Annotated in this window: 89 protein-coding genes, 1 tRNA gene and 4 pseudogenes (2 of these 94 running past the window's edge); 43 read left to right on the top strand and 51 right to left on the bottom strand. The window is 36.3% G+C overall.

What is annotated here, in order from left to right:
* The 7 genes from JO178_RS17195 to JO178_RS17165 all read right to left on the bottom strand — a co-directional run.
* On the bottom strand, positions 1-44 hold the 5' end (the start) of the coding sequence (locus JO178_RS17195) for a hypothetical protein (protein ID WP_291938497.1). 565 nt of this gene lie to the left of the window's left edge; 44 of the gene's 609 nt are visible here — the first part of the coding sequence; the start codon lies at positions 42-44; the stop codon falls past the left edge of the window.
* A complete protein-coding gene (locus JO178_RS17190; protein ID WP_291938495.1) occupies positions 26-964 on the bottom strand; it encodes a hypothetical protein in 939 nt (312 codons plus the stop codon). The genes JO178_RS17195 and JO178_RS17190 overlap by 19 nt, the downstream gene beginning before the upstream one ends.
* 696 nt (positions 965-1,660) lie before the next feature.
* Positions 1,661-2,002 (bottom strand): hypothetical protein, encoded by a 342-nt coding sequence (locus JO178_RS17185; protein ID WP_291938493.1) that lies wholly within the window; start codon positions 2,000-2,002, stop codon positions 1,661-1,663.
* 202 nt (positions 2,003-2,204) lie between these two features.
* A complete protein-coding gene (locus tag JO178_RS17180) occupies positions 2,205-3,137 on the bottom strand; it encodes a kelch repeat-containing protein (RefSeq protein ID WP_291938491.1) in 933 nt (310 codons plus the stop codon).
* Between the two features lie 94 nt (positions 3,138-3,231).
* A complete protein-coding gene (locus JO178_RS17175) occupies positions 3,232-3,576 on the bottom strand; it encodes an antibiotic biosynthesis monooxygenase family protein (protein ID WP_291938489.1) in 345 nt (114 codons plus the stop codon).
* Positions 3,577-3,677: 101 nt separating this feature from the next.
* Complete coding sequence (locus tag JO178_RS17170) at positions 3,678-4,670, bottom strand: phosphotransferase (RefSeq protein WP_291938487.1); 993 nt, start codon at positions 4,668-4,670, stop codon at positions 3,678-3,680.
* 107 nt (positions 4,671-4,777) lie between these two features.
* Positions 4,778-5,377, bottom strand: a complete 600-nt coding sequence (locus JO178_RS17165) for a hypothetical protein (RefSeq protein WP_291938486.1) — start codon at positions 5,375-5,377, stop codon at positions 4,778-4,780.
* A 438-nt stretch (positions 5,378-5,815) separates the two neighbouring features.
* On the opposite strand from JO178_RS17165, the gene JO178_RS17160 reads away from it, so the two are divergent.
* Both JO178_RS17160 and JO178_RS17155 read left to right on the top strand, forming a co-directional pair.
* Complete coding sequence (locus JO178_RS17160) at positions 5,816-6,073, top strand: hypothetical protein (protein WP_291938484.1); 258 nt, start codon at positions 5,816-5,818, stop codon at positions 6,071-6,073.
* Between the two features lie 153 nt (positions 6,074-6,226).
* A complete protein-coding gene (locus JO178_RS17155) occupies positions 6,227-7,054 on the top strand; it encodes a hypothetical protein (protein ID WP_291938482.1) in 828 nt (275 codons plus the stop codon).
* Positions 7,055-7,238: 184 nt separating this feature from the next.
* Here JO178_RS17155 and JO178_RS17150 read toward each other — a convergent pair whose 3' ends face one another.
* The 17 genes and pseudogenes from JO178_RS17150 to JO178_RS17070 form a co-directional block, all read right to left on the bottom strand.
* Positions 7,239-7,661, bottom strand: a complete 423-nt coding sequence (locus JO178_RS17150; RefSeq protein ID WP_291938481.1) for a hypothetical protein — start codon at positions 7,659-7,661, stop codon at positions 7,239-7,241.
* A gap of 2 nt (positions 7,662-7,663) precedes the next feature.
* Positions 7,664-8,374 (bottom strand): hypothetical protein, encoded by a 711-nt coding sequence (locus JO178_RS17145; protein ID WP_291938480.1) that lies wholly within the window; start codon positions 8,372-8,374, stop codon positions 7,664-7,666.
* A 280-nt stretch (positions 8,375-8,654) separates the two neighbouring features.
* Positions 8,655-9,728, bottom strand: a complete 1,074-nt coding sequence (locus tag JO178_RS17140; protein WP_291938478.1) for a PIN domain-containing protein — start codon at positions 9,726-9,728, stop codon at positions 8,655-8,657.
* Positions 9,729-9,918: 190 nt separating this feature from the next.
* Positions 9,919-10,098, bottom strand: a pseudogene (gene groEL / locus JO178_RS17135) (chaperonin GroEL); the annotation flags it as partial.
* A 3-nt stretch (positions 10,099-10,101) separates the two neighbouring features.
* Positions 10,102-10,818 (bottom strand): hypothetical protein, encoded by a 717-nt coding sequence (locus JO178_RS17130; protein WP_291938476.1) that lies wholly within the window; start codon positions 10,816-10,818, stop codon positions 10,102-10,104.
* Positions 10,819-10,948: 130 nt separating this feature from the next.
* A pseudogene (locus JO178_RS17125) lies at positions 10,949-11,137 on the bottom strand (hypothetical protein); the annotation flags it as partial.
* Between the two features lie 54 nt (positions 11,138-11,191).
* Positions 11,192-12,307, bottom strand: coding sequence for a DUF6794 domain-containing protein (locus JO178_RS17120; protein ID WP_291938474.1), 1,116 nt, complete (start codon positions 12,305-12,307; stop codon positions 11,192-11,194).
* 118 nt (positions 12,308-12,425) lie between these two features.
* Positions 12,426-12,668, bottom strand: a pseudogene (gene groEL, locus JO178_RS17115) (chaperonin GroEL); the annotation flags it as partial.
* An 87-nt stretch (positions 12,669-12,755) separates the two neighbouring features.
* Positions 12,756-13,460: a hypothetical protein gene (locus JO178_RS17110; RefSeq protein ID WP_291938472.1), complete on the bottom strand. Its 705-nt coding sequence runs from the start codon at positions 13,458-13,460 to the stop codon at positions 12,756-12,758.
* 357 nt (positions 13,461-13,817) lie between these two features.
* A complete protein-coding gene (locus JO178_RS17105; protein ID WP_291938470.1) occupies positions 13,818-14,387 on the bottom strand; it encodes a hypothetical protein in 570 nt (189 codons plus the stop codon).
* A 225-nt stretch (positions 14,388-14,612) separates the two neighbouring features.
* Positions 14,613-16,238 (bottom strand): chaperonin GroEL, encoded by a 1,626-nt coding sequence (gene groL, locus JO178_RS17100; RefSeq protein ID WP_291938467.1) that lies wholly within the window; start codon positions 16,236-16,238, stop codon positions 14,613-14,615.
* Positions 16,239-16,294: 56 nt separating this feature from the next.
* Complete coding sequence (locus JO178_RS17095) at positions 16,295-16,654, bottom strand: four helix bundle protein (protein ID WP_291938465.1); 360 nt, start codon at positions 16,652-16,654, stop codon at positions 16,295-16,297.
* Positions 16,655-16,680: 26 nt separating this feature from the next.
* On the bottom strand, positions 16,681-16,959 hold the full coding sequence (locus JO178_RS17090; protein WP_002976538.1) for a co-chaperone GroES: 279 nt from the start codon (positions 16,957-16,959) through the stop codon (positions 16,681-16,683).
* A 115-nt stretch (positions 16,960-17,074) separates the two neighbouring features.
* Positions 17,075-17,866, bottom strand: a complete 792-nt coding sequence (locus JO178_RS17085) for a TerC family protein (RefSeq protein ID WP_291938463.1) — start codon at positions 17,864-17,866, stop codon at positions 17,075-17,077.
* 3 nt (positions 17,867-17,869) lie between these two features.
* Positions 17,870-19,069 carry a cation:dicarboxylase symporter family transporter gene (locus JO178_RS17080; RefSeq protein WP_291938461.1) on the bottom strand — a complete coding sequence of 400 codons (1,200 nt, stop codon included), beginning with the start codon at positions 19,067-19,069 and terminating at the stop codon, positions 17,870-17,872.
* A 42-nt stretch (positions 19,070-19,111) separates the two neighbouring features.
* Positions 19,112-20,422 (bottom strand): citrate:proton symporter, encoded by a 1,311-nt coding sequence (locus tag JO178_RS17075; protein WP_365867170.1) that lies wholly within the window; start codon positions 20,420-20,422, stop codon positions 19,112-19,114.
* A gap of 5 nt (positions 20,423-20,427) precedes the next feature.
* Entirely contained in the window at positions 20,428-21,114 is a 687-nt protein-coding gene (locus JO178_RS17070; protein WP_291938457.1) for a DUF2490 domain-containing protein, read from the bottom strand.
* 151 nt (positions 21,115-21,265) lie between these two features.
* Here JO178_RS17070 and JO178_RS17065 point away from each other — a divergent pair, with 151 nt between their 5' ends.
* The gene (locus JO178_RS17065) at positions 21,266-22,378 is read left to right on the top strand and encodes a histidine kinase (RefSeq protein ID WP_291938455.1); all 1,113 of its coding nucleotides are present in this window, start codon (positions 21,266-21,268) and stop codon (positions 22,376-22,378) included.
* The gene (locus JO178_RS17060) at positions 22,371-23,069 is read left to right on the top strand and encodes a LytTR family DNA-binding domain-containing protein (RefSeq protein ID WP_291938453.1); all 699 of its coding nucleotides are present in this window, start codon (positions 22,371-22,373) and stop codon (positions 23,067-23,069) included. Before JO178_RS17065 ends, JO178_RS17060 begins: the two co-directional genes overlap by 8 nt.
* 59 nt (positions 23,070-23,128) lie before the next feature.
* Here JO178_RS17060 and JO178_RS17055 read toward each other — a convergent pair whose 3' ends face one another.
* The 3 genes from JO178_RS17055 to JO178_RS17045 form a co-directional block, all read right to left on the bottom strand.
* Positions 23,129-23,263 carry a hypothetical protein gene (locus JO178_RS17055; protein WP_291938451.1) on the bottom strand — a complete coding sequence of 45 codons (135 nt, stop codon included), beginning with the start codon at positions 23,261-23,263 and terminating at the stop codon, positions 23,129-23,131.
* A gap of 427 nt (positions 23,264-23,690) precedes the next feature.
* Positions 23,691-26,078 carry a M1 family metallopeptidase gene (locus JO178_RS17050; RefSeq protein WP_291938449.1) on the bottom strand — a complete coding sequence of 796 codons (2,388 nt, stop codon included), beginning with the start codon at positions 26,076-26,078 and terminating at the stop codon, positions 23,691-23,693.
* Positions 26,079-26,145: 67 nt separating this feature from the next.
* Positions 26,146-26,724 carry a HupE/UreJ family protein gene (locus JO178_RS17045; RefSeq protein WP_291938447.1) on the bottom strand — a complete coding sequence of 193 codons (579 nt, stop codon included), beginning with the start codon at positions 26,722-26,724 and terminating at the stop codon, positions 26,146-26,148.
* A gap of 150 nt (positions 26,725-26,874) precedes the next feature.
* On the opposite strand from JO178_RS17045, the gene JO178_RS17040 reads away from it, so the two are divergent.
* Positions 26,875-30,105 carry a S8/S53 family peptidase gene (locus JO178_RS17040; protein WP_291938444.1) on the top strand — a complete coding sequence of 1,077 codons (3,231 nt, stop codon included), beginning with the start codon at positions 26,875-26,877 and terminating at the stop codon, positions 30,103-30,105.
* Between the two features lie 80 nt (positions 30,106-30,185).
* On the top strand, positions 30,186-30,701 hold the full coding sequence (locus tag JO178_RS17035; protein WP_291938442.1) for a DUF6702 family protein: 516 nt from the start codon (positions 30,186-30,188) through the stop codon (positions 30,699-30,701).
* Positions 30,702-30,739: 38 nt separating this feature from the next.
* Here JO178_RS17035 and JO178_RS17030 read toward each other — a convergent pair whose 3' ends face one another.
* Both JO178_RS17030 and radA read right to left on the bottom strand, forming a co-directional pair.
* Positions 30,740-31,333, bottom strand: coding sequence for an ACP phosphodiesterase (locus JO178_RS17030; protein WP_291938440.1), 594 nt, complete (start codon positions 31,331-31,333; stop codon positions 30,740-30,742).
* A 164-nt stretch (positions 31,334-31,497) separates the two neighbouring features.
* Positions 31,498-32,847, bottom strand: a complete 1,350-nt coding sequence (gene radA, locus JO178_RS17025; protein WP_291938438.1) for a DNA repair protein RadA — start codon at positions 32,845-32,847, stop codon at positions 31,498-31,500.
* Between the two features lie 144 nt (positions 32,848-32,991).
* Between radA and JO178_RS17020 the strand changes: the two genes are divergently transcribed.
* The 4 genes from JO178_RS17020 to yidC all read left to right on the top strand — a co-directional run bounded on the left by JO178_RS17020 (position 32,992) and on the right by yidC (position 39,182).
* Complete coding sequence (locus JO178_RS17020; protein WP_291938436.1) at positions 32,992-33,561, top strand: YceI family protein; 570 nt, start codon at positions 32,992-32,994, stop codon at positions 33,559-33,561.
* A gap of 164 nt (positions 33,562-33,725) precedes the next feature.
* Positions 33,726-35,366 (top strand): right-handed parallel beta-helix repeat-containing protein, encoded by a 1,641-nt coding sequence (locus JO178_RS17015; protein ID WP_291938434.1) that lies wholly within the window; start codon positions 33,726-33,728, stop codon positions 35,364-35,366.
* Between the two features lie 208 nt (positions 35,367-35,574).
* Positions 35,575-37,182 carry a CTP synthase gene (locus tag JO178_RS17010; RefSeq protein ID WP_291938432.1) on the top strand — a complete coding sequence of 536 codons (1,608 nt, stop codon included), beginning with the start codon at positions 35,575-35,577 and terminating at the stop codon, positions 37,180-37,182.
* A gap of 203 nt (positions 37,183-37,385) precedes the next feature.
* On the top strand, positions 37,386-39,182 hold the full coding sequence (gene yidC / locus JO178_RS17005) for a membrane protein insertase YidC (RefSeq protein WP_291938430.1): 1,797 nt from the start codon (positions 37,386-37,388) through the stop codon (positions 39,180-39,182).
* A 72-nt stretch (positions 39,183-39,254) separates the two neighbouring features.
* Here the strand turns inward: yidC and JO178_RS17000 are convergent, their stop codons facing one another.
* Entirely contained in the window at positions 39,255-39,839 is a 585-nt protein-coding gene (locus JO178_RS17000; RefSeq protein WP_291938427.1) for a ribonuclease HII, read from the bottom strand.
* Between the two features lie 543 nt (positions 39,840-40,382).
* On the opposite strand from JO178_RS17000, the gene JO178_RS16995 reads away from it, so the two are divergent.
* From JO178_RS16995 to argS, 5 genes are all read left to right on the top strand, one after another.
* Positions 40,383-43,415, top strand: coding sequence for a SusC/RagA family TonB-linked outer membrane protein (locus JO178_RS16995; protein ID WP_291938426.1), 3,033 nt, complete (start codon positions 40,383-40,385; stop codon positions 43,413-43,415).
* Positions 43,416-43,429: 14 nt separating this feature from the next.
* On the top strand, positions 43,430-44,878 hold the full coding sequence (locus tag JO178_RS16990; RefSeq protein WP_291938424.1) for a SusD/RagB family nutrient-binding outer membrane lipoprotein: 1,449 nt from the start codon (positions 43,430-43,432) through the stop codon (positions 44,876-44,878).
* A 373-nt stretch (positions 44,879-45,251) separates the two neighbouring features.
* Positions 45,252-48,305, top strand: coding sequence for a SusC/RagA family TonB-linked outer membrane protein (locus JO178_RS16985; RefSeq protein ID WP_291938422.1), 3,054 nt, complete (start codon positions 45,252-45,254; stop codon positions 48,303-48,305).
* A gap of 11 nt (positions 48,306-48,316) precedes the next feature.
* Positions 48,317-49,990: a SusD/RagB family nutrient-binding outer membrane lipoprotein gene (locus JO178_RS16980; protein WP_291938420.1), complete on the top strand. Its 1,674-nt coding sequence runs from the start codon at positions 48,317-48,319 to the stop codon at positions 49,988-49,990.
* Between the two features lie 136 nt (positions 49,991-50,126).
* Positions 50,127-51,887 carry an arginine--tRNA ligase gene (argS, locus tag JO178_RS16975; protein ID WP_291938418.1) on the top strand — a complete coding sequence of 587 codons (1,761 nt, stop codon included), beginning with the start codon at positions 50,127-50,129 and terminating at the stop codon, positions 51,885-51,887.
* Between the two features lie 137 nt (positions 51,888-52,024).
* Here the strand turns inward: argS and JO178_RS16970 are convergent, their stop codons facing one another.
* The 5 genes from JO178_RS16970 to ccoN form a co-directional block, all read right to left on the bottom strand.
* Positions 52,025-52,963: a YihY/virulence factor BrkB family protein gene (locus JO178_RS16970; protein ID WP_291938417.1), complete on the bottom strand. Its 939-nt coding sequence runs from the start codon at positions 52,961-52,963 to the stop codon at positions 52,025-52,027.
* Between the two features lies 1 nt (position 52,964).
* Positions 52,965-55,292: a BamA/TamA family outer membrane protein gene (locus JO178_RS16965; protein ID WP_291938415.1), complete on the bottom strand. Its 2,328-nt coding sequence runs from the start codon at positions 55,290-55,292 to the stop codon at positions 52,965-52,967.
* A complete protein-coding gene (locus tag JO178_RS16960; RefSeq protein ID WP_291938413.1) occupies positions 55,292-60,319 on the bottom strand; it encodes a translocation/assembly module TamB in 5,028 nt (1,675 codons plus the stop codon). The genes JO178_RS16965 and JO178_RS16960 overlap by 1 nt, the downstream gene beginning before the upstream one ends.
* A 296-nt stretch (positions 60,320-60,615) precedes the next feature.
* On the bottom strand, positions 60,616-61,503 hold the full coding sequence (locus JO178_RS16955; protein WP_291938410.1) for a cbb3-type cytochrome c oxidase N-terminal domain-containing protein: 888 nt from the start codon (positions 61,501-61,503) through the stop codon (positions 60,616-60,618).
* 21 nt (positions 61,504-61,524) lie between these two features.
* Positions 61,525-63,804, bottom strand: coding sequence for a cytochrome-c oxidase, cbb3-type subunit I (ccoN, locus tag JO178_RS16950; protein WP_291938409.1), 2,280 nt, complete (start codon positions 63,802-63,804; stop codon positions 61,525-61,527).
* A 183-nt stretch (positions 63,805-63,987) separates the two neighbouring features.
* On the opposite strand from ccoN, the gene JO178_RS16945 reads away from it, so the two are divergent.
* The 6 genes from JO178_RS16945 (at position 63,988) to JO178_RS16920 (ending at position 71,639) form a co-directional block, all read left to right on the top strand.
* A complete protein-coding gene (locus JO178_RS16945) occupies positions 63,988-64,281 on the top strand; it encodes a helix-turn-helix transcriptional regulator (protein ID WP_291938408.1) in 294 nt (97 codons plus the stop codon).
* A gap of 291 nt (positions 64,282-64,572) precedes the next feature.
* A complete protein-coding gene (locus JO178_RS16940) occupies positions 64,573-67,545 on the top strand; it encodes an ATP-binding protein (RefSeq protein ID WP_291938407.1) in 2,973 nt (990 codons plus the stop codon).
* Positions 67,542-68,156 carry a response regulator transcription factor gene (locus JO178_RS16935; protein ID WP_291938404.1) on the top strand — a complete coding sequence of 205 codons (615 nt, stop codon included), beginning with the start codon at positions 67,542-67,544 and terminating at the stop codon, positions 68,154-68,156. The genes JO178_RS16940 and JO178_RS16935 overlap by 4 nt, the downstream gene beginning before the upstream one ends.
* A gap of 176 nt (positions 68,157-68,332) precedes the next feature.
* Positions 68,333-69,163 carry a hypothetical protein gene (locus JO178_RS16930; RefSeq protein WP_291938402.1) on the top strand — a complete coding sequence of 277 codons (831 nt, stop codon included), beginning with the start codon at positions 68,333-68,335 and terminating at the stop codon, positions 69,161-69,163.
* A gap of 125 nt (positions 69,164-69,288) precedes the next feature.
* Positions 69,289-70,710 carry an amino acid permease gene (locus tag JO178_RS16925; protein WP_291938400.1) on the top strand — a complete coding sequence of 474 codons (1,422 nt, stop codon included), beginning with the start codon at positions 69,289-69,291 and terminating at the stop codon, positions 70,708-70,710.
* Positions 70,711-71,006: 296 nt separating this feature from the next.
* Complete coding sequence (locus JO178_RS16920) at positions 71,007-71,639, top strand: DUF308 domain-containing protein (RefSeq protein ID WP_291938398.1); 633 nt, start codon at positions 71,007-71,009, stop codon at positions 71,637-71,639.
* Between the two features lie 106 nt (positions 71,640-71,745).
* Here the strand turns inward: JO178_RS16920 and JO178_RS16915 are convergent.
* Positions 71,746-71,816: transfer RNA gene (locus tag JO178_RS16915), tRNA-Gln, on the bottom strand.
* A gap of 100 nt (positions 71,817-71,916) precedes the next feature.
* Between JO178_RS16915 and JO178_RS16910 the strand changes: the two genes are divergently transcribed.
* From JO178_RS16910 to JO178_RS16885, 6 genes are all read left to right on the top strand, one after another.
* Positions 71,917-72,945 carry an AMP-binding protein gene (locus JO178_RS16910; protein WP_291938396.1) on the top strand — a complete coding sequence of 343 codons (1,029 nt, stop codon included), beginning with the start codon at positions 71,917-71,919 and terminating at the stop codon, positions 72,943-72,945.
* A 47-nt stretch (positions 72,946-72,992) separates the two neighbouring features.
* A complete protein-coding gene (gene arfB / locus JO178_RS16905) occupies positions 72,993-73,385 on the top strand; it encodes an alternative ribosome rescue aminoacyl-tRNA hydrolase ArfB (protein ID WP_291938393.1) in 393 nt (130 codons plus the stop codon).
* A gap of 48 nt (positions 73,386-73,433) precedes the next feature.
* Positions 73,434-74,081: a hypothetical protein gene (locus JO178_RS16900; RefSeq protein WP_291938391.1), complete on the top strand. Its 648-nt coding sequence runs from the start codon at positions 73,434-73,436 to the stop codon at positions 74,079-74,081.
* Between the two features lie 297 nt (positions 74,082-74,378).
* Positions 74,379-74,759, top strand: a complete 381-nt coding sequence (locus JO178_RS16895) for a GreA/GreB family elongation factor (RefSeq protein WP_291938388.1) — start codon at positions 74,379-74,381, stop codon at positions 74,757-74,759.
* 286 nt (positions 74,760-75,045) lie between these two features.
* A complete protein-coding gene (locus tag JO178_RS16890) occupies positions 75,046-76,020 on the top strand; it encodes a deoxyhypusine synthase family protein (RefSeq protein ID WP_045500886.1) in 975 nt (324 codons plus the stop codon).
* Between the two features lie 367 nt (positions 76,021-76,387).
* A complete protein-coding gene (locus JO178_RS16885) occupies positions 76,388-76,684 on the top strand; it encodes an MGMT family protein (RefSeq protein ID WP_291938384.1) in 297 nt (98 codons plus the stop codon).
* A 97-nt stretch (positions 76,685-76,781) separates the two neighbouring features.
* On the opposite strand, the gene JO178_RS16880 is transcribed toward JO178_RS16885, so the two are convergent.
* The gene (locus JO178_RS16880) at positions 76,782-77,183 is read right to left on the bottom strand and encodes a helix-turn-helix transcriptional regulator (protein WP_291938382.1); all 402 of its coding nucleotides are present in this window, start codon (positions 77,181-77,183) and stop codon (positions 76,782-76,784) included.
* 436 nt (positions 77,184-77,619) lie between these two features.
* Complete coding sequence (gene htpG, locus JO178_RS16875) at positions 77,620-79,512, bottom strand: molecular chaperone HtpG (protein WP_291938380.1); 1,893 nt, start codon at positions 79,510-79,512, stop codon at positions 77,620-77,622.
* A 157-nt stretch (positions 79,513-79,669) separates the two neighbouring features.
* Between htpG and JO178_RS16870 the strand changes: the two genes are divergently transcribed.
* The gene (locus JO178_RS16870) at positions 79,670-82,567 is read left to right on the top strand and encodes a prolyl oligopeptidase family serine peptidase (protein WP_291938378.1); all 2,898 of its coding nucleotides are present in this window, start codon (positions 79,670-79,672) and stop codon (positions 82,565-82,567) included.
* A 57-nt stretch (positions 82,568-82,624) separates the two neighbouring features.
* Here JO178_RS16870 and recA read toward each other — a convergent pair whose 3' ends face one another.
* The gene (gene recA, locus JO178_RS16865) at positions 82,625-83,632 is read right to left on the bottom strand and encodes a recombinase RecA (RefSeq protein ID WP_291938376.1); all 1,008 of its coding nucleotides are present in this window, start codon (positions 83,630-83,632) and stop codon (positions 82,625-82,627) included.
* A 320-nt stretch (positions 83,633-83,952) separates the two neighbouring features.
* On the opposite strand from recA, the gene JO178_RS16860 reads away from it, so the two are divergent.
* Entirely contained in the window at positions 83,953-85,170 is a 1,218-nt protein-coding gene (locus JO178_RS16860; RefSeq protein ID WP_291938375.1) for a hypothetical protein, read from the top strand.
* Between the two features lie 10 nt (positions 85,171-85,180).
* Here the strand turns inward: JO178_RS16860 and JO178_RS16855 are convergent, their stop codons facing one another.
* On the bottom strand, positions 85,181-86,377 hold the full coding sequence (locus tag JO178_RS16855) for an oxygenase MpaB family protein (RefSeq protein WP_291938373.1): 1,197 nt from the start codon (positions 86,375-86,377) through the stop codon (positions 85,181-85,183).
* Positions 86,378-86,552: 175 nt separating this feature from the next.
* Here JO178_RS16855 and JO178_RS16850 point away from each other — a divergent pair, with 175 nt between their 5' ends.
* Positions 86,553-86,939: a hypothetical protein gene (locus tag JO178_RS16850; protein WP_291938371.1), complete on the top strand. Its 387-nt coding sequence runs from the start codon at positions 86,553-86,555 to the stop codon at positions 86,937-86,939.
* A 59-nt stretch (positions 86,940-86,998) separates the two neighbouring features.
* On the opposite strand, the gene gap is transcribed toward JO178_RS16850, so the two are convergent.
* The 3 genes from gap to JO178_RS16835 form a co-directional block, all read right to left on the bottom strand.
* Positions 86,999-88,003 (bottom strand): type I glyceraldehyde-3-phosphate dehydrogenase, encoded by a 1,005-nt coding sequence (gap, locus tag JO178_RS16845; RefSeq protein WP_027373765.1) that lies wholly within the window; start codon positions 88,001-88,003, stop codon positions 86,999-87,001.
* A 32-nt stretch (positions 88,004-88,035) separates the two neighbouring features.
* The gene (gene pfkA, locus JO178_RS16840; RefSeq protein WP_291938367.1) at positions 88,036-89,022 is read right to left on the bottom strand and encodes a 6-phosphofructokinase; all 987 of its coding nucleotides are present in this window, start codon (positions 89,020-89,022) and stop codon (positions 88,036-88,038) included.
* 83 nt (positions 89,023-89,105) lie between these two features.
* The gene (locus JO178_RS16835) at positions 89,106-89,981 is read right to left on the bottom strand and encodes a DUF4846 domain-containing protein (RefSeq protein ID WP_291938365.1); all 876 of its coding nucleotides are present in this window, start codon (positions 89,979-89,981) and stop codon (positions 89,106-89,108) included.
* Positions 89,982-90,171: 190 nt separating this feature from the next.
* On the opposite strand from JO178_RS16835, the pseudogene JO178_RS16830 reads away from it, so the two are divergent.
* Positions 90,172-90,486 (top strand): annotated as a pseudogene (locus tag JO178_RS16830) (DNA alkylation repair protein); the annotation flags it as partial.
* A gap of 816 nt (positions 90,487-91,302) precedes the next feature.
* Here JO178_RS16830 and JO178_RS16825 read toward each other — a convergent pair.
* Together JO178_RS16825 and JO178_RS16820 are read right to left on the bottom strand one after the other, a co-directional pair.
* Entirely contained in the window at positions 91,303-92,061 is a 759-nt protein-coding gene (locus JO178_RS16825) for a TIGR03915 family putative DNA repair protein (RefSeq protein WP_291938363.1), read from the bottom strand.
* A gap of 11 nt (positions 92,062-92,072) precedes the next feature.
* Positions 92,073-93,332 carry a putative DNA modification/repair radical SAM protein gene (locus tag JO178_RS16820; RefSeq protein ID WP_291938361.1) on the bottom strand — a complete coding sequence of 420 codons (1,260 nt, stop codon included), beginning with the start codon at positions 93,330-93,332 and terminating at the stop codon, positions 92,073-92,075.
* 145 nt (positions 93,333-93,477) lie between these two features.
* On the opposite strand from JO178_RS16820, the gene JO178_RS16815 reads away from it, so the two are divergent.
* The 6 genes from JO178_RS16815 (at position 93,478) to JO178_RS16790 (ending at position 101,417) form a co-directional block, all read left to right on the top strand.
* Complete coding sequence (locus JO178_RS16815; RefSeq protein ID WP_291938359.1) at positions 93,478-94,806, top strand: hydroxymethylglutaryl-CoA reductase, degradative; 1,329 nt, start codon at positions 93,478-93,480, stop codon at positions 94,804-94,806.
* Between the two features lie 166 nt (positions 94,807-94,972).
* Entirely contained in the window at positions 94,973-96,061 is a 1,089-nt protein-coding gene (locus JO178_RS16810) for a hypothetical protein (RefSeq protein WP_291938357.1), read from the top strand.
* A gap of 1 nt (position 96,062) precedes the next feature.
* Entirely contained in the window at positions 96,063-96,449 is a 387-nt protein-coding gene (locus JO178_RS16805; protein WP_291938355.1) for a DUF423 domain-containing protein, read from the top strand.
* A 2-nt stretch (positions 96,450-96,451) separates the two neighbouring features.
* Entirely contained in the window at positions 96,452-97,729 is a 1,278-nt protein-coding gene (locus JO178_RS16800; RefSeq protein WP_291938353.1) for a chloride channel protein, read from the top strand.
* 131 nt (positions 97,730-97,860) lie between these two features.
* Positions 97,861-99,051, top strand: coding sequence for an ADP-forming succinate--CoA ligase subunit beta (gene sucC / locus JO178_RS16795; protein ID WP_114819312.1), 1,191 nt, complete (start codon positions 97,861-97,863; stop codon positions 99,049-99,051).
* Between the two features lie 176 nt (positions 99,052-99,227).
* A complete protein-coding gene (locus JO178_RS16790; RefSeq protein WP_291938349.1) occupies positions 99,228-101,417 on the top strand; it encodes a reprolysin-like metallopeptidase in 2,190 nt (729 codons plus the stop codon).
* 38 nt (positions 101,418-101,455) lie between these two features.
* On the opposite strand, the gene JO178_RS16785 is transcribed toward JO178_RS16790, so the two are convergent.
* Positions 101,456-102,337 (bottom strand): mechanosensitive ion channel family protein, encoded by an 882-nt coding sequence (locus JO178_RS16785; RefSeq protein WP_291938347.1) that lies wholly within the window; start codon positions 102,335-102,337, stop codon positions 101,456-101,458.
* Positions 102,338-102,432: 95 nt separating this feature from the next.
* On the opposite strand from JO178_RS16785, the gene JO178_RS16780 reads away from it, so the two are divergent.
* The gene (locus tag JO178_RS16780) at positions 102,433-103,068 is read left to right on the top strand and encodes a peroxiredoxin (RefSeq protein WP_291938346.1); all 636 of its coding nucleotides are present in this window, start codon (positions 102,433-102,435) and stop codon (positions 103,066-103,068) included.
* 93 nt (positions 103,069-103,161) lie between these two features.
* On the opposite strand, the gene JO178_RS16775 is transcribed toward JO178_RS16780, so the two are convergent.
* The 3 genes from JO178_RS16775 to JO178_RS16765 form a co-directional block, all read right to left on the bottom strand.
* Entirely contained in the window at positions 103,162-103,752 is a 591-nt protein-coding gene (locus JO178_RS16775) for a hypothetical protein (protein ID WP_291938344.1), read from the bottom strand.
* Positions 103,753-103,998: 246 nt separating this feature from the next.
* Positions 103,999-104,514 carry a hypothetical protein gene (locus JO178_RS16770; protein WP_291938342.1) on the bottom strand — a complete coding sequence of 172 codons (516 nt, stop codon included), beginning with the start codon at positions 104,512-104,514 and terminating at the stop codon, positions 103,999-104,001.
* A gap of 88 nt (positions 104,515-104,602) precedes the next feature.
* Positions 104,603-106,936, bottom strand: a complete 2,334-nt coding sequence (locus JO178_RS16765) for a TonB-dependent siderophore receptor (RefSeq protein ID WP_291938341.1) — start codon at positions 106,934-106,936, stop codon at positions 104,603-104,605.
* A gap of 181 nt (positions 106,937-107,117) precedes the next feature.
* On the opposite strand from JO178_RS16765, the gene JO178_RS16760 reads away from it, so the two are divergent.
* Positions 107,118-108,173, top strand: a complete 1,056-nt coding sequence (locus JO178_RS16760) for a Gfo/Idh/MocA family oxidoreductase (RefSeq protein ID WP_291938340.1) — start codon at positions 107,118-107,120, stop codon at positions 108,171-108,173.
* 103 nt (positions 108,174-108,276) lie between these two features.
* On the opposite strand, the gene JO178_RS16755 is transcribed toward JO178_RS16760, so the two are convergent.
* The gene (locus tag JO178_RS16755) at positions 108,277-110,172 is read right to left on the bottom strand and encodes an ABC-F family ATP-binding cassette domain-containing protein (RefSeq protein ID WP_291938337.1); all 1,896 of its coding nucleotides are present in this window, start codon (positions 110,170-110,172) and stop codon (positions 108,277-108,279) included.
* Positions 110,173-110,367: 195 nt separating this feature from the next.
* Here JO178_RS16755 and JO178_RS16750 point away from each other — a divergent pair, with 195 nt between their 5' ends.
* Both JO178_RS16750 and JO178_RS16745 read left to right on the top strand, forming a co-directional pair.
* The gene (locus tag JO178_RS16750; RefSeq protein ID WP_291938335.1) at positions 110,368-110,880 is read left to right on the top strand and encodes a 5'(3')-deoxyribonucleotidase; all 513 of its coding nucleotides are present in this window, start codon (positions 110,368-110,370) and stop codon (positions 110,878-110,880) included.
* A gap of 125 nt (positions 110,881-111,005) precedes the next feature.
* Positions 111,006-112,649: an alpha/beta fold hydrolase gene (locus tag JO178_RS16745; protein ID WP_291938334.1), complete on the top strand. Its 1,644-nt coding sequence runs from the start codon at positions 111,006-111,008 to the stop codon at positions 112,647-112,649.
* Positions 112,650-112,723: 74 nt separating this feature from the next.
* Here the strand turns inward: JO178_RS16745 and JO178_RS16740 are convergent, their stop codons facing one another.
* Entirely contained in the window at positions 112,724-113,587 is an 864-nt protein-coding gene (locus tag JO178_RS16740) for a GH25 family lysozyme (protein ID WP_291938332.1), read from the bottom strand.
* 65 nt (positions 113,588-113,652) lie between these two features.
* Between JO178_RS16740 and JO178_RS16735 the strand changes: the two genes are divergently transcribed.
* Positions 113,653-114,915, top strand: coding sequence for an NAD(P)/FAD-dependent oxidoreductase (locus JO178_RS16735; protein WP_291938331.1), 1,263 nt, complete (start codon positions 113,653-113,655; stop codon positions 114,913-114,915).
* Positions 114,912-115,343 carry the 5' portion of a tRNA (guanosine(37)-N1)-methyltransferase TrmD gene (gene trmD / locus JO178_RS16730; protein WP_291938330.1) on the top strand. 240 nt of this gene lie beyond the right edge of the window, so the window shows 432 of its 672 coding nt (coding positions 1-432); the start codon lies at positions 114,912-114,914; its stop codon lies beyond the right edge, outside the window. The genes JO178_RS16735 and trmD overlap by 4 nt, the downstream gene beginning before the upstream one ends.

The following is a 115,343-nucleotide window of genomic DNA, read 5'->3' as shown; positions in this document are numbered from 1 at the left end:
TGTTTAAGAGTGGTTTGGCTGGTTTTTACCAAAATTTCCACCATTTGTTTTTAGGTGTAATGGGATTAGGTTTTGGTGTGTCATTGATTCCATGTGTATTTTCTTTCTGAGAATTTTCAGAACTTTCCAGTTTAAATTGGGCGATTAAGTTCAGGTAATCATTTTGAGCTATAACGTCTATTACAAATTGCTTTTCATCTATTTTAGTCAGCAAATGAAGATTTTCTTTAATGAATGTTTCGTAGGGAATTCTGGCAAAATCTTGTTCATGGCGTAAAATGATAAAGTCTGCCGGTTTGATAAGCTGCCGGAAGCCGCTTTGGATCAGCAGAAAAGTCCAGTTTTCCAAAGACTTATCGTTATTTTCCATTTCCATTTTTGTGGGAAATTCAATATTTTCAAATTCGGATTCTAAATGTTGATTTCTTTTAATCCCATTTATAATTCTGTCTGCTAAGATCTCTATGGAAGGATTATCGCCGGAATATTCTTTCAAAACTTCTTTTCCAAAATAAAATGGAATGTGATATCCGTTTAAAATAATAGATGAAGCGGAATCTTTTTCTATTACACTTCTTAAAATCTCAATATTGTGGGTTTTATTTTGGTGGGCCCATTCTAAATTAAAATGACGGGAAAAATTTTCGATAGTATAACTGCCTTCATCTGTTTGAATTTCGGAATTATTCAAGTTCGCTAAAGCCGAAGCCAGCTTTGCTGCTAAAAAATAATCTTCACCTGAACAGCCGGTATTGATTTCAACCCAATACTTATTTTCTTTGTCTTTCAGATTTACCCCACGTGTAGAAAACTGAGGAAGAAAGAATATAGAATGGGTATTCAGAGCGTGATGATTCTCAAGAAGAGGTTGGTATTTAATCTCATCAATTTGGAAATCAACCAGATCAAGAAGATCTTTATATGTAAGGGTATTCTTTTTATTAATTTGAAAATTATAACTCATGGTTTAAGGTGTATTTTTTTAATTAGTTTTCGGTAGTTGCGGGGTTCTATTTGCGCTGTGAAGCGAATGCTTATTTATCTGATCACTAAAAAATAAAGAACTTTTTATACTGAATTTTTAGATTAAAGAATCAATTTGAGTAGTCTTTTTTGTTTGAGCAAATATTATTAAATACTTTTTCTCAAGATCAATGGCTTATGACAGAAAGTTAGCATGATATAGACAAACAGAATAATAATTCGGATTATTTTCAAGGTTAATGTAGATAATTTCTTTAGTACGAACTTCAAATTGCTGACGGATACGAATTAAATCTTTGACTTCAGGTTCCCAAAAACCGACCTATAAAGATTGTTGCCAGGTTCCAGCTCAGTAATTGCGTGCTTATAAAAATATTGATAACAACAAAGAAGTTATTAAAATTGAGTTTTTCATGATCAATGGTTCTTAGTTTTCTGCCGTCCAAATCTACGAATTACCATGGGTATTTCATAAGTTCAAAGAAATAGTTTTTATGTAGAGTGCGAAAGTTTACACAAATGTTACTTGTTATTTTCAGGTTTTACAGATGTGAAAGGGAGCAATAACAGTCATTGCAATGGACTCAGATAATAACAAATCCGAAGTCGGAAGACTTCGGAGTATGGGTTGTATTAAGGTAAGCCGGGGAAGCTTGGCTACCGCTTGAACTTTTTTTTAACGTCTTTTAGGAACATAAGTTTTATTACCATTGCTATTGTAATAATACTGACCGCCTCTCGGTCCGGTTTGAATCGTCTGGCCGCTGCCATAGTTGTAGGCCTCATTTGAATAATCTCGCGCACGGGAACCAGACTGCCCTGTATAGGCATTGGTATTTCCTGTAGTAGAATAGTTGTCCTGATTGGTACTGTTATTATTAGTCTTGTAGTGAGGTTGTACATACGTTCCTGTACTTGGCTTGTAATAACCGGATTGATAGCGTGTACTGCTGTTGGTTTGTGCATAAGCCAGCGAGGAGAAAGCTAAGCAACCCAATAAAAACATAAATTTTTTCATATCTGTTTTATTTTTCTCTGCCTACTCTCATCAGTTTTCGGCTACCCTGTGCTTACTTTTTTATTTTGATATCGGTGTTCAGCATGTCCGAGTTTGAGGAATCGTTGATTATAGTTTTACTAAAAAAATATTTTATAAATCTACACATTATATTGATAATGTACTGATTATTTGTTTTTATTTGTTGAATTATTCGTTTTTTTTACTTTTCATTGGCAGAAAGCACAGTCTCGCTGATATCTGCCACTTGTATACTTTTAACAGATGACTGCGTTGAAGAAGTTGTACTTCCGCCGATGATGTATAGTTTATTGTGATATACCTCCGTTGCGGCATGTCTTCTGGGAATCATATTGGATGACAGCTGATGTAGCTTATTGGTGATTGTATCAAAATAGGCCAGAAAAGATTGATTATTAACACCTCCTGCAATAAAAATTTTATTACCGGATACCGCTAATGAGTGTCCGTATATACCGGCAGGCATTGTATATTGCTTGATCCAGAGATTGGTGTTGAGGTCGTAAACATTGATCAGGCGGGATGGAGTCCCGTTAAAACCTCCGATGACATAAAGTTTATCGTTTACAATTTTGCCCTTTGCTTCTCTGGCTGTAGGCATATTGGGTAAGGGATGCCATGTATTGGATGCAATATCATAATACTGGAATCTATTAGAAAATGCGGTGGTTGCCGCACCATTCAGTCCGCTGCCGCCGAACACATATATTTTTCCGTTATGAATGGCAGAGCCTGCATTTCCTGTATAGGAACGGTTAACAGCTCCTTTCGTTATGGTATTGGTTGCCAGATCCAGAATTTCAAGATGGCTGTTTCCCCAGCCGTTAAAAATATAGATTTTATTATCGTAAGTCTCCGAATTCGCAAATTTTTTGGGCAGTAGATTCGTATTGAGAACACTCCATTTGTTGTCGGTAATATTATATTTTTCAATATAATTGGCATTACCTCCCTTTTCCTGATATCCATTGCTCACATAGATATTATCATCCACGATGACACTGGTTATGGCGCCTCTGCCTACAGACATATTGGCTAGATTTTTAAAATCAAGGGTTTGGGCGTGGGCTAGCAATGAACCTAAAAGAATAAGGAATAATAATTTTGTTTTCAAGGGTGTGGGTTTTAGTTTAAATTGATTTTCTGTAAACAATTTATTTCACTGATAATACATTCAGTGGTAAAAAGCATTCCTGTGCTCCATTTTTTTATATTCCAGTGCCTCCTAAAATTTCCAGTTCCTGTCCCTTTGTTGGTTGTCCGTCTAATATTGGCATTGCTTTCATGATGAGTGCTCTTACGTCCTCATTTTTTAGAGAATTGTCATGGTCGTCTTTGCTATCCCAGATTTCTGTAATATACACAGAAGTTGCATCATCCCTGTCATTACTCACTGCATAAAGTTTACAACCTTTAGCTGTTGATACAAGTTGAGCTGCTTGTATTAAAATATCAGCAAGCTCCTCTCTATGTCCTGGTTTTGCCGTTAGTTTTCCATGAAGTAAATATTGAGTTTTCATATGTTCTGTAATTGTTTTTACAAATGTATTCATTTATATAGCAATTTTGAAGGTAGTACTCATCAACGGGAAACAAAAACTGTTCTCCAAAAAGTAGAGTAGTTAGTATATTATATTGTCTCGGTTGCTGACCGTTATTGAATTTCAATTTTGTTGTATATCATCCATCGTTTTAAATTTCCAACCATTCTTTTCAAATGGTCTTCATTTATGAAAATATTCGTCCAATAATCAAATCTGTCGCATTGTACACTAATATAATAGACCATAATGGCTAAACAGGCAAAAGGTAAAAACTCTTTTTCTTCGGTACTGATTTCAGTTATGGTTTCGTAGCCTTTCAAAAAACTTTCTGCTTTTTCTTGATATTCTTCTTCGTTCAGATGAGTGGTAAGCAACTGAAACAGGAAATAAGAAATGTCAAAACATAAATAGCCGTTGCCACAAAAATCAAAATCAAAAAATGTGATTTCCTTTTCATCATCAATGTGCAGATTATCAAACCAAACGTCAAGGTGAACACTTCCGGATCTCATTTCAGCTTTGTTAATATTTTGGATTTTCAGGGTTAAAAAGGCAGATAGCTTTTCTAAAAATTCAACTTCACTGATATTTTTATGAAAGAATTTTTTTATCCTTAAAACAGGTTTTGTAAGCAGGTTCTCGCTATTGTAAGACATTCTGTTGAGTCCAAAATTTTCTGTTGATTGATGAACTTTGGCTAATGCCTGGCCGATCAGAAAACTTGCCTGAGGTGAAAATTTTGCGGTCTTTGTTCCTTTGGCATAGGAGAACAAAACACCAAATCTTTTTCCTTCCGGTGCTTCAATCTCTTGGATGTATTCGTTTAATTTATCTTTTATGGGATAAGCAGCCTGTCGGTCGTTTTCTTTTAAGTAAGCTAATAATTTTAATTCTTCCTCAATTTCTAATTTTGTCCGCCAATTGTGGGTGTAAACTCTGAAAACATATTTCTGTTCGCCATCCTGAACGATATACAAATGGTTCATGGCAAGTCTAAATATGCTGCATTCGGTTTTGTCACTTAGTTTATATTTTTGTTGAATAAGTTGGCCAAGGGCTTTGGGGGAAAGTGTGCTGTTTATGGTGGGAAATTTCTCTGCCATCAATTCTTTGTTTGTCTATGGTTACGGTAGCTTGTACCTTAATAGTTAGCTCGCAAATTTACGCATTGTGCCTCTATACACTATATACAATTGTGCTAATGTTGTTTTTATTTTTTTCTTTCAATAATAAGATACGCTGCATCCAGCATTTTAATCAGATGAATGTATGGGTTGATCATGTTCTTTTCCGGCAGATGGTCATAGATGCCCATTGAGAAATAGACCATTCCGGAAATAAAATAATCAAATTCCTTAACGCTGTATTCTCTGAATGCTTTTGTAAAGACCAGCAGCGGATTTTGATATTCTTTCTCCGAAAGTAAACCAAGAGCTAATGGTGAAACAGCTTCCAACTGAGTATTGACAAACAATTTCTTTTCCTTCAACATTAAAAAGTAGCCTGCACGAATGAATGACCGCATCGCCTGATGAAAATGATAAATGACAGAGGGATCTTCTTTTATCCAGCTGTTTCTTTTTACCGCATAGCTCATAATGGTGTTTAAAAGCTCTTTGGAGGCTGTAAGGTCATTGAGCTGAAAAAATGTTTCTATCTGCTGTAATTCGTAATGTTTCTTCCGGCCTTTCCCAAGCCGGGTTTGAAAGTCTGTTCTGTTTTTTTCATGAGGGTGTATTTTTTTGATGTACGATTTTACCCGGCAGTAAAGAAGTAAGCCCTGCAATGCCTGAGCTCCCTGTCTATACAAGCGAATGAATAGGATAGAATTTGTGTTTTTCTAAAAGCCCGAAAGCCGCAATGGATTGTACACCCCATTGTACCGTATCATGATACTTTATATGGTAAAGCTGGCTTAGAAAAAGATGATTGTAGAAAAGCAGAACAACATGAAAATAAAAACGGCATGAGACTCTACAATATCCGTCATAGAGGTACTGGTATACCGTGCAACAGATAAGAGAGCCCACGCCTAGGTCGTGAGCTTCTTACTTATCCTCTCGTGTACTTTTAAATTACCAGTTTTCAAGTCGAGATTCTAAGCAATAGCTTCTATATTTCTTTGAAGTATCGCAAAATTACTCTAATGAATAATCTTGTCCAAATATAATAAAAATATCTTAATATTACCGAATTCGGTAATGGTATTTTTTGTTAATAATTACAATTTGCACTAAAGAGTGCAATTATGAACGAGTTCAAGACAGATGAAATCAAAAAGATGGTCTCAGAAAAAATAAAAGAAATAAAAGGAAACACTCCTTATTCGAAGATTTCTGAAAAATGTAATGTGACGGCTGCTAGAATTAGTGATGTTGCTAATAACAAGATTGATTGTCAACTCAGCACTTTTATTGAAATTGCAACAGGGCTAAGAATACACCCAAAAGAATTATTTGATATTGTTTTTGATTTTGAAGAATATTATTCTGAACTAGATAAATAAATAATCTGAAGTCTTCATACTTTAGATTATTTACTTATTTGCGTAGAGAGTGAAAATTTGTGTAGCAGAAGGAAATCTGAGCCCCTAAGAATTGAGAATGAAAGGACAAGACCTTGATAAGAAAGATTAATAATATTTAAATAAAACTAGAACATGAACATAAACGAATTAAAACAAATTAAACAAGGGCATTATGTGTTCCTTGATGGAAAGGTACATGAAGTTGGATATAACTTAATAAAAGACATTGAAAATTTTATATATAAAAACATAGATGATGAAGAATTATTATCTAGATTGGAATTTATCGAATTAACAGATCAATGGCTTGATGATTTTGGGTTATATGTAACAAGAGGTCAATACACAGATTTTAATTGGGGTAATTCAACCCAAGATAGAATTACAAAAAATAACGGGGAGTTTAGACTGAGTTTTCATAATACTACCGAGTACAAACAAATCATTTTTGTACACCAATTGCAGGACTTATACCGTGCTAAGACTTATTCTATTTTAAGATTACAAACTCCACGTAATGTCGACAATGAATTCAAGGTAGGGAACATTGTATTTGTAGAAATAAAACCAAATGTAATTGTTAAGTGTGAAATTTTAAAAGTTGGAGATAATACAATTTCAGGAACTACACTTGGTGATGATTATGATATTGAAATCTTTAATTTAGAGAAAAAATATTTTTCACCTATATTAATAGATGAGCACAGAATTGAATCAATTGGTTTTATTAGAAATGATTATATTGGAAGAGATATATTAAATCGATCAGGAAATATTTTATTTGAAAAAGATAATTATGTTATAAGCTTTAATAAAGTGTCTTCTTTCGCTATTTACATGATTGACTATAATAAGACTACCGAGCTAAGATATTATAGTGATAGAATGGTATATTTACACGAAATTCAGAATCATTTTAATTCTGTCAAGGAATTCGAAAAAAAAAATAACAAAATTTAAAATTCTAATTTAAGTTATTTTTATTTTCCATCCTTGCTACTACCACACGAATCCTTCGTGTAGTTTAAGTATTATAATATAATCTATAGCCAAAACCATACGATACAATCTTGTGTCGCGAGGATGGTATGTTGGCATTTGCTTGCTATTACAGTCGGAAGAATTTGTATAGTATATAATTTTGTTATTTATTATTAACTATTATCAAGTATGAGATAATCCAAACGAGTAGCATGAATAATTGATAAATTGCGTTTTCAGAGTATCTGTTAGCAACCCATAATTCATGAAGAAAAATTAGTAGAACTAAAACAAAAGTAAGTAAACCAATATATAACCCAGAGCTAGAAAATAAAATAGAAATACAAATTATAAATAATGGCTGTAGACACCATTGTGTCATCAATTTTCTGAAGTTTGACTGTTTGTATTCGTATGAGTCATTTAACCAACTATCTATGTCTCCTACGTTATTTTCTTTTTGTAATTCTTCTCTTTTTTGCTGTCTTTTATAACCTTGTTTACCAATAATTATAAATACAGGTAGTAAAATAGAGCATATTCCTCCAATAAATAGATTAAATATTTCTTTATCAAAATACTTCATGATTAAAATCTATTATTTAGACGTTGTGAAATTCTAAAATCTCTATCTTGTAAGATTTTTTTCCAAAATGAGTATGAATTTTTATTATTTCCGTTATAATCTTTAAACTCAAATAACTCTTTGGAGATTCCAAGTTTGTTTATAGGAATAAAATATGAAACTATTTCTTGGTTTTTATAAGGAAAAATCGAAATTTCACATAATAAATTAATTTTTTCAAGATGTTTTAACATCTCTATATTTTCATCATTAATATATTCTTTCTTTATAAGATATATGTCTTTTTGAGGCTCCGGTCGATTAGTCCAATCAACCACAAATTCATCGAAAAAAATTTCATATATACTCAAATCCTCATTCCACTGATTTAATAATGGGAATGATAACCAGTTAAGTAGGAGAAATAATGATTTTATGGAATTATAAGAAAACTCATTTAAGCTCTCAATATAGTTTATAAAATTGTCAGATTTAATAAGGTCGTTTTTAATTACATTGTATAAAAAAGCATCTTTGGACTTCCCCCTAATTTCATCTAAAAACTGATTAACCTGCTTAATATTGGAGAATTGAATGTAATTAGAACTGTCGACTAAAATTTGAATTATGCTTTGAGGACTATGATTCAAGTTTCCCATTAATTTTACCTCAAATTGCTCAAACTTATTCTCTTTGTAATATATAAATTTATTAGACTTTATTTTGATTTCCATCTTTCCTTGTAAGTAATTTTAAAATTATAAATTATATATGTATATCATACTTTTTTTTAAATTTATTTCATGATTTTATTTAAACAAAACTATCTGGAAGACCGGATAGATTAATTTACATGTATCAATTAGAACTAGATCATTCATGACATTAAAAACACCTATTCGCATAGCTGGTTCAGGAATTATTAGCATCAAACATTGACAATGTTCCATTATAGAAAGGATTCAATAGAATTCCTCCAAATCCGTCTTTGGAAATGCTATATTAGTTATAGTTTTAAATTTCTTCAATTTCCCTTATTTCATAATCTACAATTTCTACAAACTCTCCAGTATATTTTTTAGAGTCATAACTAAATGATGGATAAATTAAAGCATTTGCTTTAAAATTTCTTTTTTCACTTCTATTTATTTCTCCTAACCATATTCCGTCTTCTTTATCATAGAAAGCAGAATTAAAATCTGTATAATCGCAATCAACAGAATATTTAATATTCAATTCAATTTCATATGTAAAAGTATCTGTTTGAATTTCATTTATTAAAGCAATGTCAAATTCCGTCTCTTTAAATGCGTGAAAATTAACTTCAACATCTTCCATCCAAGGATCATTGTATAAAATTTCAAAAGCAGAACTCTCTAAACTGCTAATTAAAGAAGATTCAGTTTCGTATTCAATTTCACTTAATGAATCTCGATAAATTCGATTAAATATTTCTTCTTTAACATCACTATTTTCAATGTATAAAAATTCAAGTAATGTTGATAAATTAAATTCACAATTGATTTGTGGGTGTTCATAATTTGTGAAATCCTTATCATTTGTAATAAAGAAACAATCATTAAAATTATTTTCACACCAATGTTTAATTGTGTTTATATTAAATGCATCAGGAAATTCATTCTTCTTATTTCCTTCTTTAAATGGAGCGTTAGCAGCAAAATAATCATCTAATATTTCTGATGTGTTAGCAATATTTGTATTTATAATTTCAATATTGTTATTCTCAATTACTTCATCAAATTTTTGTAATAAAAGTTGTTTAGAATTTTCCTTAAGTAATTTAATATTATCTTTTTTGAATTGGTCATTCAATAGATTAATATTTCTTAATATTCTTGCTTCTTGATTAAATTCGATTTTTTGATTTTTATATAAATTAATTGCTTTAATGGAATGCTCTTCCAATCTTTTAAGAATTTCACGATAAATTATATCAGTGATTTTTAAACTAATTAATTTTTCTTGAGATAAATGAAATAAAAGATTAATATTTCGTCCTTCAAAATAATTTTCACTTTCAAAAATACTTGTATCTATGAAAACTATTTGCGCTTGATATTTTTCCATAGTCGTGCTAAAATTACAGCTAAAATCTAAATTTACACATTGTGCTAGTATTGTTTTTAACTATCTATTTGTTAATTATCAAAAGTATAATATAAATATACCATTTCTTTACGGAAAACCATAAGAACAGAAAAACCGCCCTACAAAAGCAGAGCGGTTTATATATTAAATTTGTCTTAGCGACTTGCTACTATATCATTCCTGGTATTCCACCACCCATTGGTATAGCGGGTTCAGCGCTCTTTACTTCAGTGATAACATACTCAGTTGTTAAAAGCATTCCAGATACAGAAGCTGCGTTTTCAAGGGTAACTCTTGTTACTTTAGTCGGGTCAGTGATTCCTGCTTCAAGCATGTGAAGATACTTGTCTTTTTATTCATTGATAAAGGGAAGTTTAAAAATTTTCACATTATTGAAGCCTCCATTTTCAAAATATTCAGTTTGCACCACAAAGTATGTTGGGGAATTTTCAATTATTTTGAAAATGAGTGACTTATTTTTGAGGTATGTCTCATCATAATTACTATTGGTTTCCAGCAAATTTAATTTGTATGTACATTTATCCATCCATTCAATTTTATTAATGGTATATACATTATTATTTCGGGTTTCGATAACTGTATTTTTTGTAAATGTCAGATACGATTTTTCTCTTTTTTTAAGCGTTTCATAGTAGTAAATTCCTGTTTTAATATCATTACAATTAGAGATACTTTCTTGCTTTTTGCTGACAAATTCTTTTTTTCTGTATTCTAAAAAACTTTTACAATTACTTAGTAAAAGTGATTCAATAGAAATGTAATAATCTTCAAAGTCTTTTGTATTTGTGTTCTTAGGGTCATTAAATTTTTTGATAATTGCAGTATAATTATCTTCAAAACTTTTTTGAACACACTGTTCCAGTGTTTTTTCCGGATCTTTTAGATTTTCTACATTTCCTAAGCAGGTACAGATTTCGTTTGAAATTTTTTTCTCTAAATTTTGTGAAAACAAGCCAATTGAGCTCATCAATAATGTAAATTGTAGTATGCGTTTCATTCTGATACAATGGTAGATAGCGTCCAAATTTACACACTGCATAATATACAACTATGCTCATATTGTTTAGATTTCAGCTATCTGTTTTTTGGTTATTAATTTTAGATTTAAATATACTGTTTTCTTAATAATAACCATGTTCAAACAAAAAACCGCCCTACAAAGTAGAACGGTTAGTATATTAATTTGCCTCGGTCGCTGACCGTCCTGGCATTCCACCACCCATTGGCATAGCGGGTTCAGCGCTCTTTACTTCAGTGATCACACATTCAGTGGTAAAAAGCATTCCGGAAACAGAAGCTGTGCTTTCAAGGGCAAGTCTTGTTACTTTAGTCGGGTCAATGATTCCTGCTTCAAGCATGTGAAGATAATCTTCTCGAATATAGAAAATGAAGGCAAAGGCTTATTATTTACATTACTTTTATCATTTAACAAGTTCCCAGCTTTTATAATCAAACCATTGCTCTTTATTACGTTTTATTTTTTTTATGATTCTTTTTGGCGGGTTGCTTAACCTTTGAGTTTTCGGATCATATATTATATCACCTTCATTGTCATAATAGACAATTCCTTTTTTGTCGCAAGTTTCAATAATTTTTACTTTAATGAGAAAGTCTTTTTCATTACGTGCTGTAATTATTCCTTTTGCAGTACAAATGTCATTATCATATTTGTCTTCTTGTTCTTTACTTACAAATCCTTTTGGGTAGCTAAATTCCAATGCATCTCCAATTTTATATTTTGAAAAGCTTTCTGCTTTTGCTTTTAGTTCATTTTTTTTAGAATTCTCCCAGTAATCCTGATAGTATTTGACTTGTTCCCCAAGTCTAATCTCTCTGTTGTTTAAATGTCTGTGGTAACTTACCAAGATAATCCCTGACATATCATCCGGATGATGAATATTTAAATCGTTAAAGTATTTTGATAGTCTTGAACCTCCCCAAAGTTGCCAATTATTTCTCATCCACATTCCAAACCCTAAATGTACCTTTCCGGTAAATTCGTTTTCTTCTAAGGTTTTAACTTTTGCTTTTATACTATCATTCCAGAATGTATTGATCTGAACAAAGCAATCCTCCAAGTCTTTGGGAATATATACTTTATTAATGGTATCTGTTATATATTTTATCTTATTTTTATCATCTAGTTGTTTTTGAAGTTTAATATACTTGCTAAGTATATCTTTTTCTTTGATTTTACCATTTATAAGAAATTGTTTAAAGCTATATAGCAACACATTGGAATGATTATCAAAAATTCCCTTTTTATCTAAGTATTTAGTAATTTTTGGATTGCCGTTTTCACTTGTCCAGTTAAAAATTGTTCTATACTCTTTATATGGTTTCGTCTTTGCAAATGGATAAACAGTATAAATTAAACTATCTTGATGAGTATTTTTAATTTGTATTTTAATACTATCTGGACAGTCTTTATCTAAATACATTACAACTTGCTTTAAGTTTTTGGGTAATTTATTTTGTGCAAATACGTTTAATTGTGCTAAAAATAAGATAGTGCTTACTAGGAATATTTTTTTCATGGTGTTGTAGATGATCCAAATCTACGAATTAGAGGAATATTATGCACGTTTAATTATACTAATATTATTATTTGGATAATACAAAAAAACGCTCCACAAAAGTAGAACGGTTAATATATTAATTTGCCTCGGTCGCTGACCGTCCTGGCATTCCACCACCCATTGGCATAGCGGGTTCAGTGCTCTTTACTTCAGTGATAACACATTCAGTGGTAAGAAGCATTCCGGAAACAGAAGCTGCATTTTCAAGGGTAATTCTTGTTACTTTAGTCGGGTCAGTGATTCCTGCTTCAAGCATTTGAACATACTCGTCAGTTTTAGCATTGTATCCGAAGTATTCAAATTTCGCATTACTTATTTTATTTGCTTCGTGCCATAGAATGAGCAGCGGGTTCCGGCGGAATAAATAACAGCTATTGTGCAAAATCGCTGTTGTGCGCTGTATCTGTTATTCAAAAGGCTTGTTACTTGTTGAAACTTTGGTTAAATCTATTTTGTATGTCAATCTAATATTTTCTTGTAATTGTTTTTTTATGTTTAGAATTTCTTTGCTCAATGAATCAAGAGATTGCTTTTTGTTTCTTTTAAGATAACCTTTATCATCATTTATTAGACTTTTTATGTCCAATTGTAAACTTGTGAATTCATGGTAATTTTTTAAGTTATTAGAAGCATTTTCTTCAGTGCTAAATACATGAGGTAAAATTCCAAAAAGTGTTGAACAGAAAAAACTAACTAAGAATAAAAACTTGACATAGAAATTGGATGTATTATCCCATCCTTTCTTCAAAATTAAAAATGTTAAAATGCCAGTAATTACTGAGAAAATGCAAAATAATGTTGAAAACGCAAATTCATACTTGCTAAATTTCTCAGCCATATATAGATTATTGGCTTTCAAATTCTGTATTATCGAATTATAGTCTTTGAGTGTTTTTATTGGGTCATTTCTATCGTTGGAAGAATTTAACGATGCGTTAATTATTGAATCACATTTTTGGTAGTTACTCTTCAATTCCTTTGCTGAATCGGCATATATGTCTATTGAGGTTTTGTAGATCAATCCGATTGTAGATATTGTAATCATTGCGAATATTAATCGAATTAGATTAATATCCCTTTGAAAAGCTCTTTTAAAAATGCTAAGTTTCATGATTTTTAGTTTAGTCGTTTATGATATAGCGCACAATATCCAAATTTACGCATTGTGTCAATATACAATTAAGTTAATGTTGTTTTCATTTTAGCTATCTATTTGTCAATCAGTAAATATTAAATATAAATATACTATTTCCATACGAGAAACCATAATCCAAACAAAAAAACGCTCCACAAAAGTAGAACGGTTTATATATTAAGTCGCCTCGGTCGCTGACCGTTGCATCATTACTGAAATTTCACCACCCATTGGCATAGCGGGTTCAGCACTCTTTACTTCAGTGATTACACATTCAGTAGTAAGAAGCATTCCAGATACAGAAGCTGCGTTTTCAAGGGCAAGTCTTGTTAGTTAGTCTTTATAAATTGCTAATCTTATTTGATCGAACCCACCTTTTCCCCTAAAACGAAATAAATAGGCATTCAATTTCTGATTTCGCCATTTTATATCATCTCTTACTGTTTCTTCTTTAGATTTTTCTAAATCTTCATATATTTCCAGATAGGGCTGCCCAAGGTTTTCAGTTACATATTTTTTGATTTCGTAGAATTTTTCATCAAACTGATGAGCAGATATTTCAGCTTTTTTATTTTCATTCCATTCATAGAACTTGAATTGGGTTTGGTCATCTTTTGTAAAAAAATAATCTACTTTAAGAATGAAGTTATTTTCATTTCTTTGATAAGATTTAGGAATTTCAAATGTATGCTTTGCAAAAGTGGGATAAATATCTTCTCCGATTCCCCAAAAATATCCAAGTGTGATATCTTTTGACTTTTGACTTATTTCTTCTTTCTTAATTTCGGTGAATTTTTTAAAGGAAAGATCAATTTCATTTTGAACAGGAACATTATTGAATCTACCTAATGAACAGCTGTAAGATATTAGTATAATAAAGATAAAGAGAATTGTGGTTTTCATTACAGCACTATGTTATTGTGAGATACTACGTATAAATTTTTCATAGTTAGACTTTAAAGCTACTTATACAAATTTACGCATTAAATTAAAATCCTTGTCAAGGTTTTAAACCTTGACAAGGGTGCCAATCCAGGCTCCTGTTCCTAAAACTTAAACCTTGTAAACAAAAAACCGCTCTATAAAAATAGAACGGTTTATATATTAAATTGTCTTAGCGACTCGCTACTACATCATTCCTGGCATTCCACCACCCATTGGCATAGCGGGTTCAGCGCTCTTCACTTCAGTGATCACACATTCAGTGGTAAGAAGCATTCCGGAAACAGAAGCTGCGTTTTCAAGGGCAACTCTTGTTACTTTAGTCGGGTCAATGATTCCTGCTTCAAGCATGTGAACATACTCGTCAGTTTTCGCATTGTATCCGAAGTCACCTGTACCTTCTGCTACTTTAGCAACGATTACAGAACCTTCACCACCTGCGTTGGCAACGATTTGTCTTAATGGCTCTTCGATCGCTCTTTTCACGATTTTAATACCCGTGTTTTCGTCAGCGTTGATTCCTGAAAGACTGTCAAGAGCTTTGATGGCTCTTACTAAAGCAACACCACCACCTGCAACAATACCTTCTTCAACAGCTGCTCTTGTAGCGTGAAGGGCATCATCAACTCTGTCTTTTTTCTCTTTCATTTCTACTTCAGAAGCAGCACCTACGTACAATACAGCCACACCACCAGCTAACTTAGCTAATCTTTCCTGAAGTTTTTCTCTGTCGTAGTCAGAAGTTGTAGTTTCCATCTGAGCTTTGATCTGAGCTACTCTTCCTTTGATTTTCGCTTCGTCACCACCACCGTTTACAACTGTAGTGTTGTCTTTGTCGATCGTTACTTTCTCAGCAGTTCCAAGCATATCTAAAGAGATGTTTTCCATAGTGAAACCTTGCTCTTCAGAAATCACCTGTCCACCGGTAAGGATTGCGATATCTTCTAACATTGCTTTTCTTCTGTCTCCGAATCCCGGAGCTTTTACAGCAGCAATTTTAAGAGAACCTCTTAGTTTGTTGACTACCAAAGTAGCTAAAGCTTCTCCTTCCACTTCTTCAGAGATAATTAATAGAGACTTACCCCCTTGTGCAATTGGCTCAAGAACCGGAAGTAATTCTTTCATTGAAGAAATTTTCTTCTCTACTAAAAGGATATATGGGTTTTCTAGCTCAGCTAACATTTTCTCAGGGTTAGTCACGAAGTAAGGTGACTGGTATCCTCTGTCGAACTGCATACCTTCTACAACATCTACCGTTGTATCGATACCTTTAGCTTCTTCTACAGTGATTACCCCTTCTTTACCAACTTTTCCGAAAGCTTCAGCGATTAAAGCACCGATCGTTTCGTCGTTGTTAGCAGATACAGAAGCTACTTGCTTTACTTTATCTGTAGAATCTCCAACAGCCTGAGACTGTGTTTTAAGGTTTTCAACAACTGCAGTTACAGCTTTGTCGATCCCTCTTTTAAGATCCATTGGGTTAGCACCGGCAGCTACGTTCTTAAGACCTTCTCTTACGATAGCCTGTGCCAATACAGTAGCGGTAGTAGTACCGTCTCCTGCGATATCATTAGTTTTGGAAGCAACTTCTTTTACCATTTGCGCTCCCATATTTTCTACTCTGTCTTCAAGTTCGATTTCTTTTGCAACAGAAACACCATCCTTAGTTACGTGTGGAGCACCGAAAGATTTTTCGATTACCACGTTTCTTCCTTTAGGACCTAAAGTTACTTTTACTGCATTAGCCAATGCATCAACTCCTCTCTTTAGAGCGTCTCTTGATTCAATATCGAATTTTATTTCTTTTGCCATAATTTTTTAGCTTTAGGCTATAGGCTTTAAGCAATAAGCTTTTTTACCTTTAGCAATTAATTATTATTTAATAATTTTTTTCTGAGTTGTATAAGTTTTTGCCTGATTAAATTTAGGGTCACATTAATTGTTGCTATTTTATCTTCAGAAGTACATCCCAAATCACAAGATAATAAGAGAAGATATTCGGTTTCGTTTGTTGAACCTATACTTATTTCTAAAAATCTTGCAAATTCTTTGTCTGTGGATCTTCCACAACCTTCTGCGATATTGGTAGGAATAGAAACGGCTGCTCTTCTTATTTGAGAAGTAAGACCAAAAAGCTCAGATTTAGGAAAATTTTCAGAAATAATATAAATTTCTTTTACCAATTCATGAGAAATTTTCCAGGTATCATATTTTTTGTAGTCTCTCATTGCCTACTGCTTATAGCTTAATGCTTTTACCCTATAATTCCTAGTAAGTCAGCTTCTCTTACGATTAAGTAATCTTTACCTTCTAATTTCAATTCAGAACCTGAATATTTTCCATAAAGAACTTTGTCACCTACCTGAACTGTTGTAGGCTCGTCTTTTTTACCTGGGCCTACTGCCACTACAGTACCTTCTTGCGGCTTTTCCTTTGCAGTATCCGGGATGATAATACCTGAAGCTGTTTTAGTTTCTGCTGCGATTGGCTCTACCAGAACTCTGTCTGCCAATGGTTTAAAGTTTACTGACATAATATATTTATTTTTTAATTATTTCTGTCTTGTAATTCTCTAAATGTATGCCATGAGACAGCAGTGGCTGAAATGGCAGACTTTTATTTTAGAATGTGAAAATTTGGCAGAAAAATTATTTTTTACGCGCCGGGAATCCGAAAAGATAACTGGTGATGACGGGTACGAGGAACAGAAGAACTGTAAAAGTTGACACCAGTATTTCCATGGTATGGCCCCCCAGAAAACGAGCGAATGCGGAAGCAGGGTAGAAATGTTCATATAAAGAAAGGCTGAGCTTGATTCCCAAAACGGCAATGACAATAAATGCCGCAGTTTCCAGAAAAGGAAATTGCTGCATCAGACGGACAAACCACTGAGCGATAAATCTCATCGCCAGAATTCCGATGAAAACCCCAAGGGTAATCAGCAGCAGATTATCTGAAAAAGCGACAGCCGCAAATACATTATCTATAGAAAAAGCAAGATCCATTACTTCTACCAAAGCGACAGTAGCCCAAAACTGACCCAAGAGACCAATAGAATTCCGGTACAGCCAGCTGGATTCTTTATCGGGATTTTCTTCCTGATCATCTTCCTGACCTTTATTTTTAATTTTTTTGATGAACCAGTCAAGAGAGATGTACAGCAGGTAAATACCTCCCAGTGGTTTCAGCCACCATACGGAAATCAGGACGGAAGCAAAAATAAGAGCCAGCCCGCGGAAAATATAAGCGCCGAGAATTCCGTATTTCAGGGCTCTTTTTCTTTGGTGTTCCGGGAGATCCATAACAATGGTAGCCAGTACTGCGGCATTGTCTACGGAAAGCAGGCTTTCAATAAGAATCAGATTGGCAACAATAGCCATAGATTTTGTAGGGTTTTGAAGGATATCGGTGAGAAGATGTGAAAAATCAGGAAGTATCATTTTTTAAGGAGTTGTATTTTGGTTAAGTTTAGAAATAATGGCAGCAGAGATAGTGATGCCAATGAAATTGGTGACAGACCGGGCCTCATTCATAAAGCGGTCTATACTGTAGAGCAGTGCCAGATCTGTAGCCGGAATTTTTCCGAACCGGCTCAGGGTAAACATAAGAGCCAGAAAACCTGATCCCGGAACACCGGAAGCGGTTTTGGAAGCAATGGATATAATGATGAAAAGCCAGAAATAATCCTGTATACTAAGAGAAATATTATAAAACTGAACAAGGAAAATACATGATATGGACAGATAAATGCATGCTCCTGCCAGATTGAAATTATACCCGAGAGGAATTACGAAACGAAGAATCTTCCGGTCATAACCCTGTGATTCCATTTTATCAAAAATCATCGGAAAAGCCGTTTTGGAAGAAGAGGTGGCCACTACCAGAATAATTTCCTCTTTGATACTGATCAGAAAGTCCCAGAGATTAATTTTAAAGTAAGCCGTCACCACGCCCAGTATTCCGAAAATAAAAAAAAGACTCGTAAGGTATACGGTAGCCACTATTTTACTTAAAGGTAATAACGTATTTATTCCATACACAGATATCGCATAAGCGATATTGCAGAAAATAACGACCGGAAGAAAAATATAAACGTATTTGATAAGTTTAAAAAACAGGTTTTTCCCCTCATCCAGTACACGAAGGATTTTATCTTTTCCTCTGGAAAGCCCGATAGCGATACCCGCAGAAATGGATAATAGCAATAAAATAACATAATTGCTGACATGTAAAGGATTGGTGGCTTTAGACAGAAACCGTTCGGGCAGACTTTTATGAATGGTACTAAGGCTAATACCCGTATCGGCTCCCGGTTTTAAAAGAAGCCCGGAAGCCATTCCTAATAAAGTACTGACAGAAGTGATGATCAAAAAATATAAAATCATCTGACCCACAATCCTGAAAGCATTTTTAATACTGAAAATATAACTTACTCCATACGTAACGGCGATGAATATAACCGGAACAATTAAAATTTCAAGGAGCATAAAAAAATAAGTGCTTACTTTTTCCAGATGCCGGCCGGTCTCCGGAAAATAATATCCCGTTAATGCTCCGCAGATAATTGCTGTGAATACATATAGGGTAAGGTTCCTTAAATAGGAATCTGTAAAGGTTCTTTGCTTAAATAAAGGCTTCACCATAGTCTTTTGTATGATAAGAATACGAAATTTACAGAAATAACCTTATATAATACCAAGGACCAATGCTCCCAGTAACATCACAACAGAAGATCCGATGGCCCATTTTAAAGTGAATTTCAGGTGATCCGAAAATTCTACTCCGGCCAGTGAGACCAGCAAATATGTTGAAGGAACCAAAGGGCTCAGTAAGTGAGAGGCCTGTCCCACAAGACTGGCACGTCCTAAAATATCCGGGGAAATACCCAGTTGATGACCTGTAGCAGTAATGACAGGCAATATTCCAAAATAGTAAGCATCATTGGTAAGAAAAAAGGTTAACGGAACGCTAAAAATAGCGGTAATAATATTCAGATAGCTTCCCCAGCTTTTGGGGATAATGTCTATAATACTGTTTCCCATGGAGCTCATAATTCCGGTACCATTTAAGATGCCCGTAAAAATTCCGGCTCCAAAGATCATTCCTGCTACAGACAGTGCATTTCCGGCATGTTTTGACATAATCTTCTGCTGGTCTTTCAGTTTCGGATAGTTGATGACAGACGCAATACAGAAGGCAATCATAAAAGCAATTCCCAAAGGAATAATATCAAGAATCATGACTCCTAAAAGGATAATGGTAAGAATCAGATTGATGATGATTAATTTCGGGCGGCGTAAGGCCGGATCATTTTCCCCGGCAATATCCTGACCGCTGTAGAGTGTATATTTTCCGTGTTTGCTGATTCTTTTTTTCTCACGTACCCCCAGAATATAGGCCACAATAATGACCCAGCCCAGCCCGATCAGCATGACCGGAATCATAGGGACAAATATTTCCGTATGTCCCAGTTTAAGTGAGCTCATTACCCTTGCAGTAGGCCCGCCCCACGGCAGAATGTTCATAATTCCTCCGGCCAGCATAATGATACAGGTAAGGATAAGAGGATTCATACCCTGTTTTTTATACAGCGGAAGCAGGGCTGCAACTACAATAATATAGGTAGAAGAACCGTCACCGTCTAAAGAAACCAGTGTTGTCAGAATAGCAGTTCCGATGGTTGTTTTTACCGGATTATCACCTACCGCTTTCAGAATAGCATTGACGAGAGGTTCAAAGAGCCCTGTATCAATCATCAGACTGAAATACAGGATGGCAAAGATCAGCATAACTCCGGTAAGTGCTATTTCTTTTACTCCTTCTTTCATCATTTTTCCCAGATCGGGCCCGAATCCTGCGATCACGGCAATCAGTACAGGAACGAGAACGAGAGCGGTAAGCGGAGTCAGTTTCTTGTTCATGATGAGGATCATGAAAATAAAAATCATTAAAAAGCCGAGAAATGTAAGCATAGTTTTTATATATAATTGGGTAATGGTGTTTATTGATTTTTCTTTCTCCAGTCGAAGGAATTCCGGAATCCGATATAGGCATAATTGTCTGTCCTGAAGCTTCCGAGCTGATTGATAAAAGCAAGTTCAATAGCGGAGGTTTTGCTGAGTTTTATACCAAGCCCTGCCGTAATACGGTTGCTGTCGAAGATATCTGTTTTGGTGGCATTGATACGGATTTCATTTTTTAAAATACCATAATATTTTCCGACCTTTCCAAATGGAATTCTCATTGAGAGAAGATATCTCAGCCTTACCTTAAATTCTTCAGGATTGTTCAGGAAACGCTCTTCTACCCGGAACCGGTGATTGAGTAGAGTTCTGCCGATATGCCCTGTTAAAGTCACCTGTTGAAAAGGTCTGGTTTCATATCGGGTGACCTTTTCTTTTTTGGAATTGTATGAATTTAAGACCAGAAACATAGCTCCTGCACCGGGTTCAACTCCGGGAGCTACTTCATATTCTAGATAAGCATTGGCCAGGAATAATCTGCCGTCTCCGCCCAGATCAAAAGACCTGTATTGCGAAAGAGCCGTTAAAGTAGTTTTATCACTCAGCTTTGCATTCATGATGTACTGATACCACATATTGTAATTATCAATACTTTGCCCTTTCAAGAAAGTATTGTGGAAAAGAATGCATAAAAAAATGAGGATTAATTTTATTTTAAGCTTCATATAATATTTGATTAACATTGTAGTTTCTCAAATATATTTATTAGAAGAAGCGGCTTTTGAATTTTTCAATCAATGACAGTTTTTATCAACGAACTGCATTTTGAGATAAAAAGATATTATATTTGATACGTGTCAAAACAGGGTATGAGTTATGTTTTTAATCATTAATTTTATTATTATATTACTGATTATCAGGATTTTATTTAATGGTAAAATTCTGAAAAGCCTTATGGAGTATCGCTGGAAGTTTTTGTTGAGTTTTCAGCATATTTTTTTTCTTTTTATCTTCATTTTGATCACTTACTTCACCGAAAACTACTTCCTGGACGCTGCGGAATTAGTCTGGAGTATTATTTTGAATACTTTTTTCAATATCGGAATCTATTATCTGGTGTATTATTATCTGGTTCCTCATTTCTACTTATCCAATAAATATCCGGAGTTTATTCTCTATGCTTTAATTTGTTTTCTGGTGTCCAGTCTTTTTAGAATTCTTTGGGAACCAGCTGTTTTTACTATGGATTTCAGCCGGGAAGGCTATCATGTGGGTTTTCTCTACAATGTATATATTTCTCAGGGCATCGTGATTCTCGTCGCTTCATTTTTGGGAATTACCAAAGACAAATTTCTGATAGAACAGAATGTGATAGATCTTGGAGAAGAAAAAGAACAGCTTTATCTTGATCTCTTAAAATCCAAGCTGAATCCTCATTTTTTGCTGAATACTCTGAATAATATGTATGCCAATAGCTTTACCCATTCGGAGAAAACACCGGATTCTATTCTGCAGCTCAGTAAACTTTTACAATACATTATTTACGACAGCGGAAAAGAAAAAATAAGTGTTTCCCAGGAATTTTCTTCACTGAAAGCACTGGCTGCTTTATACCAGCTTAAATATAATAACCGGCTGGATATTATGCTGGATATTAAGGATCTGGATGAATTTGATATTGTGGAAATTCCGCCTTCTCTATTGTTTACTCTATTTGAAAATGCATTAAAACATTCTGCAATAGGAGAGGAGGAACATAGTTTTATAAGGTTATACTGTGGAATGGAGCGTTCAGTATTATATTTTAAAATTATAAACACTGTCGGGAAATACAGGACAGAACCTGTTGAAACCGGATATCAGGGGCTGGGAAATGAAGCGGTTGTTCATATACTGAACAAGTTCTATGTAAATCAATATGAGTTTTATTCCGGACCGGAAGATGATGACCGGTATAAAATTGTTTTAAAAATTAATATCAATGGCTAATCTGACTATCGTTAATGTAGATGATGAATATCCTGCATTGCAGCTTGTAAAACAATATTGTGCCCAGCTTGAAGGAGTGGAGCTGCTGGCTTCATTTCAGAATCCGGAAGAAGCGTTGTCCTTTCTCAGGGAAAATAAGGTTGATCTCGTTGTTTTTGATATCAATATGCCACGAATAAACGGAGTAGAGCTTTTGCAGCAGCTCCCGGAACGGCCGTTATGTATTTTTCTTACTCTTGAGTCAAAATATGCGGTGAAAGCATTTGAGCTGGACGTCGTTCATTATCTTGTAAAACCTGTGGATTTTGAGACTTTTAAAAAGGCAGTGAATAAAGCTAAAGATTTTCTTCAGTTTAAAAATACTGCAGGTAACCGCCTTGAGGAAGACTATATTATGTTTAAATCCAATTATGTGATGAACAAGGTTTTTCTGAAAGATATTCTTTGGATACAGGGTTTTGGAGAATATATTGTACTTATGACGCCGTTGAAAAAATATATGATTCTCGACAGGATGTCCAATTTTGAAGAAAAATTTCAGAACTTCGGTTTTATCAGAATTCATAAATCTTATATTGTATTATCCGGACATATCAGTTCTTATGACTCCGGTCATGTATACCTGAAAACCGGAGAACAGCTGCCCTTGGGAAGAACCTATAAGCAGAATGTAAAAGAATATTTAAGTTAAGAATAATAACAAAGCCGGAAATTTCCGGCTTTTATTCTGATTGTCATGAGAGGGATTGATTATGGACAAGATTGTCCCGGACCAATCCAAAGAATACATTGTCCTTTGTAATTGTATTCGCAACAAAAACGTCCTACAGCTCCTCCGTTGATGGATTTCTGAGCATCTCTGCTTAATAATTTTGCATTTTTCATAGTTAAATAATATTTGATGTGTACAATTCCTGAACATTTAAAGTCAATCAGGGTTTTGACAATCTGGTGTGTATAAGTATCATCAAAGATAAATTTTTTATTCCAACTATGGTGAATAAAAATATGTTTTTTTTAAACTATTTGTATTCTGGCAATCAGTGTATTATTGAATATATTCAGGGAGCATTGTTCTGTCTGCGATATCTGTTTCCTGCTTTACGGTTTTTTATTTCAGAATCAATATAATAGGTAACGTATTTTTGGGGAATAGGTTGTGGGGGAGAATATAAAAGTTATAACCTTTTGATTTTGAGATTTTTCCTGTCGCTTTCAGGCTAAAAAAAAGAAAAAGTTCACCGTTGTGGTGAACTTTATATGATTTAGATTGGTTTATCCTCCGGAAAGGATCAGTGTTTTTATGATGAGATCAGCCTTTTCCTGCCGCCTGCATCGGGTTCACTTTTCCGTTGGAACTTCCTCTTGCAGAAGTTCCTTCCTGTTTTTGTTTAAAGAGCTGGAATTTTGAAACCTCGTTATTCCCTGCATTGCTGCTCCATAAATTATTCGAAGTATCAATATCGGCTGTCTCTCTCATCGGATCCAGCTGGATAGACTTTAGTTTTTTGTCAAAATAATACGTCTTTGACACTTTCTGTTCATTAAGTCTCCAGATCTGGGCAGATGATTTATCATATAATTTTGAACCGTCTTCAAAGGTGAATTCAAGAATGATAGGCATTACCAGCCCGCCTTTATTGGCAAAGTCAATTTGATAAGCCGTAATATTTTTGAACTTCTCTTTATCTTTAGCTTCTAAAGGAAGGGTAGCTTCTGTTTTAAGGGTGTAGTCTTTATTAAGATCCACTTTTTCCTGTCCTCTGTCATATCTGTAATAGAAATCCTGAGCTTCTTTATCTTTATCCACATAGAAGGTGATATTCTTATCTTCTCTGTTTCTGATTTTTGATAGATCTTCGAAACTGTTGACCAATGGTTTTTCTACCTGATATTTTATCTCTCCGGCAGCTTTAGGATCAGTTTCCAGATTAGGAGTGGATACGGTTACTTTATCAATAGCAATATCTACAGGATCTGTTCCGTAGAACCATCCTCTCCAGAACCAGTCAAGATCCTCACCGCTCGCATCTTCCATGGTACGGAATAAATCTGCAGGTTCAGGATGTTTAAAGGCCCATCTTTTGGCGTAGGTTTTAAATGCTTTATCAAAAAGCTCTCTTCCCATAATGGTTTCACGAAGAATATTCAGACCGGTAGCCGGTTTTGAGTAAGCATTCGGTCCGTATTGAACAATATTTTCAGAATTGCTCATAATGGGTTCCAGCTGGTCTTTCGGAAGCTTCATATAGTCTACAATGGTCCAGGCCGGCCCTCTTTTTGAAGGAAATTTGTTATCCCATTTTTCTTCTGTAAGATATTCGGTGAACGTATTGAGTCCTTCATCCATCCATGCCCATTGTCTTTCATCGGAATTGATGATCATCGGGAAGAAGTTGTGTCCTACTTCATGGATCACTACCCCGATCATTCCGTTCTTGGTAGCTTCGGAATAAGTTCCGTCTTTTTCAGTTCTTCCGAAATTAAAGCAGATCATCGGGTATTCCATTCCGTTGGCTGCTTCTACAGACTGAGCTACCGGATAAGGATACGGAATGGTGAATTCCGAATATGTTTTAATGGTATGTGCTACTGCTTTTGTGGAAAACTTTCTGTAAAGGTTATAAGATTCTTTGGGATAGAAACTCATGGCCATTACTTTATTATTATTTTCAGGGATGGTGACACGCATGCCGTCCCAGACAAATTTTCTTGAAGAAGTCCACGCAAAGTCTCTTACATTATTGGCTTCAAAAACCCATGTTTTTCTTTGCTTTGAATGATTTTTTTCCGCTTTTTTAGCTTCATCCAGCGTTACAATTTCTACCGGTTCACCGGCATTTTCCGCTCTTCGGTATCTTGATAACTGATCAGAAGTTAATACCTGATCATAATTTTTACATTCACCGGTTCCGCCTACGATATGGTCTGCAGGAACATTCATCGAAACTTTAAAATCTCCGAATACCAGTGCAAACTCACCTCTTCCCGTAAACTGGTGGTTCTGCCAGCCGTGGAAATCACTGTAAACACACATTCTCGGATACCATTGAGCCATCGTGTACAGGTCATTGCCGTCTTCAGGGAAATTTTCATAGCCGCCGCGGCCGCCCATTTTCATTCTGTTGGAAATGTTGTAGTTCCAGTCTACTTTGAATGTAAGTTTTTCTCCTTTTTTCAGTACTTTCGGAAGATCGATACGCATCATGGTTTTATTGACCGTGTACTTTAAAGGACTGCCTGAAGCATCTGTAACCTTTTCAAGGATCACTCCGTATCCGTTATCTTTGACGGGAAGCTCGGTTACTTTAAGCTGCTGGTCAGTAACAGACGGCTTAAGGACACTTGAACTCTCAAATCCCGCATTGTTAATGGTGGAATGTTCGTTTTCATCCAGCTGAAGCCAGATATAATCCAGATCATCAGGAGAATTGTTGTGATACGTGATGGTTTCAGAACCTTTCAGATTTCTTTTATCTTCATCCAGGTAGGCGGAGATAGTATAATCTGCCCTGTTTTGCCAGTATCCGTGACCCGGAGCTCCTGAAGCGGTTCTGTAAATGTTTGGTGTAGGAAGAATAGTGCCGAGCTGCTCGAATTTGTTTCCGTGATTGCTGCCGGGGTTATTCTGAATATTTTGTGCGGTGAAACCTGTATATGCAAATACAGAAAGTGAAAGTATACCAACTTTTAGTTTCATAACCGAAATGATTTAATAATCATCAAAGATAGTAATAAGCTGTTGAAATAATCAAAATATTTCCGCATTAAAAAGGGATTCTTTCCAAAGTCATTTTCAGAGATAAAGCGAATACCCCGGAAGAGACAAAAAGAATCCAGTCTTTTTTGTTCACTTTAAAAATATTGAGCAGCATAAATAAAATAACCAGGATTGCAAAAACAATGACAATCTGCCCCAGTTCAAGCCCTATATTGAACCCCAGAAGAGGAATGGCTATTCCCTGGCTTTTAGCAATCATCACCCTGGCTGTATTGGCGAATCCCATGCCATGAACAAGACCGAAGATGAGTGCGAGATAATAATTGGCCCGCATCAGGGTCTGTTTCTGATTTTTCATAATGATATTATCCAGAGAAGTCAGAACAATAGTCAGTGGAATCAAAAATTCAACCCAGTCTGAAGGGACTCTGAAAACATCCAGAATGCTTAAAGCTAACGTAATAGAATGTCCGATTGTAAAGGCGGTCACCAGAATCAGAATCTTTTTCCAGTCACTATAAGAATAGACTGCAATCAATGCTAAGACAAACAGCTGATGATCAAGGGCGTCCAGAGAAATGATATGTTCCCAGCCAAGGTGTAAATAAAATAGAAAATCCTGCATTTGGAATATGAGTTTTTAAATTTAGAATATTATGTTAAATAGAAATTTATTTTGATTATTATTGGTATTTTATGATTTTTAATTATTAATACTTTATATAAAAGGTTTTTAAAATAAAAATTGTATAATTGTAGGATCAAAAAAATGAAAATGGATATTAAAAAATTACTTCCTGCAAAAGTAAACATTTCGTATGGAGGAGCGAAGCTTCTCAGAAATGCTACTGCTGCTTTTTTAGGTTTGTACTCTTATGCTTTTTACGGGCAGGTACAAAAGTTGGATTCTCGTTTTGATACTTTGTTGAAAAATAAAGAAAATCTGGCGAAAGGAAACGTTGTGAGAGATTTGGAACGTGCAGATATGAAACTGGATCAGCATCTGGTGGTGACTTCAAAAGGAGCTCAAACGATGTATTCATGTATTATTTATACAAAAGAACCGGAAAAATTAAAAGCTGACGGATTCCTGGTTCAGAGCCAGCTTCCTACTTTTTCTACAGCTTTGGTAAGTCTTGAAGATATTGAAAAACTGATGAATCTTCCTTATGTAACTTCCGTAATGGCACCTACATTTGATGAAGCTCATAATGATGTAAGCAGAGCCCAGTCCGGCGCAAGTCTTTTGCAGGATGGGGTTTTCAATAATACGGCTTATAACGGAACCGGAGTTCTGGTAGGGATTTTTGATACCGGTATCGATTGGAAACATCCTGATTTTAGAAAAGCAAGTGACCAGACCAAAAGCAGAATTGTTTCAATTTGGGATCAGACGCTTACAGCACAAGGCACAGAGACTGCGCCTGCAGGATTTACAACAGGAGTAGAATATACCAGAGCCCAGATTGAAGATGAGCTGGATGGTACGCCGGCAGGTTTTGTGCGTGAAAATGATAGTAACGGACATGGAACCCACGTTTCCGGTACCGCTGCAGGAAACGGAGCTGCATTCGCAGATAAAAGACATAAAGGATTTTCTTCTGAAGCGGATATTGTGTTTGTAAAAGGAGGAAACGGATCTTTCCCGACAACCAATACCATCAATGCATTAACTTATTTTAAAAATGTAGCCACTGCTCTCAATAAACCCATCGTTGTCAATATGAGTATCGGTGGACAGGCGAGTGCTCATGACGGTACCTCTTCTCATGAAGTGGCCGTGAATGATTTTACTGCATCAGGCCCGGGAAGGGTAGTCGTAATTTCCGCAGGAAATGATTATGGAGCCAATCTTCACCGAAAAGTTACCATAGATCCGAATGCTACACAATCTTATACATTTACGGTGGGAAGTAATACTTCAGCAGCATCTGTATTTTCATTTATTATGTATGCTAATGATAATTCTCCGGTAACCGCTAAATTAACTGCCCCTGACGGACAGCAGTATACGCAGAATATAAGCACAACTACCGCTCACAGTATATTAGGTGGTGGTTTTACTGCCTCTATGTATAATTACTGGGGGAATGATAATAATAAACGCTACGTCCAGCTGGTGATAAGCAGAGTTTCAGGATCTACGGTCAATAGCCAGGGAACTTATACTTTAGATATTACCAATAACGGAACACAGCAGATCACCTCTCATGGATGGCTTTACAGCCAGGGAGTAACCACTACTTTGCAAAACGGAGATAATGAATATATCGTAGGAAGTCCGGGGAATGCATCCAGTGCCATTACAGTGGCTTCTTATATGGGAAGAGCAAGCTGGTATACAACAGCAGGAGGGTATTATACCTTAACTCCGCAGGAATCCATTTCTTCGTTCAGTGCTCAGGGACCTCGCGTGGATGGCTTTCAGAAACCGGATATTGCAGGCTCAGGCCAGAATGTTATATCTTCAAGGTCTTCTGATTCTGCTCCGGGAGCTTCGGATATTATTTTCGGGACCAATTATTATGTGAAAAACCAGGGAACAAGTATGTCTTCGCCAGGGGTAGCAGGAGCCGTTGGTTTACTGCTTCAGGCTAATCCCGCTTTAACGGCGGCACAGGTGAAGTCCCGTCTTACCGGGAATGCGAGACAGGATGGGGCCACCGGAATTGTTCCCAATACAAGATGGGGCTACGGAAAACTGGATATTTATAAGGCTGTTACCGATGAATTAGGATGTGTAAAATCCAATTTTGAAGTGGTGACTTATGATGAGCCTTATATTATCGCCAATACAGAAAATAATACTTATTTTGATAATACAGCTTTAGCTGTCCGATATACCCCGACATTAACAGGAAAGCTGGGTGGTTTCTCGTTTACAACAGGAACATCTACAATTCCTAGTGATATGGCCGTTGATATTCAGATCAGAAAAGTAAATGCCAATGGTGATCCGGGAGATATTATTGCGACTAAAACAGTAAATTCCTGGGTAAACGATATTCAGAGATTCAGCTGGAATTATATTGATTTATCTGCTTTAAATGTTCAGGTTGCTACAGGGAAAGATTTTTATATCGTGATCAATGGCCTTGGTGGAAGGGTAGCCGTGAAAAATGAAGCAATTGCCGTAAGCGGACGCAGTAAAACATCAACAGACGGTACCAACTGGAATACCAGAACTTTTGATCTTAAAATGAGAGCTACAGTGTATGAAAATGTAGCGGAAGTTAAAAATCTGGCTACGGCTAATCAGACGAAAACAGCTGCCGTGGCTTCAGGATATAATTATTTTACCAATAACTGTCAGTTTATTGCAAGGGTAGAAAAAGAAACCGCAAGTACTGTAACAGGAAATGTGACCTCAAAAGTATGGGTAGATAATGCTCAGCCCAACTATGTGGCGAGAAGATTTGAAATTAACCCGGCAACAGATGCCGCTTTAGCGACAGGAAAAGTGACCTTGTATTTTAAACAGGCTGATTTTGATGCTTATAATCTAACCAATGCTACGAAATTGCCTACTTCTCCTGCTGATGTTGCCAACAAAGCGAATCTTATCATTGAAAAATATACAGGAACAAGCGCAGGAAATGTAGGAACAACAGCTTCTTTCGGTGGTGCGGCAACAGTGATTGCTCCTAATATTGCCGATATTGTATGGAATGATACATATCAGTATTGGGAAGTGAGTTTCCAGACTACAGGTTTCGGCGGATATTTTGTTAAAACAACATCTGCTTTAGGTACCGCAGATGTTAAGCTTAATTCGGAGGTGAATGTTACTCCTAATCCGGCTAAAGATTATGTAAATATTATTTTAGGAAGATATTCTAAAGCTGCAGTGGCAATTTATGATGCTTCAGGAAAATTAATTAAAACAGCCAATGTAGAAACCAATTCAAATAAAATTGATGTTTCAGGCCTTGTAAAAGGAATATATCTGTTTACAATTACATTGAATGACAATACAAAAATCACGAAAAAAATCGTTAAAGAATAACCTTAATTAACCTTATCAAAAGAGAGCAGCAGTTTTTATAATTGCTGCTTTTTTTATATTTGTTTAAAATTATAAAAGTAATGTTGGGTAGATTTTTGTTTGGACTGTTCTTGTCAATGACGGTTATCTTTCAGAGTTTTGCAAGAGCTGAAGCTGTTCATCCTTATCATGTAGGATCTGTGGAGATCAATTATAATGCAAAGTCAAAAACATTTGAAGTAACCGGAAGGTTTTTTCTGGATGATATGGAGGATGGTTTAAGTAAAAAATACGGCAGTACTTTTCATTTTAATGATGCGAAATACAAAACTCAGCTCAGTGAAGCTCTGCAGAAGTATTGTCAGGAATATTTTAAACTAAAATCAGATAATAAATTTTTAAAAGTCAATTATATAGGTTACGAAGAAGATCATGAATCCGTGAATATCTTTCTGGAATCAGAGCCGGTTGCCCATCCTAAAAAAGTGGAAGCAGCCGTAAGTTTCCTTTATAATTTATTTGATGATCAGATCAATATTGTCCATATAATCGTGGGCGGAGAAAGGAAAAGTGAAAAACTGACCTATCCTAACCGTTATTTATACAAACAATTTTAATAAAAAGCAGCTATAGTTCCATAGCTGCTTTTTTATTGTTATTTTTCTAACTGTAGTAATGCGTTGATTCCTTTCACATGAGCGGTCAGATCAGGAAAAAAATCATCATAACATTGTTGAAGCCGTTCTTTGTTTTTTAAAAAAGCTTCAAAAACAGGAATGTCTTTATCCAGATATCGGGCTTTATTAAGAACATTCTGAATACTGAATTTTATCCCCCAGTCTTCACGATAGTTGTACAACCAGTCATCCTGTTCCATTTTGACCAGCATTTTTTTGAAATGCTCGGGAAGCCATTTTTCATTTTCATGCAATACCCTGTATACCCGCAATGAATGAGATTTCCATCCGGTTAAAGAATTCAGGGAAAGATCATTGGCAACAAAATAATCCATAGAAACATCTACAAATGCTCCGGCGTATAATCTTACAAGAGGAGCAAATGCCTTTTTGGCCTCATGAATGGCAGGATGAGAATCTGTAAAAGTATCTATGGCCCTGTGCAGTGTAATCCCGTCCTGAATATTTTTCGGAAAAGAAAAACGATCCCTGTTCCGGATAAAATCTTCAAGAAATTGTCCTACAATCTGCCCGTCAGTAAAAGTCAGAAAAGAATGAGCCAGATAATTCATAAATTAAAGGTATGAATTAAAAATATTAAAAGATAAAAGATGTTTCCGGTATTTCAATATTTTTCGGGGTATCAATAGGAGCGGGCTAAAGCCCGCTCCACGATATATTATTTATCCGTTGGCTTTGGCCAATTTTTTTTAAGCCGGAAATTTATATTCGGCAATTAAAAAAGCCTTTCATGGAAATCTTCCACTTTACTGACTTCTTCAATCTTGATTCCAAATTTTCTTTTCGGAATTTTATTGAGGTTTGAAACAAATATTTTTTCATATCCTAATTTTTCAGCCTCTGAAATTCTCTGCTCAATTTGTGCTACCGGACGAATTTCACCACTTAAGCCAATTTCACCTGCAAAGCAGTAATGTTCGGAGATCGCAATATCTTCATTGGAAGAAAGAATGGAAGCTACTACTGCCAGATCCAATGCGGGATCATCCGTTTTAATACCTCCGGTGATATTCAGGAAAACATCTTTGGCACCTAGCTGAAAACCTGCTCTCTTTTCAAGTACAGCCAGAAGCATGTTTAGTCTTTTAGAGTCAAATCCCGTAGAACTTCTTTGCGGAGTCCCATACACGGCTGTACTCACCAATGCCTGAATTTCCAATAGCATTGGCCTGTTGCCTTCCAGTGTAACGGCAACGGAATTTCCGGAAAGCTCTTCAAATTTCTTTGTGATCAGAATTTCAGACGGGTTTCTGATTTCTTTCAATCCCTGAGAAATCATTTCGTAAATCCCGATTTCCGAGGTGGAACCAAAACGGTTTTTATTGGCTCTTAAAAGTCTGAAAAGATGATTCCGGTCGCCGTCAAAATTTAAAACAACATCTACCATGTGTTCAAGAACTTTTGGTCCTGCAATCTGACCGTCTTTGGTGATATGCCCTACCAGAAATACAGGAGTACTGGTTTCTTTGGCGTATTTTATAATTTCATTGGAACATTCTCTGATCTGGGAAACGGTTCCCGGAGAACTTTCGATCAATTGGGACTGAAGCGTCTGAATAGAATCGATGATCATAAAATCCGGTTCCAGTTTTTTGGCCTCATGAAGAATTTTTTCTAATGAGGTTTCCGTAAACAGAAAACAGTTCGGATTTTGTATATCGGTAAGCCTGTCGGCTCTCATTTTAATTTGAGAGGCACTTTCTTCCCCGGAAACATAGAAGATTTTTTTCTTCATTTTTAAAGCAAGCTGCAACAGCAGGGTAGATTTTCCTATTCCCGGTTCCCCTCCGATCAGGGTAACAGAGCCTAGTACAATACCGCCGCCCAATACACGGTTCAGTTCTTCCGAAGGCGTTTTTATTCTGGGTTCTTCACTCGTCTCAACTTCAATGATGTTGATGACATGCTGCTTGGATTTTGAAAATGGAGGTGTTTTATGAGAAGGTTTTTCTACAATTTCCTCTACTAAAGTATTCCATTGACCGCAATTTTTGCATTGTCCCATCCATTGTGAATATTGGGAGCCGCAGTTTTGACAGAAATATGCTGTTTTCAGTTTTGCCATACTGCGAAGTTATAAAAAAAATGAATTTTTCTTCGGTGGTTTTCTACGGGATTTATGTTTTAAAAATAATATCCATTAAATTCAGGGATATCTTTTATATCTTAGCTTTATTAAATTAAAATATTAATGTAAAATATAATTACAATGAAAAAAGTACTTTTATCTTTCGTGTTCGCATTATTCAGTATCCTAAGTTTTGCACAGGGAACATGGGCTGTAGATCCTATGCACTCTTCCGTGAATTTTACGATTAAACATATGGGGATCAGTTTTGTTCAGGGAAGATTTGACAAGTTTGACGGTAAAGTAGAGACAAAAGGAGCAAATCTGGAGGGCGCTGTTTTTAATATGACCGTATTTTCCGAAACCATTAATACGGGAGTAGACATGAGAGACAAACACCTGAGAAGTGATGAGTTTTTCGGATCCGGCAAATATCCTGAAATTTTACTGGAAGGAAATGTCCTCACCAAAGATAAAAACGGTAATTATACCTTAAAAGCAAGATTAACGATCAAAGATGTACAGAAGGATATCAGCATTCCGGTAACATTTGGCGGAATTACCAAAAATAAAAACGGAAAAGAAGTGATGGGAGTTCAGGCAAAATTTGCGATCAACCGTCTGGATTATGATATTAAATATGATCCTACCGGTGCAGGGGTTGCAAAAGATGTTGAAATCAATACCTACTTCGAATTGGTAAAACAATAATGGTCAGAAAATAGTTTAAAGGCTTCCGGTTCACCGGAAGCCTTTTTCATGCATACATCATTTATATGCCTTTTGTAAAAAACACGTCAGGTTTTGGCGCTGTCAGTGAATATTTTTGTTTCAGATTCTTTCGGGAATCAATTGTAACCATTTAAAAACAAAATATGATTTACACAGAAGCTTTTTTTGCACAGGGAAGTACTTTTCCTAATGATGATGAGGTAAACCTGATAGACAGTTACACCTTTGAACCGGTAATTTATAAAAAGACAAATACAGGAGTGCCTGCTACAGGCAACGGAGATGGCGCGGTTTACCGTAAAAAAGGAAATGACTTTTATAAAAGACAATGGACGGGATATGTCAATGTTCTGTGGTGGGGTATTCAGGGTCTTTCTGATCAGTTGACAGCAGAGCGCCTCAACACAATTTTGCAGCTGGGTTATGATACCTTCTTTGGAAAAATTTCTCTTGAGATTTCAGGGGCGCTTTTTCTTCAGTCTAATCAAAGGCTATTATCCGATCAGTGTAAAATAAAACAGAATAAAAAGAATACTGAGATTTTTAATTGTACCGCAAAAAAGAATATATCGATAAAAGGATTTTTTCTGGAAGGTTTAAAAACCGATTATGATTATGATCTGGCGTCCAGTTCTAAAGCCGTTGGAATTTATTGTTATGGAGCTCAGAATATCAGGATCGAGAAAAACCTGTTTAAAAATTTCACCTATGCCGGAGTCTCAGGTTTAAGAAATATGGTTGATCTTACGTTTAAACAGAACCGTGTTGAAAATGAGTTTACGGAAGACTGGGCGAAAATAGGGCTGGGAAAAAAAGACAATGCCGGAATCGCGGTCGGAGGAAAAAATATAAATGTCGTTCAGAATTATTTTAAAAATTCATCACAAGGGCTCATCATTGCTGAAAATTCAGCGTTTGTAACCATTTCCGATAATGATATCGAAAATACGATCCTGGAACACGGAATGTATCTGGATGCCGGCATATCAAATATGACGGTACTGGGAAACAGAGTCCGCAATACAAAGGGGATTGGAATTAAATTACAGAATTATGATCAGGAGGATTATCCGAATTATGTCTGCCATAATATTGTGATTTCGAATAATATTGTAGACAATGCGGGAACTGTGATCGATGAGGCGCTTGTTGGAACACTTGATCCTAAAAAGGATTATATTCCGGCAGCAGGAGACGGGATTCTTATTAATAATACCAATAAAGAAGCACCTTACCAACTTATTGCCAGAAATGTGGTGGTCACTGGAAATGTAGTGAGAAATGCAAAGCAGCACGGAATTAACATCAGACATGTTGAGGGCGGGGTGATTTCCAATAATGTAATCAATGATATTGGGAATGTGGGATTATATGTTTCTCATGCTAAAGGGGTAGATGTTTCCCATAACAATGTTCAGACATCCGGAGAAAACGGGATTTTGATTGAATCCAATAATAATCTTCTGAACGTATCCTTTAATATTGTTGAAAATCCGGGTACTAAAAATGCAGCAAATGAAGGACGGTTAGCAGGGATTAAGCTGGTGGAAGGAAATAATAATGAAATCGCCATCAGACATAATAAAATAAGAGGAAACGGAATGATGACCTGGGGAATTTTCTCAGAAGGAGGAGCAGGCCAGTCTACTCAGGAAATTGAGAATAATGTCATCCTGAATTCAAAGTATAGTGACTGTAGGTTTATTAATGGAACAACGGCATTGAGAATGCTGAGGAATAATTATAAAAATATTGAGAATTCACCGGGAGAACAGCCATGGTAGAATGCTGCTAAAAATAACACATACGAAAAAGAGCGTGTTTCTGTGAGGAAATGCTCTCTTTTTGTATCAGTATACAAAGTGACAGCATGTGAAAAAAAATAAAATTTATCCAGGTTTTATGGTTGTTTGATGCCTGTTTTCTTATTTTCAAAATCTAAAAGATTGCTTTGTATTTCTTTTTCCCATAACTTTGCACAAACCTAATCTAATGAGTAAAAAGAATACAAAGTACATCTTTGTGACAGGAGGTGTAACTTCATCTTTGGGAAAAGGAATCGTGTCTGCTTCTCTGGGACTATTGCTAAAATCACGCGGTTTTAACGTAACGATCCAAAAACTTGATCCTTATATCAATATCGACCCGGGAACATTGAATCCTTATGAACACGGAGAGTGTTATGTGACTGAAGATGGTGCGGAGACGGATCTGGATTTAGGCCACTATGAGCGTTACCTTGATGCTCCCACATCCCAAAACAACAACGTTACTACAGGGAAAATTTACCAGACTGTAATTGAGAAAGAAAGAAAAGGAGATTTCCTTGGAAAAACAGTTCAGGTAATTCCTCATATCACTAACGAAATTAAGCGCAGAATTAAAATCCTTTCCAAGCAGGACTACGATATCATTATTACTGAGATCGGAGGTACTGTAGGAGATATTGAATCTTTACCATACATTGAAACTGTTCGTCAGTTGAAATGGGAATTAGGAGAGAGCAATTCTATGGTGATTCACCTGACATTATTGCCTTACCTGGCTTCCAGTGGAGAATTAAAAACAAAGCCATCTCAGCATTCCGTTCGTCAGTTGATGGAAAGCGGAATTATGGCAGATGTCTTAGTCTGCAGAACAGAACATAAAATTCCTAAAGATCAGAGAGCAAAACTGGCTCAGTTCTGTAACGTTCCTTTGGATAACGTTATTGAATGTAAAGACCTTGAAACGATCTATGAAGTTCCTATGTATCTTCAGAAACAGAACTTTGATGATGTTGTATTGAAAGAACTGGATCTGAAAAGTGATAAGACAGCCGATCTTAAAGACTGGAAAAGCTTCCTGAAGAAATTCCAGAATCCTAAGAAAACCGTTGAAATTGCATTGGTTGGAAAATATGTTTCCCTTCAGGATTCATATATTTCAATTGCTGAGGCATTCAAACATGCAGGAGCTGATCTTGAAACGGAAGTAAAAGTAAGATGGGTATACAGTGGCGATATCTCGGAAGATAATATCAAAGATGTTCTGAAAGGTGTGAACGGTATCCTTGTGGCTCCTGGTTTCGGAGACAGAGGAATCGAAGGAAAAGTGCTTACCGCAAAATATGCCAGAGAAAATAAAATTCCAATGCTGGGAATCTGCTTAGGAATGCAGATCATGACGATTGAATTTGCAAGAAATGTGTTAGGACATACAAAAGCGAATTCAATGGAATTTGATACAGCAACTCCGGATCCTGTCATCTCATTAATGGAAGAACAGAAAAATGTAGTAGATAAAGGAGGTACAATGCGTCTTGGAGCATGGAAATGTTCATTGAAAAACGGATCCAGATTATTTGATATCTATGGAAACAAAAATATTTCCGAAAGACACCGTCACCGTTATGAGTTTAACAGTGACTATCTTCAGGAATTTGAAAAGAACGGTTTCCTCGCTACAGGAACTAATCCTGAAACAGGATTGGTGGAAGCACTGGAACTTCCTGATCATCCGTTCTATGTAGGGGTTCAGTATCACCCGGAATATAAGAGTACGGTAGCTACACCGCACCCGTTATTCAGGGCTTTCATTAAAGCTTGCGAAAAGAAATAAGGTAAATATTTATCATAAACGTCTACATATAAACTCAGGCTGATTATTCTCAGCTTGAGTTTATTATATAGTAACATGGTAAAGCATAGAGTTTTGATAAAAAAATAGTATTTTTGTCAGCTCAAATTTGCTACAGATTTATCAGTTTTCTTATAGCCCTGTAGCAAATTATAAATAGGAATTTTAATTATAATAAAAATAAAATGCAACAAAACAACGGAATCGATAAGAAGCAAATGATTAGTTTTGCGGTTTTATGCCTGGTTCTCTTCGGTTTTATGTTCTATTTCCAGAACAAGCAGGCGAAGGAAGAGCAGTTAAAAGCTCAGCAGCAGAAAACTGAACAGGCAAAAAATCCTGTAAAACAAACTCAGGCAAGCAATATCAATCCAAATGTAACTCCTAATGCGATCCAGACAGCCAGTCTTGGAAACAATGAATTGAAATTGGAATTTTCCAGCTTAGGAGGTCAGGTTTCTAAAGTAGAGCTTTTAAAGTATAAAGCGTATGACCATAAAACGGATAATGCAGATCAGCCTCTTTATCTGATCAATAAAAATAATTCCAACTATGGATTCCAGTTTAAGGATAAAACAGGAAAAGTAGTCAATACTAAAGATTTAGTTTTTGCACCTTCAGTAAACGGAAATGCCGTAACATTAACAGCTGATTATAACGGTGCTGTCATTCAGTTTATTTATACTCTGCTGCCAAAGTATACCCTGGATTTTAAAGTGAGAACTCAGGGCCTTTCTAAAATTACTTCTGATAATAAAGCGGATTTTATCTGGGACTATAATGTAAGAAACCTTGAAAAAGGGAGAGCTCAGGAACAGTCTCACTCAGAGTTTTCTTATGCATTTGATAATTATAAAAAATATGATTACGATGGAAGAACAACGATGAATGAAGAGAAAGAAACGCTGAACTGGATCGGGGTGAAACAACAGTTCTTCTCTTCTGTCATTGAAGCTAAGAACGGATTTACACAAAGTAAAGGAAATCAGGAATCTGTAGAAGAAGGAGAATATCTGAAAAAATTCAATTATGAAGGTTTTGTTCAGATGACAGGAAGCGAGCTAAACCAGGATTTTACATGGTATTTTATGCCGTTAGATCTTCCGTTGCTGAAATCATATAATAAAAACTTTGATGAAATTCTTCCTTTAGGATGGTCATTTATCGGAGCCATGAACCGTTGGTTCTTTATTCCTATGTATAACTTTATTGCATCTTGGGGATTAACTGCAGGTTGGGCTATTTTCTTACTGACTATTATCGTGAAACTGATTCTTTCTCCCATTATGTACAAGCAGCATAAGCTTAGTGCCATGATGAAAGTAATCCGTCCGGAAATCGATGAGGTGAATGCAAAACTGAAAGATGCTGACCCTATGAAAAAGCAGCAGGCTACGATGGAGGTTTACAGGAAAGCCGGTGTGAATCAGATGGCGGGGTGTTTACCGGCATTGGTTCAGATCCCGATTTTCTATGCACTCTTCCGTTTCTTCCCGAATTTTATTGATTTAAGAGGAAAAGGATTCTGGTTTGCAAAAGATCTGACCGCTTATGACGATTTGATCAAATTACCCTTTAAGGTTCCTTTCCTGGGAGATCACCTGAGTATTTTTGCATTAGCATGTACGGTGGTTATTTTAATTTATACGATCATGACTTCAGGTAATATGCAGCAGCCTCAACAAGAGGGAATGCCCAACATGAAAGTATTAATGTATATTTTCCCGGTTACCTTCCTGTTCTTCTTGAATACATCAGCATCTGGTCTTTCGTGGTATTATTTTGTATCCAATGCGATCAACATTCTGATTATCCTTGTGATTAAGTATGTGATTCTTGACGAAAAGAAAATCCATGCTCAGATTCAGGCGAATAAAGAGAAGCCGAAAGCAGAAGGGAAATTCCAGAAGAGAATGAGAGAAATGATGGAGAAAGCTCAGGAGCAACAAAAAGTACAGGAGCAGAAAGGCAGAAAGAAATAATCTGTTTATATAACATAAAAAAATAAGCTATCCATATCGGGTAGCTTATTTTTTTGTTCAGTCACAGCGTTTCTAATCATATTTCAGTCTGAAAGACTGCCTGTGGTATTTTGTAGGACCATGCTTGATCAGCGCTTCCTGATGTTTTTTAGTGGCGTATCCGAAATTGGTATCCCAGCCGTATTCCGGGTGTTCTTCATGCAGTTCGATCATTAAACGATCTCTGTAGTTTTTGGCCAGAATTGAAGCGGCAGCAATAGATAAAACTTTGGAGTCTCCTTTAATGATGCATTGGTGGGGAATATAATTATAAGGATGAAATTTATTACCATCTACCAGGATAAGTTCAGGCGTAATGGTAAGTTTGTCCAGTGCACGATGCATAGCGTGAATACTGGCATTAAGGATGTTGTGTTCATCAATGAATGCGGGAGATAATTCTGCAATAGCATAATTTTTTACATTGTCTTTAATGTAATCATCCAGCTCCATTCTCGTCTTGAAGTTGAGTTTTTTTGAATCATTGACCAGGCTCTGCTTAAAATGATCATCTAAAATTACGGCTGCTGCAACTACGGGCCCACTTAAACAGCCTCTTCCCACTTCATCACACCCTGCTTCGATGTAGATATCTGTCCATTTTTGTAATAACTCCATTTTTTTAAGGGATATAAAGAGGTGTAAAATTAGTAAACATATGGAGCGGGGCAAAATTTTTAGCCTATAAAAATACTCTAATTTGAGACCGTGTTTTAATGATGTAACAAATATTCTTTCATTATTCTAAACCATTTGCAATACTATGTTTTTTTTATTGTCTTTCATGATGTTTTTGTTGCTGTTTGCCACTAATCTGTAAGTTTTTGTTGAAAAAAATAATATATGCTAGGCATCGTATTTTAGGCTGATTGTTTATATTTTTCTTTTTAGTGTGATTTATTGTGTTGTTATTCAAATGATTATAGGGTATTTAGTTAAATTTAATATAGATTTTTTCAATTTTTATTATTGTTATTATTTCTTAAAAAAAAATAATCTTTAAATGTTTTGTTTTTGTTAAATATTGCTATTTTAACTTAATTTAATACTTTTTTTATCGTTTTAATTTATAAATATTGAATATATGACATTTTTTTTACTTTTTTCTTTGTGTTATTAAGAAAGTTTTACAAATTTGTAGCAATACAAAATTAATTTGATATGAAGAAACTAACAACAGGTCTTCTTGTTTTAGTATTAACTTCATCTGTAGCTGTTGCTAATGCACAACAGAAGAAGGATACACTTAAAACAAAGGAGATCGAAGGTGTAGTAGTAACTGCACTTGGTATTAAAAGAGAGAAAAAATCTTTAGGATACTCTACTCAAAGCGTTGATGCTAACGACTTAACGAAGTCACCAACGAACAACTTTACAAGCAATTTATCAGGAAAGGTATCGGGTTTACAAGTAAAAGCAGCTTCCAATTTCGGAGGCTCTGTTGACATTGTATTAAGAGGTTATAAATCCATTGCAGGTAATAATCAGCCATTATTCGTTATCGATGGTGTGCCAATGATTAATGCCAATAACAATACTTCAGCTCAATCATTACAGGGAAGACCAGGGTATGACTTTGGAAACACCATTTCAGATATTAACCCTAATGATATTGAAGATTTGAACGTACTAAAAGGAGCTGCGGCTACTGCCTTATACGGTTCAAGAGCGCAGAATGGAGCTATTATTATTACGACTAAGAAAGGTAAAAAAGGTAAAAATATCGGGATTGAACTGAACTCATCCATTAGTATTTCTGCAATCAATAAAGAGACTTTCCCAACTTACCAAAAGAAATACGGACAGGGATATGGCTATTATTACGGGCCTAATGAAGATTCTCAGTTTGAGGAATATAATGGCGGACCAATGGCTCCTACAGCACAGGATGCATCCTATGGTGCTGCTTTTGATCCTAATTTACTGGTGTATCAGTATGGAGCTTTCATTCCGGGTTCTTCTACTTTCGGTAGAGCAACGCCGTGGGTGGCTGCAAAGAATGATCCGTCAAGATTCTTCCAGAAAGGAACTAATTATAATAACGGAGTCTCTTTCTCAAAAGGCGGTGATACCGGATCTTTCAGATTGTCATTCAACAATCAGAATGGTTCTGATATTATGCCTAATACATATCTGAATAAAAATACCATTACGGGTAATGCTTCCTATAAACTCATGGATAATTTAAACGCAACTATTGGTGCGACTTATGTTACTCAAAATGTAAGAGGGAGAAACTCAACCGGTTATAGCGGAAACTTGATTTCAGGATTCAGACAATGGTGGCCGGTAAACGTTGATGTAAAAGATCAGCAGTATTTTTATTCCAATTCCAGAAATAACTATACCTGGAATATTCCGTCAGCAGATAATCTGACACCGGCATATTGGAATAACCCTTATTTCCAGGTATATGAAAATGCCGTTTTTGATACAAGAGAAAGATTTGCCGGAAACTTCTCATTAAGCTATGATGTTACTAAAAACTTAAACTTATTGGCTAGAGTAGGTACAGATGGCTTCTCACAAAGAATGGAGGACAAAAAGGCAGTAGGATCTGTACCTGAATTAATGGGATTCGGATTAACATCTATTGAGCAGCCTTCAGGTTTTGCTGTAATGCAGATTAAACAAAGAGAAACCAACTACGATTTCATTGCTAATTATAAAAAAGATTTCGATAACGAATTAAATTTAAGTGCGTTAATCGGGACCAACTTAAACGTTATCAATTTCTACAGTAACTCTCAGTCTACTTCAGGTGGTCTGTATGTGCCTGGATTATACACGGTTTCCAATTCACTATCTACACCACCAAGAGCCCTTACGATTGATACAACTAAAAAAATTGCCGGTGTTTTTGCGCAGGCAAGTTTAGGATATCAGGGAACCTATTATGTTGAAGGTACCGTAAGAAGAGATCAGTCTTCAGCTTTACCTGTGAATAACAACGTATATTGGTATTATTCCGGTTCAGCGAGTATTGTTTTCTCTAACTGGAGTTTCTTAAAAGGAGGTGTAATGAACTTTGGTAAGTTCAGAGCATCTTATGCGGAGGTAGGAAGTGATACGGCTGCAGATCAATTGAGAAATCAATATCTGACCTCCACTTCATTCGGTGATCTGCCAATGATTTATTACAATACCTCTGAGAAAAATGCAGATTTAAAACCACAAAGATCAAAACAGACAGAATTAGGTTTGAATGCCCAATTCTTTAAAAACAGAATCGGTTTTGATGTGGCTTGGTTTAGAAATGACGCCTTTGATCAAATTTTAGCGCTGCCTGTTTCTTATGCTAACGGGGTGGCAACAAAGGTTCAGAATGCCGGTAACCTACGTACAGACGGTTTCGAAGTTTCATTGAATATCGTTCCTATTAAATCTGAGAATTTTAAATGGGAAATGAACGCCAACTGGTCTAACCCTAGAACTAAGGTGACCAGAATTGCTCCGGGAAATGAAAATATTACATTAGGGTCATTCCAGGGTGGGGTTACTATTAATGCAAGTTTGAATGATTTGTACGGAACCATCAAAGGAACGGACTTTGTGTATACCAACGGGCAGAAAACAGTGGGAGCGAACGGAAAATACTTAAAAACTTCAAGTACTGATAATGTTATCGGTAACATGCAGGCAGACTGGTTTGGAGGATTAATCAATAAATTTACGTACAAAGATTTCCAATTGTCATTCCAGATCGACTGGAGAAAAGGAGGAGATATATTCTCACTTGACCAGTATTATGGTTTATCAAGTGGTTTATATCCGGAAACTGCAGGACTTAATGATTTAGGAAACCCTGTCAGAAACCTGATCAGCCAGGGTGGAGGTCTTATTATGCCTGGTGTAAAAGCTGACGGATCTATCAATACGACAAGAATATCAGCTTCTGATTCAGGAGCTTTCGGGTACTTAAATGCACCTGCTTCTGCGTTTGTTTACGATGCAAGTTTTGTTAAATTAAGAGAAGTTGCCATATCATATAGTATTCCTTCAAAGTATCTGGCTAACACGTTCTTTAAAGGACTTACTTTCAGTGCTATTGGTAATAACCTGTGGATTATTCATAAAAACTTACCTTATGCTGATCCTGAAGCTGCTTTAAGTTCAGGTAACGTACAGGGATATCAGGCGGGAGTAATGCCAACGACAAGAGTCTTCTCTTTCAGTATTAAAGCTAACTTTTAAAACTTGAATTTAAAATGAAAAAAATATGTAAATATATAGGATTATTATCCATCGGTGTAGCTGCTTTATCATGTAGTAATTTTGAAGAATTAAATACAGATCCAAACAGTGCATATACAACAAGACCGGAAGCCTTATTATCTTATTCACAAAAGGAATTGTCGGATTATTTAAACACCCCTAGTGTTAATGAAAATAATTTTAGATTAACGATGCAGTATTGGCAGGAAGTTACTTATGTGGATGAAAGTAATTATGATTTTGTAACCAGAAATATCGCGAACAGTGTATGGCTGGATTTATATGTAAATACCCTGCAAAATTTAGTAAAAGCGAAAAGTATTATCAATGCTTATGTTCCTACTGCCAGTGAGCAGAGTACATGGCCGGCAACGAAAAAGAACCAGTTGGCCATCCTGGATATTCAGCAAGTTTTTGTCTATCAGACCTTAGTGGATACTTTTGGAGATGTCCCGTATACAGCCTCTAATAATATTGATGAAAATCCGCTTCCCAAATATGATAAAGGAGCTGACATCTATGCTGATCTTATTACTAGATTAAAAGCAGATTTAGCAGTGATTGATCCGAATGGCGGAACTTTTGCCAGCGGAGACTTATTCTATAACGGAGACCTTGCCAAGTGGAAAGTATTTGGGAATTCACTGCTTTTAAAATTAGCAATCGGTATTGCTGATTATAATCCTGCTTTGGCTCAGTCTACAGCAACAACAGCGGTTAGCTCAGGAGTAATGACCAGCGCAGGAGATAATTGTGCATTTTCATATTTGAGTGCTTCTCCGAATTACAACCCGCTATTTGAGAACTTAGTGGCCAGTAACAGAAATGACTTTGTGGCAGGAAAAACACTCGTAGATTATATGAACGCATCTTCTGACCCTAGAAGAGCCAATTATTTTGATAATAATGTAACACCTTATAAAGGAGGTACCATAGGAAGACCTTCAGGTTTTGCTGCTAACAGCCATATCGGTAAATTCGCCTATACTGAAACGACTCAGGGAGTGATTATGAACTACACAGAAGTAGCATTTTACCTTGCTGAAGCTTCTGCTCGTTGGGGAGTTGGTATCGGAGCAACTGCAGCTTATAACAACGCTGTGAATGCATCTTTAACAGAATGGGGTGTTTCTACAGCTGATGCAGCCGTTTATTTGGCAGCTCACCCTTATAATGCAGCCAACTGGAAACAGTCTATTGGTGAACAGGCTTGGGTAGCCATGTTTAACCAGGGAACAACGGGATGGAATTTCTACAGAAGACTAGATTATCCTGTATTGCTGGCTCCTCCTACAGCTGTTTCTCAGGCAGAAGGAAAAGTACCGGTAAGATTACAGTACCCAATCAGAGAAACAACAACAAATCCAACCAACTATGCAGCCGCAGCTGCTTCAATAGGAGGAGACAAGTTGACTACAAAACTTTTCTGGGACAAAAACTAACACACATTTTAATCACATTCATATGAGACCGCCTTCGGGCGGTTTTTTTAGTATATGGGCCGTCATTCTTCTTTTCTTTGCCTGAAATTAGTCAGAATTGATTTGACTTTTTTATATGGTTTTGTTATTTTATATCTTTTTTACAAGTGATTTTATGCTACACCATTAGTAATATTAATTCAATACTTTGTTTTTGTTGAAAAAATCAATAAATGTGATTTTTATTAATTTTTTTCAATTGTTTTTGTGTTTTATTTTAACCTTTTGTTATTTAAAATCTTCTTTTATTGTTTATTTTGTAATTTTTTAATTTTTTTACTTTGACTTGTTAATTAGGATTAACAAATTTGTCCGAATATTAAATTATTTGGATATGAGGAAATTATACACCAGTGTCTTGATTGTTGCACTCTCTTCATCCTCTTTAGCTGTTAAAGGGCAACAGAAGAAAGATACTATAAAAGCTAAAGAAATTGAAGGGGTGGTGGTGACCGGGGCACTGGGAATCAAAAAGAAACAGGATGCTATTACTGGAAGCACAGCAATTATAAGAACTGAAGAGCTTACTAAGGCAGGCAATCCAAATGCTGTTCAGGCACTAACAGGTAAAGTGTCTGGTCTTCAAATTAATGTGCCCAACAGTTCGGTGAGCGGACAAGCTACCATTAATTTGCGAGGACAAAGGTCTTTGACAGGGGATAATGGAGCCTTGATCGTAATTGACGGAGCACCCTCCAGTGCAGCGATTTTTCAACAACTTCCTCCGGATATTATCGAGAGTGTCAATGTCTACAAAGGACAGCAAGGATCTGCACTCTATGGAGAAAGAGGAGCTAATGGAGTGATCATTGTTACCACAAAAAGAGGAAGTAAATCTGAAAAAGTACAGTTTACTCTTACTTCCAATATTGATGCTTCGTTTGTGTACAAACTTCCTATCATTCAGGATAAATATGGTCAGGGAAATCCAGGAGAAATATTTCATCCGGGACCTTCTCAATTAGGAGGTACTTATTGGGTTCCTTATGAAAATGAATCCTGGGGACCATCCTATTCAGATATGGCCATTGGTGGTAAACCAATGATTAAAGGTACTCCTGATGCCAATGGAAATTTTGTAAAAGGGAACTTTGCATACAGAAAGAATCATTTGAAAGATTTTTTTAAAACAGGTTTCTTGTATCAAAATGGTTTGACAATGAATATCGGAGGAAGTGATGCCTATGCATTTTTATCAATCAACAGAACTCAGAATGACTTTGTTGTTGATAAAGACAGACTAAACCGGAATAATATATTGTTTAAAGCCGGAAAAAAATTAGGGAAACTAAGAGTTGATGGTACTTTTAATATGATTGATCAGCAAACAAATGAGACAGATTCAAACTTATATTATCGATTGATTCAGACTCCGTCAAATATAGACCTAAGAGCATTTTCAAAACCGAATGCAGAGTATTATTTTACTCCTTTTGCAACTAATCCGTACTGGACTATTGATAATAGCAGATACAATAATAAAAGTACGACTTTTAATGGAATTTTAAGTGCCGAATATTCTTTTAATGATCATATCAGTGTTTCTTATCTAGGGAATATTTTAAGTATTTCGGGATTAGGGGAGAGTTATAATAACGGCTGGAAGTTCTCGGATAAAAAATTTGTCAATACAGGAACTGATTATGATGGAACATCTTTGCCGGACTATGGACTTACCAATATTGAATCCAATTACTATAAAAGTGTGAGCAGGATATTCAATTATTATGGGGATTTAATGTTAAACTTTAATTATAAGCTTACAGATAATTTGAATATGAAATTAAATGTAGGAAATAACATGAGAGATGATTACTATACGGTAGCAACTGTAGGAGGGAAAAATCTTCAGATTCCAGGATTTTATCATATTAATAATGTATTGAATCCGGATTCATTCTCCCTGCTTCAAAATACACAATCACGTAAAAGAAGTATCGCGGGATTTGCTAACCTTGATTTAGCATTTAAGGATTATTTATTTTTAAATTCAACATTTCGGGTTGAGAAGAGTTCTGTGGTAGCAACACGTCCTACATATACAAATGATTTGAAAATTAAGGCTTATCCGTATTATTCAGTAGGGCTTTCTTTTGTACCTACAAAAGTTTTTGATTTTCTGAAGAATAGTATTTTAAATTACGCCAAGATCACGGCTTCTTATACAAAAGTAGGAAGTACGGCTGCTATCGGTCCTTATGCAACAGACGAAGTAACCGGCTTAATTCCTTCTGGATTTCCGATGACTTATTCTTCTTATTTAATTAATAGAAACCCTACCAACCCCGATATTAAACCTGAATTCACCAGTACTAAAGAAGCTTCATTGCAATTAGGCTTTTTTAAAGACAGAATTACTTTTGAAGCAGCTGTCTTCAAATCAGGTGTCACAGATTTGATTACGGACTATTCTACTTCAAGTCCTTCTGGGATTTCATTTTTGAGAGATAACCTGGGGAATGCTACTAATAAAGGATTTGAATTAGACCTAGGACTTACGCCAATCCGGACAAAAGATTTTGAATGGAATATCAGGGGATCATACAGTACATATACTTCAGAAGTCACTGATCTTAAAAACGGGGTTGATGAAATTCCTTTGTTGTCATATACCAATCCTAATGTAGGAATCTATATTAAAAAGGGAGAACAATATCCATTGATTAAGGGGACTAAGTATCAGAGAGATGATCAGGGAAGAATTATAGTTGGAGCGAATGGAATGCCTTTGGCAACTTCAGGATTTGAAATATTGGGTAAAGTCACTCCTGATTATATTGTGGGGTTCAGTACCTCTATCCGTTACAAAGGATTCAGGCTTTCGGGTACAGCAGATTACAGAACAGGGAATAGCTTTGTGTCTATGATAAAAAGGATATTGGCATTTACAGGTGCGTTAGAGCAATCTGCTGACTTTGACAGAAGCAAAGGCTATGTGGTTCCCAACTCAGTCCAGAATGTAGGGACAGCGACAAATCCTAATTATGTTAAAAATAATACGCCTGCTTTAGGGGCAAATTATTCTTCGGCAAGAGCTTATTTTAATGTTAATGGTAACTTCAATGCAGTAGGTGAGGAATTCGTTATCGACGGAACAGCATTTAAAATACGGGAAATTGCTTTAAGCTATACCCTCCCAAAATCTGTTTTAGAATCTACTTTTATCAATGGACTAACCTTTGGCGTATATGCCAGAAACCCTTTTGCATGGTATGCAAAAAGCAACAGGAATTTTGCAGACCCTGAAACATCAAGTAACAGTGGAGATATAAATCAACGTCCGGGGCAGGCTCTTACATCCGGAAATATCAATGCTAACGGAATAGCATTTACAGGACAATATCCTTCTATCAGAACTTTTGGGATCAGCATGAGTGCAACCTTTTAATTATCAGAAAAATGGAAAAAAATAAAAAAAGATTAATATTGGCGTCAGCTGTTGTAGTATTAAGTTTAAATATTATTTCGTGTAATGACTATTTGGATATTAATGAGAGTCCTAATGCAGGACATATTGAAAATATAACCCCTGCTCAGGTGCTTCCAGGTGCCATCAACGAATTGTTCAGAACCCAGGGAAGTGAGGAAGGAGGAGGACGTATATATTCAATGATGACTTTTGGAAATGTAATGATGAATAGCTGGGCTACAGATGTTTATAATTATGGAGGAATATATGGAGGAGAGTATGCTTTGAGCTCTGTAAACAGTAGTTTTTATTCAGGAATTTGGAACAGAATTTATTTATATACTGCGAATCTTAAGTTAGTAGAGGATTATCCTAATACTGATCATTCTCAGGATAATTATGTAGCAATTGCTAAAATTATAAAAGCATTTTATATGCAGTATATTGTTGATCTGTATGGAGATGCTCCTTATCAAGAAGCATTTTTACGGTCCGGAAACACAACCCCTGAATACGATGATGATCAGGATATTTATAAAGCATTGATTGCAGAGTTAGAAGCTGCTAATACTTTAATAGATACTAAAAATTCTAATGCTGTAATAGCGGCTACAGATCCTGTATTTAAAGGAGATATGAATAAATGGAAAACATTTTCAAATACCATCAAGTTGAGAATGCTATTAAGAATGTCTAATGTTAGCGGTAACATGGCTGCTTACAGAGATCTGAAACTGGCGGATCTTTCTGGATCCGCTTTTATTAAATACAACGGAAGTGGTGGTGCGGATGAAAATGTTCTTAACAACCCAGGATATTCTTCCGGAAATAATGATAAAATGAACCCTTTCCTGACTTCGTATAGAGTTAATTCTTCAGGCTCTGATGTTTCGGCATATAAATACCTGTGTGCTTCTGAACATATTGCAAATTGTTTAAATGGTAATCTTATGAATTCATCTGAAACATATTATTCCAAATTTAATAATATCGTTGATCCCAGAAGATTCAGAATGTTTTCTTCTGTTACATATAATGGTATTCCACAGGTGAAAGGTATCAGACAGGGAGCTGATACAGGACAGCCTGGTGCTCTTTTAGATAATAAAAATCTATCTAGACTTGCGTTGGGTAATTTTATAGGTGATAAAACAGTGGCTACTATTAGTGAACTTATTGCAGCGGGAAATGCCAGAGGAGGAGTTGTTATGTCAGTAGCAGAGAGTGAACTTTTGCAGGCTGAAGCTGCTATCAGATATCCTTCTCTGTTTACCAATGCTGAAGACCATTTTAATAAAGCAATTGATGCATCTTGCAGGTGGCTTGGAGCAGCTACGGCAGATGTAGCTGTATATAAAGCTATCATAGCAACAAGACCAGGATTGGGATTAGGTGTAGGTTCGACCGGCCAAAAGATAGAAGCAATTATGACTCAGAAGTGGCTGGCTTTAACCAATATAAATCCTACAGAGATGTTTATTGAATACAATAGAACAGGGTACCCTGTAACTCCCATGGCTGTAACAAGTACACAGTCAAATAGACCTCTCAGATTATTTTATCCTAACTCAGAATATGCTAGTAATTCTGCTAACGTACCTGCGCTCAGTAGTGCAGATATATTTACTAAAAATAAATTTACTCCTTTCTGGAATCAAAACTAAACCCATTTTTAATCACATTCATATCATACCGCCTTCGGGCGGTTTTTTTATTTCCGTATATTTGTAGTCCAAAACAGGAGGGAAGATCCCCGGTGTTCGGGGATTGGGATCCGTCATGAAACGTAAACGTAAGAACATGAATATTAAATATATTATAGAAGAGAAACTTTCAGAAGTTATTTTAAATGTATTTCAATTAAAAGACATAAAGCTGGAAGTTCAGGAAAATAAAACGGAATTTGAGGGGGACTTTACCATTGTTACCTTCCCGTTGGTAAAACAATTAAAGAAAAATCCGGAAAGTATTGGGGTAGAGCTGGGAGAAGCCTTAACCGAGCAGACGGATTTATTTGAGAGCTTTAATGTAGTAAAAGGTTTCCTTAATGTTAAAGTGAAAAACCAATTGTTTATGGATAACTTCAGATCGGTAAGCAGTGGGTTTTCAAGCATAGAAAAGAAAAATGCTACGGTAATGGTAGAATATTCTTCTCCCAATACTAATAAACCTTTGCATTTGGGGCATATCAGAAATAACCTGTTGGGATTTTCTGTGGCACAGATTTTAAAAGAAGCGGGATATGATGTCATCAAAACCCAGATTATTAATGACAGAGGAATTCATATCTGTAAATCGATGTTAGCATGGGAGAAATTCGGAAACGGAGAAACGCCTGAAGCTACCCATACAAAAGGGGATAAGTTTGTAGGAAACTACTATGTGGAATTCGACAAGAATTATAAAAAAGAAATTGCTGAGCTTACAGAACAGGGAATAGGAGAAGAGCAGGCAAAAAAAGAAGCTCCGATGATGAAGGAAGCTCAAAAAATGCTTGTTGACTGGGAGAATGGAGATGAAACGGTAAGAAATCTCTGGGCTGAAATGAACTCTTGGGTCTACAAAGGGTTCAATGAAACGTACAAGAGACTGGGCGTAAATTTCGATCAGGTTCAATATGAAAGCAATACCTATATTTTAGGAAAAGACCTTATTCAGGAAGGGTTGGATAAAGGCGTTTTATACAAGAAAGAGGATGGTTCTGTCTGGTGTGATCTTACTGATGAGGGACTTGATCAGAAATTATTGTTACGTTCAGATGGTACTTCCGTTTATATGACACAGGATCTGGGAACTGCTGTAGAGCGTTTCAAGCAGAATGATATTCAGAAACTGATTTATACCGTAGGAAATGAACAGGATTACCACTTCCAGGTTTTATTCAAGATTTTGAAAAAATTAGGATATGAATGGGCAGATCAGTTGTATCACCTTTCTTACGGAATGGTAGAACTACCTGAAGGTAAAATGAAATCGCGTGAAGGAACGGTTGTTGATGCTGATGATCTGATGCAGGAAATGTATGAAACAGCAAAATCTAAAGCTCAGGAACTTGGAAAACTGGAGAACCTTTCAGAAGAAGATAAAGAAGCTTCTTACGAAACAGTAGGCTTAGGAGCATTGAAATATTTCATGTTAAAGGTTGATCCTAAGAAGAAAATGCTTTTCAATCCGGCAGAAAGTATTGATTTTAATGGAAATACAGGGCCGTTTATTCAGTATACCTATGCTCGTATCCAGTCCTTGTTATCTAAGGCAGACGATGTGCAAAAAGATACGGCTGATGTCATTTTGAATCAGTCGGAGAAGGAATTAACGATGCAGCTGGCCAACTTTAAAACAGTAGTGGCAAAAGCGGCAGAAACATTAAGCCCGGCTCTAGTAGCCAATTATGTGTACGACCTTGTGAAGGCATACAATTCTTTCTATCAGAATAATCCAATCCTGAACCAGGATGATGAAAATGTAAAGCAATTCCGTCTGAATGTTTCAGATCTTACCGCGAAGACCATTAAAAAGTCTTTAGAACTGCTGGGAATAGGAACAGTAAACAGAATGTAAAATAAAAAAAACCTCCTGATTTTTCAGGAGGTTTTTTTTATTAGGAGAAAGGGGTAAGCATCAAGATAATGAAGGATAAATATCAATAGGGGATATCTATATCAATATTGGCCAAAACTTACCATCTCTCTGCAGTACTACACTTCTTCTTTTTTAGCTTCCATTTGTTGTAAACTATCTGCATACAGTTTGGCCGCTGTCCATCGTGCATGTTTGGAAAGAGTGACTTTATACCCTTTTTTGTAGGTATATACTTTGGTAAATTTGGCTCCGAAAAAAATCAGCATACAGGAATAATTGATCCACATCATAATCAGAATGACTGTTCCGGCAGCTCCGAAAGCAGAGGCTGGTTTTACCTGATTGAAATAAAGACTTAACAGAAATTTTCCTAAGGTAAATAATATTGCAGTCAGGAAAGCTCCTTTCCAGACAGGTTTCCAGCTGATCAATACATCCGGAAGTACTTTAAACATAAGCGCAAACAGCAGCATCACAAGCCCGAAGCCTATGGCAAAATTCACCAGCTCAGCGACGAGGTAGGTTTCAAAACCAAAATATTGGGTAATGATTTTACTGAAAAGACTGATCAGTGAAGACAGAATCATAGTGATCATCATTAGAAAACCAAGAATAATAATCATGCCTAATGAATTGGCTCTGTCCAGTAAAAATTTAAGCAATGCTTTTTTGGGGGCAGCTTCCACATCCCAAAGCGTATTTAATGAGTGCTGAAGCTGAAAAAATAAAGTGGTAGAACCAAAAACAAGTGATCCTACCCCTATTGCTTTCATAAAAATATTTTTTTTATCAATAAGAGCACCTGCAAGCATGCCTTCAATGCTTTTGGCGACATCAGGTCCCATAATTCCGCTGATCTGAATGCTTATTTGCCCACGAATCGCTTCTTCACCGAAGAAATTTCCCAATATCCAGATAATAATAATTAATAATCCCGGAATAGAAAAAATAGCGTAATAGGCGAGACTTGCCGAATCTTTAGATGCGGAAGAATTGTTCCATTCCGTAAATGTATCTTTTAGAACATCCCAGAAAAATTTAATATTTTTAATCATCTTAAAACGGGTATCCGATGGCAATATTTAAAACAAGGTTGTCTTTTCTCCAGCTTGGGTCTCCGAAATTTATTCTATCGAAAGCCCATCTGCTTCCCTTTTCGTAATAAGGTACTCTCAAAGGCATGGCTAAATCCAGCCTTAAAATCAGGATAGAGAAATCAAGTCTCAGACCAACTCCGGCACCTACAGCAATTTCATTTAAAAAGTCTTTTGAGAATTTCCCTCCGGGTCTGTTAGGGTCGTTGTTGATCAGCCAGATATTTCCGGCATCTACAAAGACGGCAGCATTTAAAAATTTATAAAGATTGGCCCGGTATTCCGCATTCATTTCCAGTTTTATATCTCCGGACTGATCAAAATAGGCTCCCTGCTGGATCGTTCTCGGATCAAAACTTCCGGGACCTAGCGTTCTTGCACGGAAAGCTCTGATACTGTTACTCCCTCCTGAGAAAAATTGTTTAGCGAAAGGAATATATTCTGAATTTCCGTATGGATAAGCAATTCCGGCGATGAGTCGGGTAGCTAAAGAAGATTTTTCTGTAAATTTATGATAAAACCTGACATCATTTTCGATCTTGGCATATTGGCTGAAAGGAATCCCGAAGATCTCTTTTTGTTTACCTTTTTCAGCATTGGCACCTGTAACCAGCCCGGTAATATTTCCTGCAAGATCCAATGTTCCTTTATAATAAAAAGTATTGGTCCGGGGAAGCATTGTATTGGTATAGGTATAAGAATACGTAGGGCCGAAAATAAGCTGATTTTCTACAATACGCTGCATTGCAGGGTTATTAGCCGATATTGCTTTGTATTCATCCGTTACTTTCTGCGGAGAAACGAGCGTAATATCGATTACTTTCAGATCATGTTCTTTTCTTGCATTTTCTTTCCATACATAGCCAAATGAGGCCGTAAAATTATTAAGGGTATAATATTTTGTTCTGTTTTGAAATTCATAACCTAATGTGATATTGGTTCGGGGTACAAAAGCACTGGAAGACTGAAAACGGAATGGAGCTACAATTCTGGGAATTGAGAGCTGAACATTGGTTCCGGCACGGAAGATATTATTGGCATCCTGAGCACCCCCCATCTGAAAATCAAAAGCACCATAAATTGCGGCCTTAAACTGTTCGGCACCTTTGAAAAAATTTCTGTGAGTCCAGTTCAGATTCAGCTCGCTTCCTGCGTAATTGGCGGAATTTGTTCTGCCTAATGCTTCCAGACGTAAAGACTGAATTTGCCGTGGAGTCAGTAAATAATAAGCATCAAATTTATGCTGTAAAGAATCTGAGGTGATAAATTCGTTTTTTACAAATTTAAATACCCCGAGACTGATCAGCCGGTTCAGGGTAAGGTTGTGGTTGGAACGGTTATAAAGGTCCCCTTTTTTAAAATATAATGCCCTGTCAAAAATCTTCGGTTTGAATTTATGCTGTGGATCAATCACGTAAATATCATCAAAAGCATACTTGGAAAGAGAATCTTTATCCATAGGGATACGGTATTTCCCGTCTTTTACATCCTGGATATTATAATTGGGAAATACAACAACTTTATCAATACTGAATTGTTGTGTGGCCAGATCCGGTGTATTTTCCTTAAGTTTTACATTCAGCTCAACCTTATGGTTTTTACTGACTGTACTGTCAGCCTGTACGATAATATTATCAGGATGGAAATAATAAAATCCTCTTTCTTTTAATCCGTTATCAATTCTTTCCCTTTCAGATTTGATGACATCCAGATCAAAAGGCTTACCGTTTTTCAACAGCGTTTTTCCGGTTATGTTTTGAATTTCCTGATTAACAAGGCTGGAATCTTTCTGAAATTTGACGCCTTCAATAAGATATCGGGCGCCGGGCCTTACCGTATAAATTACTTTTGCTTTTTTGTTTTTGGAAACAGTATCATAGGTGGCTCGTGCATTGAAATATCCTTTGTTTTCAGAATAGTTTTCTATAATGTCTTTGTTGAATTCACGATCTACATCTCCTAATAATACAGGTTTTTCACCCATTTTATATTTCAGCCAGTAATTAAAACCTTTGTCTTTTTTAGGTTCTTTGGCAATATTGTAGAAATACAGCTTGGGGCGCATCCCCAGAAATGTAGAATTAGGTTTGGGAGTAAGATTGGCTTCCAGAGCAGATTGGAGATCTTTCTTTTCTTTTTTAGAAATCGTGTCGTTTACGATTTTCACCTCGGCACCTGTGTAAAGCATTTGCCCTTCTTTCAGAAACCTCGTATTGCTGCAGGAAACCACAGTAGCTGCCAGTCCGGAAACCAACAGGTATTTACAATAGATATGGAATGGATTACTCATTATTTAAATTCTACAACTTGATTATTTGGATTCTTCTTAGTTTTCTTTTCTTTCGATTTTTCAAAAATTTCCCGGAACTTATCATAATCCACAGTGATGATAAATCCTACCCCCGTTTCTATAATCTGCCCCTGTAGGGCTACCTGATATTCATCTTTACGATAAGCACGCAGCATATACCTACCGTCTTTTGAAAGGCTGTAATCTACAGAAACATTGCCGGCAATATTGGTCATGTTTTCATTCTGACGGGCTTCACCCTCTAATCCGAAATTACTTCCCACGGTTACTTTCAGGCGGTCATTCAATAATTTTTTACTGATATCTACATTCAGGTCCGTTCGGGTATTTTTTTGTCCGGTTGAATAATCTTCTGAAGAATCAAGACCGAAATTAAGATCCACTCCTTTGATTAAGCCTGAGGCCAGGTTATTCAGCTGTTGAGAAAGGATTTTACTTACACTCTGTCTTGCCATTGTTTCTGCAGACATTCCGGCACCACTTTCAAAAGGATTTTCTCCGATAAAACGGTTGAGAAGCAACAGAGCAAAAACCTGTTTATTCATTTCAGATTCCTGCGTTCTCAGCTGGGCCAGCTTGGCATTTACATCATCCGTTATAGTGGAAGCTACAGAGTTGTTCTTTTCGTCTGTAGTGATGTCAAAACTTATCTGAGGTTTTAGAAGTTCTCCCTTCATCTTTAATAAGGTATTGAACGGAAGCTTTTGTTTGTACTGATTCATTTGAGAAGCCGTTTTCCCGCTCATCTGCTGTTCCAGGAGATCAATGGGCGGAGCTTCCGTTTTATAAACAGCCGTAATATCCATTATCGCTGTTGTAGGTTCACCTGTCCAGGTAATAGTACTTCCTTTCTGGATATCAAATTTACGTTTCAACAGACTTACCGAAAGATCATAACTTCCTTTGTTGACCTCATAAACACCCACAAGAGTTGTTTTTCCTGAAGGATCTATGCCGCCTGTAAGTTCTGCTTCTCCCTGAAGCTGTACAAAATCTCCACTGGCTTTATCTATCACTAAGGACAGTTTTGCTTCTTTACTCACTTCAATATTCACACTTACATCCATCCCTTTGATACGACTCTTGGCATTAAGGGAGTCAGCTTTAATTGTTTTGTTTAAAACCACCTGATCCTGATCCACAAATTCCACAATGCCGTCTCTTTCCTGTAATGACGGGGTAGATTGAGGAAGAACAAAAGTGAAATCAGTATTATCTGCAACACTTAACCTGCCGTCTACTTTTGGCAAATCGAGGTTTCCGCGGATACGAAGCCCTGCATCAATGGCCAGAATTCCGTACATCATCGCGTTGTTTGATTTTTTAGAATTGACAACCTTAAAATCTTTAGCATTGACATTAAGATTAAAGGCAAAATCTCTGTACGTCTGGGTAAGGACCTGCCCGTCTACAACAAGAGCATTTCCGTCCTTATCATTGATCTTAAATGTATTGAACTCTATTCCCTGACTGGTAAAGTCTATTTCGTCATTCAGTTTTCTGAAATCACTTCCTGTTTTTGCAATTTCAAGACCGGCGTCATTGAATTTTACCTTTCCCAGAATGTTCGGTTTTTCCGTACTGCCTGTAATTTTTAAGTTTCCTGAAAGATAACCTTCCGTATTGGTGATGGCATTCATGGAGAATCCCTGGATACTCTTCATCTGAAGCTTATTGATAGCCATATTCAGATCAAAAGTACTTGAAGAAGTATTATAATCCCCAAGAATTTTTACATCATTGTTATTTCCGGAAAGAGCAATATCAGCATTTAAAATACTGGCAGAAGAATTATTTACTTTTACGGCCATATTTCCTACCGGACTTCCGTAAACAATGAGGTCGGAAATATTTAAATCGGAAGTGAAAGTCATCTTTTTCATGATATCCCTGAGCTGGGCGGTTCCGTTGATGGTTCCTCTGGCCAGAACAGTATCCTTTTTGATCAGCTCTGTAATCGTTTCAATTTTAAAATCTTTCAACGAAACATTTAAAGGACTTTCAGGAGTATGATTTTCAGACTGTAGCGAGATCTGGCTGCCTCCGTTTGATACTATAAAATGATCGGCTAATATTCCTTTACTGCTGATCTGTATTTTATTGTCTTCCGCTACATTCCAGTCTGCGTAATTCAGTTTTAAACCATTTGGATTCAGGGAGATTTCTGTAATGTCATTCAGCGATTTTGCGTTTCCTGCAATCAGGAACTGAGTGGCATCTTTATCATCCTTAGTTGTCACATTGTAATTGATGATATTATCAGCAACATCTCCGCCGATATTTATTTTTTTTAACGAGAAGCTTGAGCTTTTTAAAGCTGCCACATTTAGATTATATTGTAACGCCTGGTTTTCATTCGTTACCTTTAATGCTGCATTTTCAATGGAGTTTTCACCATATAATAACTGTGGAATCTGTCCGTCAATTTCAATTTTCTGAGAATCAGCATCATAATTTCCAAGCAGATTAATAGTTTCAAAACTTTTCAGATCCGGAACGAATTTTCTGATCAGATCATCGTTCTTCACCTTTGCAGTAAACGTAAAATGTTGTCCCGGATCAATTTTCTGTGTTTTCCCCGGTTTCTGGAACTGATAGTACTGATTGATCGTTTGTGTTAAAGCGCCGAAGATCTGGGTAAGCTTATATTTACCTTTCAGTTCTACGTCGGCAATTTGTGAGTTGAAATTAATCTGCGTGGAATCTTTTGTAGAAGACGCTTTCAGGTTAACTTCCTGTACCGGATATACTTCTTTGGTGTCTGAAAAGGCGAAATCTTTAAGATTTAAATAACCGTTCAGATTATTGGGATCCAGGCTGGTAAAATCACCATCAATTTTTCCCGCAATGATCATAGGTTTTTCATAGAATCCAAGTTTATTGACATCCAGTTTTATGACCTCACCATTTATTTTTACCGTTGGATTTTTTTCATCATAAACTCCCGAAGCGGTCAACTGCAGATCTGCATTCGGATCTTTTGAATTTAAAATAACATGATAAGCCCCTTTATTGATCTTACCTGTTAAATTCATATTCTGATAACGATAGCCTTTATATACTGCGGATGCAACATGGCCCTTCAGGTCGGCACTGGCATTTTTAAAATCAAAGCTTTCTCCCTTAGCTGAAATCTGGGCTGTAATGGCTCCGATATCTTTATTCCGGATAATTTTCCCAACTTGTATTCCCTGAAGATTCGCTTTTATATCATACAATTCATGATTTTTCCTGCGCATATCTACTTGAGCAATGACTGCTGCATTTCCTAATGTAGAGTAGAGGTTGAGGTCTGTAGTGACCATTTTAGTGGTTCCCTTAGCATTCCCCTTTACACTGAAGTGAGAAGGCAATGCAATATTGGAAGGAATTGTATTTTTAGGAACAAGATTAAAGATCGTTTTGGCTCCGGAAGAAAACTCGGTAATACGGACATCGTAATACAGCTGGCTGGGATTCATCGCATTTTTAATCTTTCCTGATGCTGCTACCCGCAACTCGTCCAGCCCTGAAACTTTCAGATCCTGAATGAGAAGGTCGTTCACACTTCCTTTTACATTAGCATTTACACTTAAAACCGCATTCGGGTATTTGTTGAAAGGAACCGTACTTCTTAAAGCAGGTGCCAGATTTAAGATATCTGAAAATCCGATTTTAGAGTTTTTAATGTTGGCAGAAACCTTTACACTTCCCGGGTTTGAAGTAAGCTGATCAATGGAATTATAATTTAAAATTACCTCATCACGGATAAGGGTTTTAGGGGTCTGAAGATAAAGGCTTTTCAGATAAGCCTCTTTTTCACCATATAAGAAATCTGTGTTGAATTTTTGAATATCCAGACCTCTCGCTTCCTGAATTTCCGCTGAATTAACTGTTCCTGCAAAGGTATTATGCTCCATTTTGAAGCTTCTGACCTCAACATTCATTTTACGGAAATCAAGATGGTTGAAATCCATACCCTGTCTGGTAGGAGCAATCGCTGTATTATGATAAGAAACCTTTACATCATTAAGGACAAGTTTTCCCAGAAGAAGACTCATAGCTTTGTCCTGATCAGTCACTTTTGAAACTTCAGGCTCCTGTGTTTTTTTCGGATTGGCATTTTGAGCCGGAAGATAAAGGTTGGCATTAATGTCTGCTCCTGAAAGAACAACATCGGCAACATTGAATGCATTATTTTCCAGGTCAAGCTTATTTACTTTTGTACTTAATTCTTTAAATATAACTTTAGCAAAAGTTTTGGTATTTTCATCACCATAATCAATATCAAAATGGGTAAGTTTAATTCCTCTCAGCCCGATATTCATCGGTTTCTTATCATTGAGGGAATCTACTTTTTTCTCCACCTTTTTGGAAACCTCTTCTACAAGCCCCTGTTTTAGTTTTAATTTTAATCCGTCCAGATTAATATCATTAACAGCATAGGTGTTTTTATTGAGATCAAATTTTTTAACCCTTGTATCAAAAGATTTGAAATAAAGGCTAATATCATTTCTGGATTGCTGGTCGTTGAAAGTAACGCCCACATCTTTTAAATTGATTTTGTCAAGAGAAATAATGAAAGGTTTTGATGGGCTTTCCTCCTTATCATTGGTGGCGAAAGCATCAATGATATAATCGAAATTGAATTTGCCATCTGGCTTTCGGACTACATGGGCACGGGCTCCTTCCAGATCTACAGAGGTAATATCTGCCGTAGACTTGATAAGTTTCAGCATATGGAGGCCTACATCCAGTTTTTTTACCGCTAACAGTGTATCTACATCCTGCCCCTTTACATAAAGATTTTCCATAACAAGACTGTTTGGAAATCCGATGTAGACTCTTTCGAGGCTCACTTTGGTTTTGATTTTTTTCTCAAGATAAACAATAAGTTTGTCCTTGATGAAGTTCTGAACGGCTGGTAGTCTTAAGCTTAAGATCAACAGGGTAAGAAAAACCAATATTGAAATAAAGGTTATTGCAATACGCCTTAAAAGTTTGCTGGTGTTGATTTTCAGTTTCAAATGCGATGAGGTTTCTAACAAAGATAATAATACTAAATTATTTACACTTTGTTGTGGTACCATTTTCGAATGCAAAAATCCTGCCTTGGCTGCCTTATTATGGAATTTTTAGTCTGTAGTTGTCAAGTGAATAGTTGAGTAAGACGAGCCAAGGTTCGGATTTTGTTTTTTAAAAAGCCCCCTTTGTATCATTTTTTAATGTTGAAAAGGTTAGTTAGCAAAAATGAAAATTCAAATGTTAATGTAGTAGTAAAGGGGGCTTGGCATGGTTTATTTCATTGAGATAATGATTTCTTTTAGTTATTTCCGTTTTCCCATTTTACCTCTTCTCCCTGTACTGCGGCACCACCTTGTGCTACGGTAATCGGAGGGGTTTCCTGGTTGATGTGATAAATATAAGCCGCAATTTTTTCTGCATCTCTTCCTGTAATAGTTCCTTCTTTGATAAATGGTCTCATCGTTGGATTGTTAGGAGAGCCGTTTTCGAGCATCCAGAAAACATTTTTGAATAAACTTTTTTCTTTAATGTTGATCCAGTGAGTGTCGGTAAGGTTGGGGCCAATTCCTCCTTTTCCTCCGTCACCATGACAGGTCACACAATTGGTTTTGAAAAGTTCCTGACCTTCTGCAATATTGTCTGCACTGTATTTTGCAGTTTCCAGATTAATTTGCGGTGCATTTTTTTCGTATTCTTCGATGGAAGCCAGCATGGTTTTGGCTTCTTTGGTATATTCTGCCTCAGGATGAGCATAGTCTGTGAAAGAAAAGGCCATCAGATAAACGACACAGAAAATACATCCGAACCAGAATAAACCGATCCACCATTTGGGAAGCGAGTTGTCAAGTTCTGTGATTCCGTCAAAACCATGATCAATAAGAATATCTTTTTCTTCAGTTACGGACTGCTTTTTGAAAGCAGAATTCCATAATTTTTGATAGTAAGGAACACTTTTATCAGCCAGGTATTGTTTTTTTTCTTCTTCGGATAATCTGCTGAAACTTTCATTTTCAATCATATCCCCGATGGAATTCATGATCATCAGAAGAATAATGGCAATCAGGATCAGTGCCCAGAAAAACGGGGAGGAAAAATATCCTGAATCACTGGCAAACATTTCAAAGGCCATGATCGTTAAACCAATCGTTGTTACGATATATATAGAAATTGGGGTTCTCGTTTTCATTGCAATACAATTTTTAAATGATTAGTCTGCGCTTGCTGTCTGGATCTGCGTTGTTTTGATATCGGTACCCAGCCTTTGCAGGTAAGCGATCATCGCTACAATTTCTCTCTGTTCAAGCGGAACATAGGCTGATCCTTTTGCCGTTTTCTCTTTTACCATCTGATCTTTTACATCCGTAGCTTCTGAATAAATTCTCTGTACGATAGCTTTTGACTGATTGTCTGCCCATTGATTGGCAGAGTCAATCTGAGCTTTTGTATAGGGTACATCAAATGCATTTTTCATCAGTTTCATTTTATCCACCATTTGTGTGCGGTCCAGTTTATTGGTGATCAGCCATGGGAAACGCGGCATGATAGAACCTGCAGAAGTAATTCTTGGGTTGTACATATGCTTGAAATGCCATGAATCAGGGTTTCTTCCTCCTTCTCTGTGAAGATCCGGGCCTGTTCTCTTAGAACCCCATAAGAATGGTCTGTCGTATACAAATTCTCCCGCTTTGGAATATTGTCCGTTTTTCCCCTCGAATCTTACCACTTCGTCACGGAAAGGTCTGATCATTTGAGAGTGACATGCATTGCATCCTTCACGGATATATAAATCTCTTCCTTCCAGTTCCAGTGGAGTGTATGGTTTTACAGCTGTAATGGTAGGAACACTTTGCTTTAATGATAATGTCGGAATGATTTCCACAAGCCCACCGATTGCTACGGTAATAAAAGCCAGTATACAGAGTAAAGTAGGAGTTCTTTCCAGCCAAAGGTGTATTCCTTCTCCTTCTTTTCTTGCCCTGCCGATATTGGCTAATGCAGGAGCTTCAGCAGGAACTTCTTTCTGGAATGAGCCGGCTTTTATCGTTTTGATCACATTGATGACCATCAGAATAGCTCCTGAAAGATAAAGGATACCTCCTAAGAATCTCATTTTAAAGTAAGGAATGATCGCAGTTACCGTATCCAGCCAGTTTTTCCATAATAATGTTCCGTCCGGATTGAATTGTTTCCACATCAGTCCCTGTGTAAATCCTGAAATGTACATCGGAACAGCATAGAAAATAATTCCTAATGTTCCCAGCCAGAAGTGCCAGTTGGCCAGTTTTTTGGACCAAAGCTGGGTTCTCCACATGATCGGTACCAGATAATAAACGACTCCAAATGCCATGAAACCATTCCATCCGAGAGCTCCTAAATGTACGTGCCCGATTACCCAGTCTGTATAGTGCCCGATTTTATTTAAAGATTTTGTCGCTAATAAAGGTCCTTCGAAAGTAGCCATCCCATAGCAGGTAACAGCAACTACAAAGAATTTAAGAATAGGATTTTCTCTCACTTTATCCCAAGCTCCTCTTAAGGTAAGAAGACCATTTAACATTCCACCCCATGATGGGGCAATCAGCATGATGGAGAATCCTGTACCTACCGCCTGAGCCCATGCCGGTAATGCTGTATACTGCAGGTGGTGAGGCCCGGCCCAAAGGTATACAAAGATCAACGACCAGAAATGGATAATAGATAATTTGTATGAAAACACAGGACGTTGTGCCGCCTTTGGCATGAAGTAATACATCAGACCTAGTACAGGAGTCGTCAATACAAATGCTACCGCATTATGACCATACCACCATTGTACTAATGCATCTTTTACACCTGCATATACAGAATATGATTTCCAGCTTGTGAATGATAGGGGAACTTCCAGATTATTGAAGATATGAAGCATTGCCACAGCAATCCAGGTAGCCATATAGAACCAGATAGCTACATATAGATGTCTTACCCTTCTTTTAGCAATGGTCCCAAACATATTGATTCCGAAAATAATCCATGAGAATGCGATCAGAATATCTATCGGCCACTCATGTTCGGCATATTCTTTAGACGTATTGATTCCCATCAGGAATGTGATTACCACACTGATGATCATCAGCTGCCATGACCAGAAATGAATCCATGATAAAGTATCACTGTACATTCTTGTTTTTAACAGCCTCTGCATGCTATAGTAGGCACCGCAGAAGAAGGAATTACAAACGAAGGCAAAAATTACGGCACTTGTATGAAGCATTCTGATTCTGCCGAAGCCCATTGCACCCTGAGTATTAATTAAACCCTGAATATTACCCGAGGCTAAACTTTTAATAGTAGTATCATCTGTACCGAATAAAAATTCAGGTAATTCCGGATAAAAAAGCATCAGTGCTGCCGTAAGTCCCAGAAGAAATCCGATGAGTCCGAATACGATTGTAGCATAGAGGAATGCCCTGACAATATTATTGTCATAATTAAATTTTTGCGTCTCCATAAATTCCAATAGTGTTTACCGAAGTGATATTTTCTCTGAAATAAGCTTATTTTCTGCTTTTTTCTACGATGAAAATAAATATCATGTAACGTGTATTATGTTTTGCCAAAGGTATTTATTAACTTTGTTGAAGGCTAATAGATAATCTTCTAAAGTATACCGAAAACTACTAAAACAAAAACGATGAAAGTATGTGGACAAAATATCAGGAAAATCCGTAGGAGCAAAGATCTTACACAGGAATATATGGCCTTTGAAATGGGAATTTCCCAGAAAGCCTATTCCGATATTGAAAATTCCAAGGTGAAGATCAATCTGGATATTCTGACAAAGATCTCTGATATTTTAGAGATTAAGCCTTCCGATATCTGCAGCATTTCCCACAAATGCGGAACGGATGGTTCTGAAGATAAATTCCAGAGCCTGCTTGAGTATCTGAAGAAAAACGATATTACCATTCCGAAAGAATATCTGTAAACCCATTTTTCTTTTAAATTAAATTTTCGTAACCTGAACGAATGGTCTCTTCTGCTGACCGGAGGTAAATCTTGCATTATTTTTTTTATTTTTCCGGAATTACCACTCTATCAGTCTGATTATAAGAAGACTTTTTCCACTCAGATCAGTGTTTTTATCAAAATGCTTTAACAGATGCGTTATTTATAAATGATTATGTAGAAAAAATTTCACATGATTGTGGAAAAATATTTACAATAATTATGATTTTCTACAATATATTTGTCATGAAATTAACGCCCGTACCACTGAATGAAACTTCTATACTTTGTTTCACTTTTATTTTTCCTATGTATCCACGGGCAAAACTATACCATCCAATGGTATAATATGGATAACGGATTGCCGCAAAACAGCATTAAAGATATCGTTAAAGACCAGTATGGCTTTATCTGGCTTTCTATGGAAGGACAGATTCTCCGTTATGACGGGGACAATTTCGTACAGTATAAAAATTTTAAACTTAAAAATTTAAGCTTCGGAGACTTCTATGGTAGTATAGAAAAGGACAGTATCGCCGTTTTCAATACTTCTGAAAAAAAAATTCTTTTGATTTCCGGCCGGAAACCCGATGTTGTAGCTGCCGACAATACATTCGAATTCGGAAGTGCTGGGAAAAATAAGATTTATAAGCGGATTGTAAAAAACAATATTACGGTAAGATATATTTCTTATTACATCAATTCCTATTATGTTCAACTGGAAGAGGGATCTTACTATTTTGAAAATAACAGTATTATTTACATTGATAAGAAAAGCAAGAAAAGAATTATCGTTGCCGGAAGCTTTCCCCGTGATCGGTTAAAAAAGATGTTTGTTCATGATAATCATTTATTCATAAGTGATCCGGCAGGAAAAAGCATGATCCGATTATACAGGGGAGAACTTTCCGAGATGAGAGTGCCTTCCGTTTACACAGATCCCGAAACTAAGATCTACTGGCAGCAGATTTCAGGACAGGTCTTCATGATCAGCCATGGGAAAATATTTACCAGCGAATTCTCTGAAGGAAAGTTAAAGCTTACCTATCTACTGGAATATAAAGATATTGATAAGGATATTTCCGGAGCAATGTTCTATGATAAAATAACCCGTAAACTTTATATAGGAAGTTCCATCAAGGGGCTTAAAATTCTTAGTCTTTCGGATTTTTCCGTTTCGAGAAAAAAATTGCCTTATCAGGATGAGGTCTGTTATGCCGCCATTCCTTACGGGAATAGTTCTATTCTTAGCCAGGAAGGAATCAGATATGATAATACCGCTTCAGAAAGAATTTTCAAGGCATCCCAATCTTATGATAAACGCTATATCCTTGAAGATAATTCCGGAAACTTGGTGTACAGGGAAAATAATTCCATTCACATCAGATATAAAAACACCGGCTTTACAACATACGATTCTATTGCTTTTAAAGGGAAAGAGATAGACGGGTTATATAAAAGCAACGGGCTGTATATGGCATCTGTCGTACAGGGAAAATTGTCTTATCTCTATATATTTAATCAGGATCATTTTAATGCTGTTAGCAGAATTATTCCTTGTGAAGATAATATAGATGCTGTTTTCAGATACAATAAAGACCTTCTTTATATGGGGAGCAGCGGTGGAATTTATGTCTACTCCCTTTCTCTGAACAGGATAGTCAATCAGATTGGGAAAGGTCTTCCTGTAAAACAGATCATCAGAACAAAAGACGGAAATATCTGGTTTACCACTTACAATAGGGGGATTTTTTTAGTAAAAGATCAGAATGCTGTAAAAGTTCCGACCGATAAAAATGATTTTCTGGCAAATGCTCATTATCTGTTGGAAGATGCCCATTCCAATTTGTGGATATCGTCCGATAACGGATTATTTAAGGTGAATAAAAATGACCTCCTGCACTACATGAAAATTCCAAAAGGACTCATGACCTATTATCGGTATACCAAAAAACAAGGTCTTTTAAATAATGAATTCAACGGAAGTGCGAATCCCTGTGCGCATAAGCTGGCAGACGGGCAATTTGTATTTCCTTCTATGGAAGGATTTGTATTTTTTACCCCGGGCAATATCAGGAATTATTACCCTAAAGCTCATGATATCTATCTGGAAAGAGCCAGGGTAAAAGGGAAAATGATCAGATTGAAGGATAAGCTTTTTCTGGAATGTGGGTATAAAAATGCAGAAATTTATATAGATATTCCATACTATTCCGATTTGGAAAATATCTATCTTCAGGCCAGACTCTCAGACAGTGATGATAATCCGTGGATACATATTAAAAGTGACAGAACATTCAGGCTAGCCCATGTTGACCCCGGAACGTATCATCTTTTGGTACGGTTTTTATCTTCTGAAACAGGAAAATTTGTTTATAAAACACTTCCTGTAGAAGTGGAAGCTTATTTCTATCAGACTCTTCTTTTTAAAATGATGATCGTCTGTATCCTTATATTGGTTGTTTTGGTGATTATTCAGATTAGGACCAATTTTTTAAGATTAAAAAATAAGGTGCTGAAAAATTCACTGGATCATAAAGATAAAGAACTACGGGCAACGAATGATAAACTTAAAAATGAATCCGATTATCAAAAAAAGCTGGTAGAAAGCATTAGCCATGATATTACCACACCGGTTAAATTTATAGCACTTCTTTCGCAGGAGCTTACCCGGTCTGAAGATCCAAAAGCTCAGAAGAAATATTTTGACAGCATTTACAAAACCTCAGAGCAGTTGTATAAATTTACCCTGAGCCTTAAAGAATATACTGAGCTTTACAAACAGGAAAATACAGAGCAAGAAGAATATTCCGTGTATGATTTGATTGAAATCAAAAAATTATTATTTGAAGAAATAGCAATACAGAAAAACACATTTATTTACAATTTCTGTGATCATCAGTTAAAAATTAAACTTAATAAAAATATTCTTCTTGCGGTTTTCCATAATATTATAGATAATGCAGTAAAAAATACAACAAACGGGGAAATTACAATTACATCGGTATCTACAGAATCACATATAGAAATCAATATTGCCGATACGGGAAGTGGGATGTCCGATGAACAGATGATCTATTATTCCGGGCTTTTTCAGAAAAAAGGGAATGAACATGTGATTTTTAAAAATTACGGATTAGGATTACATATGGTTGTCCAGCTGGTAATGAAGATTAATTCCGAAATGACTTTTCATAAAAATACCCCGAAAGGAACAATCATTAAAATTCTTATTAAGATATGACAAAAAAAATACTAATTGCAGATGATCATCATGTGGTGAGAGTCGGTACTGCTTTGATTTTGGAGAAAAATTTTGATCATTTTGAAATAGATTTTGCTGAGACATACGGTGAAGTGAAACAGAAAGTCGAAACTCAAAAATTTGATCTGGTCATTCTGGATATTGAACTTCCAGGAAGTATCTTCAAATCGATGGTAAAAGAAATTAAAAATAGAGATGAGGATACTCCGGTTTTGATTTTTACTTCTTATAAAGAAAGTATTGCCATGCAATATATTGAAGAAGGAGCGAATGGTTTTTTAAACAAGCAGAGTGATCCTGAGGATTTCGTGAAAGCGGTAGATGCTATTTTTAAAGACGGATATTATTATACCCCGGAAATTATGAATGAAATCATGAAGGGGATGAAAAAGAAAAAACCGGTTGAGGTTCTGTCAGAAAGAGAATTACAGGTTTTTAATCTTTTGGCTAAAGGAAACGGTAATCTGGAAATTGCCAATCTGCTTCATATTGAGGAATCTACGGTTGGTACCTACAAAAGGAGAGTTTATCAGAAGCTAAAGATCACCAATCTGGTAGAACTGCTTGAGATTTATAACGAAATCCATTAGTATTCTTCTGCTATGTCATAAAATCATGACATTGTTGTGGAAAAATGTGTACAGGGTCTTCTGGGAACTATTTATTTATCGCGGTAAGTTTGTGAAAATAAAACTAACGGCAGATAAGTAAGAATGCTTTGTTTAATGCCGGTGGTAAGTTTTCCTTAGATTCTAAATACATTTTTATGAGAAAAAGTTTACTTTTCATTGTTGTACTGATTGGCTCGAATCATACAATGAATGCTCAGGTTGGTCTGAATACTCCCAATCCGAAAGCAATGTTTCATCTGGACGGAAAAAAAAATAATGAAACATCAGGAAATGTAAGTCCTGCCAATCAGGCGGATGATGTCGTAATGACAGCCAACGGCTATGTGGGAATAGGAAATAATACACCCGCAACAAGTTTAGATATCAAAACAACCGGAACTTCAACAACTCCGGTACCGGGAATAAAAATAGCAGACGGAGCCCAAAATGAAAATTATGTACTGACTTCGGATACCGACGGAAACGGATTGTGGAAACCGGTAAGATTAACTGTTGTACGAGGGGTAAACGGACTGGGCATCAACATTCCTTTTACCAGTACGGCAGGTACCTATATCTACACAGGGTCTTATATAGCTTTGCCGCCCGGTAAATGGCTGGTTACCGTACAACAGCTTGTCAATCCTTCCGGAGCATTGCTGACCGGAGATCAGTGGATGTGGCTGAGGACCAGTTTTTCAGATGATCCCAGCCTTGTTGTAGGAGGTACGGCAACACCTTCGCTTGATCTTACTTCCGACGGACCACGCTTAGTAAGCGGACTGATACAGGGGCCCACTTCGGCCATTACCAGATTTTCTATTATCCAGGGAAGTTTAGTGATTAATAATTCTTCAGGCGCAGTGAAAACCTACCGGTATATTGCAGGAGATAATACCATTTCCGGAGTTCAGGCAGGTACATCTTTCGACAGATTCGGAGGGGACTGGAGTGAAAATATTATTTATGCAGTTCCTACCAATTAAGTAATCGTATCAAATTAAATAAAAAACCGGTTATGCTCATTCATTCGTGAATTGTCAATTTACCCCATGGAATGTGAATTTCTCTCAAAAGTTTTTATATATTTAGCGACCGAATAATTCATTCAATGAGCAACGAAAATAAAACAGGACAAAACGAGACTTTAGTTAGAGGATTAACAAATCGACATATACAATTAATAGCCCTTGGAGGTGCCATAGGAACAGGGTTGTTTCTGGGAATAGGACCTGCCGCAGTACTCGCCGGACCATCGGTTATTTTAGGGTATGCATTAGCCGGAATTATTGCCTTCTTTATTATGCGTCAGCTTGGTGAAATGGTAGTTCAGGAACCGGTTTCGGGGAGTTTTAGCTACTTTGCCTATAAATATTGGGGAAACTTTCCGGGGTTTGCTTCCGGATGGAACTACTGGATTCTCTATATTCTGGTAAGTATGGCAGAACTTACAGCCATTGGTCATTATATTCATTTCTGGTGGCCTGAAATTCCTCTCTGGGTATCCAGTTTATTCTTTTTTATAGTGATTAATGCCCTCAATCTTGCTTCTGTAAAAGTATATGGAGAAACGGAATTCTGGTTTTCCATTATTAAAGTAGTTGCCATTATTGCCATGATTATTTTCGGGATTTATCTTTTAATAAGCGGAACAGGAGGGGAAAAAGCGAGTATTACCAATTTATGGAATGACGGCGGATTCTTCCCGAAAGGTTTATTTAATAAAACAGAAAGCGGATATTCAGGGTTATTTGCTGCCATGGCTATGATCATGTTCTCCTTCGGAGGGCTGGAACTGATTGGAATTACTGCAGCAGAAGCAAAAAATCCGGAAAAAACCATTCCGCAGGCAACCAATCAGGTGATTTACAGAATTCTGATTTTCTATGTAGGAGCCTTAGTGATTCTATTTTCTTTAAGCCCGTGGAGAGATATTACCGAAGGGTCCAGCCCGTTTGTGATGGTTTTCCAAAACCTGAACGGACTTGAATTCAGTCTTTTCGGCAAAATAATCCAGTTCAACACTTTGATTGCCAATGTTCTTAATTTAATTGTTTTAACAGCCGCTTTATCGGTATATAACAGTAGTGTTTACAGTAACAGCCGCATGCTTTTTGGGCTTGCTCAGCAGGGAAATGCTCCGAAGTTTCTGAAAAAACTCAATAAAAATTCTGTTCCTACCAATGCTATTATTGTCTCTTCCTGCTTTGCGGGAATCTGTATAATCATTAATAAAATAGTGCCGGAAAAAGCTTTTGAATACTTAATGGCTTTAGTAGTATCTACGTTGATCATTAACTGGCTGATGATCTGTTATACCCACTTAAAATTTAAAAAATCAATCCGTAAAGACGGAATTCTTTCCAAATTTCCATCTATATTTTTTCCTGTATCCAATTATATTTGTATCGCTTTTTTAATTCTGATTTTAGGATTAATGAGTATTACAGGAATGGAAATCCAGGTTATTCTGATTCCTGTCTGGGTAGGTTTCTTATTTGTGATGTATAAACTTTACAAGCCTAAGGAATAAAATAAAACAAATTTTACACTATTTTAAAAGATGAAGATCATAATGATTTTCATCTTTTTTATTTTTCGAAGCTTTCTGTTTCCGGCTGTAGACCGCAGGGGGAAGAGAAGAATTAAAGGCAAGTCTCTTTTTTCTGTCGAAAATTATTCGCAAAAAACATCCTGAATTCAGTTCTTTTTCATAAATTAGAGTGAATGATATTTCAAATTGAAGTGAGAATTGTCGTTTTTCTTGAAAATATATGCGGACAAGCCGAACACCGTACTACAAAGTAGGCAATATTAAAAAACACACCTATGGCCAATTTATTTCAAACACTTACAAACTCTGTTAAACACTGGTATATTCCGTTGATCTTTGGGATTTTATTTCTGATCTGCGGTTTTTATGTATTCAGTGTACCACTGGCAACCTATGTGACGCTGTCTATATTCTTCAGCGTTTCATTCTTATTCTCCGGTATTACGGAGATTTTCTTTTCCATACAAAACAGTAAATCTCTGCAGGGCTGGGGCTGGTTTCTGGTAAGTGGGCTGCTTACTACTGCAATAGGGGTATATCTGATTGCTTATCCGCAGATTTCAATGTCTATTCTTCCGTTTGTAGTAGGATTTACTTTGTTATTCCGCTCATTTCAGCTGTTGGGATTCGCCTTTGATCTGAAAAGCATGCGAATCATGAGTTGGGGAAATGTAGCCCTTGCCAGTGTGGGAGGCATTATATTTTCTTTACTGCTTATATTTAATCCCGTATTTACAGGGATTTCTCTGGTTACGCTGACCGGAGTATCTTTTATCTTTATGGGAATCGCGTCTGTTATGCTGGCCTTAGATCTGAGAAAGGTTAAAAATATCCCTGGAAAAGTAAGTCAGGAATTAAGAGATAAAATAAAATCCATACAAGATGAAATTGATGATCTGAAAAAATAACCGATATACCTGTTCCGATAGAAAGAGACCTCCTGTTGAGGTCTTTTTTTATGAATTAAATAGCTCTTACAGAAAACAAAAACCATCCTTAAAAAAGGATGGTTTGTAGACTCACAGGGATTCGAACCCCAGATGACTGAACCAAAATCAGTAGTGTTACCGCTACACCATGAGTCTCTGTTTGTTTTAGTGGTGCAAATTTACAGCTTTTTTCTTTATATACAAGAACTTTTTGATTTTTTTTTTAAATTTACTGTAGATTTTATTTACGGAAAATATGCTGATAGACTTCAATAATCTCAATATTAATAAATTATCTTTCAAAACAGAATTTGAAAAAAAAGTGAAAATCTTTTTAGAAGAATGGTATTCCGAAGGTACCACTGTAAATGTGCAGACTTCAGGCTCTACCGGAGTTCCCAAAGTTTTCGGAATCGAAAAAAAGAAAATGATCAATTCTGCAGTCATGACCTGCAATTTTTTAGGATTAAAAGAAGGGAATACCGCATTACTATGTCTGCCGGTAGAATATATCTCAGGAAAAATGATGGTGGTACGTTCTATTCAGAGGAAAATGAAATTAATAATTACAGAACCTTCATTAGCGCCTGTTGAAAATTTGGAAACAGAAATCGACTTCTGTGCGATGACTCCTCTTCAGGTAGAAAATTCACTGGATCAGCTTCACCTGATTAAAAACCTGATTATTGGAGGAGCTGCGGTTTCCGAAAGTCTGAAAACAAAAATTCAGCAAATGAACCTGAGTGCTTCCAATCAGATTTTTGAAACTTACGGAATGTCTGAAACACTTTCTCATATTGCGCTAAGACAACTGATGCCTGAACAGGAAGATTATTTTACAGTTTTTGAAAATGTATCCGTTTCTTTAGACGAAAGAGAATGCCTGACAATTTTTGCTCCTGCTGTGAATGATGAAGTGCTGAAAACTAATGATTTAGTTGAGATTAAAGAAGGCGGACAGTTTAAATTTTTAGGAAGAATAGATCATGTGATCAATTCAGGTGGCGCGAAAATTTTTCCGGAAACTTTAGAAGCTTTCGTCAAAAAAGTAATCCCTAATGAAGCCCTGTTTTTAGGAATTAAAGATGAAAGCCTGGGACAAAAGCTGATACTCATCATCGAAGGAACAAGATCGGAAGATATTTTGAATAAAATCTCAGAGATTAGATTTGAGAAAAGCTTTCATAAGCCGAAAGAAATTATTTTTATAGATGAAATTCCAAGGACTCCTAACGGAAAAGTAAGCCGCATGGAACTGTATCAAAAGATAGCTAACAATGTGTAGTTTTCTTCTGACGGGCTTTGCCCTCCTAATTTTCAAAATCCAATACAATGAAAGACTTTTCAAAAGAGCTCAGCTTTAAAACATCCAGAAGCAGCGGGGCCGGCGGACAAAACGTCAATAAAGTAGAAACCGCCGTAACCGTCCTCTGGAAAGTGGCGGAATCAGAATTTTTCAGTGAAGATCAAAAAAAAATAATTCAGGATAAACTTAAAAACAGAATAAATGCAGAAGGTATTTTATTTCTTAATGTTTCCGAAAGCAGGACCCAATTAATGAATAAAAATAAAGCGATTGAAAAAATTATTGAACTTGTTGATAAAGCTTTAATTATACCTAAAAAGAGAACGGCAACCAACCCTTCAAAAGGCCAAAAACAAAAAAGACTGGACAATAAGAAAAAACTCTCTGATAAAAAAGAAAACAGACGTTTTAAATTTTAATTGGCTCCTTACGCAGAAAGTTTTATTTTTGGCGAAATTTTCAAAATAATGATAAAAAAACTAATACTATTAGGAGCTATTTCGGGTTCTTTGCTTTCTTTTGCCCAGCAACAAAAAATTTCAATCATGCCATCTGTGGGATATGCATGGAGAGTGGCTGAAACACCATCCGGCCTTTCCAGAGAAGAAAAAGACTATGTCAAAGGACTAAAAAACGGGGTTCATTTCGATATTTCAGCCTATTATAATCTGAGAAGTGTGGGAATCGGATTTAAATTTTCCAACTATAATGCCTCTAGCAACGGATGGATCTCAGGATTTGATAACAATGGAACTATGGTTTCCGTTCCGGTTTCAACCAAAGATAATATCACGTTCTTCGGGCCTTCTGTTATGTATTCCAACTACAATGAGCCTACAAAGCATAAGTTATTTGTGGATTTAGCACTTGGAGTAATTTCTTATACAACAAAAACAGGAAGTATAAAAGGTACAGGTTCAAACCTTGGTCTGGATGCAGGTTTTGGTTACCAGTACGAAGTTTCCAAAAATTTTATGATTGGTCCTAAAGTAGGTATTACGGGAGGTACCCTGAACAAAATGAAATTTAACGGAATGACTTACGAGTTTGGAGATAATGAAAAAGAGGGGTTAACCAGAATTTCTCTGAGCGCAGCTGCCACATTCCGATTTTAAGTTCTATCTTTGTTAGAATTAAAACAAAATATAATGACAGCAACCATCTTTTTATCAACGATACGCCGACCAGCGGGATTGTTGCTGTCTTTACTTTATTTACATACAGATTCCTTTCTGAAAAGTTCTAAAGACTTTATTAATTAAGCCCTGTCAGGATCCAAGACAGGGAATATTCCGGATTTTTATATTAATTATTTTATTGCAGTTTTCTATCCATGGAAGAAGCTAAGTAGGCTTGTATTCCACATTGGATCATCGGAGAATACTGCCTTCTAATTTTTAAAATTGAAAAAAATGTCCGATCATATTATTGTAACCACAGGAATTTATGATGCTATCAAAGATACATTGAGAAGAAAAAAAGTAAGTATAGGTGAAGAACAAAGACTTACTGAAGAACTCAGAAAGGCAAAACAGGTACTAAGAAGAGATTTGCCTGCAGATATCGTGACTGTGAACAGAAAAGTAGCGCTAAAGGATCATACTCAGAATTTTGAACATGAATATATTTTTGTGCCTTCCACACAGGAAAAACTGAAGAAAAATAAACATTCCATTCTTTCGGATATTGCCCTTGCTGTAGTAGGCTATAAAGTAGGAGATGTCATCAACTGGCCTTTCAGAAACGGAGAAAGAAAAATTGAAATTCTTAGGGTAGAAATCTGGGAAGGATAAAGCTGAATTACAATGAAAACGTGGCTCACTCGAGCTGCGTTTTTTTCATGGGCTACAAATGCACGAATAATTGTATCTAAGATAAAGAGTGCTCTTATTTTAATAAGTAGCCATAAGAAAATCCGCACATTGAGGATAAAATATAATGGATACTTTTGTATTCTCTGGCAACAGAGTCTAAGATTTTCATTTAACAAATGATAAAAAAAGACCCCTGTGTCACACTTTCTTCAAGTGCCTTGACTGCATTCCGTTTTTAAGTTTTATCTTTGCAAAAATTAAAAAAATGAGCAAACCGATAACTGAATTCATAGAAAAGTATTACCTGCACTTCAACGCAGCTGCATTGGTGGATGCTTCTAAAGGATATGTTGCACATCTTAAAGATGGCGGGAAAATGATGATTACTTTGGCAGGAGCAATGTCTACTGCTGAACTAGGAAAAATTCTTGCTGAAATGATCCGTCAGGGAAAAGTAGATTTTATCTCTTGTACAGGAGCTAATCTTGAAGAAGATTTAATGAACCTTGTAGCACACTCTCACTATGAAAGAGTTCCTCATTACAGAGATTTGACTGCTCAGGATGAGTGGGATCTTTTAGAAAGAGGCCTAAACAGAGTTACAGATACTTGTATCCCTGAAGAAGAAGCTTTCAGAAGATTACAAAAACATATCGTTGAGATCTGGAAAGATGCTGAAGCTAAAGGAGAAAGATATTTCCCTCACGAATTCATGTACAAAATGATCCTTTCAGGAGTATTGGAGCAGTACTATGAAATTCCCAGAGAAAACTCATGGATGATTGCAGCAGCAGAAGCCAACCTGCCGATCGTAGTACCAGGATGGGAAGATTCTACAATGGGGAACATCTTCGCTTCTTACTGTATCAAAGGAGAGCTTAAAGCTACAACCATGAAATCAGGAATCGAATATATGACTTACCTTGCTGACTGGTATACTAAAAATTCAGCTGGAAAAGGAGTTGGATTCTTCCAGATTGGTGGAGGTATCGCAGGAGATTTCCCTATCTGTGTAGTACCAATGTTGTATCAGGATATGGAAATGCATGACATTCCTTTCTGGTCTTATTTCTGTCAGATTTCTGACTCTACAACATCTTACGGTTCTTATTCGGGAGCGGTTCCCAATGAGAAAATCACTTGGGGTAAATTAGATATCACTACACCGAAATTTATCGTTGAAAGTGATGCTACTATCTGTGCACCATTGATGTTCTCTTATATCCTTGAGAATGCTTAAGACATAAACTCTTAACGAGATTAGAATAAAAGCGCTTCAATTCTGGAGCGCTTTTTTTGTCTTTAGGCTAAGTTCGCAGATTTTTTGAAAAAACCACGTGAATACAAAGTCTTTTCGGGGTGCAGAAAAGTCTGAAATTTTTGGCAGGAGAGTCGTTTTTTTGCCATAAATACACGAATTTATTTTATGAATGCTAGATACTATATGGTTGTATTTTTGAAAACCCCATAGATACTTAGGTATAGGGGTATGATTTTTTTACTCGTGCATTTGTGGCGGCTAAATACGTAGTGTACCATTCATTTTTTCATATCTTTATCTTTTAAATACTGTTAACACACACATTATTTTTTCTAAGACTTCAGATATGGACGATATTTTCAAACAACAGGTATACGAAGTAGCAAGACTTATTCCCAAGGGAAGAGTTTCTACTTATGGAGCTATAGCTAAAGCTGTAGGTTATCCGAATCATTCGCGTCATGTAGGAAAGGCAATGGGCGGATGTCCTAAGGATGTTCCTGCGCATCGTGTAATTTCCAGTTCCGGAGTATTGTCTGTCCCGGAATTTCAAAAAAAACTTGAAGCTGAAGGAATTATTATAGAAAATCTAAGGATAAAAGGATTCAAAAAGCTATTCTGGGACCCCATGAATGAATTATAAAGGCATCAAACTTGCCCAGTGCTTATAAAAAGAAGCAAAAAAAATCACTCATACATTGATATGAGTGACGCAAATATTTTTACAACTTAAAAGCGTATTATTTCCTAGCTCTTGAGGTACCCTGAGAATTTTTTAATTCTTCCTTTAGTCTGGTATTTTCTTCTTTTAATAAAGCAATATATCCTTGTAAGTTTTCAATAACAGCTCCCGGAATATTATCATAATTATTCTGATTCGTGATTACTCCTGCAGAAGAGGATCTATCGTTAAATATAGGATGATCATTATTAACAACTACTGTGGATTCTTCTTCTTCATAAATATCTTCTACCGGAACATCTAAAAAACGGGCAATTTTGTCCCATTCATCTCTGATGATTTTTACATCGCCGCTTTCCTTTCTGCTATAGTTGGATACATCCGTTGCGATAAAGTCTGCAACCTGCTGCTGAGTATAGCCTTTTTGCTTTCTGATGACGCGTAATTTTTCTTTTTGCATATCCGACATTTTATACAAAAATGGCAAAAAAGCATAATTTATACAATAGAAAACCCAAAAAATATAAAACAAAGTAATAATAGCGAATAGGAGATCATGAAAAGGTTTATAATATGAATAGTATTTGGGTAGACAGTTAATTATTTTTAGGAAGAGAAAGAAGTTAAAAAATGTAAAGGGTTTTGTTAATTTTATGTAGGTCTTTTTGCCATGAATACACGAATTTCTTTTATTAATATGAAACAGCTCTTCATCTTCAATATAATTATATATCTGGACAGTGCGGTTTTTTTACGACAGGTAGATGATCAGTGTAAATAAGATTATTCGTGGCACCTGTTCTACGCTGTCGGAGATAATATCCTTGCGTCTTTGCGTTTTCCCAACCTCTCAAATAAAAAAAAGACTGCTTCAAAATGAAACAGTCTCTGGTCTATTATTTTTCAAGTTGCTTATAGCTTCTTTGTATAAAATCTGTCAGGTCTTTTCCTTTCAGTAGATTTTGAGATAATTTTGCAAGATCCAAAGCGTATTTGATTAGGCTTTCTTTTTCCTCAGTATTCTCAGTTTTTAAGATCTGGTTAGAAAGTTCACTATTGGAATTTACCACAAGATTATACATTTCTGGGAAGCCTCCCATTCCAAACATATTACCTCCGCCTGTTGCCTGCATTTCTTTCATTCTTCTCATAAACTCAGGCTGAGTAATGGTGAACGGAGCATCATTGCTGTCAAGATCTTCAAGCTGAACGGTGAATTTTGCATCTTTGATGGCTTCTTCTACATTCTTTTTTAAAGATTCTTTCTCCGTTTCATTGAGTTTTGAAATAACAGGTTCGTCTTTTTTGATCAGGTTATTGATATGATCTGCATCTACTCTTGCAAATGAAATATTATCTTTTGATGTTTCCAGTTTCTGAATGACATGAGAGATAATAGGCGAGTCTAATAAAAGGACTTCATATCCTTTATCTTTTGCAGATTGAATATAGCTGTGCTGTTCATCAGAATTCGTAGCATACAGAATCACTAATTTTCCGTCTTTATCTGTTTGCGAAGGCTTGATTTTATCAACCAGCTCGTTCCACAGGAAGTATTTTCCGTCTGTTGTAGGATATAATGTGAATTTATCTGCTTTTTCAGCAAATTTCTCCTCAGTGATGATTCCGTATTCGATCACTACTTTGATGTCATTCCATTTTTGCTCATAATCTTCACGGTTATCATTAATTAAAGAAACCATTTTGTCTGCCACTTTTTTAGTGATATAAGACGAAATTTTCTTTACGGCACCATCTGCCTGAAGATAAGAACGGGACACATTCAACGGGATATCCGGAGAATCAATAACGCCTCTCAGAAGCATCAGGAAATCTGGAACAATCCCTTTTACTTCATCTGTTACAAATACCTGATTTTGGTATAGCTGAATTTTATCTTTATCGATATTTAAATTGTTGCTTAGTTTCGGGAAGAATAAAACTCCGGTAAGATTGAAAGGATAGTCTACATTCAGGTGAATATTGAATAAAGGTTCATCAAATTGTGTTGGATATAATTCGTGATAGAATTTGATATAGTCCTCGTTGGTAAGCTCGCTTGGAGCAATAGTCCATGCCGGTACCGGGTTGTTGATGATGTTGTCTACTTCTTCCGTTTCAGCAATGCTGCCTTCCGGAGCATCCTCCGGTAAAGGGAGTGTATGTGTTTTGGTTCCGAATTTAATAGGAACAGGCATGAATTTGTTATACTTTAATAACAGTTCACGAATTTTACCTTCCTCTAAAAACTCTACGGAATCTTCAGCAATATGAAGAATAATTTCGGTACCTCTGTCTGTTTTGTCTGTGGTCTCTTCAAGACTAAACTCAGGACTTCCGTCGCAGATCCATCTTACTGCCGGTTCGTCTTTATAAGATTTTGTAAGGATCTCTACCTTTTCAGCTACCATAAATGCAGAGTAGAACCCAAGCCCGAAATGTCCTATAATTCCTGAATCTTTTGCAGTGTCTTTATATTTTTCCAAAAATTCTTCTGCTCCTGAAAAAGCAACCTGATTGATATATTTTTCAACCTCTTCACCAGTCATCCCGATACCCTGGTCGATGATGCGTAACGTTTTCTGTTCCTTATCAATTTTAACTTCAAGTTTCGGATTTCCGTATTCCACTTTCGCTTCACCAATACTTGTTAAATGTTTTAATTTTAAAGTAGCATCAGTAGCATTAGAGATAAGCTCTCTCAAGAATATTTCGTGGTCGCTGTAAAGAAACTTTTTTATAAGGGGAAAAATATTTTCAACAGATACATTAATATTTCCTTTAGTCATAATATTTTAGATTTTAATTGTGCATCATACTGCTCAAAAAAAATACCATCAAGAAGAATGTGACAGAATGACATTCTTTTTGATTTACGATGAAGCCGGTGCGTCATATGGATTTGTCAAAGAAATAGCTTACTTTTAATCCTTAAATTTTTTAAAAATGAAGTTGAAATGTACAGTTTTTATTCTGCTCATGATGACCTGCTGTGTCTTTGGGCAAAAAAAGCCTTTAGACCATTCTGTTTATGACAGCTGGCAAAATATAGGCACGAGAAAAATCTCAAATGACGGGAAATGGATTGCCTATTCTGTGGATGTTCAGGAAGGAAATCCTAACCTCTTTTTATACTCCGTTAAGAATAAAACTTCCAGGAAGTTTGCAAGAGGAGCAAAAGTGGATTTTACCAATGATTCCAGATTTGCTGTTTTTCAGATCCGTCCGTTATATAAAGATATAAAGGCGGTGAAAGATAAGAAGCTTAAACAGAGTAAATTAACGAAAGACAGTCTTGCTGTCGTTGATTTGCTAAGCGGTAAAACAGAAAAAATTCCTGATGTAAAGGCCTTTAAAATCCCTGAAAAAGCAGGTTCTTATGTTGCCTATCTTCTGGAAAATACAAAGGATAAATCTTCTGATGAATCTTCTGATAAAGAAGACGGAGATGAAAAAGATGATGATAAAAATACAAAACCGCTGCAGCTGGTGGTAAAAAATCTTCTGGACGGGAAAAGCACCATATACGATAATGTAATTCGCTACGAATTCAGTAAAAATGGAAAAGAGCTCGCTTTTGTGACTAAAAAGCCGGAAGAGAAAACCAGTAAGGATAAAAAAGAGAATAAGGACTCAGGAGACGAAAAATCTTCAGATAAAAAAGATACTGACAAATCAAAACCAAAGAAATATGCATTTCAAACTGTACAGGTTGTCGATCTGCAAAAAGGCACAGTCACTAAAATTTCAGAAATGGAAGGCGATTTTTCGCAATTGTCTTTTGACGAAGACGGAAATCAGCTTGCCTTTGTAGGAACTGCTTCTGCACAGAATGATTTAGTGAAATTGTATCAGCTGTATTATTTTAATTTTAAAAGTGGCAAAAAAGAAATGGTAACCAATGAGAATGCTCAGATGAGAAAAGATTGGGTAGTTTCTGAAAACCGGTTACCTTTATTCAGCAAAAACGGGAAACAGCTGTATTTTGGTGTTGCTCCAAAATCTATAGCAAAAGATACGGCCATGATTGCTAATGATCATGCTGTCGTAGATATCTGGAATTATAGAGATGATTATCTGCAAACAGTACAGCTAAAGGATTTAAAAAACGATTTGAAGAAATCCTATGCTGCGGTAATGCAGACGGAAAAACCTGATTCCTTTAGAAATATTGATAATGTGGATCTGGATACTTTACGATTAGTTAATGATGGGAATGCGGATTTTGTTGTTGGTATTACAAGTTTAAATAATCGTATTTCTTCACAATGGGAAGGTTCGGCAAAGAAAACCTATTTCCTGATTGATAATAAAACGGAAAAAAGAACGGAAATTATTAAAAATCTGGACGGGTCGGTTTCCGTATCCCCGCTTGGAAAATTTGTTGTGATTTTTGATAAAGAAAAAGGAGCGTGGCTGAGCTATAATGTTAAAACCGGACAGACACTTCCTCTTAATAACGGTTTACCGGTTTCTTTCGTTGATGAACAGTTCGATATGCCGGATTTTCCGGATCCTTATGGGATTGCATCCTGGACGGATAATGATGAATCTGTGATTATCAAAGATCGTTATGATCTGTGGGAATTTTCCCTGAACGGTTCAAAAAAGCCAAGAAATATTACGAATGGATTTGGACGTAAGAATAAAATAACATTTGATACGTATCAATTAGACAAAGATATTAAAAGTATAAACCGGAAGTCTTCTGTTTATTTGTCAGCATTTGACAATACATCCAAAGCAAACGGAATTTTTAAAACATCTATTCAGTCGAACACTGATCCCGTAAAAATTCAGTTAGAAAATGTCTGGGGATATCGCAGCCTTCAAAAAGCGAAAAATGCATCGGAGTATATTCTGATAAAAGAATCATATGCGGATTCTCCAAATATCTTTGCCACATCAGATTTTTCAGATCAGCAAAAACTGAGCAATACCAATCCGCAGCAAAATCTTTATAATTGGGGGACTGATGAGCTGGTACACTGGACAACACCAAAAGGAAATTCATCTACAGGAGTTTTGTACAAACCTGAAGATTTCAATCCGAACAAAAAATATCCTATGATTGTCTATTTCTATGAAAAACTTTCTGATAATCTGAACCGCTACGTAGCACCGGCTCCGACCCCTTCAAGATTAAATATCTCTTATTTTGTGAGCAACGGATATTTGGTTTTCACTCCTGATATTTCTTATATCGATGGTCTTCCGGGCGAATCTGCAATGGAATATATTAATTCCGGAGTTGAAAAGCTGAAGCAAAATTTGTGGGTAGATGGTACTAAAATAGGTATTCAGGGACAAAGCTGGGGTGGTTATCAGGTAGCCTATCTTATTGCACATACCAATATGTATGCTGCCGCTTGGACGGGAGCTCCTGTTGTTAACATGACTTCTGCATACGGGGGAATCAGATGGAGTTCCGGGATGAACAGACAGTTTCAGTATGAAAAATCCCAGAGCCGATTAGGAAAAAACCTATGGGAAGCTCCGGAACTTTATATTAAAAATTCACCGCTTTTTACAATTAATCAAGTGAAAACCCCGGTAGTTATTATGAGTAATGATAAAGATGGAGCGGTGCCTTGGTATCAGGGAATTGAAATGTTTACGGCATTGCGTCGTCTCGGGAAACCCGTATGGCTTCTGAATTATAATGGCGATGATCATAACCTTATCAAGCGCCAGAACAGAAAAGATATCCAAATCCGTGAACAGCAGTTTTTTGATTATTATCTTAAAGGAGCGAAAGCTCCGGTATGGATGACAAAAGGTGTTCCGGCCACCCAAAAAGGAAAAGACTGGGGATTTGAATTAACAGATGATAAACCTAATTAATAAAAAATCGGCTGAGCCCCAGGCTCAGCCGATTTTTTATTATAGCGTCTGTAAAAATTACTGCTTTTTAGCGATAATTTCTTCTTTAACTTTGTTTTCCAGTTCCTCGGCAAGTTCAGGATTGTCTCTTAATACATCTTTTACCGCATCACGTCCCTGACCTAATTTAGTCTCTTCATAGCTGAACCAAGAACCGCTTTTCTTTACAATTCCTAAGTCTACCGCAGTATCAAGAATTTCTCCTACTTTAGAAACTCCTTCTCCGTACATGATATCAAATTCAGCTTGCTTAAATGGAGGGGCCACTTTGTTTTTCACAATTTTTACTTTAACACGGCTTCCGATTGCCTCATCACCTTGTTTAATAGGTGCACTTGCTTTTCTGATATCAATTCTTACAGAAGCATAGAATTTAAGAGCATTACCACCGGTAGTCGTTTCAGGATTTCCGAACATTACACCGATTTTTTCTCTCAGCTGGTTGATGAAAATTACCGTACATTTCGTTCTTGAAATAGTTGCCGTAAGTTTTCTCAATGCCTGAGACATTAATCTTGCATGAAGACCCATTTTTGAATCTCCCATTTCTCCTTCAATTTCAGCCTTTGGAGTAAGGGCAGCTACCGAGTCAATTACTACGATATCAATAGCTCCTGAACGGATCAGGTTATCCGCAATTTCTAATGCCTGCTCCCCGTTGTCCGGCTGTGATATAATAAGGTTTTCTAAATCGATTCCTAATTTAGCAGCATAAGTTCTGTCGAAAGCATGCTCGGCATCGATAAATGCAGCAATACCTCCGGCTTTTTGAGCTTCAGCAATAGCATGAAGTGTTAATGTTGTTTTACCTGAAGATTCAGGACCATATATTTCAATGATTCTTCCTTTTGGATATCCTCCTATACCTAATGCGATATCTAATCCTAAAGAACCGGAAGGAATTACTTCTATCGTATTGTCTATAGAGTCATCACCTAAAGTCATTACCGTTCCTTTTCCGTATGTTTTATCTAGCTTGTCAAGCACTAATGCGAGTGCTTTTTTCTTATCATCAATGTTACTCATCTCTATTAAAATAATTTCTCAAAAATACATAATTTAAATATCAAAAGCTAATATTATTTATCCCTGAAACCTGTTTTTAGAGTTAAAAAATGATAAATTTTTATGAGTGATATCATTCATAACGAGATAGATGTGGAAGATAGAAGTGAGGAATGTTAAAAAAATAAATTTAAGATAAAATATGAGGCCGGAAGTGGGTGTTGAAGAGCTGATTTCCGGTTGTTATAGTCTTCACAGCTTATTCATGAGTACTGCCATAATTTTCTCCACCCGATATAAAAAAATGCTTATCTTAAAACATTGTTTTTAAAGATTATTCTATGGACAGAAAATTAAAACGATTCCTGATTAAAGCTTTCGCTGTATTAGCTGTCATACATTTGGCTTACTTTATTTACGGGTATGTAAAGTTTAAAGGTCTTCAAAAAATTGATATGTATACAGAGTTTTACAGATTCAAATTTTATGATGATGTCTCGATCTCTCATTTTTTTGTATCCGGCTTTTTTTTGTTTTTCTTCGTTATTATTCTCCTTAAAAACCATTCATCAAAAAGAAATGAGCGCTCAACAATTTTAGGAATGGGTATTATCCTTTTATTGGTGTCTTTCTTATCCCTGACTTTTTTCATCAGTTACAGCCTGGGATTAAATGCAAAACTGCGAACTGACCTGCCTGAAAAGGATCTTAATAAAGACAAAACATTGTTGAACGTCTTACAACCTTTTTTATACAACTATACTTCCTATAGTTCGGAGAAACTGTTTAATCCTGAAAATATTTTATATCCCAGACCTTATCCTGTGATTGAACAGAGGGATACGATATATTATGATCCGGAGAATAAGGATTATTATTCAACAGAATCCAGGTATTATAGTATTGATACCCTAAGAATGCTAAGTGCGGATCATAAAAAAATAAGTAATAAAACGAAATTAGTATTTGATCTTTTTGGGCTTGATGCCCATGAGCTGGAGAAAAGGATTATTTCTAAAAAGAAGATAGGGGATAGTACCGAAATTGTATTTAAAGGAGTAGAAGTAAATCCTGAATATGATGAAAAGATGTGTATTTTTCTTGAAAACAAAAACCTGTTTTCCACTTTGCATACAATCCCTGAGCAGAGACAACAATATAAGAATGCAGTCAAAAGATATAATCTGCTTTACCAATATAGCCAGGACTCACTACTTTCTTCGTTCCAGAAGCTGGATGTCCTTTTTAAAAAATATAATATCGAAACACAGATCATTCCCAAAGACCTGACTAAAGATGTCTTTTATTACCGTGACCATCAGCAGGAGCCTCTGAATGCCATACGAAATACATATGAAAGAAACAGCCTGAAAGAGAAATTTACAACCCTTGACAGGCTTTTCTATAAACCGAATTATCTTCATCCTTCCATCGCAGGAATTTTCACAGGTGCTGTCATTGGCGTCTGGCTGGTCTTATTTTTACTGTATCTGATCTGGAATATAAGGTACAGAAAACTGGATGCAGATAAGACGAAGGAAAATAAACTCCGGCAATAGGATCTTTTTTCTAATGAAAATTTGAATTTTTGGTGATATTCAGATAGTCTTCCAGTACTTTCATCTGATCTTTATTTCCTCTTTTTATCCTGGAATTACGGCTTACAAGTTTATCGTAAATCTTATTGAAGAGTATTTTTGAGTTTGGAAATAATTTTTTATTGGAAACTTCAGGAATTTTAAGTCTTTTACAGACTTCATCATCCAGAAGAAACCACGTACAGCAGATATGAAGATATCTTAGGTTTTTCCGTTGAAATTCAAATTTTAAAATAGGATTTTCCAGGGATTCATTTAATAAAGAATGAGCCAGCAGAACAGAGTCTTTGTCAGAAGGAGGTTGAATGGAAGTCCATAAATAAAAATATTCCGTAGCTTGCTTTTTATCATCAGGAAGAAGCTGCTCCGGAATACCCAAGAGATAACCTACATATTTCCATAGATGAAAAATTCCCTGTTCTTCTTCAGCAGAAAAGGTATTTCCTAATTTTTGAAGACTGTGAAGGAAAACGAGACTGAAGCCTATATAAGTGGCCATCATATCCCAGGAATTAATAGGCTCACCCCAATTTTCAGTATCCCAGTCCTGATAATGTTTTTTGATGGAAAGTCTTGCGTAAGAATGGATCAGACGTGTTTTTATAGCAAATTCATATCCTTTTGCATGAAGCTCCAATGCATGATAACGTGTTGCATTTACCCAGAAATCCAGTGTTTCTGAAAGACGTTTTACAGCCCCTTTTTTCAGGGCTTCCGTTGCAATCAGAGGTTTGTTAAGATAAGCATAATCATATCCCCCGATTAAGCAATAATCCCTTAATGAAATTAGAGAGTCGAGATTGCTTCTCATGCATAGTTCAGCCCCACTTTTGAGCAGATCGCGATTCAGCCACCCGGGAATTTTTTGGGTTTGAAAGAATAATTTTTTTACACTTTCAGGAACGGCATCGGTTTCTGTAACTCCATTCCGGATATAATGTTCAATTTCTCTGGATGCCTCCTGGAAGTTTTTGGTACAATAAACCTCTTTTACAACATCATCACCGGCTTCATCAGTATGATAAAAGAAAGAGGAATATTGTTCAAAGTTTTTAAAACTCACTTCAGCTCCGGAAAACTCAATGAGCTGTTTTCCATTGCCGTTTTCCCAGAAATTTCTGAAATGAGGGAAATCTTTAAAACGGGGTTGTAGCGGTATTCGTTCCATGACAGATAAAAGTACAAGTTTTATGCTGAAAATTAAGTGTGAGTTTTGTCAGTTATGATGCGATGATATTCTATGATCTTAAATCACCCGAAAGGGTAATTGTTTCACTTTGACAGTTTTTGAAACTTTGTAACAACCCATAAAATTTTAAGCCATGTTAATAAAAAATGAAAACATGAAATTAGTAGACCTGTCTGTATATTCAAATGAGGTTCTTACCGAAGGATTAGGCCAGGGAGACGTTACAGAACAAGATGCCCAAAATGCGTTGGCACAGCTTTACATTTCCTATACCCAAGAACAAGCGGAAGTGTTTTTAGTAAGTAATATGCATTTCACCGCTTTAACAGTCGAAAGTATTAATCTACAGGGGCTGTGGAGTAGACTGAAAGAAATATTCTGTTCCATCGTAAGGGAAGATAGTGTTTTTGGTAAAATTATTGATTTTATCTTAGAAGCGATAGGACAGATTATTCCTTTGGGAGTTTTTATCAAATCTTTAGTAAAGATCATTATCAAGTACTTTCTTCAGAAAGGTATTGGAGCCGTTTGTCCTGTATAATCAAAACAAAAAAACCTTCCCATCGGGAAGGTTTTATTATTAGTATTGCTGATTACTGATTATAAAGAAGCAGCATGTACAAGCATATCAACCAATTTGTTTGAATATCCCATTTCGTTGTCATACCAAGAAACAAGTTTTACAAAGTTTGGAGAAAGCATAATACCAGCGTCTTTGTCGAAGATAGAAGTTCTCTTATCTCCTACGAAGTCCTGAGATACTACTGCATCTTCAGTATATCCTAAGATTCCTTTTAATTCACCTTCAGAAGCTTCTTTGATAGCCGCACAGATCTCATCGTAAGATGTAGCTTTTTCTAATCTTACCGTAAGGTCAACTACAGAAACGTCTACTGTAGGTACTCTGAAAGACATACCCGTTAATTTTCCGTTTAACGAAGGAATTACTTTTCCTACCGCTTTAGCAGCACCTGTAGAAGAAGGGATGATGTTGTTCAGAGCAGCTCTACCACCTCTCCAGTCTTTTACTGAAGGCCCGTCAACTGTTTTCTGAGTAGCTGTTGTAGCGTGTACAGTGGTCATTAAACCTTCTACGATTCCGAATTTATCATGAATTACTTTAGCTAAAGGCGCTAAACAGTTTGTAGTACAAGAAGCATTGGATAAAATTTTGATATCATCAGTAAGTTCCTTGTGATTTACACCCATTACGAACATAGGAGTATCATCTTTAGAAGGAGCAGAAAGAATTACTTTTTTTGCACCTGCATTGATGTGAGCCTGAGCAGTATCTTTAGATAAGAAAAGACCTGTAGATTCTACGATATAATCTGCACCGATTTCATTCCATTTTAAGTTGTTTGGATCTCTTTCTGCAGTTACTCTGATTCTTTTTCCGTTCACCACAAGATCATTCCCTTCTACAGAAACTTCACCTGGGAAAATACCGTGTACAGAGTCATATTTTAACATGTAAGCCATGTATTCTGCATTGATTAGGTCATTGATTCCTACAACTTCAATGTTGTCTCTTTCAGTCATTGCTCTGAAAACAAGACGTCCAATTCTACCAAAACCGTTGATACCTACTTTAATTGTTGACATAATAGTTTGTTTTTATTAGATTATAAAAATAATTAGATTGCTAAAATTTCTGAAATCAGTAAAAGATCTTTATTGATTTCGTTATGTTTTTTAATGGCTTCTTCTATAGGTGTATACGTTAAATCATTGGAACGCATTCCTGCCATTACATTGGTCTGTCCTTCCATTAGCCCTGTTACGGCACCGTAACCTAATCTGCTTGCCAAAACCCTGTCTGCACAGCTGGGAGAACCTCCTCTCTGCATATGTCCCAAAATGGCGACACGAATATCATAATCCGGGAACGTCTGCTTTGTTTTCTCTGCAAGATCATAAACATTAGCTAGTTTTTCACCTTCTGCTACCACTACAATACTGGATGATTTTCCTGTTTTCTCTGCGTTTCTGAATTTCACAAAAAGCTCATCAACACTATCCTTTTTTTCAGGAATCAGAATATCCAGAGCACCAGCTGCTAATCCACTGTTTAAAGCGATAAAGCCTGCATCACGACCCATTACTTCCACAAAGAAAACCCTATTGTGAGAAGTTGCCGTATCACGAATTTTATCAATAGCATCCATTGCAGTATTCAATGCGGTATCATAACCGATTGTATTGTCTGTTCCGAAAATATCATTATCGATAGTTCCCGGAATACCAATTACTCGGATTCCGAATTCTTCACTGAAGATCTTAGCACCGGTGAAAGTTCCGTCTCCACCAATACATACCAATCCGTCTATTCCCAGCTTTACACAATTGTCGTATGCTTTCTGACGGCCTTCCTTTGTTCTGAATTCAGCGGATCTGGCAGATTTTAGAATCGTTCCGCCCTGGTTGATTATATTTTTTACGGAACGGGCTCCCATTTTCAGGAAATCATTGTTGATCAGACCATTGTAGCCCTCCCTTACTCCGTAACATTCGATATTATAGTAATTGGCGGTTCTTACCACCGCTCTTAATGCAGCATTCATACCCGGAGAGTCTCCTCCTGAAGTAAGAACTGCAATCTTTTTTACAGCACTCTCTTTCATCTAGTAAAAAATTTCGAACACAAATTTACAAAAACAAGTTCAGATTATAGCAGTAAGTTTCCAATAGTTTTGAATATAAATGATTAAAAGCTTCTGAAGTTTGTAGGTTTAAAAATGTACCGTGCTGTTTTGATTTCCGGAGCATGGATATCCAGATCATACCATGGCGAAATATTTTTACAAAACGGATTGGAAAGAATATGTACAGACTGAGCCGGAGTAAACCCCTCAGCCAGTAAAAATAATTTTTTCCCATCCTTATTTTTAGAGACTCCGGCAATGAATACCACGTGTCCCGGACTTCCGGGAGTAATTAAAATATCTCCGGATTTTAAATCAGCATTTTTGATGACCGGTTTTGTCTCTTCGTTTAATGAAATCGTTCCTGCATAATTAAAAATAAGATCAAGATAATTTCTGAAATTCTGATAAGAACTATCAAATCCTGCCGTTTTTCTGAAACTTACAGCATTTCCGTTTACAAAAGCTCTTGTCCCGTTTTGGTAGTCGTTCCAGCTCAGCAGATCTCCACTGGTGAAATGAAATGCAATGTCATTTGCTCTTTTTATCTTATATAAATATTCGGCTCTCATTCGGATCACCGTATCAGCACATTGTTGTAAGTCTTTATCTCCGGTATCAATATCAAAAACAGCTTCATGAAGATATTGTGTAGAAATAGGAATACCATCATACCGTAAAATCTGACTTCCATATGGTTTCAACGTAAAATGTTCAATAAAATAGCCGAAAGAATCAGGCTTTTCTTCCTGCCAATAATAATCTTTTGGTGGAGAGAATCTTTCTCTGACAGTATTTTTATCTTTATGGATCTCTACCGAAGTTTCACGTACCTGATTTTTTGTTTCGTGGGGAGTGAGATTTGGAAAGTTCTTATCTTGGGTACAGCCTGATGCAATAATGATCATCATCATCATTCCGGGAATAATTTTTTTCATATTCATTTGATTCGATTACAAATATGATCATTTTTAGATGATGAACAATAAAAAAAGAAGGTCCCGTCATTGTAATCTCAAAACTGACAAAATTTTTAAGATACGGGAACTTACAATCCTATGCGGTTACATTTTAAAAACCGCCTAGAAACATGGCTTTTATGAAGGATGTTTCTGGTTTCGTTTATCCGTTTTATTAAAGTGGACGACCAGTGAAAATGAAAATATCAGGCGCTTTGCCAGTGAATCCACAAGACCTAGGGGAGTCTGGTGTGAGCATATTCAGGAATTAAAACAAAACCCGGGTCTTGGGCTGGATATTTTAGGACCTTTACGATCAGATCCCTCAAGATATGTACAGAACAGTGTTGGAAACTGGCTGAATGATGCCGGTAAATCACAGCCGGAATTTGTGGTGGAAGTTTGTAATGAATGGCTTCGGGAAAGTAAGACAAAAGAGACACAGTATATCGTCAAAAGAGCATTGCGGACTATTCGTAAATAAAAGTTATCCACAAAGTCGGAAAGTGGATTCGTTCTTCTCATCCATTTCACAGGAATTTCAGTAGAAAGATCGGAACAGATTCCGGCTATTTTTTGACTGAAAAAAGTTATCCACAATATGGAATTGTTGATTGGTGTTATTTTTAATGATCTGTAAATAAGTAATTTGATTTATTAGTCAGAAAAAGGGTTTACGTAAATTCATATAAAATCTGATAAAAAAAAGTTATCCACAAAGTCATATTGTAGATTGATTTCTTCTGCAAATTTCGCAGCATCATTAAAAAATAAACCGGAACATATCTACGATGGTTTTAGAGTGGAAAAAGTTATCCACAATATGGAATTGTTGACTGTGTTGATTTTTAATGAGCTGAAAATGAGAGGTCTGTTTTTGTTGGTTCCTGGAAGGTTTTTAAATCAATCAGCACGAAGTCTGATGAAAAAAAGTTATCCACAATGTCACCATGAGGATTGGTTTCTAGTGTAAGGTTTCCGGGATCAGTAAATATTTCTGGAAAAGGGGGTTGATATAGATCTATACAATTTATGTCTGAAAAGTTATCCACAATGCTCTTTTATCTGATGTTGTGTTTTTTATGTTTTTGTATAACACTGGTTTATATGTTTTTTAGTAGCTTTTACAATAGGTTTACTTGAGATTTTGGTTCATTTATAAAAAAAGTTATCCACACAGAAGTGATACTTATTCATATGTTATATTTACCTGTAAAATAGTATTTAATCTTTATTATCCGGCGTTTCTGTTATTATGTATACGCCAGGTTATGAGGTTATCCACAATGAGATGATTTTTCTACCATTTCTCTGTTAAATATTTCCAGTACCTCCTGGGAACATGCTGAATATGCAGCTTAAGATTTTTTCTTTCGGCAATATTGGTTTTTGTAAAATACCGTTGCCAAAGTATCTGATAATTTTTTTCATCATCATGAAACTGTTGTTGATACTGATTGAAACTGAGGGGTACGTCCGGATAAAAAAAGTCGCAGTCTTCCAGATCATACAGAATTCCGTAATTTCTGTGCCGGTCATAAATCATCCATTTCTGGTCCTGATAACGATCTTTAAAATGTTTTCGGATCAGTGGGAGCACATTGAAATCAGGATCTATCTGGGCAAAAAAAAGGTTGTCCTGCATTTTTTCAAACCGGACAAAAGCTGTCATTCGATGGCTTTCCCGATCTACAGATTTACAGATTTTAGAGATTTTTAGGATATCCGGATCTGCAAAATTTTCTAATATATTATTTTCCGGATGCTGAACAGCTTGTTTTACAGCTGATAGAATTAAGGGTTCGCTTTCTGTATCGCCGGATAAAAAAACTTTCAGTAATTGACGGATTCCCCGCTTACCTATATTTTTTTCCATCTTATGTAAAACCCGTCCGGATTTTTCAGTCTGTGTAATCACCTCGTGGATCTCCGCAAAAATATTTTCCTGATGAAAATTTTCTCTTCTGATGATTTCCACATTCTGATAATGGTATTCAAAAACTTCAAATATTGCTGTGAAAAGGCCGTCAAAACTTCCGTCGTAAAGTAGGGTAGTCATTTTTGTTTGTATTAAAAAAGGCTCAATTGTTGTGAAAACTGATTGTGAAATTTGGAAGAACTTCCGCCTGTCAGTAATTTTCTCAAATTCTTATCCGTCAGATATCTTAAATAGGCATTTCCTGCATTGAAGTCAATAAAATATTTTGCTCTGTTGACAGCTGCTCCAAGCCGTTTCAAATGATCCATATTTAAAATCTGAAAACGTCTTGCACTGATGATCTTTTGTGCAGATTTTACACCGATTCCGGGAATTCTTAAAATCATATGATAATCGGCCGTCTGGATATCTACAGGAAATTGATCCAGATGTCGTAATGCCCAGCTTAATTTCGGATCTACCTCCAAATCAAGAAACGGAACATTAGGATCTAAAATTTCTTCCGCTTTAAAACCATAAAATCGCATCAGCCAGTCAGACTGATACAAACGGTTCTCCCGGAGCATAGGGACTTCTGTGGTCAGCGAAGGAAGTCTTTTATCTTCCAGTACAGGAACATAACCGGAATAATAGACCCTTTTTAAATTAAAGTTTTTATAAAAATGATCTGCTACTTTAATAATTTGTAAGTCGTTTTCATTGGTAGCGCCCACAATCATCTGGGTAGACTGTCCCGCCGGAGCAAATTTGGGAACCTTCTTTAAAATCTTTTTCTCATCTTCATACTGATGGATCCCTTTCTGAATATACCGCATCGGGCTGATCATATCCTGCCTGTTTTTTTCAGGAGCCAATAATTTCAATCCGCTTTCGGTAGGGATTTCCAGATTAACGGATAACCGGTCCGCATACAATGCTGCTTCCTGCATCAGTCCATCGTTGGCTCCCGGAATCGATTTCAAATGAATGTAGCCGTTAAAATTTTCTTCTAAACGGAGCTTTTTGGCTACCCGTACCAGTCGCTCCATGGTAGTGTCTGCGTTTTTGAAAATTCCTGAACTTAGGAATAGTCCTTCGATATAATTTCTTCGATAAAAATTAATGGTAAGATCTACAACTTCCTCAACGGTAAAAGCTGCCCTTTTTATATCATTTGAGCTTCTTGAAACGCAGTAGGCGCAGTCAAAAATACAATGATTGGTCAATAAAACTTTAAGCAGGGAAACACATCTTCCGTCTTCCGTATAGGTATGGCAAATTCCACTTACAGAACTGTCTCCTAAAGCCCCTTTTTTATTTTTCCTTGTTCCGCCGCTTGATGAACATGAAACATCATATTTCGCTGCATCAGCAAGGATTTCAAGCTTTTCTTTCAGGCGGTCAAAATTCATATTGTTAAAAGTGTGTTATAATTTGTATCATAATTTTATCCAAAAGTAGTTCCAAAATTGATAAGTATCAACATTTTTTCATAGAAGTTATCAACAAAAAAGAGTCTCAAAATCATTATATTTACAGCTCATTAAAGTTTGTATCATGAATCATAAACCAATCGAAGGTTTTTCCAAGCTTCCGAAGCAGGGGAAAATCGAGTGGCTCGTAAACGAATACCTTGAAGGAAATCAGGAATACCAAAATATATTAAAACAATACTGGAACGAAGATGCAGATCTTCAGAAACTTCACGAAGAGTTTTCTGAAAACACCATTTCCAATTTCTATATGCCCTACGGAATTGCTCCGAATTTTTTAATCGACGGAAAATTACTGGCACTTCCGATGGCAGTGGAAGAAAGTTCAGTAGTGGCGGCAGCTTCAAAAGCCGCTAAGTTCTGGATTGATAAAGGCGGCTTTAAAACAACCATCATCAATACTGAAAAACTAGGGCATACCCACTTTATATTTAATGTAGAGCCTCATAAATTACTGCACTTTTTTAATTTCAGTTTAAAGAAGAAGTTATTTGAAACTACGGAAGATATCACTGCCAATATGAGAAAACGAGGTGGTGGTATCTTAAATATCAGTCTGGTGGATAAAACTGCAGAAATGCCGAATTATTACCAGTTGAAAGCAAGTTTTGATACCGTAGATTCCATGGGGGCCAACTTTATTAATTCTTGTCTTGAGCAATTTGGAAAAACCCTGAGACAGGAAGTTGCAACCAGTGAAGATTTTACACAGGAAGAAAAAAATTCATTACAGATCGTAATGAACATCCTGTCCAACTTTACACCGGACTGTATCGTAAGAGCTGAGGTTTCCTGTAAAATGGAAGATCTAAAAGACGACAGCGGGATTTCTCCTGAAGAATTTGCTTCTAAATTTAAACAGGCAGTTACCATTGCTGAAATTGAACCGTATCGTGCAACCACTCACAATAAAGGAGTAATGAACGGGGTAGATGCTGTAGTCATTGCAACCGGAAATGACTTCAGAGCTACAGAAGCCTGTGCTCATGCCTATGCTGCAAGAGACGGACAGTACAGATCTCTGACCCACTGTACTACAGATAACGATATTTTCAGATTCTGGATTGATCTTCCGATTTCTGTAGGAGTAGTAGGCGGATTAACGAATCTCCATCCTTTGGTGAAATTCTCCCTGGCATTACTGGGTAAACCATCTGCACAAGAGCTGATGAGCATTCTTGCTGTTTCGGGACTGGCGCAGAATTTCGGAGCATTACGTTCCCTGGTAACCACAGGAATTCAGAAAGGACATATGAAAATGCACCTGTTGAATATTCTAAATCAGTTAGGTGCTACAGAAGAAGAGAAACAGCATTTTGTGACTTACTTTAAAGATAAAACGGTAAGCCATCACGAAGTGATCAATGAGTTTAACAGAATGAGAGGAAACTAATGTTACAGATTATTTTGCCTATCGTATTTCTACTCTTCGGATTCTTTTTAAAGAAAACCAATAATGAAGGCTTTAAAAGCTCCAAAAGATTTGCCAATATGTTTATCATACTTGGTATTTCTACGCTGGTTGCCAAGTTCATTTTAATGTATATAAAGTCAGAATAGTGAAAAAGACAATCCTGTTTTTTTTATTGGTATCCGGTCTGGGGTTTTCGCAGCAGAAAAATGTGAAAATAAGTAATTTGCCGCCTAAAACCGAAGACTTTGTTTTTCCTGTAATTTCATATTCGGATCAGCCGAAAGTAGAATATAAGATCAATACGTTTCTGCAGGTTGATGAGCTTGAGTATGTACCGGGGTCTCAGATAAGCCCGTCCAAACTGGTTTCTACAGGAACCACTTCTTTTTCCAATTATATCTATTATTATAGTTGGAAAAAAATTGAAACTCCTAAAAATATTCTCAGTATCGGGATGGATGGAGAGGCTTCGGGTGCTTATCCTGAAAGTTTTGCCATTTGGAAGAACTTTGATCTGAGAACCGGAAATTTTATTAATGCTGAGGATTTATTTCAGCCGGATTCAGTGAAGATCGTGGAAGGTATTATCAGGCAAAAGGTAAAGAAGAGAATCTCTGATTTTCTTGTCAGGCTGAAAGCGGAGAAAAATCCTCCAGACGAAACTAAAGATCAGATAGCGATGTATGAAGACTGTTTTACAGAACATACTTTAGAAGATATCCGATATTTCTTCGGGAAAGATAAATTAACTTTTGTGGCCGGCAGATGTTCTAATCATGCGATGAGAGCCTTAGATGAGCTTGACAGTCACGAAATAGAGCTTTCTTACAAAGAGCTGGATACATACTGGAGTGCTTATACCCGGAATTTACTGAATGGTTCTGATAAAACAGAAAAGACAAGTTTCAGAAATAAACTGTATAAAGGTAAAATTGATGGGAAATATCCGGTGACAGTTCTTGTAACCCGTTTTTATCCTGCTGATAATAACTCAGGGGTAAAAGCTTTCCATGCGGAATACTGGTATGATAAAAGTAAAAAGCTCATTCAGTGGGACGGGCAGATGAAGGGAAATCACATTTCCATCACTGAGAATGATCATTATGATGATGCCACAAGCCAGTGGATTCCAAGAGCTTTTGTAGAAGCAGAGATAAACGGAAACAAGGTTACCGGAACATGGCAGGATGCAAAAACAAAAAAATATTTAAATCTAGAATTAGAAGAATTATAAAATGAAAACAATTACTTTAATTTTTGGAGCAGTATATGGAATGCTGTCAGTAATTCTTGGCGCATTCGGAGCACACGCCTTGAAGAAGATACTATCTGTAGAAAGACTTGAAAGTTTTGAAACCGGAGTAAGATATCAGATGTATGCCGCTTTTTTCCTTTTGATCATCGGGTATATTTTAAAATTCGAAACATCTGCAGAAAAATGGACCTCCATTTTAATGATTGCCGGAACATTTTTATTCTCCGTAAGTATCTACTTTCTGAGTATGCAGGATTATTTAGGTACTAATCTGAAATTTTTGGGACCTATTACTCCGCTTGGTGGATTATTGATGATCCTTAGCTGGGGGATGCTGATTCTTTATTTCGCTAAAAATAAAATCTAACTATGAAGATCAATAGAAGAAGACGGCTTATAAGAACATTTAATTTACTGGATCAGCCGATCAGGTTTAATCCGTTTGTGTTCAGTCGTACTTTTTTTATGTGGGCTATTACAGGTCTGGTAGGTGGCATTATTGCTGGTGGATACTGGATTGTACTGGAATATTTTACCGGGTTTCTGGCGGAATTTCAGGGATGGATGGTAATTCCTACCATGGCAGTCTGTGGCCTTCTGGCCGGATTGGTGATTCATTTCATAGGTGATCCGGGAGAAATTCATCTGATCGTTAACAACATCAGATTTAATAAGGGGAAATTAGATCCGAAAAACAATCCTTCCATGATCCTGTCGTCACTTTTTTGTGTGGCATCAGGAGGAAGTTTAGGACCTGAAGCTCCTTTAGTACAGGTAACGGGTTCTACAGGAACATGGCTTGGAAAAATCTTCAGACTGAAAGGAGAGGAGTTGCGTTCTCTAAGTATCGCCGGAATGGCTTCTGGCTTTACGGCTTTATTTGGAGCTCCGTTGGGAGGAAGTCTTTTTTCACTGGAAATTCTGCACCACAAACATGCGGTTGAATATTATAAAGCAATTATTCCTGCATTAGTAGCCAGCTGTTTCAGTTATCTGATGTTTGCGCTGATCATTCATCTGGGAATCGGAGCAACATGGGATCTGAAGGCATATCATTATACAGGAGTTTATGATTTTGCTTATGCCACGGCTTTTGGAATTGTAGGAACATTATTCGGTTGGATTTTTATTTTTGTAGTAAAATTTTTCAAAAAAGTTTTTGAATACAGAAAATTTCCGATCTATCTTAAAACATGTGTCGGGGGAATTATATTAGGATTCATTGCCTATTATTTCCCCATTACAAGGTATTTCGGACATAATGAAATCAATCAGCTGATCGGCGGGAATTTTGGATTAAACTTTCTGATCCTGATTCTGGTCTTTAAAATACTGGCGATTGCCATTACTGTAACTTCCGGATGGAGAGGAGGTTTCATTATTCCATTGTTTTTTGTAGGTACAACATTAGGATTGATTATCCATAATCTGTTTCCGGCTGTGGATACGACGTTAGCAATTGTAAGCTGTATGGCTGCCATCAACGCATGTGTTACAAGAACGCCAATGAGTACAACAATTATCTTGGGAACACTGACAGGATTTACTTATTTCGTTCCGATTTTATTTGCCAGCCTCACCGGATATTTCCTTGCACCGAAAATTCCGTTTATAGGATCGCAATCTGAAAAATTGGCGGAAGAATAGGGCAAATTTGAAGGATATGTTAAAAATCAAGTTATTCAGACTTTAAATTTTAAGTCAATAAACTTGAACTTCCGTGTCTTTTTAGTAAATTTGTCAACCTTTAAATATTAAAATAAAATAATAAAAATAATATGAATCTTCACGAGTATCAATCAAAAGAGATTTTATCAAAGTATGGAGTAGCTATCCAACGTGGTTTCGTTGCAAACAACGTAGATGAAGCTGTAGCAGCTGCTGAAAAATTGACTGCTGAAACCGGAGCTCAAGCTTGGGTTGTAAAAGCACAAATTCACGCAGGTGGTCGTGGTAAAGGTGGAGGTGTTAAGTTTTCTCCAAACATGGATAAACTTAAAGAAAACGCTCAGAATATCATCGGAATGCAGTTGGTAACTCCTCAAACTTCTGCTGAAGGTAAAAAAGTAAACTCTGTTTTGATTGCAGAAGATGTTTATTATCCTGGAGAATCTGAAACTAAAGAATTTTATGTTTCTATTCTTTTAGATAGAGCTGAAGGGAAAAATACAATCGTATATTCTACTGAAGGAGGAATGGATATTGAGCATGTTGCCGAAGTAACTCCTCACCTGATTCACAACGAACTTATTGACCCTGCTATTGGTCTTCAGGGATTTCAGGCTAGAAAAATTGCTTTTAACCTGGGTCTTGAAGGAAATGCTTTCAAAGAATTTGTGAAATTTATTTCATCTCTTTATAATGCTTATACAGGAATTGATGCCTCTCTTTTCGAAATCAACCCTGTATTAAAAACTTCTGATAACAAAATTATCGCTGTAGATGCAAAAGTAACTTTAGATGACAACTCATTGTTCCGTCACAAAGACTTAGCTGAATTAAGAGATACAAGAGAGGAAGATCCTATGGATGTTGAAGCTGGAGAAGCTGGTCTTAACTTCGTAAAACTTGATGGTAACGTAGCTTGTATGGTAAACGGTGCCGGTCTTGCAATGGCAACTATGGATATCATCAAATTATCAGGTGGTAACCCTGCTAACTTCCTTGATGTAGGTGGTACTGCAGATGCTCAGAGAGTTCAGACAGCTTTCGGAATCATTTTAAGAGATCCAAACGTAAAAGCTATTTTAATTAACATTTTCGGAGGTATCGTAAGATGTGACAGAGTGGCTCAGGGGGTTGTAGATGCTTACAAAGCTATGGGTAGCCTTCCGGTTCCATTGATCGTAAGATTACAGGGAACTAACGCTGTAGAAGCTAAAAAATTAATTGATGAGTCTGGCCTTCCGGTTCACTCTGCAATTACTTTAGAAGAAGCTGCAAATAAAGTAAAAGAAGTTTTAGCTTAATCACTAAACCTTATCGATAAAAAAACCGTTTTCATCAGAAAACGGTTTTTTTATTGTTATATCATCAATATGTCTTTTAAAATATTAACTTTGTAATAATTCTCGTTAAAGTGAATCATGTTCTTTTCTTACGTTTTGAAAAAGAGTATTTCAATTAACACAAATCTTAATTTAATATGAAGACAAAATCATTTACTCTTTCTTGCCTGCTCGTTGCGGCATTCAGCTACGCACAGCAAAATTATTGGAAGAAATTACAAAGAGCGACAGGGGAGGATCTCGCTCCAAGAACAATAATGCCCAAAACCTTTTCATTGTATCAGCTGAATCTGGACAAAATAAAAACGGATTTAAAAAAAGCACCACAACGATTTTCAACAGACGAAAGCTTAGTTCTTCAATTTCCTGATGCTGACGGAAACTTCCAGGATTATATCGTACAGGAAGCTTCAGTTATGGAGCCGGAACTACAGGCTAAATTTTCCGATGTCCGGTCCTATATCGGATGGCAGAAAAAGAACTCCGGAAATACGATACGCTTCAGTATAACTCCCGAGACAGGAATCAGCATGATGTATTTTGACGGCTGGGAAATAAGTTATCTCGATGCCTATACCCATAACAATTCCTCTTATATCTTTTATAAAAGAAAAGATGTATCTCAGAATAACCGATCTTTTGACTGCGGAATGCTGAATGAAGCAGAAAGTTTAATAGATCATTCATTAGTCAGTAAAGCTCCTTTAGTAGCAGACGGATATTTCAGAACCTATCGTCTTGCGCTGGCTGCAACAGGAGAGTATACTGTTTTTCATGGCGGAACAGTAGGGGCTGCAATGGCTGCAATGGCAACCACCATGACAAGAGTGAACGGTGTCTATGAAAAAACGATTGCTTCCACCATGGTAATGGTAGCCAATAATAATCTTTTAATCTACACCAACGGGGCTACCGATCCTTATTCTAATGGGAATGCCGGTGCTATGCTGAGTGAGAATCAGACCACAGTGAATACTGTTATTGGCGCGGCTAATTATGATATTGGCCATGTTTTTGGAACAAATAGCGGTGGGGTTGCAATGCTGAGGGCCTTATGTTCATCTACCTCAAAAGCAAAAGGAGTTACAGGATCCGGAGCACCGGTGAATGATCCTTTTGATATTGATTATGTTGCTCATGAAATGGGACATCAGTTTGGCGCCAATCATACATTTGCTGCTGTAACCGGAAGTTGTGGCGGAGGTAATATTAACCAGTCTACAGCTTATGAACCAGGGAGTGGAACCACCATTATGGCTTATGCGGGAATCTGTGGAGCAAACAATAATGTGCAGGCTAACAGCAGTCCTTATTTTCATGCAGCAAGTGTTAATGAAATGTATGCTACCATTACCCGATCCGTAGACTGTTCTTCAAAGGTATATACCGGTAATACACCGCCAGTGGCAGAAGCAGGAGCCGACTATATTATTCCGAAAGGAACTGCATTTGTTTTAACAGGCCAGGGATATGATCCTGATAATGATCCTGTCACTTACTTATGGGAAGAATATGATAATCAAAACAGTATTCAGCCACCGTTGGCGACTAGTGTAGCAGGCCCTCTTTATCGGTCACAGTCTCCCAATACTCAACAGGAAAGATATTTTCCTGAAATGGTTTCTGTTTTAGCAAATAATCTGGTTCCCAAATGGGAAGTGACCCCGGCTGTTGCGAGAATACTGAATTTTTCATTACTAGTGAATGATAATAAAATATCCGGAAATCAGTCTGCACGAGATGCAATGATGGTAACTGTTACTAATGACGGACCTTTTACTGTAACCTCGCATGGAAATAATAATCCATATAATGCAGGACCGAATACGATAACCTGGAATGTGGCAGGAACAAATACAGGAATGATAAATACACAGGAGGTAGCTATTTTACTGTCTAAAGACGGAGGAAATACTTTTGATACTGTTCTTGCTGCAAATGTTCCCAACAACGGATCTGCGGTAGTTGATTTTCCTAATGAAAATATAGCATCGGCAAGAATTATGGTGAAAGCTGTTGGTAATATTTATTTTGCTGTCAATACCTCCAATTTCTCTGTTGCAAAAATGCTTTCAACAAAAGAAACTGAAGTGAAAAATTTTGCAGTGTATCCTAACCCTGCTCATCATGAAGTGAACATCCGTCTTAAAAATTCAACTCAAAAAGCAGAATACAGTCTGACGGACGCGTCAGGAAGACTCGTAAAAACAGGAAATTTTAACGGAGAAGCCCATATCAACATAAGCGGATTAACTGCCGGAATGTATGTAATGACTATTACCACAGAGCGTGGTGAGAAACATGCCGAAAAATTAATTATTAAATAATTTCATAAAAAGCCGCTTTTCAAAAGCGGCTTTTTTATCTATTTATCATGATTTTCAGATGAGGTATTATCTGATGTAATACTGATACTTGTAGGGGTTACCAGCTTTATATTATCTGTATCAAAGCGTTCTTTAATATGTAAATAGGCTTTACTTCTTACCTGTCCCAGATTCGCTCCAATTTTGATCCAGAATTTTACCTGAAGATTAAATGAGCCTTGTTTCAGATCTGTAAAGATTACCTCTGTAGTATCCGGCTTATCTACATTATCCAGGTTTTTAACAACATCCAGAATTCCTTTTTGTGCTTTACTGATATCCTCATCGGCAGGAATTTCGAAATTTAAAATAATCCTGCGCTGTGGTGATGCGGTAATATTATAGAATGGAGCATTGAAAACTACCTGATTAGGAATATAAGCTTTCTTTCCGTCATCCGTAAGAATCTTTGTGGTTAAAAAACCAATTTCCTGTACCGTTCCGGAATGAGCCCCTATAGTGATATAATCTCCTACTTTAAAAGCTTTATCAATACCGATAAGCGCTCCTGAAAAAATACTTGAAACAAGATCCTTCAAAGCCACCCCGGCAATGACCCCTGCCACTCCCAAACTTCCGATAAATTTCCAAAGAAAGCCGCTGAAACCCATAATTTCAAGCGAAATAAAAGTTCCCATCATCATAATCAGAAACCTGAATACGCTGATCAAAGCTACCAAAGAGCTCTCTTTTTGACTTTTCGGAAAGAATTTATGGAATAATTTTACGGCAATCCGGCTTAAATATTTACTGGTAATCAGAAAAAATGTAAATACCAAAATACCTACAATCAATTTCGGAGTAAGTTCTGCCAACGTTACATACCAGTTTTCCAATACCTTGTAAACAACGTCTACATACCTAAGTCCTGTTTTCTCCATGAATAAATTTTGAATTAAAGATATAAATTTTTAAGAAAAGTTTTGCTAGTTTCAAAAAGTCTACTAAATTTGTAGACTAACAAACGCGAAATATTATGTCAATTAAACTAGGAGATACAGCACCCAATTTTCAGGCACCCTCATCGGTGGGTGATATTGACTTCTATGATTATTTAGGAGATGCATGGGGAATTTTATTCTCACATCCTGCAGATTATACACCTGTTTGCACTACAGAACTGGGATATACCTCAAAGCTGAAATCAGAATTTATACAGAGAGGAACAAAAGTTATTGCTCTGAGTGTAGATGGAGTAGAAGATCATAAGAACTGGATTCAGGATATTAATGAAACCCAGGATACGGATGTGCAGTTCCCGATTATTGCAGACCAGGAAAGAAAAATTTCTGAGCTTTATGATTTTATTCACCCGAATGCTTCAGTAACAGCTACAGTACGTTCCTTATTAATTATTGACCCTGCTAAGAAAGTACGGCTGATTATTACCTATCCGGCTTCTACAGGCAGAAATTTTAATGAAATTCTCAGAGTGCTGGATTCGCTGCAACTGGTAGATGCTTATCGTGTCGCGACTCCTGTGAATTGGAATTATGGAGATGATGTTATTGTACCGCCTTCAGTTTCTACGGAAGAAGCCATAAAAATATTTCCGAAAGGCGTAACTGAAGTAAAGTCGTATTTAAGATATACGCCCCAACCCAATACATGATTTATTTGATTTTTTATAGTTTAGTTTTAATTTGTACGAAAAGCGCCCCGGAAATCAATTTCCGGGGCGCTTTCATTTTTATAAGTTTTTGTATTACTTAACGTCGTTGATGATTTGTTTTGCTTTAGACGTTGGAAGATAAACCTGGAAACCTAAACCAAAAGTAATTTTGTTGGTATATCCGCCGCTTCCGAATCCTGCGTTGGCATCATACTTCACTAAACCTTCTAAACCAATGTTCGGAGTAATGAAATAAGAATAACCAGGACCGAATCCGAAGTTAAGACCGTTTGAAGAAGAACCTCCTTTAGAGATTGATGTTCCTCCAACTCCTAAGTTACCCTCGAAGAACCATCTTCCGTGGTGTAGTAAGTTATTTACTCCCTGCTCTCCCGGATTAAGATAATAACGTCCTAATGCTCCAACATTATATGTGAAAGTAGTTGGGGCATCTTTAGCTCCTTTAAAGCCTAAATCTACATATCCTCCTACTGCTATATTGTCTTCAATAAAATAAGCTCCTTTCGGCTGAATATTAAAATCATAACCACCTCCTTTATTTAAACCGAAGTTGGCTCCTGCAAGGTTACCCCCTACCATCCAATTACCTTTCTGAATCTGAGCGTTTGCGGTTGCTGTTAAACCTGCTACAGCTAATATCCCTGTTAAAATAAGTCTTTTCATAATTTATTATTTTAATAATTAAATGTTTATTATTCACGAATTATAGAAAAAACAATAAATGTGCCAGAGTCTTAATTTTAGATAATTTTTCAAAATTAATGTTAACAATATCAATGAGATATAATGTATCTTTTTAACGTATTCATTAATGATTCCATAATTAAATCAGAAAGTTATAATGAGGCTAAAAACATAAAAACGGAAAAAAATTAATTATTCCTTATTTTGTGCTTCAACCTTAGTTTTTTATATAAACAGTAGAATTAATGAAATAATCAATCCGGCAATAGTAAACTTAACTCCTCTTTTGAAGGCTTTCGTTTTAGGATTAAACATCCAGAAACTTGAAATAACAAAGAAGAAGAGTGCAATCCCGAAAAATACACTTAGCGGAGCGATGGGATCTTTGGATTGTGATTTGTGAAGTTTAACCATTTTATCCAGTACAAAAGGAAGTTCTTTTTTTGTATATTTTGCCTTTCCCGTTGCCGAATCATATGTTCCTTGTTTAAAATAAAGCACCGTTCCTTCCGTTTTTTCAACTTCGAGCCCTTTCATTTTAAGTTCTTTTCCCAATGCTTTTTCTGAAAGGTTGGTTGTGATGGTTTTGTCATACTGTTTTTCTTTCTTAAGGAGATCGGTATCTCTGTATACAAGTAAAATTCCACTTACGGCATATACTGCCATGATTCCTGCAAGAAAGTATCCCAGATAACGGTGTGTAACCCTCATGAAACTTCTTGTGTCTTTAATCTTATCCATATCTTATTGTTTTGTTTTAAAATTTCAAAAGTGGAAGCTGCAAAAATGCAATTTCCACTTAAGTTGTTTATCGAGAGATTATTTATTGCTAAAGTCTGTAGGTCAGTGTAAAATAATAGTTTCTCGGTGTGATCGGATTTACCGAATAATTCTCGTGAACATTATAATTGACTACATCGAACAGGTTACCCACTTTCCCCTGAATAGAGAATTTTTTCCAGTCATATCCTACAGATAAACTCACTGTCGTGTAATCTTTGATAGGTATCATTCTTGTAATATTATTTCTGGTGATATTGGTAGATTTCGAATCATTCCATCCGGCAATTCTGTCTCCGATATAATAAATACCTGCTCCTACTTTTAATCCTTTTACATAGCTGGTGAATTTATAGAAAACAGAGGCATTGGCAGTCGTCGCCGGAGTTCTTACGAGTCTTTGGTTTTCTACGTATCCTTTCTCAGGAGTATCAATATAAACCGAATTATTATAAGAGAATCCTGCAATAATAGATAGGCTTTCATTAGGATTACCCGTAATATCTACTTCCACTCCACGGCTTCTCATCTTTCCTGCCAGTTCTTTCAGGTTGTTATCCGGAGTGATTACACTGATATCTCCTTTAGTATTCGTTGAAGTATAGAAATAATTTTGATAATAATTATTGTAGATAATCTGATATAGTGTAAGATTAACAGCAATTGCATTGTTCCAGAAATTTTTCTTTGCTCCTATTTCATACTGATCTACTGTAGTAGGCTTAATTCCTTGTTTCGGTAAATTAGCAATTCTTGCCAATACATCGGCTGAAGTTCCGGAAGTATTCAGGTTGTCAAGCTGGTCAGACATATATCCTGCATTTGCTACGAAAGAATTAGTATAGGTTGCAAATACGGAAAGATTATCATTAGGCATATACACCAATCCCAACTTCGGAGATACTGCCTGATCTGAAGTGGAAGTATTACCGACAAATGATTTTGTATTGGTCATAAATTTTGTATTGATCGTAGGCATATTTTCTACATACGACCAGCGTAAACCAGCCAGCACTTTAAGTTCTTTGGTAAGGCTCACGAAATCCTGAACAAATACTCCGATTCTTCTGGTATTGATTCTGTTCTTTTCCAGTGTTTTAGAATTTGGAATACCTCCAGCTGCCCATGTAGACGGATCATCCATAAATACCAGTCCATCCGGATTCCCGTTAGTACCATATAAATAAGAAGTTCCGAAAGCTGCTTTTTTAGGATCTGCAATACTAGGATCATAATAAGTATAGGAATCTGCTGTACCATAATCAGCATCAGCTCCGATTAAAATCTTATGACTGATTCTTCCGGTATTAAATTCCCCATTGATATTGACCTGTGCAGAAGTATAATTCTGCTCATTGTATGTTTTATTTAATGGTCTGTTCCAGACAAGACGGTTTTTATCATTATAGGCCCACTGTACTCTTTCCGTTGAGAAGTAATCTTTGGTATAGTTCTGATAAGAAGCCACAGCATTTAAAGACCATTTTTCATTAAACTGATGGTTGAAAGTAACATTCGTGGAAGCCTGTTCCACATTCTGATATTGCCAGTTTGCTCCTAAAAAGGCATTCCTTGGCAATAAGGTATTCATGGTATAGCTACCATCACTATTCGTAATAGAACCGATACCAAAATCCGGAGTGAAATTATTCTTAAGATAATCTGCCTCAACAATCAATTGTGATTTCTGGCTTATATTAAATAAGAAGGACGGATTAAAATAATATTTTTCCGACTGTACCACATCCCTGAAACTTTCAGCATATTCATATGCACCATTAACTCTGAAAGCAATGTTTTTAGATAGTGGTCCGTAAATATCTACCGTTGGTTTATAAGAATTCCAGCTTCCTCCGTTTAATCCTATACTTCCCCCAAAATTAAATTTCGGTTTTTTAGTAATCATGTTGATAATACCCCCTGCAGCGGCGTTACCAAAAAGCATGGCGTTGGCTCCTTTTAAAACTTCTACTCTTTCCAGCCCACTTACTTCAGGGAAAACTCCACTGTTTATTCTTGCCCCGTTTTTAAAGATATTATCATTTCCTAAACTAAAACCACGCCCTCCAAAGCTGTCCTGAGAATTTCCTCTGGATGAGGTAACGTATAATCCGTTTACGTTCTGAAGAACATCGCTCAACTGTTTAGCCTGTTGCTGCTCAATAATTTCATGAGTAACAATGGCTATAGCCTGTGGATTCTCCATTACCGTAAGGTTGGATTTTGTAGATAATGTTCTTGCCTGGTTGGGATTTCCCGTTTTGTGAAGATTAATATCTTCAATGGTCTGGGTTCTGATGGTATCTGCTTCAACATTTTTAAGTTGAGCACTTGCGGAAACAGCAATGACCAGAAGCCCTAAAGAAAGTAGTTGTCTTTTCATTATTTTTATGTAGAACAGTTTTAAATAGGCCGCAAATGTAAGTATTTGTTTAGAATAGTTAAAAATAAAAAACTGATTTTTATCATTTTTTTTTCTGGCTTATAAATGGATTATTTCTATCGTTGTTGTAGATCGGGGATCGTGAGTTTTTTTATGAATATATTTGTTGAAAAATAAAATTATGCAATTGGTAAAAGCAGGGCTTTGTGCCTTTGGAATGAGTGGGAAAGTATTTCATGCTCCCTTTTTAAAGGAACATCCGGGGTTTTTCATTTCTGCTGTAGTAGAAAGAAGTAAAGAAGAATCCAAAGAAAAATATTCTGAAGCGACAATCTATCGCTCGGTAGAAGATATGCTCAAACAGGAGGATATCGAACTGGTGATTATTAATACTCCCGTTCAGACGCATTATGAATATGCAAAGAAAGCGCTGGAAGCAGGCAAAAATATTATCGTTGAAAAACCTTTTACAGTAAATGTTTCAGAAGCAGAAAAGCTGGTAGAGCTTGCCGAAGAAAGAGGACTGTTTTTGAGCGTATATCAGAACCGAAGATTTGACCGCGATTTTTTACAGGTTCAGAAAATTTTAAATGAAGGAAAACTAGGAAATATTAAAGAAGCCGAAATTCGTTTTGACAGATTCCGAACAACACCTAGCGGAAAACAGCATAAAGAAAATCCTCATCAGACCGGTTCAGGATCACTTCATGATTTAGGATCACACCTCGTGGATCAGGCTGTACAGTATTTCGGATATCCGGAAAAACTTTTCGCAGATGTATTTTCTATGAAAGGTCCCGAGTTTGCTAATGATTATTTTGAAATTCTTTTATACTATAAAAACAATCTAAGGGTAAGACTGAAATCTTCTGTTTTTACTAAAGAAGCCCATTACGCATATAGTATACACGGAGACAGAGGAAGCTTCTTGCATGAAAGAACAGATAATCAGGAAAATGAATTGGTAGCAGGAGCAATTCCGGTATATGGCGAAGAATGGACAATGCCCCTGAAGCAGCCGGACGGAATTTTAAACTTTTTAAATGAAAACTCCGAAACAGAAAGGATTCTGACTTCAAGTGAAGCAGGAAATTATATGGATTATTACCAGCAGATCTATGAGCATATTGTTTTTGGATATGCTTTACCCTCACCGGGAAGAGAAGTTATTCAGAATATGAAAATTATAGATGCTTCGCTTGAAAGTGTAAAAAAAGAAAAAATCATTCAATTGTAAATGGTAGGTGCATTCTGAACTATAAACAGGTTTGAAGTATCAATATACTTTTGAGCTGCAGACTCTACAGCCTTTCCGGTTTATAATTCAGAACGTCCCATTTTTATAACAACTCCTGAATTTCCAGCCATCTCATTTCATGCTCTTCCAGTTTTCCGGAAACAGATTCCAGATCGGCAGAAAGCTGGGCAATCTTTTCATAATCAGCTTCGTTATTAAGAAGCTCTAAGATCTTTGCACGCTGTTCTTCCAGTTCGGGCATTTCTTTTTCGATAGTTTCCAGCTCTCTTTGTTCCTTAAAGGTCAGCTTTCTTTTTTTAGAATTAGCGGTCTGGGTATTATCCTGTACAGCAACTGTTTCTTTTACAGGTTCCGGTTTTACCGTTGTATTTTTTTCCAAAGCATCTTCGCGGCTTTTAGCCTCACGGTATTCTGAAAAGTTCCCTACGAAATCTTTTATTTTACCATCTCCTTCAAAAGCCAGCACATGGTCTATAATTCTGTCCATAAAATACCTGTCGTGAGAAACGATAATTAAAGAACCCTGAAATTGTTGCAGAAAGTTTTCAAGAACCGTTAAAGTAGGTAAATCCAGATCATTCGTAGGTTCATCAAAAATCAAAAAGTTAGGATTCTGATACAATATATACATCAGGTGGAGCCTTCTCTTCTCCCCACCCGAAAGCTTTGAAATAGGGGAGTATTGAGACTGATCATCGAATAAGAATAATCTTAAAAACTGTGATGCGGAAAGACTTTTTCCGTTAGCTAAAGGATAAAACTCGGCAATTTCTTTAATAAAATCAATGACACGTTCATCTTCTTTATAAGTAAGACCTTTTTGAGAAAAATAACCAAAAGAAATCGTTTCTCCCGTTTCAATTTCCCCTTTGTCTGCTTTTTCGAATCCCTGGATAATATTTAACAGAGTAGATTTACCGGCTCCGTTTTTTCCGATGATTCCGATTTTTTCTCCACGTTGAAACTGGTAGCTGAAATCTTTAAGCAGGACTTTATCTCCAAAGCTTTTATCGATATGTTTCAGTTCAAGAATTTTATTTCCCAGACGTTTCATCTCGAAATCAAGTTCCAGTCCCTGTTTTCTGGTATCGGTTTTTGCTACTTTTTCCGTTTCAAAAAACGCATCGATTCTGCTCTTTGACTTCGTGGTTCTGGCTTTAGGCTGTCTTCGCATCCATTCCAGTTCCTTTCTGTAAAGATTATTTGCTTTATCAATTGTTGCGGAAAGGTTTTCTTCACGGATCATCTTATTTTCAAGATAAGTAGCATATGAGCCATTATGAACATACAGATTCCTGTCCTCCATTTCCCAGATCATATCGCAGACGCTGTCCAGAAAATACCGGTCGTGGGTCACAAGTAATAAAGTTATTTTGGCCTTATTCAGATAGTTCTCAAGCCATTCTACCATATCCACATCAAGGTGGTTGGTAGGTTCATCCATGATCAGTAGAGTGTGTTTATGTTCAGCTCTGGTTTCCGTAAGGAGCTTAGCGAGAGCAACACGTTTGATCTGTCCCCCTGAAAGTGTTCCCATTTTAGCATCCAGATCAGTGATCTTCAGCTGGGAGAGAATCTGTTTCATTTCATTCTCAAGGTCCCATGCTTTGTGGGATTCCATATCGGCTAATGCTTTTTCAATAAAATCAGAATCAGTGGAGTGAAGAGACTTGTGATAATTTTTAAGAGCAAGGATCGGCTTGGAATCCAGTGTCATCATGAATTCTTCAATGCTCAGGCTAGGGTTATAGTCTATTTCCTGGTCAAATAATACCACCTGAATATCTTTATTAATGATCACAGTACCGCTGTCTGCAATTTCTTTACCCATTAATATTTTCAGAAGGGTGGATTTTCCACTTCCGTTTTTAGCAACAATAGCGATTTTGTCGCCTTCATTGATGTGAAAAGAAATGTTTTCAAACAAAACTTTGATCCCGTAGGATTTGGTAAGGTTTTCAGCAGAAACGTAATTCATTGGAATTGATGATTGATTTTGAATTGACCGCAAAAGTACGAAAATGTAGCCAGAAAAATTTCCGGTCCGCTATTGTTAAAATGATATTTAAAATTTTTTAATAGTTTTCATAAGCTGTCCGGGAAAACTAATTAGTACATTTGAATGAGGTTAAAAAAATCACTGTAACACAGTATGTAAAATCTGATTTGTAGTATGAAAAAAGTAATTGTTGATATGGACGGGGTAATGGCAGATGTATACCATCAGCTTATACAATTTGAAAAAAGAGACACCGGAAGAGAGATTGAAATAAAAGAACTCACCGGAAAGCCTGAAATAGAAGCTTTCCCGAATGGTAAAAAACATGTTAACGAACTGGGATTTTTCAGAACGCTACCCGTAATGAAAGGCAGCCGTGAAGCACTGGAGTATCTTAATAACAAGTATGAACTGTATATTGTTTCTGCAGGAATGGAATTTCCCAACAGCCTGAGAGAAAAATATGACTGGCTCGCAGAGCATTTTCCGTTCATTACCTGGGAACAGATTGTGCTTTGCGGAAGTAAAAGAGTCGTTTCAGGAGATGTAATGATTGATGATTATCCAAAGAATCTGGATCATTTTTCAGGAAAAAGATTAATTTTCACCCAGCCTCATAATGAACTTATTGAAAATGAGACGTATAAAAGAGTCTCTTCGTGGGATGAAGTTATGAATGTTCTTTAACAAAGAGTTTTCACTAAGATGAAAGACTATTATTTGTAAGTATTTTAACTAAAAAAAAGATGATTTTAATAAGGTATTAAGAATTTTACCAGCCAAAAATAAATAAGTTTGCATAAACTTTTACCATGATAAAATTTAATACCTTATTATTCGTTTTTACTGCTTGCTCTTTTCACGCCCAGGTTATTTCAGGGACGGTGATGTCTAAAAACGAAAATCAACCCATTCCTTATGTAAAAATCGGGGTTGAAAAGAAAGATATCGGAGTCATCTCCGATGAAAAAGGAAAATTTTCAATCGATCTATCCAAACTGGAAGCCCAACAAAAAATAAAAATAGAAGTGCCTGGCTATGAGCTGTATGAAGAAACAATACAGGATTTTAAAAAACATGACCAGCAGAACCTATTTTTAAAAGAAAAAATTAAAAATCTTAAAGAAATTGCTATTAAGCCTAAAAAACTGGTTGATAAAAACTGGGGGGTCAATACCAAAACAAAGACTGTTATATATCTTGTAAATCCAGGGATGGACAATGGTAATTTTCTGGGTGAAACCGCCCTAGAGTTTAATGCTAAAAAACGTTCTAAGATAAAAAATATCAATCTGAATATAGCCAGTTATGTGTCAAATGAACCTGTTCTGATGCGGTATAGTATTTATGGTGAAAAAAATGGGTATCCGGATAAAAATATTCTGGATGAAGAAATCACTGTTGAACTTACTGAAGATATGATTAAGGACGGAACATATACATTGGACGTTAATGATCGGAATATTTGGGTTCAGGGAAAGTTTTTTGTCGGAATACAATTTTTGAAAAGATTTGAAGGAAAGATTAAAATCAGTGCTGCACTGTTCAGAACAGGATTTATCAGAGAATTTTATGGAGATTGGATGAAGATGAGCATTGCTGCACCTGCTATCAATGTTGATGTGAAAGTGGATAAAAATAATGCTAAGGATGATAATGCTTATACAGATGATATTACTTCCAATTGGTTACGCGATAATACACAAAATATACAGGAAGCAGATCAGTCAATATATGGCAAAAATCAATCTGCCGGAAATTATCTGAAATTGAAAGATACTCATCTGTATTATGAAATATATGGCGAAGGTGAACCTCTGGTTTTGCTTCACGGAAATTCAGGAAGTATAAAGGATTTTTATCAACAAATTCCCATTCTGTCCAAGCAGTATAAAGTAATTGTAATAGATACAAGAGGACAGGGGAAAAGTATCGATACATCAAAAAAAGATTTCACCTATAAATTGTTTGCAGACGATGTAAAGGCCTTAACAGATAATCTGAAGCTTGATAAAATAAACATTGTTGGTTGGAGTGATGGAGGAAATACAGGACTTGAATTTGCATTAAAGTATCCGGAAAGTCTTAAAAAGCTGGTGACCATCGGAGCGAATGCTTTTCCTGAAGGGGTAGAAAATGGAATTATCGAGCGGTTCAATACACAAATGAAGCAGTTAATTCAAATGGCTCCTGCTGAAACCCTCAATGAACGCAGGCTTTTAAAAATAATGCTTACACAGCCTAATATTAATAAAAAGGATCTAAATACTATAAAAAGTCCGGTATTGGTGATTGCTGGAGATAGAGATGTGATTAAACCGGATCATTCAGAATTTCTTTCAAAGCAAATTCCCAATGCAGAGTTGAAAATTTATAAGGATACTACCCATATGGTTCCTTATGAAAGACCGGATGAACTTAATGCAGATATTTTCAGGTTTTTAGGGAAAAGTTAAAGATGGAAAGTGAGGAGATGGAAGTTGTTTTAATATATCAAAAAACTTCCAGCTTCCATCTTCGTTTCTTTTTACTAATCCAGTGTTAGTCTTTTCAGGGACCAGGAGTTTCCATTATAAATATTCAGATCTACTTTGGCGTTGATGCCGTGAACAATTCCGTTTTCTGTAAACTGCCAGAAATCCCATCGGTCATCCGGTGAAGGAGACGGAACATCATTATAATTGGCCAGCCATAGGGGATAGTCATCAAATTCACCTTTCAGAAAATCTTTATAATAATGATAATAGGTGTAGATGATTGGTTTCTGACCATAAGTTTCTTCCACAATTTTACACCATACTTTAAGGTCTTCTATCAGTTTCTTATTGGTTTTGCGTTTGGGAATTTTTTCTATATCCAGAATAGGAGGGAGGTCTCCTCCTTCCAGCTTTACATTGGCCAGGAAATTATTCGCCTGAATGACAGGGTCTTCATCGGCTCTGTAAAAGTGATAAGCTCCGCGGATCAGCTCATGTTTTTTCGCTTTTTCCCAAAAATCATCAAAATGTTTATCTGCTGTGCGGTTTCCCATAGTGGCACGCATCACAACAAATTCTAATGGAATGGTTTTGTTTCCGATACTTAAACTGTCCCATTTGATGTCTTCTTTGTTCTGATAGTGGGAAATATCAAAACCATACGTTTTATCCAGATTGCTGGTAAGGATTTTTTGAATCCTCAGTGCTTCCTTCTCCGTGTTGTGAAGTTTTTTATGAATGAATTTATTAAAGTACAGTGCATAATAATAACTGACAGACTGTTTTAAATAGAAGCCTGTACCTATTAAAGCCAGAATCAGAATCGCCAATATCACTTTTCTGCGGAAAAAATAATTCTTCCGTCTGTTTTTGTGAACCTGTTTGGCAGTTTTTTTGGTGTACTTTTTCGGTGTCATAAAGTTTTGCAAAACTAACTTTTTTCACTGCTAAATGCTAAATAAAATCAGTAAATTTGTGTATTATGGAAACACGCGAAAAAATCATCATTATCGGAGGAGGATTTGCGGGGCTGCAGCTTGCAAAAACATTGAATAACAAGAACAAAAAAGTAATTGTTCTGGACCGGGTGAATCATCATATGTTTCAGCCGCTTTTTTATCAGGTGGCCTCAGGAAGGATAGAACCTTCCAATATTTCCTTCCCTTTCAGAAAGATTTTTCAGCAGTCCAGAAACACTCAGTTTCGTATGACCGAGGTGAAAGAAATTGATCCGGTACATCACAAAGTGATTACTGACGAAGCCGAGTTTACTTATGACAAACTTATCATTGCAACAGGCTGTAAAACTAATTTCTTCGGTAATAAGGATCTTGAAAGTAAAGCTTTCGGAATGAAGAATACCCAGGAAGCAATCGGAATAAGAAATCATGTTCTGATGACCTTTGAAAAACTGATTATTGAAAAGAGCCGCAGTGATGACGGAAACTGGAATATCGTCATCGTAGGAAGTGGTCCTACCGGAGTAGAATTGGCGGGCGCTTTTGCAGAAATGAAAAAAGAAATTCTTCCGAGGGATTATCCTTATATGAATTTCGATCATCTGAAAATTATTCTGGTAAGTTCTACAGAAAAACCCCTGGCTGTAATGAGTGCCGAAGCCCAGGAAAAATCTGAAAAATACCTTAAAGATCTTGGAGTCACATTCATGAGTGGTGAGATTGTTACAGAATACGACGGCGATAAGGTATACCTGAAAAGCGGAAAAGAAATTCCGTCAAATAATGTGATTTGGGCGGCAGGTGTTACAGGAAATGTTATCGATGGTTTTCCGGAAGAAAAATTAGTCAGAAACAGATATATAGTAGACCGGTATAATAAAATAAAAGGGTACGATAATATTTATGCTATCGGAGATATTGCCTATATGGAAACTCCAAAATATCCGCAAGGACATCCGCAGGTAGCGAATGTGGCCATTAATCAGGCTAAAAATTTAGGGAGAAACCTTTTAAAGAAAACCCCTTCCGAATGGAAAGAATATGAATATGACGATAAAGGCTCATTAGCGACTATTGGAAAGCACAGAGCCGTTGTTGACTTACCCTTTATAAAATTTCAGGGATTTTTAGCCTGGTATTTCTGGATGTTTCTCCATTTAATGTTAATTTTGAGCGTTCGAAATAAGCTGGCCATATTCTTCAACTGGATGTGGAGCTATTTCAATAAAGATTCATCTTTAAGATTAATTATTATACCTACAAAGAAAAACGGAACATTACAATGAGAATTGATATAATAAGCGTACTTCCGGAATTGATGGAAAGTCCGTTTAAAACTTCTATTTTGAAGAGAGCGATGGATAAAGGACTGGCTGAAGTCCATTTTCATCACCTGAGAGACTGGGCAATCAATAAGCACAGACAAATTGATGATGAGCCTTATGGAGGCGGAGCGGGAATGGTGATGATGGTAGAGCCGTTGGATAAATGTATTTCAGAATTGAAATCCCAAAGGGCATATGATGAGGTGATTTATCTGACACCAGACGGAGTGACGCTGAACCAGAAAATAGCCAATACACTTTCTATTAAAAATAACCTCATCTTCCTATGTGGTCATTATAAAGGAATTGATCAAAGAGTAAGAGACCTTCATATTACCAAAGAAATCTCAATAGGAGATTATGTTCTTACCGGAGGAGAACTGGCTGCC

The sequence above is a fragment of the Chryseobacterium sp. genome (genome assembly GCF_019236175.1).
Classification (GTDB): Bacteria; Bacteroidota; Bacteroidia; order Flavobacteriales; family Weeksellaceae; genus Chryseobacterium.
The sequence above is the reverse complement of the archived record's forward strand: the minus strand, read 5'-3'. Positions and strand labels throughout refer to the sequence as shown.

Coding starts and splice junctions, on each gene's coding strand:
- JO178_RS16750 (WP_291938335.1), top strand. CDS start 110,368: ATGAAAAAAGTAATTGTTGATATGGACGGGGTAATGGCAGATGTATAC.
- JO178_RS17070 (WP_291938457.1), bottom strand. CDS start 21,114: ATGAAGCTTAAAATAAAATTAATCCTCATTTTTTTATGCATTCTTTTC.
- JO178_RS16965 (WP_291938415.1), bottom strand. CDS start 55,292: ATGAGTAATCCATTCCATATCTATTGTAAATACCTGTTGGTTTCCGGA.
- JO178_RS16885 (WP_291938384.1), top strand. CDS start 76,388: ATGGACGATATTTTCAAACAACAGGTATACGAAGTAGCAAGACTTATT.
- JO178_RS17110 (WP_291938472.1), bottom strand. CDS start 13,460: ATGAAACTTAGCATTTTTAAAAGAGCTTTTCAAAGGGATATTAATCTA.
- JO178_RS17020 (WP_291938436.1), top strand. CDS start 32,992: ATGAAAAAAGTACTTTTATCTTTCGTGTTCGCATTATTCAGTATCCTA.
- JO178_RS16780 (WP_291938346.1), top strand. CDS start 102,433: ATGTCAATTAAACTAGGAGATACAGCACCCAATTTTCAGGCACCCTCA.
- JO178_RS16985 (WP_291938422.1), top strand. CDS start 45,252: ATGAGGAAATTATACACCAGTGTCTTGATTGTTGCACTCTCTTCATCC.
- JO178_RS16755 (WP_291938337.1), bottom strand. CDS start 110,172: ATGAATTACGTTTCTGCTGAAAACCTTACCAAATCCTACGGGATCAAA.
- JO178_RS16785 (WP_291938347.1), bottom strand. CDS start 102,337: ATGGAGAAAACAGGACTTAGGTATGTAGACGTTGTTTACAAGGTATTG.
- JO178_RS17015 (WP_291938434.1), top strand. CDS start 33,726: ATGATTTACACAGAAGCTTTTTTTGCACAGGGAAGTACTTTTCCTAAT.
- sucC (WP_114819312.1), top strand. CDS start 97,861: ATGAATCTTCACGAGTATCAATCAAAAGAGATTTTATCAAAGTATGGA.
- JO178_RS17185 (WP_291938493.1), bottom strand. CDS start 2,002: ATGAAAAAATTTATGTTTTTATTGGGTTGCTTAGCTTTCTCCTCGCTG.
- JO178_RS16745 (WP_291938334.1), top strand. CDS start 111,006: ATGATAAAATTTAATACCTTATTATTCGTTTTTACTGCTTGCTCTTTT.
- gap (WP_027373765.1), bottom strand. CDS start 88,003: ATGTCAACAATTAAAGTAGGTATCAACGGTTTTGGTAGAATTGGACGT.
- JO178_RS17150 (WP_291938481.1), bottom strand. CDS start 7,661: ATGAAGTATTTTGATAAAGAAATATTTAATCTATTTATTGGAGGAATA.
- ccoN (WP_291938409.1), bottom strand. CDS start 63,804: ATGGAGACGCAAAAATTTAATTATGACAATAATATTGTCAGGGCATTC.
- JO178_RS17170 (WP_291938487.1), bottom strand. CDS start 4,670: ATGGCAGAGAAATTTCCCACCATAAACAGCACACTTTCCCCCAAAGCC.
- JO178_RS17035 (WP_291938442.1), top strand. CDS start 30,186: ATGTTGGGTAGATTTTTGTTTGGACTGTTCTTGTCAATGACGGTTATC.
- pfkA (WP_291938367.1), bottom strand. CDS start 89,022: ATGAAAGAGAGTGCTGTAAAAAAGATTGCAGTTCTTACTTCAGGAGGA.
- JO178_RS17085 (WP_291938463.1), bottom strand. CDS start 17,866: ATGATACTTCCTGATTTTTCACATCTTCTCACCGATATCCTTCAAAAC.
- JO178_RS16740 (WP_291938332.1), bottom strand. CDS start 113,587: ATGACACCGAAAAAGTACACCAAAAAAACTGCCAAACAGGTTCACAAA.
- JO178_RS16935 (WP_291938404.1), top strand. CDS start 67,542: ATGACAAAAAAAATACTAATTGCAGATGATCATCATGTGGTGAGAGTC.
- JO178_RS16980 (WP_291938420.1), top strand. CDS start 48,317: ATGGAAAAAAATAAAAAAAGATTAATATTGGCGTCAGCTGTTGTAGTA.
- JO178_RS17120 (WP_291938474.1), bottom strand. CDS start 12,307: ATGAAAAAAATATTCCTAGTAAGCACTATCTTATTTTTAGCACAATTA.
- radA (WP_291938438.1), bottom strand. CDS start 32,847: ATGGCAAAACTGAAAACAGCATATTTCTGTCAAAACTGCGGCTCCCAA.
- JO178_RS16880 (WP_291938382.1), bottom strand. CDS start 77,183: ATGCAAAAAGAAAAATTACGCGTCATCAGAAAGCAAAAAGGCTATACT.
- JO178_RS17095 (WP_291938465.1), bottom strand. CDS start 16,654: ATGAGAGACTACAAAAAATATGATACCTGGAAAATTTCTCATGAATTG.
- JO178_RS16825 (WP_291938363.1), bottom strand. CDS start 92,061: ATGACTACCCTACTTTACGACGGAAGTTTTGACGGCCTTTTCACAGCA.
- JO178_RS16735 (WP_291938331.1), top strand. CDS start 113,653: ATGGAAACACGCGAAAAAATCATCATTATCGGAGGAGGATTTGCGGGG.
- JO178_RS16765 (WP_291938341.1), bottom strand. CDS start 106,936: ATGAAAAGACAACTACTTTCTTTAGGGCTTCTGGTCATTGCTGTTTCC.
- JO178_RS16760 (WP_291938340.1), top strand. CDS start 107,118: ATGCAATTGGTAAAAGCAGGGCTTTGTGCCTTTGGAATGAGTGGGAAA.
- JO178_RS16815 (WP_291938359.1), top strand. CDS start 93,478: ATGAATCATAAACCAATCGAAGGTTTTTCCAAGCTTCCGAAGCAGGGG.
- JO178_RS17040 (WP_291938444.1), top strand. CDS start 26,875: ATGGATATTAAAAAATTACTTCCTGCAAAAGTAAACATTTCGTATGGA.
- JO178_RS16955 (WP_291938410.1), bottom strand. CDS start 61,503: ATGAAAACGAGAACCCCAATTTCTATATATATCGTAACAACGATTGGT.
- JO178_RS16855 (WP_291938373.1), bottom strand. CDS start 86,377: ATGGAACGAATACCGCTACAACCCCGTTTTAAAGATTTCCCTCATTTC.
- JO178_RS17190 (WP_291938495.1), bottom strand. CDS start 964: ATGAGTTATAATTTTCAAATTAATAAAAAGAATACCCTTACATATAAA.
- groL (WP_291938467.1), bottom strand. CDS start 16,238: ATGGCAAAAGAAATAAAATTCGATATTGAATCAAGAGACGCTCTAAAG.
- JO178_RS16945 (WP_291938408.1), top strand. CDS start 63,988: ATGAAAGTATGTGGACAAAATATCAGGAAAATCCGTAGGAGCAAAGAT.
- JO178_RS17055 (WP_291938451.1), bottom strand. CDS start 23,263: ATGAAAAATGCAAAATTATTAAGCAGAGATGCTCAGAAATCCATCAAC.
- JO178_RS16820 (WP_291938361.1), bottom strand. CDS start 93,332: ATGAATTTTGACCGCCTGAAAGAAAAGCTTGAAATCCTTGCTGATGCA.
- JO178_RS16790 (WP_291938349.1), top strand. CDS start 99,228: ATGAAGACAAAATCATTTACTCTTTCTTGCCTGCTCGTTGCGGCATTC.
- recA (WP_291938376.1), bottom strand. CDS start 83,632: ATGAGTAACATTGATGATAAGAAAAAAGCACTCGCATTAGTGCTTGAC.
- JO178_RS16850 (WP_291938371.1), top strand. CDS start 86,553: ATGAAATTAGTAGACCTGTCTGTATATTCAAATGAGGTTCTTACCGAA.
- JO178_RS16805 (WP_291938355.1), top strand. CDS start 96,063: ATGAAAACAATTACTTTAATTTTTGGAGCAGTATATGGAATGCTGTCA.
- JO178_RS16970 (WP_291938417.1), bottom strand. CDS start 52,963: ATGATTAAAAATATTAAATTTTTCTGGGATGTTCTAAAAGATACATTT.
- JO178_RS16990 (WP_291938424.1), top strand. CDS start 43,430: ATGAAAAAAATATGTAAATATATAGGATTATTATCCATCGGTGTAGCT.
- JO178_RS16920 (WP_291938398.1), top strand. CDS start 71,007: ATGGCCAATTTATTTCAAACACTTACAAACTCTGTTAAACACTGGTAT.
- JO178_RS17045 (WP_291938447.1), bottom strand. CDS start 26,724: ATGCAGGATTTTCTATTTTATTTACACCTTGGCTGGGAACATATCATT.
- JO178_RS16910 (WP_291938396.1), top strand. CDS start 71,917: ATGCTGATAGACTTCAATAATCTCAATATTAATAAATTATCTTTCAAA.
- JO178_RS17105 (WP_291938470.1), bottom strand. CDS start 14,387: ATGAAAACCACAATTCTCTTTATCTTTATTATACTAATATCTTACAGC.
- argS (WP_291938418.1), top strand. CDS start 50,127: ATGAATATTAAATATATTATAGAAGAGAAACTTTCAGAAGTTATTTTA.
- JO178_RS17175 (WP_291938489.1), bottom strand. CDS start 3,576: ATGAATACATTTGTAAAAACAATTACAGAACATATGAAAACTCAATAT.
- JO178_RS16940 (WP_291938407.1), top strand. CDS start 64,573: ATGAAACTTCTATACTTTGTTTCACTTTTATTTTTCCTATGTATCCAC.
- JO178_RS17000 (WP_291938427.1), bottom strand. CDS start 39,839: ATGGAGTTATTACAAAAATGGACAGATATCTACATCGAAGCAGGGTGT.
- JO178_RS17160 (WP_291938484.1), top strand. CDS start 5,816: ATGAACGAGTTCAAGACAGATGAAATCAAAAAGATGGTCTCAGAAAAA.
- JO178_RS17155 (WP_291938482.1), top strand. CDS start 6,227: ATGAACATAAACGAATTAAAACAAATTAAACAAGGGCATTATGTGTTC.
- JO178_RS16835 (WP_291938365.1), bottom strand. CDS start 89,981: ATGAAAAAAATTATTCCCGGAATGATGATGATGATCATTATTGCATCA.
- JO178_RS16770 (WP_291938342.1), bottom strand. CDS start 104,514: ATGGATAAGATTAAAGACACAAGAAGTTTCATGAGGGTTACACACCGT.
- JO178_RS17050 (WP_291938449.1), bottom strand. CDS start 26,078: ATGAAACTAAAAGTTGGTATACTTTCACTTTCTGTATTTGCATATACA.
- JO178_RS16925 (WP_291938400.1), top strand. CDS start 69,289: ATGAGCAACGAAAATAAAACAGGACAAAACGAGACTTTAGTTAGAGGA.
- JO178_RS16995 (WP_291938426.1), top strand. CDS start 40,383: ATGAAGAAACTAACAACAGGTCTTCTTGTTTTAGTATTAACTTCATCT.
- arfB (WP_291938393.1), top strand. CDS start 72,993: ATGAAAGACTTTTCAAAAGAGCTCAGCTTTAAAACATCCAGAAGCAGC.
- htpG (WP_291938380.1), bottom strand. CDS start 79,512: ATGACTAAAGGAAATATTAATGTATCTGTTGAAAATATTTTTCCCCTT.
- JO178_RS16895 (WP_291938388.1), top strand. CDS start 74,379: ATGTCCGATCATATTATTGTAACCACAGGAATTTATGATGCTATCAAA.
- JO178_RS16870 (WP_291938378.1), top strand. CDS start 79,670: ATGAAGTTGAAATGTACAGTTTTTATTCTGCTCATGATGACCTGCTGT.
- JO178_RS16775 (WP_291938344.1), bottom strand. CDS start 103,752: ATGAAAAGACTTATTTTAACAGGGATATTAGCTGTAGCAGGTTTAACA.
- JO178_RS17090 (WP_002976538.1), bottom strand. CDS start 16,959: ATGTCAGTAAACTTTAAACCATTGGCAGACAGAGTTCTGGTAGAGCCA.
- JO178_RS17030 (WP_291938440.1), bottom strand. CDS start 31,333: ATGAATTATCTGGCTCATTCTTTTCTGACTTTTACTGACGGGCAGATT.
- JO178_RS17010 (WP_291938432.1), top strand. CDS start 35,575: ATGAGTAAAAAGAATACAAAGTACATCTTTGTGACAGGAGGTGTAACT.
- JO178_RS17060 (WP_291938453.1), top strand. CDS start 22,371: ATGGCTAATCTGACTATCGTTAATGTAGATGATGAATATCCTGCATTG.
- JO178_RS16860 (WP_291938375.1), top strand. CDS start 83,953: ATGGACAGAAAATTAAAACGATTCCTGATTAAAGCTTTCGCTGTATTA.
- JO178_RS16890 (WP_045500886.1), top strand. CDS start 75,046: ATGAGCAAACCGATAACTGAATTCATAGAAAAGTATTACCTGCACTTC.
- JO178_RS16800 (WP_291938353.1), top strand. CDS start 96,452: ATGAAGATCAATAGAAGAAGACGGCTTATAAGAACATTTAATTTACTG.
- JO178_RS16930 (WP_291938402.1), top strand. CDS start 68,333: ATGAGAAAAAGTTTACTTTTCATTGTTGTACTGATTGGCTCGAATCAT.
- JO178_RS16900 (WP_291938391.1), top strand. CDS start 73,434: ATGATAAAAAAACTAATACTATTAGGAGCTATTTCGGGTTCTTTGCTT.
- yidC (WP_291938430.1), top strand. CDS start 37,386: ATGCAACAAAACAACGGAATCGATAAGAAGCAAATGATTAGTTTTGCG.
- JO178_RS17140 (WP_291938478.1), bottom strand. CDS start 9,728: ATGGAAAAATATCAAGCGCAAATAGTTTTCATAGATACAAGTATTTTT.
- JO178_RS17145 (WP_291938480.1), bottom strand. CDS start 8,374: ATGGAAATCAAAATAAAGTCTAATAAATTTATATATTACAAAGAGAAT.
- JO178_RS17065 (WP_291938455.1), top strand. CDS start 21,266: ATGTTTTTAATCATTAATTTTATTATTATATTACTGATTATCAGGATT.
- JO178_RS17080 (WP_291938461.1), bottom strand. CDS start 19,069: ATGGTGAAGCCTTTATTTAAGCAAAGAACCTTTACAGATTCCTATTTA.